The organism is Vibrio algarum (assembly GCF_028204155.1).
GTDB classification, from domain to species: Bacteria; Pseudomonadota; Gammaproteobacteria; order Enterobacterales; family Vibrionaceae; genus Vibrio; species Vibrio algarum.
In genome coordinates this window covers 2,709,583-2,824,925 of the sequence record NZ_JAQLOI010000001.1, presented here as the reverse complement: position 1 = coordinate 2,824,925, position 115,343 = coordinate 2,709,583, and the positions used below count along the sequence as shown (strand labels likewise).

The following is a 115,343-nucleotide window of genomic DNA, read 5'->3' as shown; positions in this document are numbered from 1 at the left end:
TGACTGGTCTTTCTCTGTTTATCGCTGATATGATGAACTGGACGGCAGGCTTTGGCTTCTCGGCAGGTCTTGTGGATATGGTTCTATCTGCACAAAACCCATTGGCGAATAAATGGTATATGCTGATTGTACAGGGCTTTGCTTTCTTCGGTATTTACTACTTTATGTTCCGTTGGGCTATTGTTAAGTTCGGTCTTAAAACGCCTGGACGTGAAGACGATGATATCTCAGAAATGAGTTCTTCTGCAGTGAGTGAAGATTCTGCTGAACTTGCGAAAAAATATTTACAAGTTCTCGGTGGCCACGCTAATCTACAAAACATCGATGCATGTATCACACGTCTGCGTTTGACAGTGAACGATATGGAAATGATTAATGAAAATGAGCTTAAAGCTTTAGGTGCAATGGGTGTGGTCAAACTAGGTAGTAATAACCTGCAAGTTATCCTCGGTCCCCTTGCTGAAATTATCGCTGGTGAAATGAAAAATATTCCCGCAACCAGTAACTAATGCAGTATTAAGTTATATTTCTTAATCAAACCTCCCTCACGGGAGGTTTTTTTGCTTAGATAGACAGGAAATTAGCAAGAATTGCACTGTTTTGGTTGTGTAAAGATCGTGAATCGTGGATCATTAGCGAAATTATTTTTGACAATCCACCAGAGGTGCATAGATGACTGAAGCTGAGGCTCGTCCATCAAATTTCATTCGCCAAATCATTGATAAAGATTTAGCGGAAGGCAAACACACTAGTGTGCATACCAGATTTCCACCAGAACCTAATGGTTATCTGCATATAGGCCACGCTAAATCCATTTGTTTGAATTTTGGTATTGCTCAGGATTATCAGGGTCAATGTAATCTTCGTTTTGATGATACGAACCCTGAAAAAGAAGACATCGAGTATGTTGAGTCAATTAAGAATGATGTGAACTGGTTAGGTTTTGAATGGTCGGGGGATATCCAATACTCTTCAAACTACTTCGATACTCTTTATAGCTATGCCATTGAGTTAATTAATAAAGGTTTAGCTTATGTCGATGAACTGACTCCAGATCAAATTAGAGAATATCGTGGTACGTTGAAAGAGCCAGGTAAGCATAGCCCATACCGTGATCGCAGTGTCGAAGAAAACTTAGCACTGTTTGAAAAAATGAAATCAGGTGGTTTCAAAGAAGCAACAGCCTGCTTACGTGCAAAAATTGATATGTCATCACCATTTATGGTTATGAGAGATCCTGTTTTATATCGTGTTCGTTTTGCAGAGCACCATCAAACGGGTGATAAGTGGTGCATTTATCCAATGTATGACTTTACTCACTGTATTTCTGATGCCCTAGAAGGGATCACACATTCAATTTGTACGTTAGAGTTCCAAGACAACCGTCGTCTTTATGACTGGGTGTTAGACAATATTTCGATTGAATGTCAGCCGCGTCAGTACGAGTTCAGCCGTTTAAATCTTGAATATACAGTGATGTCTAAGCGCAAACTGAATCAATTAGTGACCGAAAACCTTGTGAATGGCTGGGATGACCCGCGTATGCCTACTATCTCTGGTTTACGTCGTCGTGGATTTACTTCTGCTTCTATCAGAGAGTTTTGTCAACGCATAGGGGTGACGAAGCAAGAAAATATGATCGAGTTTGGATCTCTTGAGTCTTGCATTCGTGATGATCTAAATGAAAACGCCCCTAGAGCAATGGCTGTTCTTGATCCTGTAAAAATCATTATTGAAGATTTTGAAGCAGGTAAAGTCGAAACGTTAAATGTTGCGAACCATCCAAATAAGCCTGAAATGGGTAGTCGTGAAGTGCCATTTAGCCGTGAAATTTGGATCGAGAGAGAAGATTTTCGTGAAGAAGCTAACAAGAAGTATAAGCGCCTTGTATTAGGGAAAGAAGTGCGTTTACGTGGAGCTTACGTTATTAAAGCAGAACGCGTTGAAAAAGATGCGGAAGGCAATATTAGCACGATTTTCTGTAGCTACGATTCAGATACCTTGGGTAAAAACCCAGCCGATGGCCGCAAGGTCAAAGGTGTTATTCATTGGGTTTCAGCTGATAATGGTGTACCCGCTGAAATCCGTTTATACGACCGTTTGTTCACTGTACCAAACCCAGCGGCTGCAGATGATTTCAAAGCAACGATCAATTCTAAGTCACTGCAAGTAATGAACGGTTATGTTGAGCCAAGTTTGATTGATGCATCACCAGAGAAAGGCCTGCAGTTTGAGCGTACAGGGTATTTTTGTGTTGACAATAAAGACTCTAAGCCAGATGCGCTTGTGTTTAACCGTACGGTTGGATTGCGAGATACATGGGCAAAAACCGGCGAGTAAATTAATTTTCAATCAAATAAAAAACCAGCTATCGCTGGTTTTTTTATGTAAATTATTACTTGGTTTTATGTAGACTTGGATTTTCTTTACAGTTGCCAGCACTGCATTTACCGTAAAGATAAAGACTATGATTCGTCAATTCAATATTGTATGAAGCAGCTATTTCTTGCTGGCGTTTTTCTATCATGTCATCAGAAAATTCAATAACCTCGCCACAATCCAAGCAGACTAAATGGTCATGGTGATATTGTGTTGATAATTCAAACACAGATTTACCACCCTCAAAGTGGTGACGGGTGACAATGCCCGCGTCATCGAACTGATTTAGCACTCGATATACAGTTGCTAATCCGATTTCTTCACCTTGATCGATCAGCAGTTTATACAGTTCCTCTGCACTAATATGCTGGCATTGTGGTTGTTGAAGCACTTCAAGTATTTTTAAACGAGGTAATGTAACTTTCAGTCCCGCATCTTTAAGCGCTTTATTATTATCTGACATATTCCTTCCTGTAGACGAACTAAATCGTAAATGCGACAGCATCAATATTACACATTATAAGGCAGCATTCATTAACATTAAACCTCAAACGTCTGAGGCTTAACAAGAAAAGTTTGTAATATGGCACCACTTTCAGATATTGTACGCTACTAATAACATTTTGTTAACAGAGATAATTATGAATAAAACTGTAGCAAAGATGTATAAGCCAAACATTGTCAAATTTGCTCTCAACATATGGCCTCCTTTTTGGGGTGCCGGTATAAAAATTTTATATATAAGTGAAGACTTCCGAAATGTAAAAATAAGGCTGAAATTACGTTGGTGGAATAAAAATGCAAACCGAACTCAATATGGAGGGAGTATCTTTTCTCTCACAGATCCTGTGTATGCGCTCATGTTAATGGGAATATTAGGAGAGCGTTATTTTGTGTGGGATAAAGAGGCAAGTATCAACTTTATCAAGCGGGGTAACACAGACTTGCATGCGGAATTCTTGATTTCTCAAGATGTGCTGGATGACATTATAGAGAAAACAGCAGGTGGTGAAAAAAGTTTTCCAGAATTTATGATTTTTGTTAAGGATACACATGGGCAGGTCGTCTCAGAGGTACAAAGAAAGCTCTATGTACGAAAAAAGCCTAAGTATAGAGATAGTGAAGATTAAAAAAATGCCTCTTAAATAAGAGGCATTTTTTTATCAAGTAATCGATTAGTCTTCTAATTCTGCAAGACACATCTCTTCGTAAATTTGATTAACCCATGTTGAGACACGTTCTTCCGTTAACTCTGGTTGGCGATCTTCATCGATGCATAAACCGACAAATGTTTCATCGTCAACGAGAGCTTTAGACGCTTCAAACTCGTAGCCTTCTGTTGGCCAATGACCCAAAACGGTTCCACCTTTTGCTTCAGCAATGTCACGGATATTACCCATAGCATCACAGAAGTATTCAGCGTAATCCTCTTGGTCACCACAACCGAAAATAGCCACAAGTTTAGTAGAAAAATCAATATCTTCTAGTTCAGGGAAAAAGTCATCCCAGTCGCATTGAGCTTCACCATAATACCAAGTAGGAATACCTAAGATCAGCAGATCAAAGTTATCTAAATCTTCTTTACTACTTTTGGCGATATCTTGAACGTGAACCAGTTTTTTACTCAATTGTTTTTGAATCATCTTAGCAACAGCTTCGGTGTTACCAGTATCGCTGCCAAAGAAGAGACCTACACTTGCCATATTTGAATACCTGCTAATAATTTGTTGATGTTGGCCAAACGCGCTAGTTAACGGAAATTATGTACCATTTAACTTTATTCGGTTTAGTTTACCCTAAACCAGTGCCTTCCCAGCTTATTTGTATTATGCCTTTAGCAATAAAGCCAGCGCAGCCTAAAAATAGAACCATCCATACTATACGTTGACCAAATACCGGGACATTACCTTGTTTAAGCACATCTTTAATCGCCATTCCTATTAGGAAAAATATAGAAGCGAATAGTAAATCTAAACCAATGGATTCCAGTAAATCATAGTAGTAGTAAAGCATAGCAGTCCTATGTGCCAAATTTGTGCGTGAACTATACCACTGTTAGCATCTAAAGTTAATCTGGAGCAGCATAGTTAGTTTCTATTTTTAATCGAGAAAGCGTCTGATAGCTCTTAGTACTTGTTGCGGCTTCTCGGCATGCAACCAATGTCCAGTATTTGCAATGACATGTGCTTTAACATTGGAGAATTGTGTTTGTATTAAGGGTTGATGCTCTTGTGTTAAGTAGTCAGAGTTTGCCCCTTTTAAAAACAGGGTTGGAATTGTGGTTTTGGGAATGGGGTCCCACCCCAGAATGTTCCAATAATTGGCGTCTATAGAGCGGACATTGAAACGCCAAATTAACCCTTTATCAGTGCGGTATAACGATTTCCCCAAAAACTGAATGACACCGTCCATTTCTATATGTTTAGCAAGTAAGCTAACGGCTTCTGCTCTATTGGTTGGGTGGGATGTTAGTACTTCGTTTAGCCCTGAGAATACATTGTCATGTTTTCTATTTTTGTAAGCGACAGGGGCCATGTCTAGCACGACCAACTTGGTTACGTACTCGGGATGATCACTTGCGAGCTTAATAGCAACTTTTCCCCCATTGAGTGGCCTACCAATGTTACCTTGGTTAATTCTAGATAAGTAATCAACCGATGGATGTCGTTCGTCATAGTTTGATAAGAGTGTTCGTCTGAATGAAACGAAAGACCATGGTTTCTTAAATCCATACTCAGTACTTGATGATCTTTTACTAAGTCACGACTTAATAAGCCTAAATTGTCTAGGTTGCCAAATAGACCATGTATTAGAACAACGGTTGGCCCTTCGCCTTCTAACTTATAGTTGAGTAGCTCTGACATTTATCTTTATTCAATTTAAGATTGGAGTTGGCCTTCATGGTAGTAATAGGAATCTTGGCGTGCAACTCAAAAATTCAGAAATACGATCTCTGAAACTCGCATCTTGTTGCCCAATGAGTATAATCAACAAGATATTAATACAGTGAGATTGTGAAAAGCGAATGAAAACAATTGAAGTTGATGAGGATCTATACCGTTACATTGCAAGCCAAACCGAACATATTGGGGAAAGTGCGTCAGATATTTTAAGGCGTCTCCTGATGGTTGAAGGCAATAAGCAAGTTTCACCTCAAGTCGCAGAGCCTGAAGTGTCTCAAGAGGCTACTCCTGTTGCAGAAGCGCCTGTGGGCATTGTAGTAAGTAAAGATGCTGGTAATGTAGAAAAAGTCGATGGCGTAAAGTTGATGCGCACACTGCTTATTTCTGATGAGTTTGCGGCAAGCAATAAAGCGATTGATCGTTTTATGCAAGTGCTCTCTTCGCTTTATATGATAGATGAAGCCAGTTTTGCAGAAGCGACCCAAGTTAAAGGTAGGACTCGTGTTTATTTTGCAGACAATGAAGAAGTGCTTTTAGCGAGTGGTAAGACAACCAAACCTCGCTCTATTCCTAACACTCCGTTCTGGGTGATCACCAACAATAATACCAACAGAAAACGTCAAATGGTCGACCAGCTCATGACTAGAATGAACTTCCAGTCAGATTTAATAGAAAAAGTGTGCAGTTCGATATAGTTTTTGGTTAATGGTGTAGTGTTTAACAGAATATAAGCCTCATAATGAACCTGTTCCTCAGACGTCGTTATGAGGCTTTTTTTATTTTTTTAGGCTTTATTTTAAAGGATTACAAAATGGCAATGCATCCCCGAGCTGGGCAAAAAGCCCTCCAAGAAGATCTAACTAATATTCCCGCTCTTGTATCAAGTTATTATTTGCTTCAACCAGACAGCGAAGACCCATCTAAACGCGTTGCGTTTGGGACATCGGGTCACCGTGGTTGTTCTGAAAAAGAAACCTTTAATGAGAATCATATCCTTGCCATTGCTCAAGCAATAGCGGAAGTTCGTGCAGAACAAGGTACAACTGGACCTTTATTTCTAGGTAAAGATACCCACGCTCTTTCTGAACCGGCATTTTGTAGTGTGATAGAAGTACTTGTCGCTAATGGTGTTAAAGTGATTGTTCAAGAAAACAATGGCTTTACTCCAACACCAGGCATCTCTCACGCTATTCTAACTTATAACTTGAAGCATGATGAAAAGGCTGATGGTATTGTGATTACTCCATCGCATAACCCACCTCAAGATGGCGGTATTAAATATAATCCACCACATGGTGGCCCAGCTGAGGGTAAGTTAACTCAAGCGATAGAAGATCGCGCAAATGCCCTAATCGCAGATGAGATGAATGGCGTTAAAGCGATGCAAAGTGGCGCAGCTAAACAAGTTGTCACGGAAGTCGATCTGGTTCAGCCTTATGTAGACGATCTAGTCAACGTTGTTGATATGGAAGCAATTCAAAAAGCAAACATCAAGATTGGGGTAGATCCACTCGGTGGTTCTGGCATTGAATATTGGCGTCAGATTGCGAAAACTTATGACCTTGATTTAACACTGGTTAATGAAGCTATTGATCCATCATTCCAATTCATGTCTTTAGATAAAGATGGTGTTATCCGGATGGATTGCTCGTCACCTTACGCAATGGCAAGTCTACTCGCACTTAAAGATGATTACGATCTAGCATTCGGTAATGACCCAGATTACGACCGTCACGGTATTGTAACGCCAAAAGGTTTAATGAATCCGAACCATTATTTGGCTGTTTGTATTGATTATTTGTACCGTCACCGTGAAGGTTGGGGTAAGGATGTCGCTGTAGGTAAAACATTAGTATCAAGTGCACTTATTGACCGCGTTGTTGCTGATCTTGGCCGTAGACTTTGTGAAGTGCCAGTTGGTTTTAAATGGTTTGTTGATGGATTATATGATGGTTCATTTGGCTTTGGTGGTGAAGAGAGTGCAGGTGCGTCTTTCTTACGTAAAGATGGTACACCGTGGTCTACAGATAAAGATGGTATTCTTCTTTGCTTGTTAGGCGCTGAAATTACAGCGGTAACAGGTAAAAATCCACAAGAGTATTATGAAGAACTGGCTGCTAAACATGGTGCGTCTGAGTATAACCGTATTTCTGCGGTCGCGAATACTGAGCAAAAAAATGTGCTTTCTAAGCTTTCTCCAGACATGGTTTCTGCGGAGATGCTAGCCGGTGAACTTATCACAGCGCGTTTAACTCATGCACCAGGTAATGGTGCGGCTATTGGTGGTCTTAAAGTGACCACTGAAAATGGTTGGTTTGCTGCTCGTCCGTCTGGCACAGAAGATATCTATAAAATTTACTGTGAAAGCTTTAAAGGCGAAGAACATTTGAAAGCGATTGAGAAAGAAGCTCAAGAGATCGTAAATCAGGTGTTTGCTGACGCAGGGCTATAAAGCTCAAAATAAACGATTAAGTACATTAAAAACCGATGCCAATTAAGCATCGGTTTTTTTATTTTCTAAGTATGATATTCACTTCAAGTTATTATCTGGCCATGTATCAGGCACGACTATCCAAAACTGACCGGATAGGGATTGACAATGCACAGCATACTCTGTCAGTGATGTTAGCTTTTCTTCTCGCTGTTGGGTGCCTGTTATCCAATCTAACTTCTGTAGCTTGTATAGCGGCTCGTTAATCAATGGACATTGATGTTGATAACACCAATTACCAACAATCGCCGAGTTATTTAGTTGGTATCCCAAACACTTTTCAGGAATAGCTTCGTGCTCAAACGGGTTGGTGTAAAGGCGTCCTTGGATCAACATTTTTGGTTTGATGATGTCTAGAGTAGGGAAGCATTGATGAAACTCCTCCCGGTCGGACATTTTTAGTTGGTGAGTTAGCATACGGTGAAGTTTGATATCTAGTCTATCTCGACTGTCTGGGCCGTACCATAATCCATCTTTTAATAGATAAAATTTAATAGCAACTTCCCAGTGTTCGACTTGTTTTCGGTGTTTGAGAAGAAAATCAATCGCGCCGAGTGTCTGTTTTCCTTTAAAAAGTTGAACCTCTTCGGCCAAAATTTCATAGTCGGGGTGGCGTTCAAAAAGCCGTTTACATAGCTCTTGATAGACGAAACCAAGACGGGTATTGCCAAGATATTCTCGATTTTCAGGTAAAAAATCTAGAGAGAAAGGATTGCCTACAGCTGGAGGTTTGACCGTCCTCAATATTGGTGGACTAGTGCAGATCCAATGGGTAATTTTTGCAAGTCTCTCCTGCATTATTCACATCCTGTGGTATTCTGAAAAGAACGCTAACTTTACTTATTGGTATAACATAATATGGACTACTTGCAATTAGAATCATTGTTAAATCAAAAGCTTTCACCTGAACTCATAAAAGATTACTGCCCGAATGGATTGCAGATTGAAGGGAAATGTGAGGTAAATAAAATTGTGACTGGTGTGACGGCTTCTAAAGCGCTAATTGATAAAGCGATTGAGCTGCAAGCTGACGCTATATTAGTCCACCACGGCTACTTTTGGAAAGGTGAATCAGAAGCGATTCGAGGAATGAAAGGCGCAAGGATTAAAACGCTAATTAAAAATGACATAAACCTTTATGCTTATCACTTGCCATTAGACGTACATCCAGAGTTAGGAAATAATGCCAAACTCGCGCAGTTGTTAGGCATTAGTATTGATGGGGGATTGGAACCTTCACCTCAATCAGTGGCGATGTTTGGTTCGTTGGATGCACCAATTTCGGGTCAAGATTTTGCCAAAAGAATAGAGTCTGTTTTAAACAGAGTGCCACTTCATATCATGCCTGAATGTGATAAGCCAATCAGAACGGTCGGCTGGTGTACTGGAGGTGGCCAAGATTATATAGAACTAGCGGCTGAAAAAAGGTTAGATGCGTTTATTTCGGGTGAAGTATCGGAACGTACGACTTATTCCGCTAGGGAGCAAGGAATTCATTATTTTGGTGCTGGTCACCATGCAACTGAACGTTACGGTGTAAAAGCGTTAGGTGAATGGTTAGCGACAGAACATGGTCTAGACGTGGAATTTGTTGATATAGATAATCCTGTTTAAAACTAAAATTATAAATATCTCAATTGAAGCTAGAGGCCGGTAATTTTTTGTTGTTCCCACGAAAATAAATTCGCCATTCTCGTTTTCACGGGAATGGCGATTGTCTTAAAGGTATTCTACTTAGCGAGTTATTCTCTTTCGTGCAAAGGTTCGAAATCTCGCATCGTCTTACCTGTGTATAGCTGACGTGGACGACCGATACGGTTGTCTGGGTCACCATGCATTTCGTTCCAGTGAGCAATCCATCCGATAGTACGAGCCATCGCAAAGATAACGGTAAACATTGAAATAGGAATACCAATCGCTTTAAGGATGATACCTGAATAGAAATCTACGTTAGGGTAAAGTTTCTTCTCAACGAAGTATGGGTCAGACAGAGCGATTCGTTCTAGCTCCATAGCGACGTCTAGCAATGGATCTTCGATGTTTAGTTCTTTAAGAACTTCGTGACAGGCTTCACGCATTACCGTTGCACGTGGGTCATAGTTCTTATAAACACGGTGACCGAAGCCCATTAGGCGGAACGGGTCTTCTTTGTCTTTAGCACGAGCGACAAACTCTGGAATGTTTTCAACACTTCCGATTTCTTCTAGCATATGCAAACAAGCTTCGTTAGCACCACCGTGTGCAGGCCCCCAAAGAGAAGCAATACCTGCGGCAATACATGCAAATGGGTTAGCACCAGAAGAACCTGCTAAACGAACTGTAGAGGTCGACGCATTCTGCTCATGGTCAGCATGAAGAGTGAGTATCTTATCCATAGCGCGAGCAACAACAGGGTTAACTTCATAATCTTCACATGGATTTGCAAACATCATATGCAAAAAGTTTTCAGCGTAGCTCAAGTCGTTACGAGGGTAGATAAATGGTTGACCGATAGAATACTTGTAACACATTGAAGCAAGAGTCGGCATCTTAGAGAGTAGACGGAATGCTGCAATTTCACGGTGACTATCGTTGTTTATATCAAGCGAATCGTGGTAGAACGCTGCTAAAGCTCCTACGACACCAACCATGATAGCCATTGGGTGCGCATCACGACGGAAACCGTGGAAGAAACTAGCGATTTGCTCATGGACCATGGTATGACGAGTAACAATCTTCTTAAATTCATCGTACTCTTTGCGGTTAGGCGCTTCGCCATAGAGTAGGATATAACAAACTTCTAAATAATCGGCTCTGTTTGCTAATTGGTCAATAGGGAAACCTCGGTGTAGTAACACACCTTTGCCGCCATCGATGAATGTGATTTGGGATTCGCAAGATGATGTCGCAAGAAAACCAGGGTCAAATGTGAAATATCCATTTGCGCCTAATTTACGAACATCGATTACTTCAGGGCCTAAGGTGCCATCCATAATCGGCAGTTCAATTGGAGCTTTACCTTCAATATGAAGAGTAGCTTTCTTATCTGCCATTACATTCTCCTTTGTTTATAATTTAATCCGTCCGGGATTTATTCTGAGACATTTTTTACTCAGGATCGTAAGTAAAGTCAATTTTTCTAGTTTTTTGTGTGCACTTGTTAAGATTTTCCACATTTAAAAAGTTAAAAACATGTTCCATGTAGCACTTTTTGTTACGATAATTGTATTAATATGTTGCCAATCGTATAGTGAATCCGAAGTTTGTGGTTGAGACCTTATAAATTCAAGCCTAGAAAGAAATAAATGCTTTAAAATCTGGATGCTTGATTAACATTTTATTTACATTAACAGTGCTGTTTTGGACGCTTATTCGTTAATAGAATGTTAATTTTATGGGGTTGACACCTAAAGATCTCCCGATCTGTCAAAATTCCTAATAACAATAAACGCTCAATGGAGCTGAGTGAGCAAGCCCGTGAAAGAAAGAAAGTCAAGACCTGTCAATCTCGATTTACAGACCATACGCTTTCCGATTACTGCAATAGTATCTATTCTACACCGTGTTTCTGGTGTGATAACTTTTGTGGCAATTGGTATCCTGCTTTGGCTGTTATCAATATCTTTATCGTCCCCTCAAGGTTTCATGCAAGCCGCTGACCTAGTAGATAGCTTTTTTGTTAAGTTTATCCTTTGGGGAATATTAACCGCACTTGCCTACCATATTGTTGGTGGAATTCGTCACCTAATAATGGACTTAGGCCATTATGAAGAATTCGAATCTGGCGTTATGACTGCCAAGGTAACCTTTGCTGCAACTGCAGTATTGTCACTACTTGGAGGGATTTTGGTATGGTAAATTCTGTTTCTTCAGTTGGTCGTAATGGTATTCACGACTTCCTGCTAATTCGTGCTACGGCAATAATTCTTACACTGTATACCGTATACATTGTAGGATTTTGCGCGTTTAGTGGCGATATAACTTATCACACATGGACCGCTTTTTTTGGTGGTATTTTCACTAAAGCGTTTTCCATGCTTGCTTTGACCTCTATCTTAATACACGCATGGATTGGTTTATGGCAAGTACTAACCGACTATATCAAGCCGACACTTATTCGTGGTCTTTTACAATTCGTAATTGTTGCGATTTTATTAGTGTATTTTTTCTCTGGCCTATTTATTCTGTGGGGTGCATAAGTGACTATTCCAGTTCGTGAATTCGATGCCGTTGTCATCGGTGCTGGTGGTGCGGGTATGCGCGCAGCACTACAAATTTCTGAGCAAGGCTTATCTTGTGCTTTGCTATCTAAAGTATTTCCAACTCGTTCTCACACAGTTTCTGCGCAAGGTGGTATTACCGTAGCACTTGGTAATTCACACAAAGATAACTGGCAGTGGCATATGTACGATACGGTAAAAGGTTCCGATTATATTGGGGATCAGAATGCTATCGAATATATGTGTAAAAATGGACCAGAGTCTGTCATTGAGCTCGAAAAGATGGGTTTGCCATTTTCTCGTTTTGAAGACGGTTCCATCTATCAACGTCCATTTGGTGGGCAATCTAAAGAATTTGGTGGCGAACAAGCCGCTCGTACAGCAGCTGCGGCTGACCGTACAGGGCATGCGCTTCTTCACACGCTGTATCAACAAAATATCAAACATAAAACCACTATTTTTTCTGAGTGGTACGCATTGGATATGGTTAAGAACCAAGACGGCGCCATTATGGGTTGTACTGCAATCTGTATGGAAACGGGTGAGATTAACTATTTCAAATCTAAAGCAACCATTTTAGCAACCGGTGGTGCAGGCCGTATTTACGCGTCTACTACCAATGCACACATCAATACTGGTGATGGAGTCGGAATGGCACTGCGTGCAGGTGTTCCGATGCAAGATATCGAAATGTGGCAGTTCCATCCAACCGGCATTGCTGGGGCTGGGGTACTTGTTACCGAAGGCTGTCGTGGTGAAGGTGGTTACCTTCTTAATAAAGATGGTGAGCGCTTTATGGAGCGTTATGCGCCAAACGCGAAAGATCTAGCTGGTCGTGATGTTGTTGCACGTTCAATCATGATAGAAATTCGTGAAGGTCGTGGTTGTGATGGACCTTGGGGCCCTCATATTAAACTGAAACTCGATCATCTAGGCAAAGACGTTCTGGAATCTCGTTTACCAGGTATATGTGAATTATCTCGTACATTTGCCCACGTAGATCCTGTGAAAGAGCCAATTCCAATTATCCCAACCTGTCACTATATGATGGGCGGTGTGCCAACGCAGGTTTCTGGTCAGGCGATAAAACAAGATGCAAATGGGGTTGACGTCGATGTTCAGGGGTTATTTGCCTGTGGTGAAATCGCTTCCGTATCTGTGCACGGCGCGAACCGATTAGGTGGTAACTCACTACTTGATTTAGTGGTGTTTGGTCGTGCAACTGGTTTGCATCTCGGTGAAACATTGGCGGCTCAATCTGAAGCTCGTCCAGCGACACAATCTGATATTGAAGCTTCTTTGTCGCGTACAATGCGCTGGGAAAACAGTAACAGCGGTGAAGACCCAGTTCAAATTCGTAAAGACCTTCAACAATGCATGCAAAATAACTTCTCTGTATTTAGAGAGGGTGATGCAATGGCAACGGGCTTAGAAGAATTGAAAGCTATTCGTGAGCGTCTTAATAACGCGCATTTAACGGACAAGTCTTCTGAATTCAACACTCAACGTATTGAATGTTTAGAATTAGACAACCTGATGGAAACTGCATTCGCTACTGCTGTAGCTGCAAATTATCGTACAGAAAGCCGTGGAGCACATGCTCGTTTTGATTTCCCAGACCGTGATGATGAGCAGTGGTTATGCCACTCTATTTATAATCCGGAAACGGAAGAAATGTCAAAGCGCGATGTGAATATGGAACCTGTACACCGTGAAGCATTTCCACCAAAAATACGTACTTACTAAAGGGAGCATAATACAATGAAACTGAATTTCTCTCTTTACCGTTATAATCCTGATATCGACAGTAAACCTTACATGAAGGACTACACGCTCGAAGTGGATGAAGGCACAGATATGATGCTTTTGGATGCATTGATTCTGTTAAAAGAACAAGATGCATCTATCTCATTTCGTCGATCATGCCGCGAAGGGGTATGTGGTTCTGATGGCCTGAATATGAATGGTAAAAACGGTCTAGCATGTATCACTCCGCTATCTGCCCTTATGGAGCAGAATCCTATAGTAATCAGACCATTACCAGGATTACCTGTTGTTCGCGATTTAATCGTAGACATGACGCAATTTTATGATAATTATGCGAAAGTGAAGCCGTATCTGATTTCAGATGGTAACTTACCGCCTTCTCGAGAAAATCTACAAATGCCGCAAGATAGAGCGCATTTAGATGGTCTTTATGAATGTATCATGTGCGCATGTTGTACGACATCATGTCCGTCATTTTGGTGGAACCCAGATAAGTTTATTGGACCTGCAGGTCTGCTTGCGGCTTATCGTTGGTTAATTGATAGCCGAGATACAGCAACAGATGAACGATTATCAGATCTTGACGACGCATTTAGCGTTTTTCGTTGCCATGGCATCATGAACTGTGTAAGTGTTTGTCCTAAAGGATTAAATCCGACAAAAGCAATTGGTCATATTAAAACTATGCTAGTGAATAAGTCGGTTTAAAAGTACAAAAATTGCCAGCAAGGTGAACTTAGTTACTATTGCTGGCTATAAACAGAAAGCCCGAATGGATCGGGAATATTAGTTTTAACTACTGGTTAAGGGAAAATATGCACAACGGTGTGATGAAGGCATGGCTCGAGTCTTCACACTTGGCTGGCGCCAATGCAACTTACGTAGAAGAGCTCTACGAACTGTATCTAAGTGACCCCGATCTGGTAAGTGAGGAGTGGAAACGTGTATTTGAAGGGCTGCCTACGCAGCCTTCTGAGGTTGTAGAACAATCTCATTCACGGGTCCGTGATTACTTCCGGAGACTCGCTCAAGAGACAAAGCATTACAATGTCCAAGTTAGTGATCCTGATGTCGATGCTAAACAAGTAAAAGTTTTGCAACTTATAAATGCCTATCGATTCCGAGGGCATCAAGCAGCTAGCCTAGATCCACTAGGCATATGGGAACGAGACCCCGGTCCGGACCTAGACCCTGCATTCCACAATCTTACTGAAGATGATTTTGAAGAAACCTTTAACGTAGGTTCTTTTGCAGTTGCACAAGAATCAATGCAATTAGGTGATCTTTATTCTGCCCTTAAGAAAACGTATTGTGGCTCTATTGGTGCAGAGTACATGCACATGATCAATACAGAACAAAAGCGCTGGGTTCAGCAGCGACTTGAGTCTGTATTGGGGCAACCGTCTTTTACTGCTGAAGAGAAAGAAACTTTCTTGGACGAGTTGACAGCTGCAGAGGGATTAGAAAGGTACTTGGGTGCTAAATTCCCAGGAGCGAAACGCTTTTCACTAGAAGGTGGTGACGCATTAATACCTATGATGAAAGAGTTAATTCGTCATGCTGGTAAGTCTGGAATGCGTGAGGTTGTAATTGGTATGGCTCACCGTGGTCGCCTTAACATGTTGGTAAATGTGTTAGGTAAAAAGCCACAAGATCTGTTTGATGAGTTTGCTGGTAAGCATGATGAAACATGGGGTACGGGTGATGTTAAGTATCACCAAGGTTTCTCAGCTGATTTTGCGACACCAGGTGGTGATGTGCACTTAGCACTAGCATTTAACCCATCTCATTTAGAGATCGTAAACCCAGTAGTTATTGGGTCGGTACGAGCAAGACAAGATCGTCTTAACGACAAAGATGGCAGTATGGTATTACCAATTACTATTCATGGTGATTCTGCTATTGCTGGTCAAGGTGTCGTGCAAGAGACATTTAATATGTCCCGTACGCGCGGATTCCAAGTAGGGGGTACGGTACGAGTTGTCATCAACAACCAAGTTGGTTTTACAACATCAAACCCTAGAGATACTCGTTCTACGATGTACTGTACTGATATTGCTAAAATGGTACAGGCACCCATCTTCCATGTTAATGCCGATGACCCAGAGGCGGTCGCCTTTATTACTCGGATTGCATTAGATTATCGCAATACCTTCAAGCGCGATGTTGTTATTGATCTGGTTTGTTATCGCCGCCACGGCCATAACGAAGCGGATGAGCCAAATGCAACTCAACCCTTGATGTATCAAAAAATCAAGAAGCACCCTACGCCTCGTAAACTATATGCGGACGTGTTGATAGAACGTAATGAGCTTGATATTGGTAAAGCGACCGAAATGGTGAATGATTACCGTGACGCGTTAGACCACGGTGAAGTTGTGGTTAAAGAGTGGCGTCCAATGGAGATGCACTCAGTTGACTGGAATCCATATCTTGGTCATGACTGGAACATCGCATGGGACAACAAGTACGAACTAACTCGCCTCAGAGAGCTTGGTGAAAAGCTTTGCGATTATCCAGAAAGCCACAAGCTACAAAGTCGAGTTAATAAGATTTACAACGATCGTCGTTCAATGATTAGTGGTGAAAAGCCTCTAGATTGGGGGATGGCAGAGATACTAGCCTACGGAACACTTGTTGATGATGGCAAGCGTATACGCATTTCTGGTCAGGATTCTGGACGTGGTACTTTCTTCCACCGTCATTCAGTACTCCATAACCAAGAAGATGCGAGTACCTACGTACCCTTGCAGAATGTTCACAGCAAACAAGGCCCGTTCCAGGTATTTGACTCGGTTCTTTCCGAAGCGGCTGTACTTGCATTTGAATATGGTTATGCAACAGCAGAACCAGGCGGTTTAACGCTATGGGAAGCGCAGTTTGGTGATTTTGCCAACGGTGCACAGGTAGTTATCGACCAATTCATTTCATCTGGTGAGCAAAAATGGGGTCGACTTTGTGGTCTAACCATGTTGCTACCACATGGTTATGAAGGTCAGGGACCAGAGCATTCATCAGCTCGTTTGGAACGTTACCTTCAGCTGTGTGCAGAACAAAATATTCAAGTGATTGTGCCTTCGACACCAGCACAGGTTTATCACATGCTTCGTCGCCAAGTGGTTCGCCCAATGCGGCGTCCTCTAGTGGTTATGTCACCAAAATCACTTCTTCGTCATCCAATGTGTACCTCTTCACTTGAAGAGTTGGCTGAAGGTACATTCCAGCCAGCGATCGGAGAAATCGATGATATCGAGCCGAGCAAGGTGAAACGCGTTGTGTTCTGTTCTGGCAAGGTTTATTACGACTTGCTTGATCAAAGACGCAAGAACGAGCAAGACGATGTTGCCATTATACGTATTGAACAGTTATATCCGTTCCCATTATTTGAGGTTCGAGATCTAATAGAACAGTATGAGAATGTGCAAGATTTCGTCTGGTGCCAAGAAGAGCCGCAGAACCAAGGTGCTTGGTATTGTAGCCAACATAACTTCCGCAACGCCATACGCAATGGTGACCTGAAATATGCAGGACGTCCTGCTTCAGCATCTCCAGCGGTAGGCTATATGTCGGTACACATGAAACAACAGAAGGCGTTAGTAGATGACGCTTTGAATCTAGATTTTGAATAAGAACTAGAAGTTAAAGGAAGATTAAACTATGACAATTGAAATTCTGGTTCCAGATTTGCCTGAATCCGTTGCAGACGCAACGGTTGCTACATGGCATAAAAAACCTGGTGAAGCAGTAGCTCGTGATGAAGTAATTGTTGATATTGAAACGGATAAAGTGGTTTTGGAAGTACCGGCTCCAGAGGCGGGTGTGTTAGAAGCCATCATAGAAGAAGAAGGTGCAACGGTACTTTCTAAACAACTTATTGCGAAAATTAAGCCGGGTGCCGTCGCTGGTGAGCCTACAGCAGATACGACAACAACGACAGAAGCTTCACCGGATCAACGCCATAAAGCGTCTTTGACAGAAGAGTCCAATGACGCATTAAGCCCTGCGATTCGTCGCTTACTGGCTGAGCACAGCATTCAGTCGAGCCAAGTAAAAGGCACCGGTGTTGGCGGTCGAATTACCCGTGAAGATGTTGATGCTTACTTAGCTAATGCGAAGTCAGCACCTAAAGTAGAAACTGCAGCTCCAGTTGTTGAAGCGCCTGCAGCGGCTCGTAGCCAGAAACGCGTGCCAATGACCCGTCTTCGCAAAACTGTCGCTAAGCGTTTGTTAGAAGCTAAGAACAGCACGGCGATGCTAACGACGTTTAACGAAGTTAACATGAAGCCAATTATGGAACTTCGCAAGCAGTATCAAGAGCAATTCGAGAAACGTCATGATGTTCGTTTAGGTTTCATGTCTTTCTATGTAAAAGCGGTGACTGAAGCGTTAAAACGTTATCCTGAAGTGAATGCGTCTATCGATGGTGATGAGATTGTTTATCACAACTATTTTGATATTAGTATGGCGGTATCTACTCCTCGTGGCTTAGTGACACCAGTACTTAAAGATTGCGATATGCTTGGTATGGCCGATATTGAAAAAGGTATCAAAGAGCTGGCAATTAAAGGCCGTGATGGCAAGCTAAAAGTTGAAGAGCTGATGGGTGGTAATTTCACCATCACAAATGGTGGTGTATTTGGGTCACTAATGTCTACTCCTATCATTAACCCACCACAAGCCGCCATATTAGGAATGCATAAAATCCAAGATCGTCCGATGGCGGTTAATGGGAAAGTAGAAATTTTACCAATGATGTACCTAGCGCTATCCTATGACCATCGTTTAATTGATGGAAAAGAATCGGTTGGCTTCCTAGTGACAATCAAAGAGTTACTTGAAGACCCAGCTCGCTTGTTACTTGACGTATAAGCGATAAAGAAAATGGGGTCAGGCACGCTCAACGTCTGACTCTTTTTATAAACTCGAGTTATTTTAGGATACAACCCGTTTTTACGAGTATGGTTTTATCTTAATCGGAGTAAATCCATTAACGACCAGTTTAGAAGTACCTTACCTACGTGAAGGCAGCCACAATGTTGTTTAATACTATGAATAATATTGAGCACCTTATGGAAATAATAATCCCTTAAGGGATAGGAAAATGGAATAGCACAATGAATTTGCATGAATATCAAGCGAAACAGCTATTTGCTGAGTTCGGATTGCCAGTACCAGAAGGCTACGCTTGTGATACTCCCCAAGAAGCTTTCGAAGCGGCAGGCCGTATTAGTACCGAGAAAAAAGTTGTAAAATGTCAGGTTCACGCAGGTGGACGTGGTAAAGCCGGTGGTGTAGAGCTACATGACACCAAAGATGGCGTAAAAGGATTTGCGCAAAAGTGGCTAGGTAAAAACTTAGTGACTTACCAAACAGATGCCAATGGCCAACCAGTAACTAAAATTTTGGTTGAAGAAGCTTCTAGTATCGCGAATGAGTTATACCTTGGTGCCGTTGTAGACCGTTCTTCACGCCGTATTGTATTTATGGCGTCTACGGAAGGTGGTGTTGAGATTGAGAAAGTAGCTGAAGAGACTCCTGAGCTTATTCATAAAGCCGCTATTGACCCACTAGTAGGGCCTCAAGCTTATCAAGGGCGTGAGCTCGCATTTAAGCTTGGTCTTGAAGGGAATCAAATTAAGCAGTTTACTCAAATCTTTATGGGCCTTGCTAATATGTTTGCTCAGTATGATTTGGCACTTTTGGAAATTAACCCATTAGTGATTACTGGCGACGGCAGCCTTCTCTGCTTGGACGGAAAAATTAACATTGATTCGAATGCAATGTACCGTCAGCCTAAGCTACGCGAAATGCATGATCCATCTCAAGAAGATGAACGTGAAGCGCATGCTGCTCAGTGGGAACTCAACTATGTTGCACTTGATGGCAGCATTGGCTGTATGGTTAACGGTGCCGGTTTAGCTATGGGTACGATGGATATTGTCAACCTTCATGGTGGACAGCCAGCTAACTTTCTAGATGTTGGTGGTGGTGCGACGAAAGAGCGCGTTACAGAAGCATTTAAGATCATCTTATCAGACGATAACGTAAAAGCCGTACTTGTTAATATTTTCGGTGGGATTGTGCGTTGTGACTTAATTGCTGACGGCATTATCGGTGCTGTCGAAGAAGTGGGCGTTCAGGTTCCTGTTGTCGTTCGACTTGAAGGTAATAACGCTCCGCTCGGCTCAAAGAAATTGGCTGAAAGTGGATTAAACATCATTGCCGCGAACTCGCTAAAAGAAGCAGCGGAAAAAGTAGTTGCAGCAGCGGAGGGCAAATAATGTCTGTATTAATTGATAAAAATACCAAGGTTATTTGCCAAGGTTTTACTGGTGGTCAAGGTACTTTTCACTCGGAGCAAGCGATCGATTACGGTACGCAAATGGTCGGCGGTGTTTCTCCGGGCAAAGGTGGGCAAACTCACTTAGGCTTACCTGTTTTCAATACGGTTCGTGACGCAGTAAAAGAAACAGGCGCAACTGCGTCGGTTATTTATGTACCTGCACCTTTCTGTAAAGATGCCATTCTTGAAGCCATCGACGCTGGTATCAAGTTAATAGTAACGATTACAGAAGGCATCCCGACACTGGATCTTCTTGATGTAAAAGTACGTTTAGATGAAGCTGGTGTGCGCATGATTGGCCCTAACTGCCCAGGAGTTATTACTCCGGACGAATGTAAAATCGGTATCATGCCGGGTCACATTCATAAAAAGGGTAAAGTAGGTATCGTTTCTCGCTCTGGTACGTTGACTTATGAAGCGGTTAAACAGACGACGGATGAAGGTTTCGGACAATCAACCTGTGTTGGTATTGGTGGAGACCCTATCCCGGGTTCAAACTTCATCGATATTCTTCAGTTATTCCAAGAAGATCCAGAAACAGAAGCTATCGTAATGATTGGTGAGATTGGTGGTACAGCGGAAGAAGAAGCCGCTGCATTTATTAAAGACAATGTCACTAAACCTGTCGTATCTTACATTGCTGGTGTTACAGCGCCTCCAGGTAAGCGTATGGGTCATGCAGGGGCAATTATCTCTGGTGGTAAAGGTACAGCAGAAGACAAATTTGCTGCATTAGAATCTGCTGGCGTAAAAACAGTAAAAAGTTTAGCGGATATTGGTAAAGCACTTCGTGAAGTGACTGGCTGGTAATCATTACATAATCGCTATAAATGATAAGAAGCTTGAACGATTGTTCGGGCTTTTTTTATTTTGGACTTACTATAAAAATCAAATACAGACCAGAAATCTCACCAACGTAGTGGTGTTCATGGTCATCATAAGGAAGCCGCGTCATGTTTAGTTTACTGTTAGGACTATTTCTATTTTTAGGGATGCATTGTGCATCAATATTTTTCCCATCGATAAGAGAAAAAATGGTGGAGAAAAGCGCATTAGGTTGGAAAGCTATGTATTCATTAGCATCCATCGCGGGAATCTACTTTATTGCTGTCGGTTACAATGCACTTCGTATGGACCCTGTGCTTTTGTATGTTTCGCCTTCTTGGTTCCGCCACGCCACTTACTTATTGATGCTACCGGCAATGATCCTTTTTGTCGCACCATATTTCCCCGGAAAAATAAAGCAAGTTACCAAGCATCCACAACTGATCGCAGTGAAATTATGGGCGTTAAGCCACTTAATGGTAAATGGAATGTTGGCTGATGTTATCCTATTTGGTGCTTTTCTAGCCTGGGCCGTAATGGATAGGATTTCGATGAAAAAACGCGAACAGAGAGCGCTACCGGGTTTAAAACCATCAGGGGTGAATGACATCATCGCTGTCGTGATTGGTGTATTGTTAACAGGGGCGTTCATAATGTTTTTGCATGGTAAATTGATTGGTATGCCACTGACATAAACATAGATTTATTCAGGTTTAGACTAAAAGCGATGCGAAAGCATCGTTTTTTTATACATGTCGTAAATATTACTTGACCTTGATGGTGGATGCCGTAAATATATCTATACAAGTTGAGAACAAAAAATATAGAGGAATGGATGAAATCCCAAAATAGAGTTAAGTTGTTACTAAAAACAGTAGCTATTACAGCGCTTGCTGCCTTTTCACTTTCTGCTCAGGCAGCAGAAAAGGTTTACCGATTAAAACTTGCTGAAACGTGGGGCCCAAATACACCAATATTAGGTGACGCCAGTAAAAATATGGCCAAATTAGCGAATGAAATGTCGAATGGTCGTCTGCAAATCCGTATTGATTCAGCGAACAAGCATAAGGCACCACTTGGCGTGTTTGATATGGTGAAATCTGGGCAATATGATTTAGGTCATTCAAGCTCTTATTATTGGAAAGGCAAAGTACCTAATACGCTTTATTTCTCTTCAATGCCTTTCGGCATGATGACGACAGAGCAATACGCTTGGTTTTATCGTGGCGGCGGCATGGAATTGATGCAAGAGGTGTATGCCCCTCATAATTTGCTTTCATTCCCTGGTGGTAACTCAGATATTCAAATGGGTGGTTGGTTTAAAAAAGAAATTAATTCTATCGAAGACCTTCAAGGCTTGAAAATGCGTATTCCTGGATTTGCCGGTGAAGTGTTTGCACGCGTAGGCGCAAAACCAACCAACATTGCACCTGGTGAGCTATATACTTCGCTTGAGCGCGGTACTATCGATGCTCTAGAGTGGGTTGGTCCAGCGTTTGACCTAAGAATGGGCTTTCAAAATATCGCACCTTACTACTATACAGCTTGGCATGAGCCAGGGTCTGAAACTCAATTCCTAGTGAATAAGAAAGCGTGGGATAAGTTGCCTAAAGATCTGCAAATTATTTTGGAAACCTCTTTCCGTGTTGCGGCATTTGATATGTACACGCAAGCGATTGACGCAAATGCGACGAGTTGGGAGAAAATGCTTACTGATAACCCAGATATCAAAGTACGTGATTTCCCACCAGCCGTATTAGAAAGAATGCGCCAAGAAAAAGATACGCTTCTTGAAGAGTTTGCAGCCAAAGATGAGTTAGCGAAGAAAATTATCGATTCGCAAGCGACTTACCTTAAAAGGGTTCGCGCTTGGACAGATATTTCGACTAAAGCGTATTTGGATAGCAGCGCGGTTAAATAACCACATGGTCACTAATATGTAGTGTAGAAAGCTCGGTGTTCACCGAGCTTTTTTATGTTTGTCGGTGAAACTCTAAAATGTGCTTGCTGAATCGAATGTACTCTTATCATCTAATTGATCCAATTAGTATTACACGGGTTGAGATCTGAAACCAAACCACATACTTATAGCACTAAGCGTTGCTAACCCCCCACAACTAAACCTAGATGCCATGCTTGCTGAATACCTAGGCTCATCAATACCATGCTAAATAGAGCAGAGAAGGTCATTTGACCTCCTCCAGATAGAGCGGCAACGGAGCCAGCCTTTTCTTTGTAGGGGACGAGTAACTGGGTCTGAGCGCAGGGGAAAGCAATGCCGTTACCCATAGTAAGAAGAAACTGTCCGAACATCATTGCCATAGGATTTAATGGTGCACATACTAACCATATTCCGGCCGTTAGGTGAATTATAGGAGCACAAAATAGCATTTTTTTCGTACCGATAATTGGGCGGATTCTATTACAAATTGTTCCTCCAACTAAGAGTCCACATGCCGGGATCAATGCCCACAAGGCATATTGGTCTGATGTCATGCCGATTTGAATCTGCATTATAAATGGCATTACGGAGATGGAAACGACGATCAGACTAAAATTAAACCAGCCGATAGTAGCGAAACTTAAAAAGTACTGAGACGTGATTAAACTTTTATAGGTAGAGAGCATCGCTCTAACATTTGGTAGCGGTTTCTTAGTTGGTAGTGTTTCAGTGAAAAGAAAAAGTAATAAAATAAGTACCAATGAGATGTAGGAAAGTAGCGCAATAAAAACAGCTAACCAACCGAAACTGTGGTTTATGAAGCCTCCTAGCACGGGTGCAATAATAGGTGTGAAGGACGCAACAATAGTGACCCATGAAAGGGCTCTCGGTAAATTAGCACCATCGTACGAGTCTCTCAATGATGCTCTGGCTAATACAGCGCAGCACCCTGCTCCTAGACCTTGTATAAAACGACCAATAACTAACATGTCAAACGATTGGCTGCCGCCAACGACAATAGACAATCCTAAAATAGCTAAGGTTAACCCGGTGATTAATACCGGTTTTCGACCTAAAGCATCAGAAATCGGCCCATAAATTAACTGAGATGGTCCAAATCCAAGTAGATAAACAGATATTAATAATTGTGCATCGTCAGAAGTGATTGAAAAATCTTGGGCTATCCATGGTAAGGATGGGAATACCAATCCCATACTGAACTGCCCTATACTAACAATCAGTCCAGCGAGTAAGACAGATTTCCATTGAAAAGGTGTAGGCATTATTTATCCAATAAACTCTATGTGTTGGTGTGATGTTGAAAAAGAAGCGAGTGAAAGCGTCCTAAGAAGGTTGAATAATATTAAGTGAAAATTTGTCTATTAGATACCATCAGAATGTTTGATGACGACTACAAAATGACTATTGTCAGGAACACAAATGTTATCGAAGGTGGTTTAACTAGTTAGGAGGAATATCTTAGATTTTATCTTAGGGAAGAGCAAACTAAAAAAGCTGACAAAAGTCAGCTTTTTATTTAAGGGATACTTATTTACTTAGCGAGGTTTTCTTCTACAAATGCCCAGTTAACGAGTGCCCAGAAACCATTCATATAGTCAGGACGTACGTTACGGTAATCGATGTAATAAGCGTGTTCCCACAAGTCTACAGTCAGTAGCGGTGTTATACCTTCATCTGTTAGTGGCGTTGCAGCGTTAGAGGTATTAACAATGTCTAATGAGCCGTCCGCTTTCTTAACAAGCCAAGTCCATGATGAGCCAAAGTTGTTAATTGCAGAATCAGTGAACTTAGCTTTGAACGCTTCGAAAGAACCAAATGATGCCGCAATTGCGTCTGCAACTGCACCTGTTGGTTCGCCACCTGCATTAGGTGCTAGACAATGCCAGTAGAATGTGTGGTTCCAAATTTGAGCTGCGTTATTGAAAATACCAGCAGAAGACGTTTTGATGATCTCTTCTAGTGATTTGTTTTCAAATTCAGTACCAGGAATAAGACCGTTAAGCTTAACAACGTAAGTGTTGTGATGCTTACCGTGGTGAAAATCGAGTGTCTCTGCAGAGATGTGTGGTTCTAGTGCATCTTTTGCAAAAGGAAGTGCTGGTAATTCAAAAGCCATTGCCGGATTCTCCATTGATTTGAAAGAGCTCTCTCTTTCGATTGCTTCCAATAATTATTTTTATTTCGTCAAAATGACTGACTTGCCAACTAGTTTATCAAGTTTTTACTTTATTAAAAGCTTATTAACAAAAAAACTTAAATTTGTCACTTATGAAACATAGTTTGCATAAGTAAGGACAGTTTGGAAAAGTAAGCATAGTACATAACCCTATTTATATTGTGCTTTTTATTCTTGCGCAAACAAGTAGAATATGTCGAAAATGTTAAGTCTCAAAAAGTATGGTGTGAAGATAATGGAAACTATCGATAAAATTAAACAGCAGATCGAAGAAAACTCGATCCTACTCTATATGAAAGGTTCGCCTAAACTACCGAGCTGTGGTTTTTCATCTCAAGCTTCACAAGCGTTGATGGCGTGTGGTGAGCAGTTTGCTTATGTAGATATCTTACAAAACCCAGATATTCGCGCAGAACTACCAGCCTACGCTCAATGGCCTACTTTCCCACAATTGTGGATTGGTGGTGAGCTAATTGGTGGTTGCGATATTATCCTAGAGATGTTCCAGAAAGGCGAATTACAACCTCTAATTAAAGAAGCAGCTGCAAAAGCGGAGTAAGTTTTCTCTTTGTAGCGAAAATAGCCTCAGTATAAAAAAACCAGTCACTTCAAAATGACTGGTTTTTTTGTGCTTGCCGTTTGGCTTATCTTTATGGAGACTGTCTAAAGCACCATTGCCGCAATCCAACCAAATATAATCAATGGAATATTATAATGAAGAAATGTTGGTACAACAGTTTCCCATACGTGCTCGTGCTGCCCATCAGCGTTTAGGCCGGAGGTTGGCCCTAAGGTAGAGTCTGAAGCGGGTGAACCTGCGTCACCAAGCGCCGCAGCGGTACCAACAAGAGCAATAGTTGCCATTGGAGAAAAGCCAAATGCAATGGCTAGTGGTACATAGATGGTTGCAATAATTGGGATTGTCGAGAAAGAAGAACCGATACCCATCGTGACCAATAAACCCACAATAAGCATAAGTAAAGCAGCTAACGCTTTGTTGTCACCGATACTTGTCGATAGCGCTTCGACCAAGGTTTCAACACCACCACTCTGTTTCATTACCGCGGCAAAACCAGCCGCTGCAATCATAATAAAACCTATCATCGCCATCATATGGACACCACGTGTGAACACATCTTGTGTCTCTTTCCACGCAATAACACCACCAAAAGTGAACACCATGAAGCCAGCTAAACCACCAATAATCATCGATCCAGTAGACAGTTGCGCGCCGAGTGCAACGATAATAGCAATGGCTGCAATTACGATGTTTCTCTTGTCTATTTGAATTTCAGTATGAACCGTAGTGAGTTCCGTTTCTTTATACTCACGAGGTTTTCGGTAGGTCACCAAGATAGCAACGAGTAGTCCAAATATCATCCCCAGACCTGGAAGCATCATAGCCGTAGGTACCTGACTTGCTACAACATCAGGCAAACCATTGTCATGTAGGCTCTTAAGGAGAATATTGTTTAAGAAAATACCACCAAAGCCAATAGGGAGAACCATATAAGGTGTTACGAGACCAAACGTGAGTACACAGGCGATAAGACGACGGTCAAGTTTGAGTTTTGCAAATACGCCTAATAGAGGTGGAATCAAAATTGGAATAAAGGCGATGTGTACAGGAATGACGTTTTGTGATGACATGGTCACAAGAATTAACGCACAAATAACGGCATATTTTAGCCCTGTTGAAGCAGCTCCGTTCTCTTTACCGTGAATGCGTTTAATGACGTTTTGTGCCAGTAAGTCGGTTAGGCCTGACTTGGATATGGCAACGGCAAAAGTACCTAGCATTGCGTAACTTAGAGCGATAGTAGCACCGCCACCTAGACCACTTTCAAAAGCGGAAACGGCATCGTTCAGGCTCATTCCTGAGACAAGACCGCCGATTATGGCACTAAAGGTAAGAGCGACGACAACGTTGACTCTCATTAGTGCTAGTAACAGCATGATACATACTGAAATAACTACAGGATTCATATTAATCTCGTTTGAGTTGTGTTTGTATTATTGTTATTCGGTTTCGTCTTGGTTAAGCGGCCAGCCACCTAAGGCTTTCCACTTGTTGACTATTCCGCAGAATAACTCTGCCGTTCTTTCTGTGTCATATAAGGCAGAGTGAGCTTCTTTATTGTCAAATTCCAACCCGGCTGTTTTGCATGCTTTAGCCAAAACCGTTTGGCCGTAAGCTAATCCACTTAAGGCAGCAGTATCAAAAGTAGCAAAGGGATGAAAGGGGACTCTTTTTAATTTACAACGTTCACTGGCTTGCATGACGAAGCTATGATCGAATGTTGCATTGTGTGCAACCATGATGGCACGGCTGCAATCGGCTTGTTTCTGTTCTTTTCTAACTAGCTTGTATATCTCTTTTAACGCTTCGGATTCATGTACCGCACCTCGTAGAGGGCTGAATGGGTCGCGAATACCATTAAATTCTAACGCTTCTTTTTCTATATTAGCACCTTCAAAAGGTTCGATATGAAAATGAATTGTAGATGCAGGTTGAAGGTCACCATTTTCATCCATTTTTAGTGTTACAGCGCAGATTTCCAAAAGTGCATCGGTTCTTGCATTAAAACCAGCAGTCTCTACATCAATAACGACTGGGAAATAGCCGCGAAAGCGTTTTTTAAGGGTGAACTCTTCGTTTTCTACAGTCATGGTTACTTATAATTTTTTGATATACAGGTAAGTGTGATAGGGGACGCATTATTGCAGATTCTAGCCGTAAGAAAAATGGTTAAAATCAATTCTCTTTCTATAACTTGGCTGAGTTTTTGCAACAGGGAATATAATGTAGAGGAAGTTAGTAAATAAATGGACTGGTTTTCCTAGTAAAACGGCAGTAACTTGCCGTTTCTGAATGAAGAGTTTTAGTTGTTATGAAAAAACGGATTGCGTTAAGTGCTTTTGTTACTTCTGCTCTGATATCGCCAATTTCAGAGGCAACGGCTGTCCGCTATGCGGCAGCACCCGAGCAGTCAAAATGGGAAATGGTGGTAAATAGCCCATTAGAATGCCGCCTTGTGCATCCTATTCCGCATTATGGTCAGGCAGAATTTTCATCGCGGGCAAGCAAGAAAATTAATCTAGATTTTGAACTTAAAATGCGTCGCCCAATGGGTGAAACACGCAGTGTTAGCTTGGTTTCTTTGCCTCCTGCATGGCGTCCTGGGGAAAGCGCAGACAGAATGAATACAATGAAATTTTTCAAGCAATTTGATGGTTATGTCGGAGGACAAACAGCTTGGGGCATTCTGTCAGAGTTAGAAAAAGGACGATATCCAACTTTTAGTTATGCTGATTGGTTAAGTCGAAACCAAAGAGTTGAAGTCTCTTTATCATCGGTAACGTTTCAGCAAAAATATGACGCTTTTACTTTTTGTTTGAGTCAGTTACTTCCATACAGTTTTGAAGATATTTCATTTACCATTTTGCACTATGACAGAAATAGCGATCAACTAAATAAAGCATCTCAAAAACGTTTATATCAAATAGCTGATTACATTAAATATAACCAAGATATTGACCTTGTTTTAGTATCGGCTTATACCGACTCTAGTGGTGATAAAGACGTGAATCAATCATTGTCTGAGCGACGAGCTGTTGTCTTAAAAGATTATTTCAAGTCAATAGGGTTGAAGGACAAAAGAATTCAGATTCAAGGATATGGTGAACGAAGACCTATCGCGGACAATGCTTCTCCTATAGGTAAAGACCAAAATAGGCGGGTAGTCATTTCATTAGGAAGGACGTCAGTTTAAAATTGAAGAAGACAAAAAAGGCAGCCTTAGCTGCCTTTTTTATATATTGTGTGTTGATTACAAAATAACGGTTTTATTTCCGTATACAAATACATGGTCGTTAACTACTTTAGTTAGCGCTTTACTTAACACACTCTTCTCAACGTCTCGCCCTGCTTGTGCCATATCGCTTGCACTGAAGTTGTGATCTACTGGTATTACGTCCTGTTTGATAATCGGACCTTCATCTAGATCATTGGTTACAAAGTGCGCCGTTGCACCAATAATCTTCACACCTCTGTCATAAGCTTGTTGATAAGGCTTTGCCCCAATAAACGCGGGTAAGAAGCTATGGTGAATATTAATGATCTTATGATGATAGCTTTCTACAAAGCTAGGTGTTAACACACGCATGTATTTTGCTAGTACCAAATAGTCTGCTTCGTAGCTATCGATAACCTTGAGCATTTTTTCTTCATGTTCTTCACGAGTTAAGTCAACATGAGAAACGTGATGGTAAGGGATATCGAATTTTTCTGTTAAACCTTGCAATGAGTCATAGTTACCTACAACTGCAGCGATATCGACTCCTAGGCTGCCATCGTATGCTTTCATCAGGATATCACCCAAGCAGTGTGATTCTTTAGTGACAAGAATAACGACTTTCTTTCGTAATGAGCTCACTAATTTCCTTTTTGTGCCTTTTGGAAGGGCTTGATCAAGATCGGCGAGGAATGTCTTATCATTAAAGTAACCCTCTAACTCAGTACGCATGAAAAAGTGACCGCTAGCGTTATCTACATACTCATTGTTATGGATTATGTTTAGCTGGTGCTTGTAACAGATGTTGGTTATTTTGGCTATTAGACCGGGTGCATCGCTGCAATGGGTCAGTAAGGTCTTCTTTTCCATTATTTTTTTACTTCCGAAAGTACAAATTATGTAAAATTATTAAAATATATTTAAAAGCTCACGGCTTTTCTGTTTAGTGATCCGTGGCACAATATTAGCTCTATAATTAATCTATTCTCGTTATAGTTTCAACAAAATATAAATAAAAATCGAATGCAGTATGCATCTTATTGGCTAGTTTTTTAAGCGTTGTTTGACACACATTATCATGAGGTACTACGTTATGGATAAAGAATTACTTGCTCGTAAACTATATGGCCAAAGAATAAATAGCATGGTCGGCTCTCAAGAAATTGATGATGAAACTATGTCAGAGCTTTGGGAAAGCAGAACAACACCAGCTGAAGCAGCGAAAGCCATTATGTCTGAACATGATGATTTTGAAGGTCCAGCTTGGTTGTCTAGGTATCTACATCGTAAATAAAATACCTTTTATTCCATTCAATTTTTGGTGTGGATAGATTCTCTATTCGCACCAACCCCGTAAACCTGACATAATCTTGGCTAAGTTTCTCTTCCCTTGTAATTAAATGATAAGCAAAACTTTTTCGGCCGACGGTGCGCTTGGCAAGGCTATACCTGGTTTTTCTGCAAGACAAGCACAGCTAGACATGGCAGAGGCTGTTGATAAGGCAATCAAAAATAAATCACAGCTTGTTGTTGAAGCTGGCACAGGTACAGGCAAGACATTTGCCTATTTAGTGCCTGCATTGCTCAGCGGTAAAAAAGTCATTATTAGTACAGGGTCTAAAAACCTTCAAGAACAGTTATTTCACCGCGATTTACCATTGATGGTCGATGCACTAGGTTATTATGGGCAGGTAGCTTTATTAAAAGGTCGCTCGAATTATCTGTGTTTAGATCGATTGAGTCGTCAATTGGTTGAAAGCCACACCAATGAGGCTGATCCCACCTTATTAACACAACTTGTAAAAGTACGTAGTTGGTCTTCTGCGACAAAAAGCGGTGATTTAGGTGACTGTGAAGAAATAGCAGAAGATAGCCCAGTAATTCCCACTATTACATCAACCAATGAAAACTGCCTTGGTAAAGAATGTCCAAGCTTTCAAGAGTGCTTCGTTCTCAAAGCCAGAAAGCGAGCAATGGACTCTGACGTGATCGTGGTCAATCATCATTTATTCTTAGCTGATTTGGCGATAAAAGAAACAGGGTTTGGCGAATTGATTCCAGACGCGGATGTGTTCATCTTTGATGAAGCACATCAACTGCCAGATATTGCAAGCCAGTATTTTGGGCAATCGGTTTCTAGTAAGCAGTTGCAGGAGCTCTCTAAAGATATTGAGATAGGCTATAGAACTGAAGCCCGTGACATGAGACAACTGCAAAAAGTATCTGTACGGCTTGCCCAGTCCGCCATGGATATGCGTATAGCATTGGGAGATACTGGTTTTAGAGGCAACTGGCGTGAAGCGTTAAAGTCTGAACCAATTGTGCGAGAACTCGCCCGACTTCGAGACGGATTAGATTTAGCGATCGATGTACTAAAGTTAGCTTTAGGTCGTAGCCAGTTATTAGATACAGCCTTTGAAAGAGCGAATGTACTAAAGGCTAGAATAGACAGAGTATGCGATGTGTCTATTACGGGGTATTCATATTGGTATGATATGTCACCACGTCACTTTAGTTTGCATATTACGCCACTTTCTGTTGCGGATAAATTTAAAGAACAGGTAGAGCTTAAAGACGGAAGTTGGATTTTCACTTCAGCAACATTAGCTGTGTCCGATGATTTTGGTCACTTTACTCGCCGTTTAGGTTTACAGCCAACAGAGCAGTTTTCTCTTCCTAGTCCTTTTGATTATCAAACTCAGGCAAAATTGTGTGTACCAAGATATTTACCGGAGCCTAATAGCGTGGGTCTGTCGGATAAACTGGTAGAAATGCTAGCACCAGTTATCGAGAAAAATAATGGTCGATGTTTTTTTCTTTGTACCTCGCATAGCATGATGAAGGAGCTCTCAGAAGGCTTTCGTGCGGTACTGAATATTCCGATTTTGATGCAGGGTGAAACCAGTAAGCAGAAGCTTCTTGCTGAATTTATGGAGCTTGGAAATGCATTACTTGTTGCCACTGGCGCATTTTGGGAAGGGATTGATGTTAGAGGCGATACGCTAAGCTGTGTTATTATCGACAAATTACCATTTACTGCCCCTGATGATCCGTTGCTAAAAGCACGTATAGAGGACTGTAAACTCAGCGGAGGAGAGCCTTTTTCGCAAGTTCAGTTACCCGATGCCGTGATCACACTGAAACAAGGGGTTGGACGATTAATCCGAGATAGAAAAGATAAAGGCGTATTGATTATCTGTGATAATCGCCTAGTAACACGAGATTACGGTGGTGTTTTTTTACAAAGCTTACCGCCTATTCCTAGAACGAGGGATCTCAAACAGGTTACTGAATTTCTTGAACAACTATCTCAATCAAATACATAATGACTTGAGGCGTAAATGAGCGCAAAAATCCTTGCCTTAGATACATCCACTGAAAATTGCTCTGTAGCATTAACAGTGGGCGATCAAACTTTTTATCGCAGTGAGGTGTCTCCACGAGGACACACGACAAAAATATTACCCATGGTTGATGAAGTACTTAATGAAGCTGGCGTTAAGCTTCACGAGGTTGATGTATTAGCCTATGGGCGAGGCCCTGGTAGCTTTACTGGTGTTAGAATTGGTATTGGCATAGCGCAAGGTTTGGCGTTTGGTGCTAATTTACCAATGATCGGTGTTTCTACTTTAGCGGCTATGGCGCAAGCCACCTACCGTCTAAATGGAACTAAAAATGCAGCTTGTGCCATTGATGCGCGTATGAGTGAAGTATATTGGGGACGTTTTTCACGCCAAGAAAACGGTGAATGGTTAAGCATCGATGACGAGTGTGTTATTGCACCGCAAAAGTTAGTTGAAAATGTGGAAGCTGACGCACATTCATGGGCATTAGCCGGGACGGGATGGGCGGCGTACCAACAAGAATTATCTGGACTAAAATTAGAGGGAGAGGAAGGCAATGTTCTCTATCCAGAAGCGATGGATATTGCGTTTTTAGCACGGTTTGAATTTGAAAAAGGAAATACAACCACTGCTGAAGAATCAAGTCCGGTTTATCTGCGCGACAAAGTGACATGGAAAAAACTCCCTGGCAGAGAGTAACGATAAAAAATAGAAAGGTCTTTATATGGTGACGATTAATGGTCTAACACCAGCGGTTATCCAAAAAAACCAGAAAGCGGCCAAAAAAGGTGCTTTAAAAAAAGAGCAAGCTGGTGGTAGCGTTGTGCAAACTACTAAGGTTGCCGCCGCAGTATCTCAATCCATAAGACAGCTCAGTGAATCTGAACTAGAGAAAGTTCAGATTCAATATGATCTTCCCGAAGGGCAATCTCGCAAAGCAATGGAAGAGTATATGGATATTTATAACCGTTCAAAAAAAGAAGAGTTAGCAAAATTGATTGGTGTCGATATCTATATTTAATGTCGTTCGCTTTTAATTAGTAGTTTAGGGGGAAAGTCATGTTTAAATTAATTAGCTCACTTATCTGTGTTGCTTTATTATCTGCTTGCTCATCGCTACCTGAGTCGTTGTCAACGTCCAATGAGAATGTGATAACGGATTATCAACAGTGGTTAGAGTCTCCTGTTGATCAGAATAATGAAGTTCGACTTGGCGGTATTATCGCGAATGTCACAAATCTAAAAGACAAAACTCGAATAGAAGTTGTTAACATGCCCATTAACAGCTCAGGCAAACCGAATTTAAACTCCGAACCAGCAGGCCGTTATGTTGGCTATTACAATGGCTACTTAGAGTCAATGGCGTTTTCGGAAGGACGTCTGGTTACTTTGTTAGGTGTGAGTGATGGAGAGGAACAAGGTAAAGTAGATGATTTTGAGATGTCATTTAGGATAATGGATATCAAAGGGTTTCATCTATGGCGTATAGAAGAAACGGTTGTTGTACATGATATTGAAAGTCACTTGTCACCTTGCTACGGATTATATTGCCGTGGGTCTAGAGGTTTACCTAGTAAGGGAAAGGTCGTACAGGAAGTAAAATAAATGTTTACCGAAAAAAGAGTCACACTCGTACACAATGAACTGGCAACGATGGAGCTTGGTGACGCAGAAACGGCCGAAATGGCGGTCGTTTTTATTCATGGATGGTTGGATAATTCAGGAAGTTTTACCAAGTTGATGAAAGAATGCCACCAGATCATGCCTGACCTGCATCTTGTGGCGGTTGATCTCCCTGGCCACGGGTTGTCTAGTCATCGGAAAGATGATAATTATTACCAGTTTTTTGATTATATTGATGATATTCATCAATTTATTACCGCGTTGTCGCCGAAAAAATTGCTGTTAGTTGGACATTCTCTTGGTGCATTTTTAGCAACTTGCTATAGTGCTGCGTTTCCTGAAAATGTTGCTGGATTGGTTCAAATAGAAGGTTTCGGGCCGTTATCAGAATCGCCTAATAATACGGTAAAGAGATTGCGAGAAGGCGTATTTAGCCGACAGCAGATAAGAGAAAAGCGAGAGCGCTATTTTTTTAGTATCGATGAAATGGTTGATGTACGCGCCAAAGTAAATCATCTTAGAAGACTAGAAGTGATGCCAATTGTAAAGAGAGGCACCATATTTGATGGTGAAGTGTGGAAATGGCGGCATGACTCTAAATTAAACGCAAATTCTTTAATTAGAATGTCACGTAAAAATGCAGAAGCCATAATGAAAGAAGTCCGCTGTCCCCATTTGGTTATACTTGGACAGTCTGGATTCGATTACCTATTACAACAAGCGGAACTAGAGTTAGAGCATCCCATTGCCGCACAAAATGAACAGTTTAGTGTCGAATATATTCCCGGTGGACATCACTGTCATATTCAACAAATTCAGTTAACATCAGAGCTTATTTTAGGCTTAGTTAACAAAATTTAAACAAGTGTTTGATAGTTTTGTGTCCATGACTGCAAAGCTGTGTTGTAATGGAAATGTTAATAAAATAATTAAAGAATGCACTGATACTAATTGTAAAACACACATCGTTAGTATTCTCAAAGTGACTATTCGCTAGATTAAAATTTGCCAATAACGAGGAGTGTAATCGTGGAGAAACCTTGGCTTTCACATTACCCAAGTGACGTACCTAAAGAGATAAATCCAGACGAATATCCATCATTGATCGAGATGTTCGAAAATGCGGTACGCAATTACGCTGATCAACCTGCTTTTGAAAATATGGGGTCAGTAATGACCTATAGAAAGCTTGAAGAACGAAGCCGCGCTTTCGCTGCTTATCTGCAAAATGATCTTAAGTTAAATAAAGGTGAACGCGTAGCGATAATGATGCCGAACCTACTACAATATCCTGTTGCTTTGTTTGGTATTTTAAGAGCAGGTTTAATTGCGGTTAACGTTAACCCTCTGTATACACCACGTGAATTAGAGCACCAATTAAATGATTCGGGTGCCACTACGATTGTTATTGTTTCAAATTTTGCCAATACGTTAGAGCAGATAGTCGATAACACACCTATCAAAAATGTGGTACTTACTAGTCTAGGACAGATGTTACCTAGAGCTAAAGGTACCATCGTTGACTTTGTCGTTAAGTATGTAAAGGGTATGGTCCCTAAGTACCATCTTCCTGGTGCTATATCTTTTCGAAAAGCGCTATATAAAGGACGCAGACTGCAATACGTTAAACCGTTTATGTCGGGTGAAGATATAGCATTCTTGCAGTACACGGGTGGTACCACAGGAGTAGCTAAAGGGGCTATTTTGACTCACCGTAATATGATTGCCAATGTCATGCAGTCAAAAGGTGTGTATGGAGCAGTGCTTAAAGATGGAAGAGAGACGGTTGTTACTGCTTTGCCTCTTTACCATGTGTTTGCACTTACGGTGAATTGTTTACTATTCATAGAATTTGGTGGTAAGAACCTGCTGATTACAAATCCTCGAGACATTCCCGGATTTATAAAAGAGCTACAAAACACCAAATTTACGACCTTAACAGGTGTAAATACCTTGTTTAATGCTTTAGTCAACAATGAAGATTTCCACGAGCTCAATTTTAGTAACCTGAAATTGACTATAGGTGGAGGTATGGCGGTACAAAGAGCCGTCGCAGAGAAGTGGCAAAAGGTAACGGGTGTTGCACTTGCGGAAGGTTATGGATTGACAGAATGTTCTCCATTGGTTTCGGTAAACCCTTACAACCTTACTGAATATAATGGTTCAATAGGTATGCCTGTTTGTTCAACCGATGTTCGTATCGTTGATGACGAGAATAAACCACTACCGATGGATCAAATTGGCGAATTGCAGGTCAAAGGACCGCAAGTAATGCAAGGTTATTGGCAAAGAGCTGAGGCGACTCGCAGCACCATTGATGAAGACGGATGGTTGTCTACAGGCGATATCGTTAAGATAGACGAAAAGGGCTACATTACGATTGTAGACCGTAAAAAGGATATGATTTTAGTCTCCGGATTTAATGTTTATCCAAATGAAATAGAAGATGTTGTCGCTCTGCATGGAAAAGTCTTAGAGGTTGCTGCTATTGGTGAACCGCATGAAGTATCTGGAGAGGCTGTTAAGATTTTTGTTGTTAAACGTGACCCGAGTGTAACGGCACACGAGATTACGGAACATTGTCGCAAGTACCTTACGGGTTACAAGGTTCCGAAAATTATTGAATTTAGAGATGAATTACCAAAAACAAACGTAGGTAAAATATTACGTCGTGAATTACGTGATGCTGATGAAGCTAAACGTAAGGCTGCGAATGAGAAAAACAGCGAAGGCGCTGTTGCTTAGATGTTTACCGTTCAGATATATACCAAAGTACGCTTAAGGGTAGGACCTTATTTTTAAGTTACTTGGTATTCATCCAATGTTACTATGCCGACTATTACAGTCGGCATTTTTAATAGAGACTTTTCGTGAATTACAAAATAATTGATACAACTTCAGCACTTGAAAGCGTATGCAGCTTAGCCAACCAAGTGGATAGTATTATGTTAGATACCGAGTTTGTTCGCACTCGTACCTACTTCCCACAACTCGGGTTGATTCAGTTGTATGACGGTGAAAACCTTTCTCTTATCGACCCGTCATGTATTGAAGACATGTCTTCATTTGAAAATCTGCTGAAGAATGGTTCGGTTCTGAAGGTACTTCATGCGTGTGGAGAAGACCTTGAAGTGTTCAAGCAAAGTTTTGGTTGTACACCATTCCCTATGATAGATACTCAGATAATGGCTGCATTTTTAGGTCATGGGCTATCGACTGGTTTTGCCACTTTGGTGAACGAATACTTAGAGGTTGAACTCGACAAAAGTGAATCTAGAACGGATTGGCTTGCTCGTCCATTGAGCCTGAGACAGTTAGAGTATGCTGCTGCAGATGTGTTTTATTTGATGCCGTTATTTAAGCAACTCGATCAAAAATTGGAACAAGCGGGTTGGCGTGAAGCGGCTATTCAAGAGTCAGAGCTTCTAATTGAAAAAAGGTCTTGTGATACCGACCCTGAAAAAGTATTCAAAGATATTAAAGGTTCATGGCAACTCAGTCCGAAGCAACTTTCTATTCTTAAGCCTCTTGCAACGTGGCGATTGCAAGAAGCGCTGAAAAGAGACATGGCTCTTAATTTTGTGTTTAAAGAGCAAGATCTTTGGACTGTTGCACGACTCGGTATCAAGTCTCTTAAGCAAATGGATGAAGAAGGCTTTGATCAAAGAGCCATTCGTCGTCACGGAGAAAAAGTGATCACGATTGTAAAACAGGCTGATATGCTAGGTGAAGATGAATGGCCGGACAAAATAGAACGTTTGATGGACAAGCCTGGTTACAAACAGATCTTCAAAATGCTGAAAGATGAAGTAAAACAGGTTGCTCAATCATCCGGTTTGGCGAGTGAATTCCTAGCTTCGAAAAAACAGCTTAATCAACTTATTAGTTGGTCTTGGAGTGCCCAACAAGATCCTACGAGCTTACCCGATTTAATGGTAGGTTGGAGAAGAGAAATTTTAGGTGAAAAGTTGCACGGTTTATTAAAAGGTTAATACTATCTATGTTGTGTTCGATATATAAAAGTAAGAAAAAAGAGGGTGCTTATCTGTACATCCCAAATAAAGATGATTTTTCTCAAGTACCTACTGAGCTAATGGAAATGTTTGGTGTGCCACACTTTGTGATGGTAATTAAACTTGAAGGGCGTAAATTGGCTCAAGTCGATGTCAACAAAGTGGTGGAATCGATGCAAGAAGATGGTTTTTTCCTTCAACTTCCTCCACCACCAGAAAATTTGTTAGAAAAATACAAAGAGCAAAAATTAAAACAAAAATAAGCTCAGTTTCGTAAAGTCAGTTTGGTATAGGAGATAAAGAGATTTGAAAAAACTTGCTACGTTAGTGTTGGGTTTAGGCCTAACATCAGCCGCATTTGCTGAAGATAAAATAGAGTTCAGCGAATATGTTAAAACATTAAAACAGGAGGCTAGAGAGCTCGGTATTTCAGAGCAGACTCTTGAAAGTGCATTTGCTAATGTTGAATACAAACCCAGAGCGATAAAAGCCGATAAAAATCAACCGGAAAAAAACTCACCTTAGACGAGTATATCCCCAGAGCTGTGCCCGATTGGAAAATCAAGCAAGCAAAATCTCTATATAAAAAGCATTACGATGATCTTAACCGTATCGGTAAAGAGTATGGCGTACAACCACGTTTTATTGTCGCACTTTGGGGAGTTGAGAGTAATTTTGGTAAGTTGACAGGCGGATACAATGTCATTGATGCACTTGCAACCTTGGCCTACGATGGACGACGTGAAGCATTTTTTAAAAAAGAGACAATGGCTGCGCTTACTATTTTAGAAGAGAAGCACATTTCTATCGCGAACATGAAAGGCTCTTGGGCTGGCGCAATGGGTCAGAGCCAGTTTATGCCTAGCTCCTTTGTTAACTATGCTGTAGATGGTAATGGTGACGGTAAAAAGGACATTTGGAATACTAAGGCTGATGTTTTTGCATCGGCTGCTAATTATCTAAAAAGTCATGGTTGGAATGATACCTATACATGGGGGCGGCAGGTTAAAGTTCCGGAAGGTTTGCCTTCTAGTTTACAAGGTCGACAACAAGAAAAGGCAAAGACACTGCAACAGTGGAATGGTCTTGGGGTTCGAAGGCTTAATGGTGCAGCACTGCCTAAAACCAGTGAAGATATTGATGCTTGGTTAATCGCCCCTGATGATGAAGGCGGTCGAGCTTATTTGGTATACGAAAATTATCAAGTATTGATGAAGTGGAACCGATCATACTACTTCGGTTTGGCTGTGAGCCATTTAGCGGATCAAATCAGATAAGTCTGTTTGGGGATGTCGTACTCTAGCTATAAAAAACATCGTTATTTCTATATTTAGAAATAACGATGTTTTAAAGATACTTTTTATAAACAAATAGGTTCTATTCTTATTAGTCCTTTTTGTATTGTTCGCAAGCAATCATTGTATTTTCGATTAAGCTAGCAACAGTCATAGGGCCTACGCCACCAGGAACCGGCGTAATGAAACTCGCTCTTGTCTTAGCAACGTCATATTCCACATCACCAGCCAGTTTACCATTTTCCAATCGGTTGATGCCTACATCAACGACGATAGCTCCCTCTTTAATCCAATTGCCGGGGATAAAGTTAGCCTTACCTACCGCAACAACAACAACATCAGCTTGTCGAACAAACGATTCTAAATCTTTGGTAAAACGGTGGCAGGTTGTGGTTGTACACCCGGCGAGTAACAATTCTAGCGTCATAGGGCGGCCAACAATATTAGACGCGCCCACTATTACGGCGTGCTTGCCTCTCATCTCAATATTATACCGGTCCAAAAGGGTAATGATTCCTTTCGGTGTGCAAGAACGAAGCTTAGGGATACGCTGTGCTAGTCGACCTACATTATATGGGTGGAACCCATCAACATCTTTTTCTGGAAGAATTTGCTCAAGTACTTTCGTACTATCAATACCTGCCGGGAGAGGCAATTGAACCAAAATACCGTCTATTTCGTCATCATTGTTGAGTTGTTCAACCAAATCTAATAATTCTTGTTCTTTTGCTGTTGCAGGCAAATCAAATGACTTAGAGACAAAACCGACCTCATCACAAGCTCGACGCTTGCTACCGACATATACTTGAGATGCAGGGTCTTCGCCTACCAATACCACGGCTAAGCCTGGTGCGCGTAATCCTGCTTCGGTACGAGCTTTAACACGAGCCCCAACTTCTGAGCGAACGGTCTGAGATATTAACTTTCCATCGATATTTTGAGCAGTCATAAGATCCCTTGATCTGATTAATAATAGAGCGTGCGCATTGTCGCAAAAATTTGCATCGAGGTCTATTGCGCAAACGATTGCCTAGTTGATATTTCAACGTATTGAGTTTTTTTGCTCACTTGAAACATAATGTTGGATAAAGGCATTGACCTGAGCAAGTTCTTTCGTATAATTCACAACCTCAACGCTCCGTTAGCTCAGCTGGATAGAGCACCCGCCTTCTAAGCGGGTGGCCGCAGGTTCGAATCCTGCACGGAGCGCCATATTTTGAAAAAGCCGTAGCAGGTTAATACCGCTACGGCTTTTTTGGTTTTGTCGTTTTTGGCTATAGCCGTGCTAGTATAAACGCCGACAGCATGTTTGTGCCCTAATATATACCACGTCAGTAATTGCAAGTTGAGGTCAAATATCACAGCATGAATGTTTTAGTGAAAATAAAGAAAGAGTGGTTTCTTGTTGGGATGATTGTGGCAATTGCAATGGCAACAGTTACTTCCGAATTTGGACGTTCGGGCGGTGTAATCCATTTGGATCAACTAACTGGCATTGGTGTTGCTATCGTGTTTTTCTTACATGGTCTAGGGTTATCACCACAAGCGATTAAAGCGGGTATTACTAACTGGCGTCTGCACGTTTTTATCCAGATGGCGACGTTCGTTGTTTATCCTATCTTGTGGGTCATCTTTGGCGAAACATTCCTAGCTTACATGCCAGCAGCACTGGCCTTTGGTTTTTGTTACCTGCTTGTTCTACCAAGTACCATTTCATCTTCAGTAACGATGACCAGTGTCGGGAAAGGTAACGTGTCAGGTGCTATTTTTAATGCGTCTCTTTCGAGTGTCATTGGTGTTTTTGTTACCCCGCTGCTCATTCAACTGTTTATGGGGTTTGAAGGGGTTCAACTAAATCTGATGGATTCGATTATTTCGATTGCTAAGCTTCTTTTGATTCCGATGGTCGTTGGCCAAATTCTGAGACCATACCTTGTTGCAACGGTTGACAGGCATAAATCCGTGGTCAACAAAGTCGATAAATATGTGATTTTGTTAATAGTTTATAATGCTTTCTGTGACTCTGTTGTAAACGGCATTTGGAGCGAATTTTCTATCCGTTTATTAGCGACATCCATCATCATCTGTACGGTGATTCTTCTGTTTATGGTGCACCTAATTCAATGGGGGGCACGCCGAACAAAGTTCGCGTTAGCGGATGAAGTGGCAGCTGTGTTCTGCGGCACAAAGAAAACACTAGCGGCAGGAATACCAATGGCCAAAGTTATTTTTGGTGCAGATCCATCGTTAGGGATGATTCTGTTACCAATTATGCTTTATCACCCGATTCAGATTTTCTACTGTGCGATATTGGCAAATCGCTATGCACGTCAGAGTGAATCATTGAAAACGGTGACTAATTAAGCCCATTAATTAAATAAGACGACGCTGAAGTTTCAGCGTCTATCAATCTCCAAAGCAATCAGTGAAGACAACGGTTATTTTGTTGCAGCAAGGAGTGATCAGTAAACATTTTGTATGGTTTTTATGAGTCTATATGTTGATTGTGTGATAAAAAGCAAATCTGAAATACATAGGGCTAGAATCCTCTCAACGCTAGTGCTCTAATGGAACAAAGATCTCACTTTATTGAGACTGATAAAACCAAATTAAGTGCTTTTATATGAATGCTCCAGATATTGGTAGTGGCCTAGCTTGTGGGTCTGTTATTGTTTTTCGTAACAAAGTTGTTGATATAGATGAGGAGTTTGCCTCACTATTTGGTTTTACATCGCTGGTCGATCTTAGCAATTTCATCTCTTCGCCACTGCATTTAGTTGATAATGACTTTCAACAAAAAATCCTCGCAATAAGTTTGTCAGATTCTTTTGAGTCAGATACTTTGGATCCTAATGGTGAGATTTTTTCGCTACCAATCGATTTGGTAAAACGATTGCTCTTTTTGCCCTTATTCAAAAGACAACATGGCACAAAAAGCCGGCTCTAGAAGTCTTATTATTCGATATCTCAAGTAAAGTAAGCCCTCATCAACTGATCAATAGACCAAAATACGAAAGTCTCGTTCGAAACTCTGTTCAAGGCGTGATTATTCATCGTTTCTTCAAACCCTTACTCGTTAACCCGGTTTGGGCAGAAATGATGGGTGTTGAGTCCATTGATGATTTTCTAGACAGTGGCAGTGTATTGGACGTTATCCCGAAAGAATATCATGTAGATGCGTTAGATCGCTGCGAGAAGGTGTTGCGTGGTGAAGCTATTGGGGAAAGCCATATTATTGAGAATATTCGCCTAGATGGTGAAAAGAGATTCTTTAATATTTACGATCACGCCATTAATTGGGAAGGTGAACCTGCACTTGAAGTTGTCGTTGTTGATGTGACGGATAAAGTGGTTGCGCAAAAAGAACTTGCCTATCGTGCCGATCATGATTCCCTGACAAATTTACTCAACCGTGATGCACTTTATAAATGGATCAAAGAACATTGTCATGATGTTAAATCTATGGGGTGTATTTTATTTGATATCGATAATTTTAAGAATGTTAATGATAACTATGGCCACCAGGTGGGCGATTCCGTATTAAAAAATCTTTCGTCAATTATACATAAACAAGTCGATGACCATGGCGTTGTTGGGCGTTGGGGTGGAGAGGAATTTATTATTTTTCTTACTGAATCAACGGAAAAGTTTAGTTATGAATTGGCTGAAAAAATTCGCCTCGCCTGTGAAAAATCAACACTTAGTAGTCAATTTGGCGATATAAAGAATACACTGAGTATTGGAGTCAGTTTTACAGATAACTTCTCCAGCACTATGCCAAAGGATCTCATTCGTATAGCTGATGAGAAAATGTATATATCTAAAAAATCTGGCAAAAATAAAGTCACCTAACCTAGTAGGGTTTCAAGACTTCTTCGGTTGAATAGACCGGTTTCTAAGCTGCAATTTAGAGATTCTTTTACTGTGGTTATAGATGCGTTTAAGAGATTCTACCCACTCCATTTCATAGCGAAACACAATCAGGCGTTTAGGGTTTTGGTCGACTAAGCGTTCTGCCTGATGAGTGAGGACAGCATCTAAAAGTGAGTTTAGTTCTCTTTTCGCATTTAGTACTTTTTCAGCCAATCCATCATCACCACGACGAACCGCATTGACACAATTTAGCATCGCTTGATTGACCCTTTCCTGAACGGTTCCTAATGTTTTTCGCATGGCAGGGCTTATTGTTACGTCTTCATTTAATGTTTTGTATGCTAAGGGCACCAAGGAATCGACGATGAGATCAGCAATACTCTCAAGTTGATCTGTCATGCTAATCAGCTTTATTTGCCTGCTACTTTGCTCTTCGGATAATGGTTCCGTTCTCAATCGACCGAGATAAGAGAGTATTTCGGCGTGCAATCGATCGACCTCTTCTTCTATGTCCTCAATGTTGTTCAATTTTTGTTTCGTTTCCTGCCTGTCTTTGATACTTGTTTGATGAAGCCCCAATGGAGGAAGCATATTCATCATGTTACACACGCGCCGTCCTACACGCCCTAGCTCTAACTGGGCATTATCTAATGCCATATCTGGTGTATTGAGTAGTTCTTGGCTTAGATATTTAGGTTTTATTGTCCGATACGCTTTGTTTTTGTTCACGGGTGTCTTGGAGTGCGCTGGAATTATCTTGCGTACAAACGAGACAAAATAGCCAGCGAATGGCACCATGATAAGCGTATTCAGCACATTAAATACGGTATTTGCATTGGCGATTTGTCTGGGGAGCTCCGCTGACAGTTTTTGTATCCCGATTAAGTTGTCATGATTGGGGGATATGCCAATTGCAATGTGACTTAAAGCCCCGATAAAAGGCAGCCAGATCAAAACGCCTAAAAAGTTAAATAAAATATGAATAGCAGCGGCTTGCATCGCTTCTTCGGTTTTCCCGATTGCGGCTAACAAGGCCGTTATACAGGTACCTAAATTTGCCCCCATGGCTAAGGCAATCCCTGTTTCTAGAGAAATAAAGCCTTGTCCAGCCAAGACGATGACAATCCCTGTTGTCGCTGACGAGGATTGAACAAGGGCGGTAAATACGGCCGATAAAAGAATAGCAAGGGGAAGGCTGTCCATTTGCGTCATGCTGTCGATAAACGGCTGATAGCTGCGTAGAGGCGACATAGCCTCACTCATTAGGTTCATCCCTAAAAAGATTAATCCCAGCCCGAATAGGATATTTCCATAATGCTTAAAATGTTCAAGCTTTGCCGTAAATTGAACAAGAAAACCGATAGCAACCATCGCTAAGGCGGCTTTAGTTACCTTAAAAGCAACGATTTGCGCAGTGACAGTAGTACCTATATTCGCCCCCATTATCACGCCGACAGCTTGAGGAAGTGACATTAATCCTGCAGAGATAAATCCCACAAGTAAAACAGTGGTGACAGACGAAGATTGTATAATTGCGGTAATGCCGGTTCCAGTTAAGACCCCTGTAATCCGGTTAGATGTAAATTTTGCTAGTAAAGACTTCATGCGATCGCCAGCAGCACGCTTTAGTGAATTTGACATTTTTTCCATGCCATACAGAAAAATCGCCAGCCCTCCCAATAAGCCGACTGTCATAGGTAGAAATTCAACCATTCCATTGTTGGCAGAGACTAGATCGCTGCTAGATGCTAGCGACGCGAAGGGAAGGAGTACCAAGAGCAAGAAGAGACTAGTTCGGAAACCGTGTATATTTAATGTTGAATAGACAAATTTAGGCATAAGCAATAATTATTGTTTTTAGATTCTAATAGTAAGAATAGACTAATGTTTATGCCTTATAGTGATTATTGGTTATCAAATCTCATCTGTTTGTAATAAAACTCTTTATCTCTTTCTGATATTTTACGCATTACTTTGCAAGGATTGCCAACTGCGACCACATTAGCGGGAATGTTTTTGGTCACCACGCTACCAGCACCAATAACACTATTTTTTCCAATGGTTACTCCTGGCAAAACAACCGAGTTTGCTCCAATCCAGACGTTTTCTTCTATATGGATAGGAATATTGAATTGAGCTACCTTTTTCTTCTCTCTGGCTCAATTGGATGACCTGCGGTTGAAAGAGTTACGTTAGGTGCAATCATTACATAGTCGCCAATATATATGTGCGTATCATCAACGAGAGTGAGATTGAAATTTGCGTAAACATTATTGCCTAGGTGGGTATGTTTTGCCCAATTAGCGTGAAGAGGTGGTTCTATGTAGCAGTTATCACCTACTTCAGCAAAGAGCTCTAAAAGTAATGCCTGTCGTTTTTCTGACTCTGATGGTCGACTCTGGTTGAAGTCATACAAAGTTTCTAAACATTTGGTTTGCTCTTCTTGAATAGAGTCTTCGAAAAAATAGATTTTTTGGCTATGCATTTTTTCTTTAATGTCCATCAGCGGTCTCTAAGTTGATTAATATGATTAATATGATTGAAAATACCGTTAGAGTAGATATATGTATTGACCTTCTTAGTCGATCAACACGCTCCCTCAATTAGTATAAACGTACCTTTCATTTTTAACACAGGAAGGGTAATAGGCTCAATTCAACACATTGAAAATAAAACAATTATAAGTGATTCGCATCACAAAGTTACTCGTTGTTAATAACGGAACTGTCAATAATATTTTACTTTTAAAGTATTGGTTTCATAAATCAGTGACGAGTATAGATGTGATCCATTGGTGCTGGAAATGAATAGACAAAAAAACCATTAAACTTCTATTAATATTTGCCGATAGTATTGGGGTTGAGGAAGAGTCAATATGTTCTAGTGCCCAAGATGATCAATTTGTTCAATTAAAATAAGAACTAAAAATTAAGAATTAAAAGACGGATGACGATATGAGAAATAATCAACCAGTTACACAGAAAGAACAAAGGTTTACTTCTACGCAAGATCTTGTATCAGTTACTGATTTAGATGGAAAAATACGCTATGTGAATACGGCTTTTCTGGAAATTAGTGGCTTTACCCTAGAAGAGTTGATCGGGCAAGATCATAACATTGTACGTCATCCTGACATGCCAAAAGCCGCATTTGAAGACCTATGGAAAACCGTTCGTTCTGGTACGGGCTGGCGCGGAATAGTTAAGAATCGTTGCAAAAATGGCGACCACTATTGGGTAGACGCATTTGTTACTCCCGTAATCAAGAAAGGAAAAGTAATCGGATATCAATCTGTACGTTCGGAACCTACCCGCGAACAGGTATCTAAAGCAGAACAGTTATACAAAAAACTAAAAAATAATGATTCTTTGAAATTGCCAAAAGGCAAGTTTATGGATCGCTTGACGTTTAAAAGCCTTTTCAATGCGACTGCTATTATCAACTTATTTATATTGGCTTTTGCTACCTTTATGGCTTATCAAGATGCGCACCCTGCACTAATAGTGCTACTTGGCGTTTCAATGTTGTTAACCCTGTTTAATTGGTGGCGTTCCATTGTTGGCTTGATTCAACCATTGGATGAGATTCGTATTCGATTACGCGAGATGGCGAGTGGTGATTATAATCAGAAAATCGAATTAAAATCGATGAACGAAGTTGGGTTTGCCATGATGGCGGTAAAGCTTTTGCAAGCAAGAAGCAAAACTATTTTAGGTCAGGTATCTAGTGCCGCGAGAGATTTGATCGTGTCCGCAGATCAACTTTCTGGTACCAGTTATTCGATGACGAAAACCATGGGCAATCAATCGAATCATACTACTCAAGTTGCAACCGCGATGAGTGAAATGAGCTCAACTGTAGAAGAGGTTTCAAAGAATGCACAGAACTCTTCTGACACAACAAATGCGGCAAAGCAAACCGTAATAGAAGGTGATGAAATTGTAATGGATGCTTTGAACTCGATGGAAGCATTTTCTCTTGAACTAACCAGCACCACAACACAGATCAATACACTCTCAACTGATAGTGAGCAGATAAGTAAAATTACTAATGTAATTAGTGAGATAGCGGATCAAACTAATTTATTGGCACTGAACGCAGCCATTGAAGCCGCTAGGGCAGGAGAGCATGGTCGAGGTTTCGCCGTTGTAGCAGACGAGGTGAGAAATTTAGCCTCTAGAACTCAAGATGCAACCCAAGAAATTCGAACTATGCTAGATAATTTGTCCACTGGTATTAAAAACTCTGCTGAGACCATAGAAAGGAATAATCAAGAGGCGCAAAATGCCTTGGAAAAAGTGGCCACATCCCGCGACGTGTTTGGTCAAGTAGCAGAGGGTATGGAGCTGATTAATGATATGAGTACTCAAATTGCGACAGCAGCAGAAGAGCAGAGTTTGGTCGCAGTTGAAATGAGCAGCAATATCGAGACGATTAGCTTAGAAGCGATAACCACAGAGGAAGAGGCGAAAAAGCTCCAAGATAAGGCAACAGAGTTGAATGAAAGTGCCCTTCATCTGCAAGATCTAATGAGTGATTTTGATTTAGGGGATAATACGAGGGTCGATTTCTCCAAGGCAAAGCAAGCACATTTAGCTTGGAAAACCAGAGTACGCTCCTATTTAAACGGCGATAAAAGCGCGATTACTCGATCTCAAGCGTGTTCCCACCATGAATGTGATTTTGGTAAGTGGTATTTCAGCACGGGTAAGCAGCAATTCTCCAGTTCTCAAACCTTCAACAGTATCGATGCACCACACGCTAGGTTACATGAAGTGATAAAGTTAATACTAGATACGTCTGAAAAAGGTGATCATGCTAAAGCTGAAGAGCTGTATAAAGAAGTAGAACCGTTGTCAGGGAAGGTAGTTCATCTTCTTGATCAATTGGAACGCGAAGCCAAATAGGTTTAAACAGTAACAAACAAGCTTTAAATGTTGTTTGACCCAAGCATTAATAGCTATTCAACCGCCAATCAATTTTAAGTTGATTGGCGGTTTCTTTTTAGTGATTTGGTGCTAATGTAGCTGAAGTATAACCGTATAAATGCACTTTTTAGCAAGTTCTATAACATGGTAAAAATCAACGATGACAAATCCAATTACCTTAGATGCTTTACGTATTTTAGATGCGATAGATAGAAAAAAGTTTTGCAGCGGCAGCCGAAGAACTTTTCCGTGTGCCATCAGCTGTGTCATATACGGTAAAAAAACTAGAGGAGGATCTCGGCGTTGTTATTTTTGATAGGAGTAAAAGAAAGGCTGAATTTACACCCACTGGACAACTGTTACTTAAGCATGGCCGCACAATATTAAATGCGACAGAAAATCTCTCTACGTTGGTTATTCAAGCCGAAAGTGGTTGGGAACCGGAACTAAGAATTTGCATCGATAACATCATGAATTGTAGCCCGATTTATTCACTTATAGGTGAGTTTCAAAAACAATATCCTCATGTGGAGATTAGATTGGTTGAAGAAGTGTTTGGAGGCACATTTGATGCTTTAAATTCGGGACGAGTTGATTTGGCAATTGGGACAGCAGAAGATATTGATTCGATAAAATACCAATATTTAGATATTGGAAAAATCAATTTTGTATTTGCAGTCGCCTATGACCACCCTCTAACTAAGTTACCGCGACCTATCACTATTGAAGAAGTAAAGAAGTACCCCTCGGTTGTAGTGTCGGATAGCTCTAGGAATTTACCTGCAAAGTCATCGGGCATTTTTGAAGGCCAACGTAGGTTGACCGTGCCGACAGTAGATAAAAAAATCATGTCTCATGTGTTAGGTTTAGGTGTGGGCTATTTGCCTCTGTTTAGGATAAACCAAGAATTGGATTCTGGTGCTCTTGTGATCATAGAAACGTCGCCTGCGACAAATAGAACCAATAATGTAGGAATAGCGTGGCGCAAAGAAAACTCAGGCAAAGCGCTTAAGTGGTTTATAGAGAGACTGATAAACATCAAAAGAGAAGCCTTTATTAGTTAAAGGAAGACATGGCATCTCTTTTGTTATTAGTATGTAAAAAATGACACATTTATGTTCTTTTTGTGTGTCATTTTCCACCCATTGCTATCTTCTTTTTAGTACCGCTTGCATCATGCGAGACAGATAAAATGCCGCAATCGTCCGAATAGTAAGGGATGTAAACGATTTGTTAATTGTTGGCTTGCTAATTGCTCTATGTAGTTCATACAGAACCCAAAGATGGGACTGTTAAAATCATATGGAGAATAAAAATGATCAAGCCACTTACCCTACTATCTGTGTCTGCACTTGCACTAACGAGTTTTAATGCCGCCGCTAATTGTGACCCTGGTGAAATTGTCATCAAGTTTAGTCACGTAACGAATACAGACAAACACCCTAAAGGTATTGCTGCATCTTTGTTAGAAACTCGTGTAAACGAAGAGATGAATGGCAAGGCATGTATGCAAGTGTTCCCTAACTCTACTTTATACGATGATGACAAAGTTTTAGAAGCTTTGCTTAACGGTGATGTTCAAATGGGGGCTCCATCTTTATCAAAATTTGAAAAAATCACGAAGAAATATCGTATTTTTGACCTTCCTTTCCTATTTGAAGATGTAGATGCTGTAGACCGTTTCCAAAACTCTGAGTCTGGTGAAAAGCTAAAAAATGCGATGAAACGACGCGGCTTAAAAGGGTTAGCGTTTTGGCATAATGGTATGAAGCAGATGTCTGCAAATAAACCACTTTTGCTTCCTGAAGATGCCTCCGGTTTGAAATTCCGCGTACAGGCGTCTGATGTATTGGTTACTCAGTTTGAACAATTAGGAGCCAACCCACAAAAAATGTCATTTAAAGAAGTTTATGGCGGTTTGCAGACGAAAGTTATCGATGGTCAAGAGAACACTTGGTCCAATATCTATGGGAAAAAATTCTTCGAAGTTCAAGATGGTGTGACTGAAACCAATCACGGCATCTTGGATTACCTAGTCGTCACTTCAAATAAGTTTTGGGATGGATTACCGGCAGATGTTCGTGATCAACTCAGTCAGATCGTGATGGAAGTTACCGCTGCGCGTAACGCTGAATCAAGCAAGGTTAACGAAACCAACAAACAGAATATCATCGAAGCCGGTGGTGTTGTGCGTAATCTATCGTCTGAGCAACGTCAGGCTTGGGTTGAGGCGCTTAAGCCAGTTTGGAACAAGTATGAGAAAGATATTGGTGCAGAGTTAATCGAAGCTGCATTGGCATCTAACAAGTAATCCGCAAGGTATGGGTGAATGTCACCCATACCTTTAATAACAATAATCACAGCGGAGAAACCAAATGGTACGGACGTTTTTTTCCAAAGTAGAAAAGGCGACAGATCTTTTAGAAGAAACCTTAATATCAGGTTTTCTAGGGTTGATGACCTTGCTAACTTTTACCAATGTTGTATTTCGTTATGTTCTGAATGACAACATATTATGGGCTCTAGAATTAACAGTATTTATGTTTGCATGGATGGTATTGGTTGGCGCATCTTATGGCGTTAAAAGGCATTTCCATATCGGTGTAGATGTAGTCATCAATATGGCACCAAAAGGATTGCAGAAGGTGTATGCCCTGATTGCTGTCTCTCTATGCCTAACCTTTTCAGTATTGCTACTCATTGGCTCATGGAACTATTGGTATCCATTTATTTCGGAACGAGCGTGGTATGAAACAGACGATATACCAATGCCTGAAATGCTTCAGTTTTTAGCCGATATTTTCAATGAAGGCGAGCGCTATGAAAAATTACCTCGTTTTATTCCTTATGCTGCACTTCCTATTAGTATGGCTACGTTAACAGCACGATTTGCTCAAGCGGCATACAAAATAGCTACAGGTGATCTGGATAGACTGATTGCCAGCCACGAGGCAGAAGAAAATCTTGATGCCCTTAAAGCCGCAGTGAAGGAGGACTAAACTATGGCAATTCTATTCCTCTTTATAATGGTTATCGCCTTTATGCTCGTTGGCGTGCCAATAGCAATCTCGTTGGGTTTAGCGAGTATGTTTTTCCTTTTGATCCACTCAGACGCCTCATTGGCTTCTGTGGCTCAGACGTTGTTTAACGCTTTTGCAGGACATTACACACTTTTAGCTATCCCGTTTTTTATCCTCGCTTCTAGCTTTATGTCTACTGGTGGAGTTGCTCGTCGAATTATTCGTTTTGCTATCGCGATGGTCGGTTGGTTCCGTGGTGGGCTAGCAATGGCGTCTGTTGTAGCATGTATGATGTTCGCTGCTCTTTCTGGTTCGTCTCCGGCTACGGTTGTGGCGATAGGCAGTATTGTTATCGCTGGTATGGTTAAAAATGGCTATACCAAGGAGTTCGCTGCGGGGGTTATCTGTAATGCTGGTACCTTAGGTATTCTTATCCCGCCTTCAATCGTTATGGTTGTGTATGCAGCGGCCACCGATGTCTCCGTTGGACGAATGTTCTTGGGTGGGGTTATTCCAGGTCTACTTGCAGGTTTCATGTTAATCGTTGCGATATACATTACCGCACGGGTTAAAAATCTACCTAAGCAACCATTTGTTGGTTGGTCAGAGGCATTTAAAGCGGCTAAAGATGCAAGTTGGGGATTACTGCTTGTTGTTATCATTCTTGGTGGTATCTACGGTGGTATCTTTACACCGACAGAAGCGGCAGCCGTTGCGGCAGTTTATGCTTTCTTGATAGCAAATTTTGTCTACAAGGACATGGGACCATTTGCGGACAAAGAGAATACAAAACCGTGGATTGTTAAAGTGTTCCAAGCCTTTGTTCATAAAGACACGAATGCGACGCTGTATGATGCTGGTAAATTAACCATCATGTTGCTGTTTATTATCGCGAATGCGCTGATATTAAAGCATGTGCTGACTGAAGAACGTATTCCTCAAATGATTACGGAGTCAATGTTATCCGCTGGTTTAGGGCCTATCACCTTCTTGATTGTTGTAAATATACTGCTATTAATTGGTGGTCAGTTTATGGAACCGTCAGGCCTCTTAATCATTGTCGCGCCTTTAGTTTTCCCTATTGCTATCGCACTGGGTATTGATCCTATACACCTAGGCATCATGATGGTGGTGAACATGGAAATAGGGATGATAACACCGCCTGTTGGGCTTAACCTCTTCGTCACTGCAGGGGTAGCCAAGATGTCGATGTTGAATGTAGTAAAGGCTGCGCTTCCGTGGGTAGCCGTTATGTTCTTGTTCTTAATTATCGTAACCTATGTACCTTGGGTTTCAACATGGTTGCCAACAACGTTGATGGGGCCAGAGATTATTACAAAATAGACGAAACCAAAGAGTAGCAATACTAAAAAGCAGCGTAATAAAATACGCTGCTTTTTTTAGCCCAGTTTATAATTTTCTTTATCTAAATCATAACGCTGCATTTTGTCATATAGAGTCTTGCGAGCGAGGTTTAAGATTGCCATTGTATCTTTGATACTACCGCCGCATTCTATCAGCGCTTGCTCTATCGCTGAACGTTCAAATTCAGCGACTTGCTCTGCCAAACTAGAAGCCGTAGACGTATTATCTGAATCACCATCAAGTTGAACTAGTTTGCCAAGTAGAACAAATCGCTCCGCAGCGTTTCTAAGCTCTCGAACATTACCAGGCCAGCTATGAGATATCAGCACTTGTAGCTCCGTTTGAGCAAGAGAGGTCGCTGCCTTTTTGTAGCGAGCAGCGGCAACAAGTAAGAAGTGATGGAATAGAGCCGGTATATCTTCTTTTCTTTCTCTAAGGGGAGGTAAGTCAAGAGTCACTACATTAAGGCGATAGTATAGATCTTGCCTGAATGTGCCTTCCAAAGCTGCTTGCTTTAGGTCGACTTTCGTGGCGGCGATAACTCGAATATCCAAAGGAATCTCTAGGTTTGAACCGACACGCTCTATATTCCGTTCTTGAAGTACTCTCAGAAGCCTGATTTGCGCTTGCATTGGCATAGACTCGATCTCATCTAGAAATAGCGTCCCACCCTGAGCAAATTCAAACTTACCGATTCGTTTTGTTTCTGCACCGGTAAATGACCCTTTTTCGTGCCCATACAATTCACTCTCGATTAAGTTTTCAGGTACAGCCCCACAGTTTACGGCGACAAAATTATTTTCCCGACGGCTACTCTGTTCATGTAATGAGCGTGCAACTAATTCTTTACCTGTACCGGTTTCTCCAAATAGCAGTATGTCTGCATTGGTGTCAGCGACATGAGTAATCGTATCCCTAAGGTTTTGAATGCTATCCGTTTCCCCAATCACCCGAGGCCCTAATGTTTTATTCGCTTTCAAGGCTTGTTTAAGTTGTTTGTTTTCTTCAGTGAGTTGGCGCTTATCTATGGCTCTTTTTACCGTATCGATTAATCGTTCGTTAGAAAAAGGTTTTTCGATAAAATCGTAAGCGCCATCGTGCATAGATTGAACCGCCATAGAAATATCCCCATGCCCAGTAATGAGAATTACTGGAAGGTCAGTATCTTGGTTTTTAAAACTATTCAACAGTGCCTGACCAGATATACCCGGTAAACAGATATCCGTTACAACGACATAGGGTAAACCATCATTCTTTGCCGCAATTAAGGCGGATTCTGCATCGGGGAAAAACTGTGCAGAGATATCCTCAAGCTCAAAGCTTTGCTCATGAGCGAGCCTCATATCGGGCTCATCATCTATAAAAAACACGTCGTACATGGTTAATTCCTTAAATACAGCTAGTTTTGTTTATTTCTCAACATAGGCTTTCTTAAGAGAAATGGTAAATCTGGCTCCTCCTAAGTCAGTGACGCCTGTACTGAGGTTTCCACCCATTGTTTGCATAATTTGTAGAGAAATAGATAAACCTAAGCCGAGACCATTTTTTTTGTTGTATAAAAAGGTTCAAAAAGATGTTTATGCCCCTCTGCTGGGAGCCCTTTTCCTGAATCGTCAATATGGATAAGTATCTGTTCATCCGCTTCGCTAACGGTTATGTTTACTTTTTTCTTCGGAGGCAGATAACTCATCCATGGCGTTAGTCATTAAATTAATGAGTACTTGTTCTAACTGGATTAAATTTACTCTGCCTATTACTCCTTCATTGTCTATATGTATAGACAGTTGAATTTGGTTAGCCCTATATTGGGGTTTTAGCAGCTCTGCTGATGAAACAATAATAGGGTAAACTTGTGCGTTAACGACTTCGTCACTCGATGTTTTGCGTGCAAAAGATTTTAGCTGTTGACTGATATTGGCCATTCTGTCGGTAAGAGCCGAAATCCTCGTTAGGTTATCTGTGGTTCTATCAGGTTGCCCTTTATCTAAGAACCGTTTGCCATTTTCAGCAAAGCTTCTGATCGCGGCTAGTGGATTGTTTAGTTCATGGCTGATACTCGCCGACATCTGACCTAGTACGGCTAATTTAGCGGCCTGAATCAGTTCCTCTTGTGTTTGTCTGAGCATGACTTCTGTTTTTTCTCGCTCGTCTATTTCCATTTGAAGTTCCGCGGTACGTTCCATTACCTGAAACTCTAATTTTTGCTTTGCTTCCATCTCTATTTGAGCAATTTGTCGCTGTTTTAGTTGCCTATTTCGAATAAGAAGCCAGATGACAAAAACTAACGCGTAAACGAGGGTGGTAATAATAATGAATCCGAATAATTGCCAAAATATAAGTACCGTTGGCGCTAAAACTCTAATTTCTAACTTTTGGGTATCTAAGCGCTGTTTAGCACTGAGAAACTGACCGCTAAAAAATACTGATTTCTGTTTGCTAATCTTGCCTATAGGGGCTGCATGATCTTTTGAAAAACCGAGACTCTCAATTTTTTTATCTAGATAACGACGGCTATCTGTTAACGTTGCTTTAATGTCTGCAGAGATAGGAAACAAACTGCGATAAAGCCAATTTTCATTGCTGGACATAAAGATGACACCGTTTGTATCAGTGGCAATAAAATAGCTATTATCGCTAGACCAGTTTTTTTCAATATCGTTTAGGTCTGTTTTTACCACAACAACACCGAGTCGCTCCGCTGCAAAAATAACAGGATAAGAGTAATAAAACCCACGTTTATCCGATGTTGAACCAAGGGCAAAATACTGACCGCGCTGACCGTTAATTGCTTGTTGAAAATAAGGGCGAAACGCAAAGTTTCTGCCAACAAAAGAGGTGTCCGTATGCCAGTTATTAGAAGCGATAGTGGTGCCATGCTTATCGAGTAAGTAGGTATCTGATGCACCAATGATGTCCGTGACATTTTGCAGATATCGATTTGTGATATCTATCTGTGCCCCATTTTGTGGGCTAGTTAATGCATCGATTAACTCACTGTCTTTCGATAACAACTGGGGTATGTAAGCATACTTATCGAGCTGGCTTGATAATTGGTTAGTAAAACGGTTCAATTGGATTAGATTTTCTTCATTTTGGTCTTCATAGGCCGTATACCAGTAGGCTCTGCCTCCAACAAGTATGGTAAGTAAATAAAGAATAATAATTATTGTGGATATACGTCTTAATTTAGCCATCAAAAGTTTACCAAATGAACAATTAGTTCTAGGTTAGAGCGTGCTAGAAAAGTTACCAATTTAAGAGTTTAAAATAAGACAAAGATCTCTTTTTAGCCATTTTAGTAAAAAAATCATCTCTCTCCATTGAAAAAACAGTTATTGTCCCCATTTCTGATGCAAAGTGGTTAAATTAGTCTTAAATACGCTGACTTTTCGCCAACTTCTAGTGAGAATTCAGAACTTCACTCGACAGCTAATCTTCATATCGCTAGAATGTCGCGTCTAAAATTTTGGTTCTGAGACTAATCGGAGATACCTTACTCTTCATTTTGTTAAATAGAGTGTGAGATAAGATATCGCTAATTAGTCCGGTGCATTTATTTCGTTAGTAAATTTTAACGAACGTGTAATGCATCAATGCTCAATTTAAATCTGTACTTCAATGAAGTGCAACACAACGATATGGTCCTAACCTAAAGGGTTGGTGGCTAAAATACTCAGTAATCTGAGTTAGTTTTGAGGTTTATAAATAATGCAAGCTACTGTTGAAACTCTTGAAGGCCTAGAACGCCGTCTAAATATTACTGTTCCTGCTGCAAACATCGAAGATGCAGTGACAGCGGAACTTCGTAACATCGCTAGAAATCGCCGTTTCGACGGTTTCCGTAAAGGCAAAGTGCCTATGAAGATGGTTGCGCAAATGTACGGCAAAGCAGTACGTCAAGATGTTATGGGTGAAGTTATGCAACGCCATTTCATCGAAGCGATCGTAAAAGAGAAAATCAACCCAGCGGGCGCACCTACTTTTGCTCCTGTTGAGAATGAAGCAGGAAAAGATTTGGTCTTTGCTGCGACTTTCGAGGTTTACCCTGAAGTAGAGCTTAAAGGTCTAGAAAACATTGTTGTTGAAAAACCAGCAGTGGAAGTTAACGACTCTGACGTTGATGAAATGATCGAAACGCTACGTAAGCAACAAGCTTCTTGGACTGAAGTCGACGCACCTGCGGAAGATGGTTCTCGTGCAACTATCGATTTCGTTGGTTCTATCGATGGCGAAGAATTTGAAGGCGGAAAAGCGGATAACTTCCCTCTAGAAATGGGTCAAGGTCGTATGATTCCTGGCTTCGAAGACGGAATTATGGGTAAAGTTAAAGGCACTGAATTTGAAATTGATGTTGCTTTCCCAGAAGACTATCACGCTGAAAACCTAAAAGGTAAGCAAGCTAAGTTTTTCATCAAGATAAACAAAGTTGAAACTCAAGAGCTTCCTGAAATTAACGACGAATTCGTTGCTAAGTTCGGTGTTTCTGAAGGTGGTGTTGATGCGCTTAAAGCTGAAGTTCGTAAGAATATGGAACGTGAGCTTAAGCAAGCAATCAAAAACAAAATCAAAGAACAAGCAATTGACGGTCTTGTTAAAGAGAACGACATTGATGTTCCAACTGCAGTCGTTGATCAAGAAATTGGTGTTCTTCGCCAACAAGCTGCACAGCGTTTTGGTGGAAACCCAGAAGCGGCTGAGCAACTTCCTCGTGAATTGTTCGAAGAGCAAGCTAAGCGTCGCGTAGTTGTTGGTCTTTTACTTGGTGAAGTAATCAAGGCTGAAGAACTAAAAGCAGATGACGAAAAAGTGAAAGCACTTATTGCTGACATGGCGACGGCTTACGAAGATCCAAGTGAAGTTGTTTCTTACTACGAGCAAAATGAAGAGATGATGAACAACATGCGTAATGTTGCTTTAGAAGAGCAAGCAATTGACGCTATCATCTCTAAGGCTCAAGTTTCTGATAAAGAAACTAGCTTCAATGAGCTAATGAACCAACAGCAACCTGCTTAATCGCAGACCTGTTTGGTAGAAGTTCCATCGACTAATTGATGGCTTCAAAGTAAGTGATTATGGTCCGTCTGTGCATTCATTCGGACCATATTTTTACTGTTCTATATAAGTATTTTAACGAGTAAGTAAAGTTGCGTTGTTACTCGTATGTAATGAAAATTAGCTAAAAGCGTATAATTGTTAATCAATCACTTAAGAAAATTTAACTTATTCTTGTTTATTCTCTAGTATTGATTTAGATACTTATATAAAGCGGTAATTTTTTAGGGATATCAAATGAGCTACCAAGAAAAAAATGTAATGTCTCCAATTATTGATGCACTTGTTCCAATGGTTGTTGAGCAAACTTCCCGCGGTGAGCGTTCTTATGACATTTATTCTCGCCTACTCAAAGAAAGAGTCATTTTTCTAACGGGTCAAGTCGAGGATCATATGGCGAACCTCGTTGTGGCTCAGTTATTGTTCCTTGAGTCTGAAAACCCAGATAAAGATATATTCTTATATATCAATTCACCGGGTGGCAGTGTAACTGCGGGTATGTCAATTTACGATACTATGCAGTTTATTAAGCCAAATATTAGTACAGTATGTATGGGGCAAGCATGCTCTATGGGTGCTTTTTTACTAGCTGGTGGAGCACAAGGTAAGCGCTACTGTTTACCTAATTCTCGTGTGATGATTCACCAACCACTCGGTGGATTCCAAGGTCAAGCGTCGGATATCCAGATTCACGCTCAAGAAATCCTAACTATTAAGCAAAAACTGAATAAGTTACTTGCTGAACATACGGGTCAACCTATTGAAGTGGTTGAAAAAGATACTGACCGTGACAATTTTATGTCAGCGGATCAGGCTGTTGAATATGGTTTGGTGGATGCTGTACTTAATCATCGTGGTGAGTAAAACCTAAGTATCTACTCTGATTAGACTTATGTTTTACAAGAAAAACGATGAATTTTGATATACACTCAAATCTATAAGGTAAAGGCTAAGAGGTTAGCGAATGACAGATAAAAGCAAAGAGAGCAGCGGCGGAAAATTACTGTATTGCTCTTTCTGCGGTAAGAGCCAGCACGAAGTTCGCAAGCTCATTGCAGGGCCTTCGGTTTACATCTGTGATGAATGTGTCGACTTATGTAACGATATCATTCGTGAAGAGATAAAAGATGTTCTTCCGAAGAAAGAGTCAGAGGCATTACCGACTCCACGTAATATTCGTGAACACCTTGACGATTATGTAATTGGTCAAGATTATGCTAAGAAAGTACTTGCTGTAGCGGTTTACAACCACTACAAGCGCTTGCGTAATGGCGATACCACAGCAGATGGTGTAGAGCTGGGTAAAAGTAACATCTTACTTATTGGCCCAACTGGTAGCGGTAAAACACTACTAGCAGAAACGCTTGCTCGTTTCCTAGATGTGCCGTTTACAATGGCTGATGCGACAACATTAACTGAAGCTGGTTATGTTGGCGAAGATGTAGAAAATATCATCCAGAAACTACTTCAGAAATGTGATTACGATGTTGCTAAAGCAGAACGAGGAATTGTTTATATCGATGAAATCGATAAAATTTCTCGTAAAGCTGAAAACCCATCGATAACGCGTGATGTTTCAGGTGAAGGCGTGCAACAAGCACTTCTAAAGCTTGTTGAAGGTACTGTTGCTTCTGTTCCACCTCAAGGTGGACGTAAACATCCACAACAAGAATTTTTGCAGGTAGATACCTCTAAAATTCTGTTTATCTGTGGTGGTGCATTTGCTGGGCTTGATAAGGTTATCGAACAGCGAGTTGCAACGGGTACAGGTATTGGTTTTGGCGCAGAAGTTCGTTCTAAAGACGAAACTAAAACTATCGGTGAGCTCTTTATGCAGGTGGAACCGGAAGACTTAGTCAAATATGGCTTAATTCCTGAGTTTATTGGTCGTTTGCCAGTAACTACCACGCTAACAGAGCTTGATGAAGATGCATTGATTCAAATATTGTGTGAACCTAAAAATGCGCTTACTAAACAGTACGCTGCACTATTTGAAATAGAAAATACTGAACTTGAGTTCCGTGAAGATGCACTTAAGGCAATTGCTAAAAAAGCAATGGAACGTAAAACTGGTGCTCGTGGCCTGCGTTCTATTTTAGAAGGTGTATTGCTTGAAACCATGTATGAACTACCTTCTTCAACAGATGTGAGTAAAGTAGTGATTGATGAATCGGTGATTAACGGTGAATCTGAGCCTTTGCTTATTTATGATGGAAAAGAAAATCAAGCCGCTGGTGCAGAGTAATAATCATTATTGCTAAACTGCATTCAAGCTAGAATAGGGGGATACTTGGTATCTCCCTTTTTTATCTGCGTTTTATATAAAACACTAATTTTCTAGCGCAAATCCTCTAAAATACCTATTTTTTTATTCCCTTGTTGAATCCAATCATTTAGACCCCATATAGTTTTCATAAGAAAAACGGATAGAGAGAAAAATATGAACTTGGAGCGTTCCGAGCGTATCGAGATTCCAGTATTACCGCTACGTGATGTTGTGGTATATCCGCATATGGTTATTCCCTTGTTTGTTGGTCGTGAAAAGTCGATCAGTTGTTTAGAATCAGCAATGGACAACAATAAGCAAGTATTATTAGTTGCGCAAAAGGAAGCCGATACTGATGAGCCTGTTATCGATGATCTATTCGGTATAGGCACAGTTGCCACTATTCTTCAGTTGTTGAAGTTGCCGGATGGTACTGTGAAAGTGTTAGTTGAAGGCCAGCAACGAGCAAAAATACATCAGTTTAAAGAAAACGAATTCTTCCTTGCAGATGCAGAATACTTGATCACGCCAGATCTTGATGAAAAAGAACAGGAAGTGATTGTACGTAGTGCAATTAATCAGTTTGAAGGTTTTATTAAACTGAATAAAAAAATTCCACCGGAAGTCTTAACTTCGCTAAATGGTATCGATGAGGCAGCCCGACTGGCTGATACTATCGCTGCACATATGCCTTTAAAGTTGGTCGAAAAACAGCAAGTCCTGGAAATTATAGATGTAAACGAACGTCTGGAATTTCTAATGGGACAAATGGAGTCAGAGATTGATCTGCTCCAAGTGGAAAAACGCATTCGTGGCCGTGTTAAGAAACAGATGGAGAAATCCCAGCGCGAGTACTATCTGAATGAGCAAATGAAAGCGATTCAGAAAGAACTTGGCGATATGGACGATGCTCCTGATGAGTTTGAAACACTCAAGAAAAAGATAGAAGATTCTAAAATGCCAACCGAAGCTCGAGAGAAGACAGAGCAGGAGTTGCAAAAACTGAAAATGATGTCACCAATGTCGGCGGAAGCGACAGTGGTTAGAAGCTATATCGATTGGATGGTTGGTGTCCCTTGGGCTAAACGATCTAAAGTGAAGAAAAACCTATCAAAAGCCGAAGAAGTACTTAACGAAGACCATTATGGTTTAGAGAGAGTAAAAGAACGTATTCTAGAATATTTGGCGGTTCAAAATAGAATTAACAAGCTTAAAGGCCCAATTCTCTGTCTCGTGGGGCCTCCAGGTGTCGGTAAGACATCTTTGGGCCAATCTATAGCTTCTGCGACTGGCCGTAAGTATGTACGCATGGCGCTTGGTGGGGTTCGTGACGAAGCAGAAATTCGTGGCCACCGAAGAACTTATATAGGCTCTTTACCTGGTAAGTTAATTCAAAAAATGTCGAAAGTAGGCGTTAAGAATCCTCTGTTTTTGCTGGATGAAATAGACAAAATGTCATCTGACATGCGTGGTGATCCATCATCTGCACTTTTGGAAGTGTTAGACCCAGAGCAGAACAATGCATTTAACGATCATTATCTAGAAGTGGATTACGATCTATCCGATGTTATGTTTGTTGCTACGTCTAATTCAATGAACATACCGGGTCCATTACTAGACCGTATGGAAGTGATTCGCCTTTCAGGTTATACCGAGGACGAAAAACTTAACATTGCAAAACGACATTTAGTCGAAAAGCAGATGCAGCGAAATGGTCTCAAGCCAAACGAAGTTATCATCGAAGACTCCGCTATTGTGGGAATTATCAGATATTATACTCGTGAGGCGGGTGTTCGCAGCCTAGAGAGAGAAATTTCAAAAATTTGTCGCAAGGCAGTTAAGAATATTTTGCTCGATAAAGCGCTTAAGCAAGTTACAGTTAGTATGGATAACCTAAAAGATTACTGTGGTGTTCAAAGGTTTGATTACGGCAAAGCCGACGAAAGTAATCGTATTGGTCAAGTGACAGGTCTTGCGTGGACAGAAGTAGGTGGAGATCTTCTGACTATCGAAACGGAAGCGATGCCAGGTAAAGGTAAGCTTACACAGACGGGTTCGCTCGGCGAAGTGATGCAAGAGTCTATCCAAGCTGCGATGACTGTAGTTCGTTCACGTGCAAGCAAGTTAGGCATTAACGAAGATTTCTATGAGAAACGTGACGTCCACGTCCACGTACCTGAAGGAGCGACGCCTAAAGATGGTCCTAGTGCTGGTATTGCAATGTGTACAGCGCTTGTTTCGAGCTTAACTGGTAATCCAGTACGCGCTGAAGTGGCGATGACAGGTGAAATTACCCTGCGTGGTGAAGTATTACCTATTGGTGGTTTAAAAGAAAAACTCCTTGCAGCTCATCGTGGTGGAATCAAAACTGTTCTCATTCCAAAAGACAATGAACGTGATCTGGAAGAGATTCCTGACAACGTTATTGCGGATTTGGTCATTAAGCCAGTGCAATGGATTGAAGAAGTTTTAGCCATTGCATTAGAGAATGATCCATCAGGAATTACGATTGAACCTTCAAAATAGTGACGTGTAGCAAAAATAAGTAAAGAATTACGCTGACAAGGTATAAAAATACTTGTCAGCGTTTTTTTTGAAGGCTAACGTTACAACCTATGGCGCTAGGCTATATTCCTAAAGGCTTGGGGTTAAAATTTAAATTTTCAAATGGAACGAATGTTACCAAACTAATAAATATAATTGGTAACGCATAAAGGGGAACAAAAAAGTGAACAAAACACAATTAGTAGAAAAAATTGCAGAAAATGCAGATATCTCAAAAGCGTCAGCTGGCCGCGCATTAGATGCAGTAATTGAAGCAGTGACTGAAACACTTAAAGCTGATGAGCAAGTAGCTCTTGTTGGCTTTGGTACTTTTAGCGTTCGTACTCGTGCTGCTCGCACTGGTCGCAACCCTAAAACTGGCGAAGAAATTCAAATCGCAGAAGCTAAAGTACCCGCATTTAAAGCTGGTAAAGCTCTTAAAGAAGCTTGTAACTAATAACGAATCGTTACTCTTTTCTACACAAGACTCTTAAATATGCGCATCTCAACACTGGTGCGCATTTCTTTTTCTGATATCATCGAACATCTCAAATTTCATACTGGGCAATGGTAATAATTCCTGCTCAATCATCGGAGTAAAATAAGATTATGATGGAGCGATTACGCGAGGGCGTAAATAGCATCGCGGTTAAGATTATTCTTGGTCTAATTATCCTTTCTTTTGTATTTGCAGGTGTAGGTAGCTACATCGTAGGTGGTGGTAGTAATGCCGCTGCTAAGGTAAACAATACAGAGATTGGCCGTGGTGCATTTGAACAAGCCTACACAAACGAACGTAACCGTATGCAATCCCAAATGGGTGATTACTTTGCTAACTTACTGGCAGACCCAACGTACGTTCAATCTTTCCGTAAATCAATTCTTGATCGCATGGTAAATGAGTTGCTTTTAGAACAGTATGCCGACTCATTGGGTTTGCGTATCAGTGATAAGCAAATACGCCAACAGATACTAAGCATGCCTGAATTCCAAAATGACGGTAAGTTTGATCAAGAGGTTTATGCAGCGACGCTTCGTCGTGCGGGTTATAACGCAGACAGTTTTGCTGAGTATTTGCGTAGAGAAATGACTCGTCAGCAGATATTGTTTGCACTTCAAGGAAGTGAGTTCTCACTTGATAGTGAAGTGACTACTCAAAGTCAGCTACTAACTCAAACTCGAGATATTCGTTCGATCTTACTTAATATCGAAGATTACTCTAAAAGTATTGAGCTAACGGACGAAGAGCTTCAAGAGTACTATGATGCTAACTCTAGCAACTATACTCGTCCAGAGCAGGTTAAAGTTGCTTACGTTGAATTGTCAGCTCAAGAACTAAAATCTCAAGTGGCAGTATCGGATGAGCAAGCTCAAGCGTACTACCAAGAGAACTTAGATAAGTATTCTTCTATTGCGCAGCGTCAACTAAGCCATATTTTGGTTCAAGGTGATGATGAGGCGAAAGCTCAAGCTATTCTTGATGAATTGAATTCTGGTGCTGATTTTATTGAATTAGCGAAAACCAAATCTGAAGACATTGGTAGTTCTGAAGAAGGTGGTTCACTGGGTTGGGTCGAGAAGGATGTAATGGACCCTGAATTTGAAGCTGCAGCATTTGCTCTTCAAAATGTAGGTGACAATACTGGCTTGGTTAAATCAGCATTCGGCTATCATATTATTAAACTTGATGGGCTGAAAGAGGCACAAGCAACCCCATTTGCTGAAGTTGAAGCGGAAATAAAAGTTGAAATTGCAGAGCAGCAAGCAGTGGAACGTTTTTATGAACTGCAGACAGAACTTGAAAAAGTGGCGTTTGAATACCCTGATTCGCTAGATGATTCTGCGCAAGCTATCGATCAACCGATTAAAACCACGGATTTCATTTCTCGTTCGGATGCACCAGAGTTATTGCTAACACCAGCAGTAATGCAAGCGATTCTTAGCGCAGATGTGAAAGAAGATGGACTTAACTCTGAAGTTATCGAAGTAGCTCCCGAGCATGTGGTTGTCGTTCGAGTTGAAGATTCACGTGATGAAACGGTACTGCCGTTTGAAGACGTAAAAGAACAAGTAAATTCAGAATTAGCGCTTGTTAAAGGCGAGCAGAAGGCCTTAGATCTAGCGAATTTGGTTTTGGAAGGTTTAAAAGCGGGTGATGAATCTACACTTAGCACGAATGGGCTTGAGTTTGGAGAGATCGAAACGATAGATCGTCGTTCACCGTTAGCTCAGACAGTCTTTGCGCTAGCGAAACCAGAATCCGGTGATAAAACGTATGCTCAAGCCACGGATTTAGACCGCAATATTGTTATAGTTGAGCTAAGCAAAGTTTCAATAAATGAAGATGATAGCTTTAATACTCAGATTGCTGCACAGTTAGTTCGTACTGGAACTCAGCAAGATCTTGCTGCGGTTGTAAGCACGCTTCGAGAAGAGGCTGATATTGAGTACTACGCGGTGGATACTCAACCGTAATTAAATGTATTGAAATGATACTCAAACAGGCCGCTTTTGCGGCCTGTTCTATTTCTTTAACAGGAATAACGACATTAATTACAACATCTTTAATCATATGGGTTCCTAACTAACTTCAAAGGAAACCTTATGAATCAATTTATTGCTTTTGTCTTGACCACGTTGACTGCACTCTTTTCGCACACTGCGCTTTCTACCACGGTAGAAACCGATACCAATCCAATTGTCGAAAGCACATTGGCAGAGCCAGTTAATTCGATTCCCATAGATAAATATGAAGGAATTAAAATAACAGTGAACATTAATTCTGGAACCTTAGAACAACTGTCTACACTTTTGCTTGGTATAGGAGAAAAGAAGGCGCAGTTGATTATAGATTATCGGGAAAAATACGGACCATTTGAATCAGTTGAGGCATTAATGCAGGTTAAAGGTATTGGACCTTCGACAATAGAAAAAAACAGAAATAGAATTTTGTTGTAATAACATTTTAGGGAGTTAACTGATCAGTAACATCATTAATTTGATATGATCTTTCGAATGCGTCACCTACTAACAGGATAGGTGACGCGATTGTATTTTGTACCAAGCAGCAGCAAGTACTAATCCAGCTATCCCACCTATCAAATGTGCTTGTATAGCTACTTCAGCAGAGATGAGCTCAGCGGTGTTCAATGAAGCTCCGTAGAACTGCTCGTGAGCAATTTTAATTATTCCCCCAACAACGAGCAGCCAACTAGAGTTTCGACCGCGTAGCGCTTCTGACAAGGCGTAATATGTAAATAATCCATGTAAGACCCCTGACAGTCCCGCATAAGAACCTAGGTTTGTGAATAATAAACCTAACCCAACTATAATTGAGAGGCTACTAAGTATGCCTAGTAAATTTTTAGTCGATGGCGTAAACAGATAAGCGATGATCCACAACGCGGCAATATTCATCGTAAGGTGGATAGTATTGGTGTGCGTCATATTTCCTGATAGGATCCGCCACCACTGTCCATTTTGAATCAATTCACCATTCCAAATTACAAGGCTTTGTAAATATGGTAGTTGGAACAGAGTGCTAATAGCAGTCATTAAAATTAGAAAGTAGGATAATTTCACTCAATGTCTCGATATTGCTTAAAATGTGGTAAAGCGAAAAAGGCGTGTATTTGTTCTTGGATTAAGGACATAAATACGGATATTGAGCTTATCATTCTTCAACACCCTACAGAAGTTAAACGGGCTAAAGGGACGGCAAAAATCTTGCTTTTATCTCTTGCCAATAGTCAATGTTTTGTGGGTGAAAATTTTTCGAATCATAGCGATCTCAATCTGCTGCTAGAAGATGAAAATGCGGAGACGTTTGTGCTTTTTCCTTCTGAAAATGCTCAATTGGTCTCTCCTAAGGTGTGCAACAAATTAGATTTGTACCGCAAGGTAAGAATTATTCTATTGGATGGTACCTGGAAAAAAGCGTTTAAAATGTACCAATTGTCAGAAAACCTGCATCCCTTACCTTGTTTATCTCTGCCTAAAACTATGAGCAGTAACTACAAGATCCGTAAAGCACCTAGCGAAAACAGTCTTTCTACTGTCGAAGCCGGCTATCAGGTGCTCAAAATCTTACAGCCTGAGCAAGATTTTGAACCACTGTTAGATGCATTTGACGCTATGATTGAATTTTATATAAATCAACTTCCCGACGGTGTCTTTCAAAACAACTATTCTTCGGAGCGATAGAGTATGTGGGTTGTCGATAGTTTAGTGGCTGGATGAAAATAACTGCTGATGAAGCTTCTGTGCATATCCGTCTGTCATCGCGGCGATATAATCCGATATCACTCTCATTCCCGAACTATTAGTCGTATCAGCAAGTTGCCATTTTTTTCGAGTTGCTTCAGGTAGTAATCGTTCAGGGTCAGCACTAAGTGCTTCAAATAGGTCCATAATGATTTGCTGACCTTTGTATTCAATGATCTGTACGTCTGGTATCTGTATAACAAATTCACTTACAAAGTTTTTAAATACTTCAAGTGCTGCCGTAAGATGTGGCTCGAGGTAGGCGTTATGGCTGAGCAGCGGAACACTAAAATGACTATTAGGTACGGCTTCAACTCTAGCACTGGTGAGCAGAGTATTCACGATGCCGCCAATAGCATCTTTGCGTAGGTAATGCTCACCTGAAAACAACATCTCGCTAATATCTTTGATATTCTCTTCAAACCACGGGTCACCACATTCAGCTAATTTGCTTGCAGCAGATTCTTGCCACTGATGGCGATGAACCTTCCCTAAAACAATCGCATCTTCTAGGTCATGAACACCGTAGGCAATATCGTCTGCAATTTCCATAATGGAACAATCTAACGATTTAAAACGCGTTTTGTTATGTTTTTTAGGGTTGAGGTCAGATACGCGTAGAGATGAGAAAAGATTTTTATCACTTTCGGGCAATGGTTCTATTACCCAATTAAAATCAATTTTATCACAGTCATAAATGCCTTTCGCAGGGCTCCAATCCTTAGCTTTCAGTCTACGTTGATGAGAAACTGGATCAGGATGAATGGTGCGCTGCACTGTACTTAGAAGAGCCGGGTATTTCATTAATCCGAGAAGAGTACGTCTAGATAAGTTCATGCCATGAGATTTTGTATACGGTTCGAGTTGGGTAACGATACGGAAGGTTTGGGCATTGCCTTCAAACCCTCCATGTTCTCTCATTGCGTAGTTAAGGGCCACTTCTCCACCATGCCCAAAAGGAGGGTGTCCAATATCATGGGCCAAACAAAGCGATTCGATTAAACTGGCAGAAGGCAATAGAGGTAATAGTTCAGGTTGTTTATTTTCTAGCTGAGCAAGGATGCCAGATCCGATTTGAGCCGCTTCTAAAGAGTGAGTTAACCTAGTTCGGTGAAAGTCGTTGACTCCGGTTCCGTGCACTTGGGTTTTTGCTTGTAAACGACGAAATGCGGCCGAGTGTAGAATCCTAGCCCTGTCTCTCTGGAAAGGGTCGCGGTGATCCTTTCGTCTTAGTTTATGTTCGTTGTTTATACGTTGTTGCCAAAGTACATACTGCTGATCGTCCATAATTGTTCCATGCTAAACCGCGCTGAATATTTTAATAATGCGCTGAAAAAATGAACGAGTCTAGAGAGGGTGATAACTATTTGAAGTGATTCGAATAAATTAGGACGTTTTGATATGGAAGAAGAGGTGTATTTAACTCCTTTATTCCTCCCTCAATGGGAGGAATAAAAGGAAATAATAACGAGTACTATTTTAGAGTTATTTGAAGATATAGCTGTTAACAATATTCTCCAAGTGTTCTTGTCGACCAGACTCTTTGCTTGGTGATATTTCGTTATCAACCGCAAATTTAGCGAGAGCTTCTAGTGATAAATCACCAGCAAGTATTTTCTTACCTAGGTCATCACTCCACCCAGCGTAACGTTTAGCCATATTTTCAGATAACACGTCATTCTCGATCATTGATGCCGCTTTTTCCAATGACAGTGCCATTGTGTCCATTCCGCCGATGTGACCGTAAAAAAGGTCTTCATCTGCAATAGAAGGACGACGTACATGTGCATCAAAGTTAAGGCCTCCGGTCGTAAAGCCGCCAGCCTTAAGAATTTCATACATAATCAAGGTGTTTTCTTCAACACTATTCGGGAATTGATCTGTATCCCAACCTAATTGAGGATCACCCCGGTTTGCATCTATTGAACCAAATAGCCCTAATGAAGTCGCTGTTGCTACCTCATGTTGGAAGCTATGTCCTGCAAGCGTTGCGTGGTTAGCTTCGATATTCATTTTGACTTCGTTTTCTAAACCGAATTGCTTCAAAAAGCCATAGACAGTTGCAGTATCGTAATCATACTGATGCTTAGTTGGCTCTTGTGGTTTAGGTTCAATAAGAATTGTACCTTTGAAACCAATTTTGTGTTTGTGCTCTACAACCATTTGCATCAGGCGGCCTAGTTGTTTGCGTTCTTGACGTAGGTCGGTATTTAATAGCGTTTCATAACCTTCACGTCCCCCCAAAGCACATAGTTTTCGCCACCAAGACGTTTCGTTGCCGCCATAGCATTGAAGATTTGAGTCGCCGCATAGGCAAACACTTTAGGATCAGGGTTGGAACCTGCGCCAGCCATATAACGAGGGTTTGAGAACGCATTCGCTGTTCCCCAAAGCAGTTTTAAGCCCGTTTCTGATTGTTTTTGCTCAAGAATATCAACCATGGTTGCGAAGTTGTTTACATACTCTTTAATCGAGGTACCTTCTGGTGCGACGTCGGTGTCATGGAAGCAGTAATAAGGAACGTCTAATTTTGAGAAAAACTCGAACGCGGCATCTGCCTTCATTTTTGCCATTTCAAGAGCGTCCCCATTTTTCTGCCATGCTCTATCAAAAGTGCCAGAACCAAACACATCTGAACCTGGCCAGCAGAAGTTGTGCCAATAACATGCTGCGAAACGCAAATGATCTTTCATTGATTTACCTAAGATCATTTTATCTTTGTCATAGTGACGAAACGCTAAAGAATTCTGCGTTTCGCTTCCTTCGAATTTAATTGTACTTACATTTTTAAAGAATTCAGTCATCGTTTTTATTTCCATTTAAATAATGAATTATGTTCAGCGTTAATAATTAGTGTTTTATGGGATTCATTCAATTATGAAATTTAGTAGTAAAATTCTTCTATTTGTTTTGTGTGCGCAAGCTCACAAGTTGTTATGTTTTTTTAACAAGGGCTGAATAATCTGATTTAATACGTAACTTATTGAAATATTGTAGTGTTACTAATGATTTAAAATATGCTTTATCAATCACTAATTTGGCATCTTCACTTCTATTTATTGTTTTATAAGGTGTTTTTTCTATATGTTGGTTTTGTATGTATTATTTGTTTTTTGTTCTGATAAAACTTCAAAATAATATTTTTAGAAAACTAATTGTTCATTATATAACCTAGATCACATTGGTTTAACAAAACAAAAAAACATAAAAACAAAAATAAATCTGTCAAAAGAACTCTTAAGAAAGCTGATTTACAGTGTATGTAGATTCATTAACCTATAGTGAATTTACCTACATCTAACGTGATACAAAGGACAGTAGAATGAAAAAGATAATAACCCTTATATGTGCAGTGCTAATTAGTATAAGTGCACCTGTATTTGCTAAAAGCGTAAAAATTGGCATGGTAATCGATGACTTACGTTTAGAGCGTTGGCAGAAAGATAGAGATATCTTTGTTAATACTGCGGAAAAACTTGGCGCAAAGATTTATGTGCAATCGGCGAATGGTAATGAGCAGACTCAGATTTCTCAGATAGAAAACATGATCTCTCGTGGTGTTGACGTGCTGGTTATCATACCTACCAACGGTGAAGTACTTTCTAACGTTATTAAAGAAGCGAAACGTGACGGTATTAAAGTTTTGGCGTATGACCGCCTAATCAACAATGCAGATATTGATTTCTATCTTTCATTTGATAACGAAAAAGTAGGGGAAATGCAAGCTAAAGCATTAATAGCAGCTAAGCCAACTGGACGTTATTTCTTAATGGGTGGTGCTCCGACAGATAATAACGCGAAATTATTCCGTCAAGGTCAAATGAATATCCTACAGTCTAAAATCGATTCAGGTGATATTGAAGTTGTTGGTGATCAGTGGGTTGATTCTTGGTTAGCGGAAAACGCACTTAAAATTATGGAAAATGCGCTTACAGCAAATGATAACAACATTGATGTAGTCGTGGCTTCAAATGATTCAACAGCAGGTGGTGCGATTCAAGCTCTTGATGCACAAGGCCTTGCAGGTAAAGTTATTATCTCTGGGCAAGATGCGGATTTAGCAGCGGTTCGTCGTATTGTAGACGGTACACAAACAATGACGGTATACAAACCAATCGTTGCTTTGGCTCAACGTGCCGCAGAAATTGCTGTTGTGCTTGGTAATGACGATACTCCTCGTGTTAACTCTAAACTTAATAACGGCATGAAAGACGTAGATGCATGGTTATTAGAACCAATCGCAGTGGATGCAAATAACCTTAAGAAAACGGTTATCGCTGACGGTTTCCACGCTGAAAAAGATGTTTATCAATAATCGATTCAGGCGCTAGGGTAATCTTAGCGCCGCTTTCATTAGGAGTGATTTTTATGTCTTCTCCATTACTAGAGATGCACGATATCGTTAAATGCTTTGGTCCTGTTAAAGCGTTGGACGGGGTAAGCATTCGTTTAGAAAAGGGTGAGATTTTGTCATTGTGTGGTGAGAATGGATCAGGTAAGTCGACGTTGATGAAGGTGCTCTGTGGCATTTATCCTCACGGTGATTATCAAGGTGAAATTATCTACCAGGGTGAGAAACTAGAACCAAATAAAATTTCAGATACTGAAGATTTGGGTATCGCAATAATCCACCAAGAGCTAACCATGGTTAAAGAGCTTAGCATTCTTGAAAACCTCTTTTTAGGCTCCGAACTTTGTAAATATGGCGTGATGGATTATGAGCTCATGCATTTCGAAGCTGAAATATTATTAGAAAAAGTAAAATTAGCCGTTTCTCCCGAAACAAAGGTGGGTGATCTAGGAGTAGGGCAACAACAGTTAGTAGAAATTGCCAAAGCGATGTCTAAAAACGCCAAATTATTGGTGCTTGATGAGCCAACCGCACCATTGACAGAGTCTGAAACCGAAATCCTGCTTGATCTTGTTAAAGACCTGCGTGATTCAGGTGTTAGCTGTATCTATATTTCTCATAAATTGGGTGAAGTAAAAGCAATTTCTGACCATATTTGTGTGATACGAGATGGAACACACATCGGTACCCGAGAGGCACGCAATATGACCACTGACGACATTATTACGATGATGGTGGGCCGAGAAATGAAACAGTTATTCCCTAGGGAAGAGCATGACATTGGCGAGGTGGTGTTAGAAGTTAAGAATGTTAAAGCCTGGGATAAAGCCAATTCCAGTATACCTAAAGTACGAGATGCTAGTTTCAACTTAAGAAAAGGTGAGATTCTTGGTGTCTCTGGATTGGTGGGGGCAGGTCGAACGGAATTAATGGAGTGTCTATACGGTTGCTATTTAGGACGGTATGAGGGGCAATATTTTCTCAATGGAAAACAGCTTAAAACCTCTACAAGTCGTGATGCATTAGAGGTGGGTATAGCAATGGTACCAGAAGATCGAAAACGTAACGGTATCATTCCAATAATGAGTGTTGGGCAGAATATCTCTCTTGCCGCCATCGATCAATTTAGCACCGGAGGCATTGTTAATGACACCATTGAAGCAAACTCTATTCAAGATGCGGTTAAAAAACTCACTGTCAAAACACCCAATACAGAAATAGCGATAAAGAACCTGTCTGGTGGTAATCAACAGAAGGCAATTTTGGCTCGATTTCTTATGGTTAATCCGAGTGTACTTATCCTTGATGAGCCGACTCGTGGCATCGATGTTGGTGCGAAATATGAAATTTATAAGCTGATGTTCCAACTGGTTAAAAGTGGTATCAGCATCATTATGGTTTCTTCTGAACTGCCTGAAGTATTAGGTATCAGTGATCGAGTTCTGGTTATGCATGAAGGTGTAATCAAAGGCGATTTGGTTAACGAAAATTTAACTCAAGAAATTATTATGGATTGTGCTTTATTTGAAGGAGTAGCAGCATGATTGAGCAATCTAGCGAATTGAAGAAAGAAAGTAGTATGGGTGTTATGGATAAGCTAAAAACCATGAACATACAACTGTTAGTGATGATAGCAGCCATTGTGTTCATTATGTTGTTCTTTAGCGTGATGACGGAGTGGAGCTATCTTACCCCGCGTAATATTTCTAACCTATTTAGACAGACTTCTATTACTGGCATTCTAGCCATCGGTATGGTGTTCGTTATAATTAGTGGGGAAATAGACCTTTCCGTTGGTTCTATGATGGGTCTACTTGGTGGTGTTGCTGCTATTCTCGATGTGTGGTTTGGATTACCTTTGCCAGTCACTATAGTGATCACGCTTGTTGCGGGCTTCGTATTGGGCGTTTGGAATGGGTGGTGGGTAGCGTATCGTAAAGTCCCTTCATTTATCGTCACTCTGGCGGGGATGTTAGCGTTTCGCGGTATTTTGATTGGTATTACTGATGGAACAACCGTTGCTCCAACCTCTGATGCCATGTCTATTATCGGTCAAAGTTACCTACCAAATATGGTTAGTCTCGCGATTGGTATTGGTTGCTTAGCGATGTACTTTGCTTGGCAACAGAAGCGAAATGGTATGCGTAAAAAGTACAATTTAGAGGTAGCTAGCACCCAATCAACATTGACGAAAAGTGCGGTCATTGGTGTTGCGGTACTCACCATTATCTTCTTATTGAATGACTATCGTGGTGTTCCTACTCCCGTATTAATGCTTACCTTCTTTTTGTTAGTGGGAACCTTTATTGCCACCAAGTCTCGCTTTGGACGGCGTATCTACGCCATTGGTGGAAATATAGACGCTAGTCGTTTGTCGGGTATTAATGTCGAAAGAACGAAGTTGTCTGTTTATGCGATGAATGGCTTTTTAGTGGCTGTCGCTGCTTTGATTTTGAGCTCTCGATTAGGTGCTGGTTCACCATCCGCGGGGAATATAGCTGAATTAGATGCTATTGCCGCTTGTGTGATTGGTGGAACGAGCATGGCCGGTGGTGTTGGTACGGTAATTGGTGCGGTAATAGGTGCCTTTATCATGGCTTCACTAGATAACGGTATGAGTATGATGGATGTTCCGACTTTCTGGCAATATATCGTAAAAGGTGGGATCTTGTTATTAGCGGTATGGATGGATAGTGCCACTAAGCAGAAACGTTAAAATTACCGTTCAATAATGTCAATTACATTAATTATGTGATTAAGCTGCATTTGATTCCACGAACCGATCAAGACAGCCATGTACACTTAACAAAGGGCATTCTTGCCCTTTGTTATTCGTTCCATCGAACTTATCAGTTAATTAATGGATTTTATATTAAAGTGGCTAAACCTAAGAAATATTTTATTAAAAAAGACCAGAGCTATCCGCTTCTGGTCTTTTTATTTATGGCAATAAAGTTTTATATCTATAAAAGTTATTTATTCTGCCGTTAGCGCATTGTCCCGAAATTCTTTGGGTGTTTTATCTAGATTTTTTTAAAGACAGTGTACATATACTGTAGTGATGGGTAGCCACATAGTTCTGAAATCTCTAAAATAGGTAGGGTTGTGCTTGCTAATAAATTACAGGCTCTTTTCAGTTTCGAGTTATGGATTTCCTGATGGATAGAATGTCCACGTTCTTCTCTAAATCGAGCTTCCATGTTCGAGCGAGAAATACCGACATAACCAAGTACTTGTTCAACCTTAATTCCTTTGCAGGCGTTATGACGAATATAGTGCATCGCTTGAATAACATAAGAGTCTTTCAATGCTTGATAGTCAGTACTTTGTCTTTCATATACTTTTGTTGGCGGGATTAACAGGCGCGGCTTTCTGAGGGCTTGGTTTGGTGGTATCTCGTTGTCTCTGGCTAAAAGTAATTTGTGCAGCATTTTAGCCGAACGATATCCCATTTCTTTACAGCCCTGACCAACAGAGCTAAGGGATACACGGGTTAAGTAACGAGCCAGTTCTTCGTTATCAATTCCTATTACGGAGACCTTGTCTGGGACCATTATATTTAGCTGTTCGCAAACCTGAAGTAAGTGGCGGGCTCTTGAATCGGTTACTGCTATAATGCCTATTGGTGTTGGCAATCTTTGCAACCAGTCGGCCAGGCGGTTCATATCGTATTGCCAAGTTTCTGGAGATGTCTCATTACCGCGATATATTGAACCGCTGTATCCCTCTCGCTCTACTAATTTTTTAAACGATACCTCACGTTCATGTGCCCAGCTCTTCCAAGAGTTAGAGGGGATACCGTAAAAAGCGAAACTTTCTAATCCTTTTTCTCGTAAGTGCTGAAAAGCCAGCTCTACGAGTGCATTATTATCCGTTGCTACATAAGGAATATCCGGGTATTGCGACTCCTCCTCATAGGAACCGCCAACGCCAACTACTGGTATGTCTGTACCTTCAAGCCTTTTCACAACCTCAGGGTTATCAAAATCTGCGATAATTCCGTCGCCTCTCCAAGCTCCAAAATTATCTAGGTGGGTTACAAAATCTTCTTCTAAAAAGATATCCCATTCGCATTGAGAGGCTTGTAAATATTCACCTATCCCCTCAATAACTTGGCGGTCGTATACCTTATTTGCGTTGAAAAGTAGTGTAATTCTAAAGCGCTTATCCATAAGTAGTCTTTACCGTTATTGAAAACGAAGATGAGTGTACCAAGCAAATTCTCATTAGCGTGTGATCTACTACTCACTCGTTAAATCAGGGAATCTAACTAATAAAAAACGTAATTGAGAGAACGATGCATACAGAACATGATGAGTATGGGCAGACAAATATCTGAGTGAAAAAATACGGAATAATCACAAAGGTGGATACGCTGTAACTGGGTGAACATAAATAGAGGCAGACAAATGTATATCGGAATAGATTTAGGTACATCTGGAGTTAAAGTGATTCTCCTTGATGATAATGATGTAATCGTTGCAACACAGACCGAACCACTCACTGTTTCTAGGCCTAAAGAATTGTGGTCAGAACAAAATGCGCAAGATTGGTGGGATGCCACTAATGCAGCGGTACTAAAAATGAAAGAAAAGACGGATCTTTCGAGCGTTAGAGCGATTGGATTGTCAGGTCAAATGCATGGCGCTACTTTACTAGATAAAGATGGTCAGCTGCTAAGACCTGCCATTTTGTGGAACGATGGCCGTTGCTATGAAGAATGTCTGGAGTTAGAGAGGTTAGTACCTAAAAGCCGCGATATTACTGGCAATATAATGATGCCAGGTTTTACTGCTCCTAAGCTAAAATGGGTCAAAAATTACGAGCCTGAGATATTTAATAAGATAGACAAAGTATTGTTACCTAAAGATTATCTCCGTTATAAACTGTCTGGTGATTTTGCATCAGATATGTCGGATTCAGCGGGCACTATGTGGTTGGACGTTGCTAAGCGAGATTGGAACGATGAATTACTTGAAGCAACAGGACTTACTCGGGAGCATATGCCAGCATTATATGAGGGCTGTGAAGTGACCGGTGTGCTTTCAAGCAAATTAGCGAAAGCGTGGGAGATGCCGTGTGTTCCTATTGTAGCAGGTGCTGGGGATAATGCGGCAGGTGCCGTTGGTGTTGGTATTATTGAACCAGGCCAAGCTATGCTGTCATTAGGTACCTCTGGTGTCTATTTTGCGGTTAGTGATGGATTCTTATCTAATCCTGAATCTGCGTTACACAGTTTCTGCCATGCACTTCCCAATAGATGGCACTCTATGTCGGTCATATTAAGTGCAGCTTCCTGTTTAGACTGGGTGACTAAACTCACGGGCCAATCAGATGTTGGAGCGATGCTGGAAGACGTACAAGCGAATGCTGATTTAAATTCGAAGGTTATTTTCTTGCCTTACTTATCTGGTGAACGTACACCTCATAACAATCCAAATGCAAAAGGTGTTTTCTTTGGTATGACTCATTCAACGACTAAATCAGAGCTGGCATTGGCAGTTATGGAAGGCGTTGGATTTGCATTTAAAGATGGTTTAGATGCACTCCATGCTACCGATCTTGTACCAGAAGAGATCTCTCTAATTGGGGGAGGGGCTAGAAGTGCCTATTGGCGTCAAATGCTGGCTGATATCTTTGGTATGAGATTAGTTTATCGTTCTGGTGGCGATGTAGGCCCTGCTCTTGGTGCCGCGCGTTTAGCACATTTAGGGACAGTTAAAAATCCGAATCTTGCTGATATTTGCCCTGTTCCAGACCTAATACAGGTTCACGAACCAGATCCAGCAAAGCACGATCGCTACGCACAAAGGCGTGAAACTTACCAAAAATTGTACGAGCAATTGAAACCCCTTTTTTAATCTATTTATGCAAATGTAGAGATAAAGAGCATACAACCACATGAAATTGAAGGATTTATCATTATGAAACAAAGGCTTTTTTAAAAGAAATGTCTCAAAACATGAAAGTAATCGAAGTATAGTAGTTAAAAATAGAGCATCATGCTCTTGCCTTAAATATTCAAATAAGAACAAAGGTAACTGCGCTTCGGTGCAGATTGGCAAAGCGGACCATTCGTTATCGGGGGGCGATCATTGATGGTAACGCTTTGCTTTTTTTTATCTTCAGAAATAAAAATGCTCAGGTTATCCATGTTATCAGACTAACCCGAGCACTTTGAAATACGATTGATTAAAGGATAGTAATTACATCTTCGGTCGATAACCGAGCTTTCGGTAGACCATGGTTATAATCTTCTGTGTCATTGTGGTAACCCATCGCTAAAGCAACGTCGACTACGTACCCATCGAGCTCTTCTTTGAATAATTCACCGATTAGCTGTGCATCAACACCTTCCATAGGCGTCGAATCGATGCCTAAACGAGCAAGTGTATGCAAAGCATTACCTAATGCAATGTAAGTCTGCGCTTTTGTCCAATACCCATTGTAGCCGGTATCATCGGTATTCATTTCTGTAAATGTAAAACCGCCATTTAACATGTTGTCATACATTTCTGCAGGTAAGTGACCTGACGTTACCTCTACATCTACGACTTTTTTGTATTGTTCTTTCGTAAAACGAGGATTATATGCGAACAAAATGGTATGGGATGCTTGTTTAGCGTGTGGTTGATTGAACTGAAAGTTGTTTGCAAATGAGTCATGGAAACGTTGTTTCGCTTCGTCACTTTCAATAATAATAAATTTCCAAGGCTGCGAGTTAATAGACGAAGCTGATAAGCGAATCGCTTCCTTAATTACATCCATATCTTCAGCTGTAATGCGTTTTTCTTGGTCGTACTTTTTTGCAGTGTAACGGTTGTTTAGGTCAGTAATAATTTGGTGAGTCATGTTATGTTCCTCGTTGAGCGATTCGATGGAAGCATAGTAAGCGCAGTGGTGATAGAAAAATAGTGCTCATATTTCCAATCATTATGGATGTAATAGTCCATAATGATATTGGTATAAATATATTTTGAGAAGAGCACTCCACACGCATTGAATCGCTCATTCAAGATGTGGAGCGGCTTGTCTGTATTCGTTGTAGTTAAGCTGGGATAAGCTCAGGCACCTGAACCTGTATTTCCCCATCTATTGAGCGAATTAAGTAAGTTTTAAGTTGGTGTTCGGGCTGCTCTAAGCATACCCCTGTTTCAAGGTGAAAATGCTGCTTGTATAACGGTGAGGCAACGTAAGGTTGACCGTCGATAGATCCGATAATCCCTCGAGACAAAATAGAGGCTTTGCCTATCGGATCGTAGTTGGATATGGCGTAAAGCGAATTAGTGCGTTTGCAATTAAATATCGCCACATGTTCGTTATTTATCAATGCACAGCTACCAACATTGGGTGCAAGGTCAGACTCTTTACAGATGCTCTTCCAGTTGCTCATACTTTCACTCCTAAAATTCAAGTTTGTTTAAATGTGGTTGGTGTTAATTTACTTCCACGATTTCAATTTTTTGCTCATTGATAGTTTTCGGGAAGCGTTGTTCGCGCATAGATACAAATTGAAGGTTCTCGTCCCGTTCATCACTATTGATAAAGTGACTGAATCGTTTCAATTTCTCGGGAGATTCTAAGGTGGTTTTCCATTCGCATTGGTAATTGGTAATGTTGTGAGCCATCTCTTTTTCAAGTTCGTGACACACACCTAGCTTGTCTTCGATAATCACTTGCTTTAGGTAATCGAGGCCGCCTTCTAGGTTTTCTAACCAAACCGATGTACGTTGCAGACGATCAGCCGTTCGGATGTAGAACATCAGAATTCGATCTACATATTTTGTAAGTGTGCTGTCATCTAGATCTGTCGCGAATAAATCAGCGTGACGTGGGCGCATACCTCCGTTACCACAAACATAGAGGTTCCAACCATTTTCCGTTGCAATAATACCAAAATCTTTCGATTGGGCTTCTGCACATTCTCGAGTGCAACCGGAAACACCAAACTTTATTTTATGCGGTGTGCGTAAGCCTTTGTAACGATTTTCGATATCAATGGCGAAACCAACACTATCTTTAACACCATAGCGACACCATGTGCTGCCTACGCAAGACTTGACAGTTCGAAGAGATTTTCCATACGCGTGACCAGTTTCAAATCCAGCATCGACCAGCTTTTTCCAGATAGTGGGCAGGTCGTTCAGTTGCGCTCCGAACAGGTCAATTCGTTGCCCACCAGTAACTTTTGTATATAAGTCGAACTCCTTGGCCACTTCTCCAATTACTATTAATTTATCCGGCGTTATTTCTCCACCAGCAATACGAGGAACGACAGAATAAGTACCGTCTTTTTGCATGTTTCCAAGGTAAATATCGTTGGTATCTTGAAGCTCTATATGTTCATCTTCTAAAATATAATCATTCCAGAAAGACGCCAGAATAGATCCTGCTGCGGGTTTGCAAACAGCGCAACCAAGACCGCTACCATGTTTTTCTAGTAGGTCATCAAAGGTTTTAATTTTGTTGATTCGAATAATATCGCTGAGTTCTTGCCGAGAGTAGGCAAAGTGCTCACATAGATTGTTATTTACCTCAACACCAAGCTGAATGAGCTCGCTATCTAAAACTTGTTTTGCAAGTGTGGCGCAGCCACCACAACCGGTAGAGGCATTAGTACTTTCTTTTAGCTCTGCCATCGTTGTAGAGCCAGCAGCCACTGCTTGTTTGATGTCGCCTTTTGTTACGTCAAAACAGGAGCAGATAACAGCTGTGTCTGGTAATGCATCTATCCCCATGGATGAAGAATCATCTTCAGCGACATTGGGTAAGATTAGTACTGACGGGTTTGAGGGTAACGGCATGTCGTTCTGCTTCATTTGCAACAACGTACCGAAGGCCTCTGCATCGCCAACCAAAACAGCACCTACGATCTTGGTACCGTCTGCGGAAATGATAAGACGTTTATACACTTGTTCTATTTCATCGTTATAAGTAAACGACTGTGCACCTTCTGTCTTATCGTGTACTTCACCAATACTTGCAACATCGACGCCAAGTAGTTTTAATTTAGTGCTCATATCCGCGCCTAGAAACGGTAATGGCTTTTCATCTTCTGCCAATAAATGTTTTGCTGCGATTTTGGCCATTTGATAACCAGGTGCTACTAGGCCGAATATTTGATTTTCCCATAATGCGCATTCACCAATGGCGTATACGTCGTGAATGTTGGTCTGGCAGTAGTTGTTTATGACGATACCACCGCGCTCACCTATTTCAATATCTGAATCTCTCGCTAATTCGTCTTGTGGTCTAATACCAGCAGAAAATACGATCATGTCGGTTTCAATGTAGCTTCCATCAGCGAAATTCATTCGATAGCGAGCGTTTTCACCAGCCAGAATCTCTGTTGTGGCTTTTTCGGTGTGCACCGTCACTCCCATGTCCTCAATTTTTCTTCGAAGCAGCGTGCCACCGCCTTCATCGAGTTGAACTGCCATTAATCTTGGCGCAAATTCAACTACATGGGTTTCTAAACCGAGATTTTTAATGGCATTTGCCGCTTCAAGGCCAAGTAGCCCTCCACCGATAACGACCCCGACTTTACTCTGTTTACTTGATAATTCGATGGCATCTAGGTCTTCAATCGTGCGATAAACAAAGCAGTGCTCTTGGTCGTTACCAGGAATAGGAGGAACAAACGGATAAGACCCCGTAGCCAGAATTAATTTATCGTACTCTTCAGTGCGACCGCTGGCAGTAATAACTTGCTTCTCGGCAGTGTTCAGTTTGGTTACTTTGTCATTGATAACGTAATTTACGCCATTTTCTTGGTAATAAGTTTCATCCGCTATCGAAAGGTCTTGTGCGGTTTTACCTGTCAGGTATGAAGTTAATTGTACTCGGTCATATGCGAGGCGTGATTCTTCAGAAAAGGTGATGATATCAACATCTTTTCGATCTGATTGAATGAGTGTGTCGATAAATTTGTGGCCAACCATTCCGTTGCCGACTACGATAATTTTCTGCTTGCTCATAATTAAATTCCTGCCTAAAAATTGCTAATATTTACACCGTCATTGTTGTATGGTACTTAGATTATGCGGATAGTTTTAAATTTGATTTTGAGCTATCTGTACCAATAGCTCGCTCTGTTAACTGTTCCAACCATTGCATTTGCTTTGCAACTGAAACCACCTTTCCTATGACTATAAGGGCTGGTGATTGAATGTGATTTTTTTGTTGTATCTCTTCTAGTTCGGCAAGCTCACCGATAAAAACTCGCTGTTGTGGAGTACTTCCATTTTCAATAAAAGCTGAAGGTGTATTACTTGGCATTCCACCTTTAATTAGCTTGTCACTAATCAATTGAGACTTGCTTAATCCCATATAGATAACGATGGTTTGATTAAGTTTTGCTAATGCGGACCAGTCCAAGTCAAGTTGCTTGTCCGCATGTGCTGTAATAAATGTGCACCCTTGTGCTAAACCACGGTGAGTCAGAGGGATTTGAGCATAGGTTGTACAACCTGAAGCTGCAGTAATTCCGGGTATAACGTCGACATGAATGCCTTTTTGAGCCAATAACAACATTTCCTCCCCACCTCGACCAAAAACAAATGAGTCTCCCCCTTTGATTCGGCATACATTTTTACCCTGCTTAGCATGTTTAATCAGAAGTTGATTGATATCGTTTTGAGTTGCGCTGTGGTGACCTTTCGCTTTGCCTACATAATAGGTTTCTGCGTGCGCAGGAAATGTAGCACGTATAGCTTCGCTAACCAGATTATCGAAAATTATTAGTTCTGCTTGCTCTATGGCTTTAGCTGCTTTAATTGTCAGTAAGTCAGGGTCTCCCGGACCGGCTCCAACGAGTGTTACTACGCCAGGGCTCATGTAATGTTTTTCCATACTCGTGCTTCCTACATCTGAATTTTTACATACTTGAAACTTCACGAAGAGGGCTTTGCAATATGAGTGCCTAAATGATAATAAAATGTTAATTATTAATTTTAATTATTAAAAAACAATTAGTTAATCTTGTGTTTTGTTGTTTTTCTTACAGGTAATTATAGATGTGCTTAATCTAATTATGAGAATAATGGCTCGTAATGGTGCAAAAATGAACTTAGTGGTGCAAAACTCATTACTAAGTTGTCGATTATGGCCTGAAAGTGCCTACCACTTTAGGGTTAGATGTAAATTTAACTTACTGTTTTATAGTGTAAAAAATATTGTAATTGTTTTAATCTTACAGTTGGTGCGTATGTTGCTATATAGGTATTAATAGTGAGTGTTATCCGAAAGGTGAGGGTGCTTTTGTGACTGATGGATGGATTAAAACAACATGCGCGTATTGTGGAGTCGGTTGCGGTGTCGAAGCTCGGCCAAAATTGTCTGGAGAACTTGAAATTCGTGGAGACAAAAGTCATCCGGCTAATTTTGGAAAGCTATGTACCAAAGGGATTGCTCTTGGAGATACTGTAATTCATGATGGCCGTTCATTAGAGCCGGTTGATTATAGTATTGAGAACGGTAAGCCACTAGATTGGGACACTGCGACATCTCAGGTCGCACGGAAATTCTCTGAGGCTATCGAAAAGTACGGCTCTGACTCTGTCGCTTTTTATGTCTCAGGTCAGTTGCTTACAGAAGATTATTATGTGGCCAATAAGCTTATAAAGGGGTTTATGGGGACTAGCAACATAGATAGTAACTCACGCCTTTGTATGGCGTCTTCAGTGGTGGGACATAAACGGGCTTTTGGTTCGGATACCGTTCCTGTTTGTTATGACGATCTTGAACAATCGGAATTAATAGTAATAGTTGGATCCAACTTGGCATGGTGTCATCCAGTATTGTTTCAACGATTGAGAACGGCTAAACAGAATAATACAGCAATGAAAATTGTTGTAGTCGATCCACGTAAAACAGACACATGTTCTATTGCTGATGAGCATTTGGCTATTAATTCCGGTTCAGATGTCTCGTTATTTAACGGTTTACTCAATCATCTAAACAATCACGGGTGTTTAGATGAGGTTTTTATTGAATCTCATACCAATGGTTTTGCTCGCACTCTAGAACTGTCTCAATCCGAAGAGGGGATAGATCGGGTGACTGGTTTAACGACTGAGCAATTGACTAATTTTTATCAGCTGTTTGCTGAAACAGAAAAAGTCGTCACTATCTATTCTCAGGGTGTTAATCAATCTAGTTCAGGTTCTGACAAAGTAAACAGTATTATTAACTGTCACCTTGCTACAGGCAAAATAGGTAAGGTAGGTTGTGGTCCTTTCTCAGTGACAGGGCAACCTAACGCTATGGGTGGACGAGAAGTTGGCGCGTTAGCCAATACGCTTGCCGCACATATGGAATTTGAAAATCCAGAGCATATTGCCACAGTCGAAAATTTTTGGAAAACGGACAAATTAGCCACTAAACCGGGTTTAAAAGCCGTCGAAATGTTTGACGCGATGGCTGAAGGGAAAATAAAGGCTGTATGGATAATGGCAACCAATCCTGTGGTTAGTTTACCTAATAGTGAAAAAATTAAAGCGGCACTAAAAACCTGCCCGTATGTGGTGGTTTCTGATTGTATTGAGGATACAGAAACCACGCGCTTTGCCGATTTAGTACTGCCTGCTCAAGGTTGGAGCGAAAAATCTGGAACGGTCACTAATTCAGAGCGTCGAATATCTCGTCAACGCCGTTTATTACCAAGCCCTGGTATGGCGAAACCAGATTGGTGGATAGTAAGCCAAGTTGGACAAAAAATGGGATTCAAAGAGGCATTTAATTATCGCCACGAGGGGGAAGTTTTCCGTGAGTATGCGCAACTAACGATACAAGGAAATAGAGAAGGCCAGCGAGATCTTGATCTTATTGGACTTACTCACTTAGACGATAAAGGTTATAGCCGTCTCGAGCCGCAACAATGGCCAGTAAAAGCACTTCAAACAGAGATTGTTAATCAACGTCTTTTTTCAAACTACCAGTTTTTCACCGACGATAAACGTGCCAGGTTTATTCCGATACAACATGCTTCACCGAAAAGCCATACCAACGATGAGTTTCCATTGTTATTAAACAGCGGCCGAACAAGAGATCATTGGCACACAATGACTCGAACCGGTTTATCCGCTCGGTTAGCAGAACATAGAACAGAACCTTATGTGTTAATCCATCCAGAGACAGCGGCGGAATTTGATGTTGAAAATGGGCAGGTAGCAAAAATTTATAATGCACAGGGAGAGTTTCAAGCTAGAGTTGAAGTTACAAAAAATATGCTACAAAAACAGTTATTTGTACCGATTCATTGGAACAACATTACGGCTAAAAATAGTAAACCGTGTGATCTCATTGCTCCCCATACCGATGACTTTTCAGGCCAGCCTGAATTTAAACATACACCCGTGACGCTAAAGGGTTGTCACTATCATAGTGCTGCGATCTTCGCTTCTGAGTTACCTATGAATCTTAATGATCTAGATTATTGGTGTAGGCAAAAAATCGAGAAAGGATATTTGTATCGTATAGAATCTTCACTTTCTGTTTATGAATTGACCCAAGTCTTAAAACAAAAACTGCATGGTAGCGAAGGAAGGACCTTAAGCGTAGAAACCGGTATCACTGGTTCTCAACACCGTTTTGCCAACGTTATTCAGCAAGGCTTATCACAATTAGTCATTATCCAAACGGGTATTGAGGAATGGCAAATAGAAGAGGCAATATCGGATTTTAATTCTCTATTCGATATCACTGCAGAGTTAGCGTTTTTGGGGCAAAGGAGTGCGTGATACATGATGTACTTACTTTTTCTTAGGGACACACACTTCTCATTGAGGACACACACCAAATACATGTCTTCAAAAGCATCTAAGTTGCGGAGATTCAGAGTGAGTTTTATCTGTATTGAGATGTCATGATATTAAAGTGAGCCCGTTTGAATTTTTTGTGATAAATCACGGGCGAAGCTGGGTTATTGGCCATTGACCGTTTTAGTATTGTGGATAATTGTAGAGAAAATAGTGTGCCGTATTAGTTGAAATCTAGTTGTAAAACGCAAGCCCGTTTTCGTTTTGTCAGGTGATTACGTTTATTAAGCCCCAAAAAGCTGCCAATCATAGTGACGCGCGTTCTTTCGATATTGGTATACGTTTTTAGCCAATTCGCCTGGGTGAGATTAAGTTGTTCGAGTATTGATGGTAGTGAAGAAAGGACCGCCGTTTTGTCTTTTCTAAGTTGTCTTGCGCTCCAGTCGATCAATTCTAGGTAATCGATGAATCTAAACGGGATACCTTTAAGTATTTCTTTATTTGAAATACCGGTGAATGGTAGCAGTCCCGTTGCTTTTTCTTGCAGGTGACTTGGTACTTCTAACCTTGTTTTTATTGACGTATACTCGGATTCTTTCGGTACCGAATTTATGCCTGCTCTAATAGGGTTTAGATCAACGTAAGCCATGGCTGCGAAAAGAGCTTGTTCATCCATTAGAGCTTGACTTTTAAATCGACTTTCCCAAAAATGACCTTTGCAACTATCTTCTTTGTTGGCTCTACAAGCAATGTCGTAATTAAGCTCTTTCATAAACCAACTTAAATTACACAATCTAGCACGCCAACGTCCAATAATACTTTTGCAGATTTTTCTTTCTGTCTTATCGAAGAGTTGGTTTTGTTGCCATTTTAATATTAATTTAGGAAGTTTATGCCCTTTAGACCAACGTTCGACAACTTCATGTAAAGTAAGATTTTTGGCTTGATTTTTATCTACATGCGTAACTATATGGTAGTGATTGCTCATCACTGCATAAGCGCAAATATCAATACAATAGACCGATGTTAGAAAATGTATTTTATTCTCTATCCAACCTCTGCGGTGTTCAAAGCTTTTACCTGATGTGGAATCTTCACCGCAAAGAAAGGAACGGCGTACACAGCGTGAAACACAATGATAATAATGAGTAGATTCGAGGCAAACGAGTTGCTTTCTGGCTGTTGTCATCGCTAACTCCATATATAATAAACGGCTATTGAAGTTAACGTTATGCCAATTTGGTATATTCGTCATATTTTTGATTTATTAGTGGCACTGATAAATCAAAGTATCATCCTTTATTAGTTCTTGTGGTGTATGCCCTAGTTAAAATTCAACCTGATATTTTGTCTAAAGTAGTTGTGCAACTGTCGCAAAATATATCCATAAAATCTTTTACTTCTGGCATGTTTTCAATGAGCTTTTCTATTCGAGGGTCAAGGCCTTCTTTTACATGCAAAAACTCATCATTGTGAAATCGAAGCTCATTCATTGTTTTGATGTAGGCTGAGAGGATATCCGCAGCTTTAACAATAGCTTTGTATTCAGAATCCACATTTTTCTGTATTAGAAGGTCTGAAAATTCATCGCGCAGGTCTTCTGGCAGAGTTTCTAAACACTCTTGTTCTGCAATATCCTCTAGCTTTTTGAAAGCGGCAGTAAATTCTGGGTTATGGTATTTGGTTTTAGAGTTTATGTCCTGAAGCTTAGTCTCTGAAATTTCATGATAGATAGCGACAACAGCCGCTTTTTCAGGGCTTAGATTACCACCATAACGTTTGTTTTTTATCACGACCAATAAGTGTGCAATAACTGATACCTGATGACAGTGCTCCGAAACATTTTCTTCTTGAAAACAATGCATTAAGGCCCATCTTTTAATTAAAGGCATACGAGTGACCCATGCCATGAATGTACTTTGCTGTTGTTTCACTGAGTGATCCTTATTCATTACGAGTTAGGTGTGTGTCCTGTTCTAAAATTTTAGTATCTTGTATCGTAGATTAAAACGAAAAAGGCTCCAATTAAGGAGCCTTTTATCATAGATTTATTTATTGACTATAGGTAGATAAAAATCGTTCAAATCGACCTATCGCTATTTCCAAGTCTTCTACGTGCGGTAGAGTGACTATTCTGAAATGATCTGGTTTTGGCCAGTTAAAGCCAGTGCCTTGTACTAAGAGTACTTTTTCCTGTACCAAGAAATCGAGAACCATCTTTTGGTCATCTTTTATGTTATACATTTTGGTGTCAATTTTAGGAAATAGGTACATCGCCCCTTTTGGTTTCACACAGCTTATTCCTGGTATCTGTGTTATCAGTTCATAAGCCTTGTCTCTTTGCTCGAGTAACCGCCCACCAGGAAGTATCAATTCGTTGATACTCTGATAGCCACCTAACGCTGTCTGGACAGCATGCTGCATAGGCACGTTGGCACATAGACGCATTGAGGCGAGCATATCTAGCCCATCAATATAGCTTTTGGCTAGGTGTTTCGGACCGGTTAAGAACATCCAACCACTTCGGAAGCCGCATACACGATAGGCTTTAGATAGCCCATTGAATGTGACCATTAAAACATCATCGGCTAAGCTCGCCATGGTGGTGTGCGTAGCGCCATCGTATAAGACTTTATCGTAAATCTCATCAGCGAATATGAGTAGATTGTTTTGGCGTGCTATTTCGATCACTTCGAGTAGAAAATCTCGGCTATACACTGCACCCGTTGGATTGTTTGGGTTAATTAAAACAATACCGCGCGTTTTTTTGTTTATTTTCTTTTTGATGTCATCAAGGTCAGGATACCAATCTGATTCTTCATCGCATATATAGTGAACGGGTGTTCCACCTGATAGTGAGACACCAGCCGTCCACAATGGGTAATCTGGTGCGGGCACTAACAATTCGTCACCATTATTTAACAACGCTTGTAGTGCCATAACAATAAGCTCTGAAACACCGTTACCGATATAGACATCTTCAACATCTAAGCTTCGAATGCCGCGGCGTTGATAATGCTGCACAACGGCTTTACGGGCGGAATAGATGCCTTTGGAATCCGCATACCCCTGCGATGTAGGGAGATTACGGATAACATCAACAAGAATTTCATCTGGGGCGTCAAATCCGAACGGGGCGGGATTCCCAATATTGAGCTTTAGGATATTATGGCCTTCCTCTTCCATACGTTTAGCATGTTTGAGTACTGGCCCCCTAATGTCGTAGCAGACATTATCGAGTTTTGCAGACATCCCGATATTATACATTGTTCAATTCCCCTTAAGTCTTGTTATCCTTTATCAAAGTACACCACTTTGCAATTCTATAGTATAAAAATCTGTTAGAAATTAATCAGATGTTACCCCTTTTGGACTATATTCTCCTATGACCCCCTCAAAAGTTAGGATCTAACTTGATTTGGTGCTAGTCAGCAAATAGAGTGCGGTGCATAATATTAAATATTGTTCTTAAACACTTAGAGGTAGATTTGTCTCATTTTAGTCAAGCCATCGATGAATTAATTAATCAGGTAGCCAACGCTAAAGAGCAAGACATCAGAATTGCTCAACCTTTGACCTGCGCGATAGATAGCGCATGTATTGATTGGCTTGAGGTTCAGCCTCATTTCCCTAAGTTTTATTGGCAATCTCGTGATACACGTGAAGAGGTCGTTGCACTAGGAAAAGTGCATACTTTTTCGGAGCCTGCGCCTGCATATACTATTTTAGGTGAAAATCAGCGTATTTGGGGGGAAATCTTTTGACAGTCTTCCTGAAAACGATGGCAGAGGTCTTTCAGCTTATTTTTTCCTTCCGCAAATCGAACTAGTTAGGTTTGATAACAGTTGGTCACTTTGTGTCAATTTAGGCGATGATAAAGACGCGATTATTTTAGCGTTAAGAAACCTTACTGTTGATGCTGCACCGCTTTTACCGGTGTCTTCACATATACAATCTATCGTTCATGTCCCTAACGAAGAACAGTGGCGTCATCAAATCGAAGATGTATTAGAAAAAATAGATAAAAATGAATTTAAAAAAGTCGTTTTAGCGAGAAAGAGCCTGATTAAGCTCGATCGATTTATTTCTGCCACCCAGCTACTCAAATCAAGCTGGATTCAGAACAAACATAGTTTTCATTTCTTATTTGCATTAGATGCGAAACAGGCTTTTATCGGCTCTACACCAGAAAGGTTATATAGTCGGAATGGTTTGGAATTAGAAACCGAGGCGTTAGCCGGGACAATTGGTCGTGGTGAGAACGCTCAGCAAGATTTGGAAATGGCGAATTGGCTTGCACAAGACAGAAAAAATCTTACAGAAAACCAATATGTTGTTGACGATATCGTTGATAGGTTAACACCGCATTCAAATGAGATAACCTCTCAGAGTGATGCTAGGCTGATTCGTCTTCGTAAAGTTCAACATTTAAAGCGAGAAATTCATGCTCGATTGAAGAAAGGGATAAACGGTGTTCAGTTGTTATCTGCTTTGCAGCCAACAGCGGCTGTTGCAGGTTTGCCAAGAGAAGAGGCTATTAATTATATTCAGCAAAATGAGCAATTTTCCCGTGGCTGGTACAGCGGTTCTATGGGCTATATAAGTCATCAAAAAGCAGAATTTTGTGTGGCTATACGAAGCGCCTTAGTGAGTGGTAACGAGTTACAACTGTTTGCTGGAGCTGGTATTGTCAAAGGTTCTCAAGCCGATGTAGAATGGATAGAGCTTGACAGGAAAACAGCTACCTTACTCAGTTTACTAGAAGAGAATAGCCCCTTGGGAGTCGCTTTATGAGTCAACAGGCCGAGAGCCGACAAACCGATCAAGCGGTATTGAATCGTATTTGGTCTCAAATCGTACTGGAAGAGTTGGTTAGGCTTGGTGTTCAACATGTTTGTATTGCTCCGGGGTCTCGTTCTACGCCACTTACACTAGAAGCTGACAGTCATTCTGGATTAACCTTGCACACTCATTTTGACGAGCGAGGTCTAGGTTTTCTTGCGTTAGGTATGGCGAAAGCAAGTTTGTCACCTGTTGCTATAATTGTAACTTCGGGAACGGCTGTGGCTAACTTACTGCCCGCTATCGCGGAAGCTAAGCTTACGGGCGAAAAATTGGTTGTATTAACCGCAGATCGTCCGCCCGAGCTGATTGATTGTGGGGCAAACCAAGCGATAGATCAGATAGGTATATATTCGCAACACGTTAACGGGGTTCTAAATCTTCCCACTCCCAGTGAAAGTGTTCCTATAACTTGGTTGCTCTGTTCGGTTGATAAAATAATGTATCAGCAGAGGAAATCTGAAGGCCCCATTCACATTAACTGCCCGTTTCCAGAACCACTTTATTCTGATGCCGATAAGTCTATTTATAACGATTATTTGTTAAGTGTGAATGCGTGGCAAACCAGCCGTACTCCTTATACTAGACATATCCGTAGGCACAGCAGCGGTATCAACGATACAATTGCGTTGCAGTCATATAAAGGTTTAATCATTATTGGTAGTGTTGATGTAGCTGATGCTGAAAAAGCAAAAGAACTCGCAGATGCAATGGGATGGCCAGTGTTGTGCGATCCTCAATCTGGTGTATCAAGCGAGTGGCAGTATTATGATCTTTGGTTAAGAACGGAAAGTGGCAAAACTATGCTTGAGCCATGTAATTTGGTTTTGCAGTTTGGCTCCAGAATAGTGTCGAAAACGCTCAATAGCTTTATTAAGCAGCAGTGTATGCAGTTTGAAGCAGAGTATTACTTGATCTGCAACGAAGAAAAACAATTAAATCCGGATCACCTCGCCCAAACTCATATCCATTCTAAAATTGGTGCGTGGATTAATGATCATTTAATGCTTAGATCGCAGCTAACCAGTAAGCATCAATCGTGGGCTGAAGAACTAAAAAAACACGCGTTACAAGTAAAAAAATGTGCCTTAGAAAATGATGCCTTTACTGAACTAAACCTTGCATTGTTGATACCCGAAATAGTGGGTAGAAATGATCTTTTTATCGGTAATAGCTTAATTGTCCGACTCTTAGATATGGTAACGGCTCTACGAGGAAATCGAACCTACACCAACCGAGGCGCGTCAGGCATTGATGGTTTGGTGGCGACTGCTGCTGGAGTGCAGCGGATAAATAAAGAAGCGCTAGTGGTTCTATTAGGTGACACCTCGTTGCTTTATGATCTCAACTCACTTTCATTATTCACCCATACCAAAACACCCTGTGTGATTTTAGTGACTAATAATGATGGTGGTGCGATTTTTGATCTATTACCTGTACCGCAAGATAAAAAAGCAGTTTTGTACCAAATGCCTCATGGTTTTGAGTTTAAATATGCTGCAAAGCAGTTTGGCCTTATATACCTTAAGCCAGACACTATGGATGAGCTTGTAGGCGTTGCAGTAGAGCATCTCGATTCTGGTAGAGGTGCGTTACTGATAGAGATGCGTACACTCGCAGGTGAAGCGTCTAATGACATTAAAAAGTTAGTAAAAGATGTCCATGCTTCATGTTAATCGATGTCATGAAGTAAGCCCAAATAATGACCAACCTACGTTGGTCTTTTTACATGGTTTATTAGGCAGTGGAGAGGATTGGAAAGAGGTTATAGAAAACCTAAGCCAGTACCCATGCTTAACGGTTGATCTTCCATGTCATGGTCAAAGTAGTCTTCAAAACCCAGTCAGTTTTTCTCATACTTGTCAGTTAATAAATACATCCATTTTAGCTCATGTTGGCACTGAAAAGCCGGTAGTTATTGTAGGTTACTCTTTAGGTGCCAGATTAATAATGTTTGGCGCAACTCATCGAATATTTGCTGGGCTTAATATTGTTGGATATTTTGTTGAGGGTGGAAATTATGGCCTCAGGGATAGTAAAGAGCGACAACAACGATTAATAAATGATACCCACTGGGCAGACAGGTTTACGCGAGAGCCAATTGAACAAGTTTTAAGCGATTGGTATCAGCAAGCGGTGTTCAGCTCTCTAAATAGTAAGCAAAGAGATGAACTGATCACAAGAAGAGCGCACAATAAAGGAAGCGCTATCGCTGAAATGTTAGTCACAACCTCACTAGCAAATCAACCCTACCTGTTAGATAAGTTGGTAAATAGCAACATGCCTATTCACTACATATGTGGTGAAAAGGATAGAAAATTTTTAGATCTAGCTAGACAAAGTAAGCTATCTTTTACTTCTATAGAAGGTGCAGGGCACAATGCTCATAAAGAGCAACCTGTAAAATTTGCACAGTTAATATGCAACAAAATTAAACAGTTAGAGCAAATGCTTTAGCAAGATAAAACGACATAAATTGGATCAAAACATGGCAAGAACAGTTGGAATGACAGAAGAAGAACTTTACGCCCCTGTAGCTTGGGCAGATTGTAGCGCTGAATATGAGGATATTCACTATCACAAGTCTGCAGACGGTATCGCTAAGATCACGATAGCACGTCCTCAAGTTCGCAATGCTTTTCGACCTCAAACCGTTAATGAAATGATGAAGGCACTAGCGGATGCTCGCTATGACGAACAGGTCGGTGTCATTATTCTTACCGGTTTAGGTGAGGATGCATTTTGTTCCGGTGGCGATCAAAAAATTCGTGGCGATTATGGTGGTTATAGAGATGAACAAGGCACTCATCATCTCAATGTTCTTGATTTTCAACGCCAAATCCGCACATGTCCTAAGCCCGTTATAGCGGCTGTTGCTGGTTATGCTGTTGGTGGTGGCCATGTATTACATATGATGTGTGATTTAACCATCGCAGCAGAGAATGCTCAGTTTGGTCAAACAGGGCCTAAAGTTGGTTCGTTTGATGGTGGTTGGGGTGCTTCTTATATGGCTCGTATTGTCGGTCAGAAAAAAGCCCGTGAAATTTGGTTTCTGTGTCGTTTTTACGATGCAAAAGAAGCCGTTGATATGGGCTTAGTTAATACGGTTGTGCCCGTTTCAGAACTTGAAAAAGAAACCGTGCGCTGGTGTAGAGAAGTTCTACAGCATAGCCCTATGGCTCTGCGTTGTTTGAAAGCTGCGTTAAATGCAGATTGTGATGGTCAAGCTGGGCTTCAGGAGTTAGCAGGTAATGCCACTATGATGTTTTACATGACAGAAGAAGGGCAAGAAGGGCGTAATTCGTTTAATGAAAAACGTCGTCCAGACTTTTCTAAATTTCCAAGAAATCCATAGACTCTTATTTAGTATAAATTTTACGTTGCTTAGTGTTCCATTTTGGTCATTAAGCAACATGTAAAGCAGTCTGCTTGTTTGTATTTTGAGCAAGCTACTCGTTCTAAAATTATTTTCTACATCATCATACTGAGGCCTTCATGCGTCAAGCGAAACTAATTAAATACCAACTTCCAATGGATAGCGGAGTTATTCTTCGAGATAGTAAGCTAACAGAAAGAGTCGGGTGGATAGTCGAGCTCACGGAACAAGGTAAAAAGGCTCGAGGTGAAATAGCGCCTTTGGTTGGTTTTAGTAAGGAAACCACAGAAGAGGCTGGTATACAGGCGCAGGCTCAGTTAGAACTTTGGGTAAAAGGTGATGCGTTTAATTACGATGAACTTTATCCATCTGTTGCGAGTGGTTTATCTTTTGCAGAGTTTGAGCTTTCCGGTGAATTACCTTTAGAAGGTAATTATGACAGCGCACCACTCTGTACCGGTGATCCTGATACAATGTTGCCGATTTTAGATGCCCTACCTATAGAAAGAAAAGTGACTAAAATTAAAGTAGGACTTTACGAGCCTATACGCGATGGGATGCTGGTAAACCTTTTCTTAGAATCTATCCCTGATCTCCGGCTTCGCCTTGATGCCAACCGTTCGTGGACGTTAGAAAAAGCTAAAAAGTTCGCTTCTTATGTTAACCCTTCTTACCGTCAACGAATAGAGTTTGTGGAAGAACCATGCAAAGAGCCAGGGCAAAGCTTTACCTTCGCTATTGATACTGGTATCGCTATCGCATGGGACGAAACGCTGCAAAGTGCAGTATCAACGCCTGATTTTGAGTTAGGGCAGCTAACTGGAGCCAAAGTAATCATTATAAAGCCGACGTTAATTGGCTCTCTTTATCGTTGCTTATCCCTTATCGAGAATGCTAAACGTCTAGGAATAACCCCAGTGATCAGTTCGAGTATAGAATCTAGTTTGGGTCTCAACCAACTTGCGCGCCTTGCACGGTGGCAGACTCCAGCCTCCGTTCCGGGCTTAGATACGATTAAGCTATTTGCAGCTCAACTTGAAGTTAAATGGCCTCAGTGCGATCTTCCGGTTATTTCGCTGGATGAACAATCCGTAGTTTGGTTGAGTGAAACTCAACAATAGATTTCTAGTAAGTAGTCTTAAATAATGAGTCAATCTGACAATAGCGTTCAATATTGGTTGTTGAAGTGGTCTGAAATAAGTCCAGATAAATGCGCATTGGTTTCGGACAATAGTCGTTACTCATGGGCGCAGTTAACATCACTGGTAAATAATGCATCAGCGACCTTACGCGACCAAAATATTGTCCAAGGCGATGCTGTTGCTCTTGTTTCTAAGAATAGTTTTGAGCTGTTACTTACCTATTTAGCTTGTGTCAATCTTGGGGCTGTTCCTGCATTGATTACCCCAAGCACCGAAAACGTAATTGTTCCAAAATTGGATACTTTAGATTGTAAAAGTGTTTGGTTTGGCAGTGATGCGCTCGGACATGCCAATAGAATGTGCTTAGGTAAAGACTACTCGTTGTTAAAACTAACAGCAAAGGATATTGCAAAACCTTACCCTACAATAACTCATGGAGTTCACTCAGAAAATCTTGTTAGTATTGTATTTACGTCTGGTTCTACGGGCCCTCCAAAAGCGGTAGCGCACACACATAAACAACATGAAGCGTCTGCTCAAGGTCTATTGGCTCGTTTTCACTTTGGACCTAATGATACGTGGTTACTTAGCTTGCCTATGTTTCATGTATCAGGACTAGCAATTGTTTGGAGGTGGCTAACTGTAGGAGCCCAATTAAAAATTGGCTCAGGAAAGAATCTATTTACCGATCTTCTAGGTGTTACGCATGCTTCCCTTGTACCTACTCAACTGAAGCGAATACTGAGTTATGGAGAAAAACTGACTCTTACTCGTGTACTACTAGGAGGAAGCCATATACCGTTGCCATTAGTACTAGAGGCGAACCAACGAGGTATAGATACTTGGTTAGGTTACGGTATGACAGAGGCAGCTTCTACAGTGTTGGCTAAACAAGTTAATGGTAAAGAAGGTGTCGGTTTTTTATTACCCAATCGGAAACTTAAAGTAGAAGAGCAGCGTATCTATATTGGTGGTGATACATTGGCCTCTGGCTATTATTATCAGGGGAAACTGAAGCCAATTGTAGAAAATGGTTGGTTTGATAGTAAAGATCTCGGTGTTTTGCAAGATGATGAACTACGGATTCTAGGTCGAGCGGATAATCTCTTTATATCTGGTGGTGAAAACATTCATTGTGAAGAGATTGAAGCTGTTTTAACACAACACGAAAATATTTTGAATGCCGTTATAATCCCTGTTCAAGATGATGAATACGGAGCAAGGCCAATTGCCATCATACAGAGTGAACATGCCTTAGATAAAGAAGAGTTCGAGCAGTTCTTACTCCAACGATTAGATAAGTTTAAGTGGCCTGATGAATACTTTGAAATGCCAAAAGTGGTATCGCAAGACCCATCTATAAAGTTGTCTCGGATAAAAGTTAAAGAATGGTTTATATCTTCACGCGTTAGCAAGAAAAAGGTAATTTAATTGAGTAATTAGTTATTTCTTAGTCCAAAACTGAATTTATTTTTCTTATAAGAAAGCCTAATAATATGCCTATTAGTTATTACAGAGCTTTCATTATGAAGATTGTATTGATTTCCTCAGCGGTATTATTAATCGTTACTGCGTTGTCTACCCAAGGCGTGATTAAGTCATTAGCAGAGTTAGGTGCATTTCTAATTATTGTATTTTATCTATTTTCACGCCAGCGTCAGCCAAGTAAGTGATAAGCTTGAAACCATTACCCATAAGAAAACACCAAATAGTAGCGGTTTTGCCCCAGCGGCTTTGATTTTATCCAACGAAATACTAGAGCCAATTAGAAACAAACACACAACCAACGCCTGTTTCGCTATCGTAAATATCCCATTATATGCAGCCTCAAACTGAGGTAAGTAATCACTTACTAAAATCGCAGCACAATAAAACAAGATGAAAAACGGTATCGTTATTTTGTTGGTGTTGTTTCTAAACAATAACGCGCTAATAAATGCAACAGGAACTATCCAAAGTGCACGAGCAAGCTTAAGGGTCGTTGCTGTTTTTAATGCTTCTTCGCCATAGGCGGAGGCAGCGCCAACAACTGAAGATGTATCATGGATAGCAATAGCCGCCCAAGTACCAAATGTGTGCTGATCTAAATTAAGAGCATGGCCTATCAAAGGGAATATAAAGAGTGCAATAGAGTTAAGAACAAATACAACGGCTAGAGCTAGGCCGGTTTGTTCATCATTGGCTTTTATCGCAGGGGAAACGGCAGCAATTGCACTACCACCGCAGATAGAGGTACCAGCAGAAATTAAATAAGCCCCTTCTCTATTTAAGCCTATTTTTTTTGCTACTAAAGTGCCAATGGTGAGTGTGCTAAAAATGGAGACAATTATAAGACCAATACCTTCTCCTGTAACAGCAAGCGCCTCTTGAAAATGAATACCAAAACCTAACCCAACAATAGAGTAGGCCAGTAATTTTTTGGTCATCTTACTAATAGGTAGTTCTTGAGGGACAAAGCCTAAACTCGATAAGATAAAGCCCATAACTAATGCTGTAGGTGAAGATACCCAAGGAGTTAAGCAAGCCGCTCCAACGATGAAAAAAAGTATGTGTTTACTATTCATTTCTGCTGCCGTTTTACATAAAAGTCGCGTACATCATAGCGTCACTTTTATGTTTAGTATGTCTTAAGTTATTTAACCAATCGTTAAATATAATTAAATGAAAAGAGCTATTGAAAGAGCTACTGATAGTGACCCCGTAATTTTTGTACCTGTTCACGCATATATAATGCATTCGCCTCTTTTGGCGATACTGGCTCACCTGCTTCTATTTCTAACTTCGCTCTAAAACGATTAGGAAGACCTTTACAGGCTCTTCCTTTATGTCGGCTAAAATAGCTTCCCCACATACCTTTCAAGGCCAGTGGTATCACAGGAACAGGAGAGCGACCGATGATGATATCAATTCCACGCATAAACGGTTGAATTTCACCGTCTCCAGTTAATCGGCCTTCAGGGAAGATACAGACAATTTCGCCATTGGTGAGTGCTTGCTCAACTTCTTTAAATGCTTTACGTATCGAACGGCCATTTTTCGCGGAGACAGGTATAACGCCGGCTCGGCATAAGAAGCGTCTAAGTGGTTTTACGTTGGCATAATCCTCTTCCATGACAAAACGAATTAATCGAGGGCAAACAGCACTTAACAAGAGCGCGTCCATATAACTTACATGATTACAAACTAACAACGCACCGCCGTTTTTGGGGATATGGTGCAGGTTGATATGCTTCATACGATAAGTGATATGAGTGAGTATCCAAACGACAAAGCGAACCGCGTATATCGGAACTTGAGAAAAAAGGTATATAGCCACTACAAAGTTCAGCACGGAAAGCGACATAAAGAAGTGGGGTATAGACATCTCCATTATGCCGAGTAAAACAATACCAAGTATGGCACTACAGACCATAAATAAGGCGTTATAGATGTTGTTCGCTGCGATCACTTGAGATCTCATTGTATCTTTCGCTCGAACTTGCATTACCGTATAAAGAGGCACAATAAATAACCCGCCAGAAACACCTAATAGTAATAGATAAGTGAAGGTTGGCCAGAGTTCTCTATAACTAATAAAGTCACCAAAAGTGGTGAGTGACGGCAAGTTGCTAGGTACTGAGTAAGCCATTAATAAGCCGAATAGTGTTATCCCTAAGCTACCAACAGGGACCAATCCATACTCAATTCGGTTTTTAGATAATTGGTCACACAGCAGTGAACCCAGAGCGATACCAACAGAAAAAAGTGCGAGAAGAAATGAAACCGCGCTTTCACTACCATTCAAAGAAATCTGAGTGAAGTTTGGAAATTGTGTGAGGTAACTAGCACCTAAAAACCAAAACCAACTAATTGCCATAATGGATTTGTGTGTCACGCTATCTTTTTTAGCAATCGCAAGCGTGTTTTTGGTCTGAACTATCGGTTGCCAATGTATCTTTGCAGTTGGATTTGAAGCAGGGGTTTTCGGTATATAAAGGCTAGCTAAATAACCAAAAACTGAAAAAGTAACCACAGATATGGCAGCAACAAGGGTGGGGTTTTCGCTAGATGCGATAATACCAGCACCTATGGTGCCCAACAAAATAGCAAGAAAGGTTCCTGTTTCAACGAGTGCATTACCAGTTAAAAGCTCTTCTCTTTTTAGGTGTTGTGGTAACAATGCATACTTAACCGGGCCAAAAAAGCGGATTGAGTCCCCATAAGAAAGAGTAACAGAAGCAAAACTTCATAGCTTTGAGTAATAAAGCCGATAGCGCCTAGCACCATGATACCAATCTCAACTAACTTCACTTTTCGTATAAACCAGTCTTTATCGTATTTATCAGCAAGTTCTCCTGCCATTGCTGAGAATAGAAAGAAAGGAAGAATGAACAGTCCAGCGGCTAAATTAATAAAAAGATTGGAAGAAATAGAGAGGTTACTACTGGCAGCGAAAGCCACTAATATTAGCAAAACATTTTTAAAAATATTGTCGTTGAATGCACCAAAAAACTGCGTAACGAAATAAGGTAAAAAACGTCTTTGAGTTAGTAATGAAGTACTTTTAGTTGGGGGTGAATTAAACTCAGACATGAATGACCTTATTCATACCAATTATTTTAAATAGTTGGTCAGTAAATTTTCGATTAGGGCTTTTCCATCAATAGGTGAAGAGGTGAAAAATTTATCGTCAACACTTAACAAGGTAATGCCATGTACTCCGGCCCATAATACTCGACTGGCCTCGACAATCTCTTCAAACGATTTATGGGGTGACAAAATAGCAACCAGCTTTTCTAATATGCTTGTCATATTGTTGATACGGTTGGCTTGCCATTCGGGCAGTTCTTCACCATTCATGGTGTGTTGGAATATCAGTTGCCAACGGTAGGGATTTTGTTGGGCGAAATCATGATAACAATAGGCAAGGTTATAGAGTGCTTCTTTTGTGCTGTTTGAATTTTCAAGCGCTTTGGAAGATTCCAATTGCAGTTCGTCAACAGTCCGTGCAACAACCTTTAGCAACAAGAGGTTATAACTGCCAAAGACATTGACCAGTGTACTAGGAACATAACCAATCTGAGTGGCAACTTTTCTTAGGCTTAGGTCATGATGAGGGTGATCCGCTAAAAATTCTTCTACCTTCTGCAAGGTCAATTCAATTAATTCTTCGCGAGTGTGATCGTTTCTGCGTGCCATGTTATTTGAGCGCCATACTTATCTTTTCAAATCGATAAGATATAAAAATGAACAATGTTCATTATTCTAAGTGGCGCTTGCAAAAGGTCAAGAGTAAAGAGGGCTATTTCGTCGTAAAGCGTTTTTTTGCAATATTTCGATACATTCCAGTATTAACAAAACATATAAAAATAGCTGATATCCATATATCATGCGGTAATATAAAGTTAGATAGTTATTCTATTTGGCTGATTTGAGTAGTTCTATAAGACTAAGAAAAGGAAGAGAATGAAACGTATCCTAGCAATGGTTGCTTTAATTGTGTTTACAGTAACCACAACCCCTATTGCAGAAGCTAAACGATTTGGTGGTGGTAAGTCTTTTGGAAAAAGCTTCAAGACAGCACCTAAACAAACTCAAAACAACACAAGCTCAGTTAAAAAAGATCAAACGCAGACCCCGGCTGGTAGTAAACGTGGCCTCATGGGCGGCTTAATGGGTGGTCTGCTTGCTGGTGGTTTATTAGCGGCATTTTTCGGTGGCGCATTCGAAGGTATCCAGTTTATGGATATCCTTATCATGGGGTTAGTGGCTTATTTTGCTTTTAAGTTTTTGCGCGGCATGTTGGGTGCAAAAGCAAATACCATGAATCAACAAGCGTATTCTGGTGCGGGAAACACTTATCAAAGAGAGCAGCCGAATTACCAAAGTTTTGAACAAGCTCAGCCTGCGACAGGTTTTGGTTCGGCAGGCCAAAGTGATATTCCTCATAACTACCCACCAGGGTTTGATCAAGCAGCTTTTATTAATGGTTCTCGTGAGCACTATCGTATCCTTCAAGGGGCATGGAACCACAATGAACTGAATACAATAGAAGAGTACGTATCAACCAGTTTATATGATGATTTGAAATCTGAAAGAGCGAAACTAGAAGGTGAACAGCATACGGACGTTATGTATGTTGATGCTGAAATTGTTCGTGCAGATTATGACGCGTCTAAAGCGCAATTAAGTCTTCAGTTTAGTGGACGCTATCGCGATTCAGTGGAAGGCATCGAAGAAGATATCAACGATATCTGGCATCTAGAACGTGATTTAACCGTTGCAAACGCACCATGGCTAATTGTTGGAATACAAGGTTAACTAGCCTTATATCAAATTGGTCACGTGGCTTAGTTTAGGCAATAAAAAACCCGAAGAATTTATCTTCGGGTTTTTTCGTTTCGTAAGCGTATTAGCCGTGTTCAGCTTGAATTGCTGTCAATGCAATTGTGTAAACGATGTCGTCTACTAGAGCACCACGAGACAAATCATTTACCGGTTTGCGCATGCCTTGAAGCATTGGACCGATAGAGACTAGGTCAGCAGAACGCTGTACAGCTTTGTATGTTGTGTTACCAGTATTTAGGTCTGGGAATACAAATACGGTAGCTTTACCCGCTACAGGAGAGTTTGGCGCTTTAGAAGCCGCTACGTTTTCCATGATAGCAGCGTCATACTGAAGTGGACCATCGATAACAAGATCAGGACGTTTCGCTTGAGCAATTTTAGTTGCTTCGCGCACTTTATCTACATCAGCACCTTTACCAGATTCACCAGTAGAATATGAGATCATCGCAACACGAGGGTCAATACCAAACGCAGTAGCCGAATCTGCAGATTGAATAGCAATTTCAGCTAGCTGTTCAGCCGTTGGGTCTGGGTTAATTGCACAATCTCCGTAGACCAATACTTGATCTGGAAGCAGCATAAAGAACACTGAAGATACGATAGACGCATTTGGTGCTGTTTTGATGATCTGGAACGGAGGAACGATAGTATTAGCCGTTGTATGCACAGCGCCAGAAACCAGCCCATCAACCTCATTGTTCTCTAGCATCATCGTGCCCAAGAATACGGAATCTTCAAGTTTTTCACGTGCAACGACTTCTGTCATGCCTTTTTTAGAGCGTAGTTCTACAAGTCGAGCAACGTACTTTTCACGTACGGCAGCAGAGTCGATAATTTCAACGCCAGCACCTAGTTCTACACCTTGCTGCTCTGCAACGTGACGAATTTCTTCTGGATTACCAAGAAGAACACAAGTTGCAATGCCACGTTCTGCACAAATAGCCGCAGCTTTAACTGTGCGCGGTTCATCACCTTCAGGAAGAACGATACGTTTGCCAGCACGACGAGCAAACTCAGTCAGTTGATAACGGAATGCTGGTGGACTTAGGCGACGAATACCTTCAGTACCTTCGGTAAGTGATTCAATCCAAGGGCCATCAATGTGGCTTGCAACGTGATCATTAACAAACTCGATACGTTCTTTATCATCTGCTGGTACTTCTAAGCTAAAGCTTTGAAGGTTTAGCGATGTTTGCCATGTATTACCTTGTGCCTTAAAGATAGGCAAGCCAGTATCAAATGCACGGCGACAAAGCTTCACGATTTGCTCTGGTAGGTCATAACCACCAGTTAGCAGTAGAGCACCAATCTCAACACCATTCATTGCAGCAAGAGCGGCAGCAACGATAACATCAGGTCTGTCTGCAGATGTTACAAGCAACGAGCCTGGCTTAAAGTGCTCAACCATATGTGGCACAGAGCGCGCACAGAAGGTGATGCTTTTAATACGGCGGTTGTACATATCGCCTTCGTGAACGATTTCAGCATCAAGGTGTTTTGCCATATCAATAGCACGAGTTGCGATTAGATCAATGCTCCAAGGAACGCAACCTAAAACGCGGATAGGGCTAGAGTTGATGATTTCCATTGTTTTGATGTTTGCTTGCTTGGCAGCATCGGCTTCATCAAAGATTTCTGAAAGATCAGGGCGTGTACGACCTGCATCATCCACTGGTGCGTTAAGTTTGTTAATAATAACGCCAGCAATATTTTTGTTTTTGGTGCCACCAAAGTTAGAAGCAGCAAGCTCAATACGCTCTCTAAGCTGTGCAGTATTGTATGTGCCTGGAGTAGCCACAAATACAATTTCAGCCCCAAGTGTTTTTGCAACCTCTTGGTTAACTTGGTTTGCAAATGGATGCTTTCTTGTTGGAACTAAACCTTCGATTAAGGTCACGTCGGCATCACTTAACTCATTATAACGACCTACAATTGTCTCAAGTAAAACATCCATCTTTTCGTTGCCGATAAGAGACTCAGCTTCATGCATGAAGATAGATTGAGACGTTTTAATATCGCTGTTTGCTTTAATAATTGATGACGTTAGATCGGGTTGGTCACCACCATGACGTGGTTGAGCAATTGGTTTAAAGAACGCAACACTTACACCTTTACGCTCCATCGTGCGGATTACACCTAAACTGACGCTAGTAAGACCTACACCAGCGCTGATAGGTACAAGCATAATAGTACGGGACATTCGTAGAATACCTCTGATTTTAGGGGAAGGCTCAGCAATTATCTATATTTTTACCAAATGAATTCACTTGGTTGATATTTTCTGAGGCCCAAATCAAAACTGGCTAACTTTCGTTAGCCAGTTCATTTTTTAAAGACCTGCTAGTCGCGCAGTGTCTTCGGCAATGACTAATTCTTCATTTGTAGAGATAACCATTGCAGGGATACGACTTTCTTCAGTAGTGATGACACCTTCGCCGCCGAAACGTGCTTTAAGGTTTTTCTCATTATCTACTTCAATGCCAAACACACCTAGGCGGTTTAGAACGAGTTCGCGGATTGGGCTAGAGTTTTCACCGATACCACCAGTGAAGACGATAGCGTCTAGACGACCATCAAGAGTGGCTGTGTAGCCAGCGATATATTTTGCTAGACGATGACAGAACACACCCATAGCACGTGCTGCATCTTCTTTTTCTAAATAGTTATCTTCAACATAACGACAGTCTGATGTCACTTGAGTTAGCCCTTGTAGACCAGACTCTTTAGTTAACATGGTATTGATTTTTTCAACTGAGTAGCCAAGAGTATCATGTAAGTGGAAGATGATTGCAGGGTCGATATCACCACAACGAGTTCCCATTACAAGGCCTTCGAGCGGAGTAAGACCCATAGATGTATCCACTGACTTACCATCTTTTATTGCACAAACAGAGGCACCATTGCCTAAGTGGCAGTTGATGATGTTAAGTTGGTCAGCTGGCTTGCCTAAACGCTCCGCAGCTTCGCGTGCGATAAATAGGTGTGAAGTACCGTGCATACCGTAACGACGGATACTATGATCAGTATAAAGATTATATGGCAAAGCATATAAGTATGCGTCTTGAGGCATTGTTTGGTGATACGCAGTGTCAAATACCGCAGACATAGGTAGCGATGGGAATGCTTTTTGAGCTGCTTTTATGCCAACAATAGCTGCTGGGTTATGAAGAGGTGCAAGTGCGGCACAATCTTCGATACCTTGGGTTACTTCATCATCAATCAATACTGATTGTGTAAATTTCTCTCCACCGTGAACAACACGGTGACCAACTGCAGCTAAAGCGTTAGAAAGTTCTGGCTTAGAAGCAAGAATAGTTTCTACGATAAATTTAAGTGCTTCATCGTGTGCCGCACCTTCGCCAAGTTGAGCTTCGTGCTTACCATCGAGCTTCCATTTTATGCGAGCTTCTGGAAGATGAAGGCATTCAGCAAGACCGGTTAGATGCTCGTTACCATTATCTGCATCAACAATAGCGAACTTGAGAGAAGAACTACCGCAGTTTAAAACTAAAACTAGCTTAGACATGTGTGACTACCTGTTAATCGTCTGAAAATATCAGTTTGGTTAAAAATTAACTCAAGAATAGCCGACTCTTTTGGTCATGCACTAATCTTGGTCAAAAAAACGTCATTATCCATAAAATAAGACATGATCAGACTGTGATGATCATGCTAGCGTTCCGAGCTATTCATCGCCATAAATTTGCCTAATTTGTAAATTAGAGCAACAATGACATTGAGGGTGCGCAAAGAATAGCGATAATAGCCCAAGATAACAAAAAAAATTGAGTAATTTTTAATTTTCGTCAATATTTTTATAAATTATGTTGAACAATTCAAATATTTTTTAGCGTGAGGTAGGAATGAATACTAACCCCGGACTTTTCCATAGTCTGAGAAACGGACAAAAATATATGGATACTTGGCCTATGCGAAAGGAATTGTCGCCTATATTTCCAGAGCATCGTATTATTAAGGCCACTCGTTTTGGTATCAAGGTCATGCCCGCTGTGGCGATGATCAGCCTTCTTATGCAGATGAGCTTCCATAATATGCAAGCGATGCCACAGGCAGTTGTTGTAGCATTATTCGCGATCAGCTTACCTTTACAAGGGATGTGGTGGCTAGGTAACCGTTCGAATACTAAACTTCCTCCTGCTCTTGCTGGTTGGTATCGAGAGCTTCATCAAAAAATACTCGAAACTGGGTTTGCATTAGAACCAATAAGTCCAAAGCCACGCTATAAAGAATTGGCAATTATTTTAAATCGGGCATTTAGACAGTTGGATAAGTCGGCGCTAGAACGCTGGTTTTAAACACTGTAAAGATAGTATAGATGATCGTCTTTTGAATCTTGAGCGCTTCGCTTCTCGAATCTTGAAAAAACATTTGCATTGGTGTTTTTAAAAGCTATTTTTTACTCAAGACTCAAGACTCAAGACTCAAGACTCAAGACTCAAGACTCAAGACTCAAGACTCAAGACTCAAGACTCAAGACTCAAGACTCAAGACTCAAGACTCAAGACTCAAGACTCAAGACTCAAGACTCAAGACTCAAGACTCAAGACTCAAGACTCAAACCTCACATTTCTATAAATTCCCTAAATTAATAAAAAACTCTTCTTCCATTCCTGCCTTGTAACTGGTAAAAACGTTTACGTAGCGTAAACAAATACGTACAAGTTAAAAAAATAATAAATTCAAGCACAGCATTGCAACAAAAAAAATTGCTAATCAAGGAGTTAAGATGAAAGCAAGTAAGATTATTGCTACTGCGGTTATTGCCGGAGCAGCGTTACTGTCGTCTACAGGTGTTATTGCTAAAACAGCAAAAGTAGCAGTCTCTCAAATTGTTGAACATCCAGCACTAGATGCGACTCGTCAAGGTCTGTTGGATGGACTAAAAGCAAAAGGTTACGAAGAAGGCAAAAACCTAGAGTTTGATTTTAAAACAGCTCAAGGTAACCCAGCTATCGCGGTTCAAATTGCTCGTCAGTTTGTTGGTGAGCGCCCTGATGTTCTCGTTGGTATCGCAACCCCGACAGCGCAAGCACTCGTGGCGGCTACTCGTGATATTCCAATTGTATTTACGGCGGTTACCGACCCTGTTGGTGCGAAATTAGTGAGTAATGCAGAAAAACCAGGTAAAAACGTCACTGGACTTTCTGACCTTTCTCCAATAGCGCAGCACGTCGAGTTGATTAAAGAATTGCTTCCAAATGTGAAAACAGTTGGTGTGGTATATAACCCAGGTGAAGCAAACTCAGTTAGCTTAATGAAACTGCTAAAAGAAAGCATTGCGGCAAATGGTCTAGAGCTAGTTGAGGCAACAGCCCTTAAAAGTGCTGATGTACAAAGTGCGACTCAGGCAATTTCTGCTAAATCAGACGTTATATACGCGATGATTGACAACACAGTAGCAAGTGCAATTGAAGGTATGACGATTGCTGCAAACCAAGCGAAAACACCGGTATTTGGCGCAACAACAACCTATATCGAAGCAGGTGCTTTTGCTGCGTTAGGTTTTGATTATTACCAAATTGGTGTGCAAACAGCTGATTATGTTGTTGCTATCCTAGAAGGCCAGAAACCAGGTGATATTGCCGTTAAAGTGGCTAAGGGTTCGGACCTTATCGTTAACAAAACAGCTTCAGACAAACTTGGCATTACTATTCCTCAATCTGTGCTAGATCGCGCGACTGACGTAAAATAATACCGAATCCAACAATGAATGTTGTTGGTAATGGGTGAAGAAATACCTCTCGGCCAATCAATGCAAGGTTGGTTGAGAGTTTTTATACTGACGAGATATATGCGTTAGTGTAAGCAGAGAAGGAGTATGTATGTCTGCTTTTGCATTTTTTGGGGCACTAGAAATAGGGCTTATTTATGGTCTAGTTGCTTTAGGCGTTTATCTTACGTTTAGGGTTTTAGATTTTCCTGATCTTACAGTGGATGGTAGTTTCCCTATGGGGGCTGCTGTGGCCGCGACAGGTATCGTTGCTGGATTAGACCCTTGGCTTTCTACATTTTTAGCTATTATTGCTGCAAGTGCAACTGGTTGGGTAACCGCATTTCTCGCTGTACGTTGCGGAATACTGCATTTGCTCGCCTCTATTTTGACCATGATCGCTGCTTTCTCAATTAATATTCGAATCATGGGACGTCCTAATATCGCGCTTTTAGGATCAGATACCATACTGACACCATTTGAAGCATACGGAGATTCTATATACATCCGCCCTTTATTGGTTGGTGTACTCGTCCTTGTTTCCGCTTGGTTTGTTGTTCGGCTGCTTAACAGTGACTTTGGTTTGGGTTTACGTGCGACAGGTGTTAACGCACGTATGGTTAAAGCTCAGGGTGCGAGCACCGCTTTTTATACTTATTTCTGCCTTGCTTTATCAAACGGCTTTGTCGGTTTCGCAGGAGCACTATTTGCTCAAACAAACAGTTTCGCTGATGTGACTTCGGGCACTGGTACAATAGTTGTCGGGTTGGCTGCGGTAATTTTAGGGCAAACTTTGATTCCCGGAAGAAAGATCTGGGTTGCAGTTACAGCCGTCATCGTGGGTTCTGTACTGTATCGACTTGCCGTTGCCTTCGCGTTAAGTTCTGGAATGTTTGGTTTACAGGCATCGGATTTGAACTTAGTCACCGCAGTATTGGTTGCCGTTGCACTTATTGCTCCAAAAGTGAAAGGAAACCTAAAGGCAAAAAAGGCACTCGCGCCAGCTGAAGGCGTTGCAGTACCCAAGTCAGAGAAAGAATCAGGAGATGCCGTATGATTCATTTAGAGAATATTCAGGTGACCTTCAACCCTGGAACCGTTTTGGAAAATAAAGCACTTAGAAGTGTTTCAGTTGAAGTGCCAGAACATCAGTTTTTAACCGTAATAGGCTCAAACGGAGCAGGTAAATCAACCTTACTTGGTGCGGTAACGGGTGAAACGCCTATGGTCGGTGGAAGGGTCCGTATCGATGATTTAGATGTGACTCGCCAAACGGTTGATCAACGCGCCAGTCAATGTGCCCGTGTGTTTCAAGACCCATTAGCGGGTACTTGTGGTGACCTTACCATTGAAGAAAACATGGCTTTAGCTTACATGCGTGGAAAACGTAGGGGATGGCATCATTCAATCTCTTCTAAACGTCGGAAGATTTTCCAAGAACGCATTAGTATTTTAGGTTTGGGCCTAGAAGATAGGCTAAGTGACCATATTGGTCTACTTTCCGGTGGTCAACGCCAGGCAGTTAGTCTTGTAATGGCGACACTTTCTGACAGTAAGCTTTTGTTATTAGATGAGCATACAGCTGCATTGGATCCAAGAATGGCGGCCTTTGTTCTTGATTTAACTAAAAAAGTAGTAAAAGAGTTTAACCTTACAGTGATGATGGTTACGCACTCGATGAAAGATGCACTTGCTTGTGGTGATCGCACTATCATGCTTCATCAAGGTAAAATAGTACTAGATGTTGAAGGTGAACAAAGAGCAAATATGGCAGTACCTGATTTGCTAGAGATGTTTTCTAAAGTCCGAGGCGAAGAGTTAACGGATGATAGTTTGCTGTTAAGTTAAGTGTTTTGAATAGGGTATTCTACGCCCTTTATCTCAACCCCATAAATGTGATCCTCCTTCTTTTGAAGGGGGATTTTTCTTTTCTATCCATGGTTTAGACTGATGTTAAATCTCTAATATTGAGTCAGACTATGAACCTTCCTTATTTACGCCACGTTCAAACTCCAGACGGATTATGTTTTAAAAATAATGTGCTTACTGTCACCCTTACAACGGAAGATCTTAAGTTCGATAAGGTTCAGGTACGTCATGAACCTGACAATGAAGAGTATTTGGTTGATATGAGCCGTGTAGGGAAGGAAGGTCGTTTGGTCTTATGGAAAGCCTCTATCCCAATTAATAGTGATCGAGATATCACCCACTACGTGTTTAAGATAATTATGGGTAAGCAGCAATTCTGGTTAGATGCACGGTGCTCTCACATAAGAATTCCTGGTAAAGAATACCACTTCAAATTTAATGCGAACCATCAGCCACCAGCATGGGTATCTGAGCAGGTTTTCTACCAAATATTTCCGGACCGATTTTGTAACGGTAATCCTCAAATAAGCGTAAAAAGCGGTGAGTATCAAATTCGTGGGGGTACGGTTGATGTGGTCAAAAAAGAGTGGGGTAGCGAGATAGGAGACTACAAAAAGTCTTCCAGCGTCGAGTTTTATGGTGGCGATTTGCAAGGGATAAAAGACAAGCTAGATTACCTACAAGACTTGGGTATTACTTCTTTGTATCTTAACCCGATATTTCAGTCTAATAGCAACCATAAGTACGATACGACAGACTATCTGAATGTCGATTCTCATTTAGGGACCAATGAAGATTTTGCTGAGTTGAGCAAGGAAATACATGCTAGAGGGTTGAAAATCGTTTTAGATGCGGTGTTCAATCATACTTCAGAAGAGCATCCTTGGTTTGATAAGAATGGTAAGGGTAGCTCAGGTGCATATCATCATATAGATTCACCCTATCGTCATTTCTATCTTTTTGACTGCGATTCTAAAAATTATCTCGGCTGGAAAGGTGTCGCTACGTTACCCGTTTTAAATTTTGAAAACGAGGAAGTTAGAAATTATATCTATCAATCCGACCAATCGGTGATTAAACACTGGTTAAGAGAACCGTATGCAATTGATGGGTGGCGCTTTGATGTTATTCATATGCTTGGGGAAGGCGATGGGGCAAAAAATAATGAATACTACGTGCGCCAATTTCGTGAAGCAACAAAATCAGTGTCCTCTGAAAGTTACGTCTTAGGCGAGCATTTTTTTGAGGCAACACAATGGCTTCAAGGTGACCAAGAAGACGGTTCGATGAATTACTATGGTTTTGCGCACCCTGTCCGTGCTTTGCTAGCGGAACTGGATATTAGTTATGATCCTATTTCATTAACACCAGCTGATTTTATCTATTGGATAAGAGAAGCCAATGCCAAGATACCTTGGTTAAATCAACTTTCTCAGCTAAATCAGTTGGATAGTCACGACACGGTGCGATTTCTGACCATGCTCAAAGGTGATGAGAAAAAAATGCGTATGGCTGCGGTGATGCTGTTTACCTTTGTTGGAACCCCATGCTTATATTATGGAACAGAAGTAGGTTTAGTAGGTGAGCAAGATCCGGATAACCGCAGGTGTTTCCCGTGGGAACGAGTAGCAACGTCTAGTTGGATACCATTCTTCAAAGGCTTAATTCGTAATCGCACAGAAAACGCAGAGTGGCAAAAAGGGTCATTTGAGGTATTAAGCTATTCTGATGATCATATTGTTTATGCGCGTAAGCTTGGTACAGAAGTGTCTATTGTGGCACTAAGCTTTACCGAGATTGAGTTTTCGATACCCGTTTGGAAATTGGGTATCGAAAATGCGAATGGGCGCAGCTATTTTGAACATAAATTGCTAGAGGTTCACAATGGTGAACTTATTCTTTCCATGTCCCCATGGCAGGTGGAAATAGTAAAAATAGGGAAGTTAAGTTAGTTCTGCCTGATATTTTTTGATGGCATCCACGATAGGAGAAGCGGTTTTAAAGGTTCTAACTTCTCTAAATAAAGTGTTGGCTTGGTCATACTCATTGCGAAGGTAACCAAGCCATTGTTTCACTCTATTTGGATAGTAAAGCCCTTTATCGCCTTTCATTTCGTATTGTGAGTATTTGAGTAATAGTGCGACAACGTCTTTCCACTGCATTGATTGATGATTGTATTTAACAACATTGCCTAAATTAGGCACATTAAAGGCACCACGACACACCATAAGCGAATCTATTCCCGTGGCTTCTATGCAGTCTTGACCGTCTTGATAGTTCCAAATTTCACCATTAGCGATGATTGGGATAGAGCTTTTCTGTTTAATTTGCTTAATATAATCCCATTTTATTTCACTCGCTTTATAGCCACCCATCTTAGTGCGAGCATGAATAGTGATTTCATCTGCCCCTGCATTTTCGACTGCATCGACAATTTCAAAGCAATCATCTGGGTTTTCCCACCCAAGACGAATTTTGGCACTAACGGGTATATCACTTGATACTGCCTCGCGGCAAGCTTTCACTATTTTGTGAATTTGTTCGGGCTCTTTTAAAAGTGCGGCACCGCCTTTGCTTCGGTTCACCAGTCTGGCAGGGCACCCAAAATTTAGATCTATCCCCTTTGCGCCATACTGCGCCGCTTGAATGGCATTCTCTGCCATCCAGTTAGGCTCTTGCCCTAGTAGTTGCACATGAACTGGAGTACCGGATTTGGTAAATGAGCTTGTTTCTAGCTCTGGGCATAAGCGAGTAAAGACGTGCTCTGGAAGTATCCGGTCAGTAACGCGAACGAACTCTGTAACGCAGAGGTCGTAGTCATTGATGTCTGTAAGGATTTCTCGCATTAAATGGTCGAGAACACCCTCCATTGGGCCCAGAATTACTCGCATATAAATAATTTACCGATAATAAAAGAGCGGGCATTCTATCTGGAAACTTAGTATACATCTACCTAATCTACAGGTAGGTTAATTGTCTTTTTTCAGATATTCTTATGCAACCAAAACAAACCAAGAACTCGTGTAATGAAAACCATTGAACTACCAAAAGATTGGCAAGGCGAATCTTGCTACTTTCTTGAAGGTGCAGTACTTGCATCTAATTTCGCTGTTAAACCATTAGAGCCAGAAATTTGGTGTCAATCTGCCGGTGTCGACAAAGAGGAAGCAAGTAGCTTTTTAGTTCCTCGCATTAACGAACAGCATAATATATTGCAGCGCAGTGAGTACACACTTTCGGAATTAACCCCAGAGCAACTTAGTGCTTTGTCTGAAGGTTTTATGACGGTTTGGCCAGTGGTTGAAACACAGTACCAAGAAGTAGAAGTTTTAGACAGTACACTTCTTATGCTGCAAGCCTTATTGACAACATTTATGTTGGCAATAGATGAGCACGAGACTCAACAACAGATGAAGGATGCTGGTATTGGCGAGCCACCTACATTGGCTGATTTCCTACCTAAATTGGATGTGATGATCATGGAAGTGGCTTTAGCCGCTGATGAGTTGATGGTTGGTCAAAAGGGACAAAGTGTGAACCCTTATAAAGGCATAGGTCGAAATGACCCTTGTCCATGCCAAAGTGGTAAGAAATTTAAGCAGTGTTGCGGTAAGTAGAGTGGCTTCGGCTTCGCGGGATTTTAGTAGGTATACCTCCACTTTCGTGGAGGTGCTGACGATTCGCATTAAGAGCGCAACGGTTGTTTTGGTTGTTTCTCCAGAGCAACAGGTTGTGTGTATCTAAGGGCTAAAATTACTTTGCTAACTGAGCTATTAAACTTTAAAGAACTGTGCAACAGCGAAGACGCAGGCAACCGCAAAACTCGCCGCGTAAATAACCACTAGCCATTGTGGCATAGAGAATGTTAAAAACTGCCAAACTATCTCACTGCAATCACCCGTCGCTTCAAAAAAGAGGGTAACCATTTATTCAATGGAGCCCATTCAGGAAAGACAAGTGGAGAGCAGGTAGCAAAGATATTGTTTTGATAACTAACATGTTCCAAGGCCAGCATTAAGCCTTTTAATGAGGTTGCCCCCCACGCCAGAATACCCAGCCAACGAATAACTAAAATCTGTGGATTTATCGATCCAAAAAGAGCTGCAATTCCTATGCTAATCATAGCTACTCGCTCATAAATACACATCACACATGGGTCGAGTTTCATTGCGTGTTGGAAGGTATAAGCACAAGCGTTAAAAAAAACAATAAAGATGAAAAGTAACAACCAAGAAAGTCGAGTGCGAGAAAAAACATGAAGAGAAGCAAGAAGGTTCACTTAATAACATCCTAAATAAGAAAAGCTCTGATTAGTCAGAGCTTTTTATACTGAATAAGTTCAATGGTCAATAATAATTATCAGTGATGGCTTGTCGTAGCCGCTGCACCTGCGGCATCCGCAATATGGTGTGTTAGCCATCCCATGTCGTACATCCAAGCTGTCATTGGATCTAACAAGAAGGTAATTCCAACTAAACCAACAATGGCAAGAACAATCGTATAAGGGAAAGCCATTATTACCATACGGCCATAAGACAATCTTACTAACGGTGCTAATGCTGAGGTTAGCAAGAATAGGAACGCGGCTTGTCCGTTTGGTGTCGCAACGGAAGGCAGGTTTGTACCCGTATTAATAGCGACCGCCAATAAATCAAATTGGTCACGAGATATTACGGCGTTGTCCAATGCGGTTTTAACTTCATTGATATATACGGTCCCAACAAATACGTTATCAGACACCATAGAGAGCAAACCATTCGCAAGATAGAACATACTTAGCTGACGGCTTCCTTCCATTGCTAATACACCATCAATAATTGGTCCAAACAGATGTTGGTCAATAATAACGGCTACAACAGCAAAGAATACGGCGAGTAAAGCGGTGAATGGCAACGCCTCTTCGAATGCTTTTCCTAATGAATGTTCTTCAATGACACCGGTAAACGCTGTGGCCAAGATAATAACAGACAGACCAATTAGACCAACGGACGCTAAGTGAAGTGCTAAACCAATAATTAACCAGACAGCGATAAGGCCTTGAATATAAAGTTTAGCTATGTCCTGCTTGGTGCGTTTTTTCTTCTCGGCTTGGTCATAGTCATTAAGGATAGCTCGAACATGATCAGGTAATTCAGTTCCGTAGCCGAATATTTTAAATTTTTCGACGAGCGCGCAGGTGATCATACCGCAAATAAAGACAGGTAAGGTGACGGGTAGCATTCGCACTATAAATTCACCAAATAACCAGCCAGCTTGATCGGCAATAATTAGGTTTTGTGGTTCGCCAACCATGGTTGTTACACCACCTAAGGCTGTACCAACACCCGCATGCATTAGTAGTGAACGTAGAAATGAACGGTAGTTCTCTAGGTCATCGCGAGTTAATTCAGAGAAATGGTCATCTGTTGTATGGTCGTGTGATGAAGTACTTCCTTTACCAGAAGCAACCTTGTGATAGATAGAGTAAAATCCAATCGCGACACTAATAACAACTGCAATAACTGTTAGCGCATCTAAGAAGGCAGAAAGAAATGCAGCAGTAAAACAGAACGCCATTGAAAGTAGTATTTTTGAACGTATACCGAGCAGTATTTTTGTGAAAATAAACAGCAGTAGCTGCTTCATAAAGTAGATGCCAGCTACCATAAATATAAGTAAAAGCAACACTTCTAGGTTATTTTCTAATTCGTGCATCACCAGTTCAGGTGTTGTCATACCAATTGCCACTGCTTCAATAGCAAGCAAACCTCCAGGTTGAAGAGGGTAGCATTTTAGTGCCATTGCTAGTGTGAAGATGAACTCTGCAACGAGCATCCAACCAGCCACAAATGGACTTACGTAAAAAAAGACAATTGGGTTAATAATGAGAAAGGCAATAATGGCTAGTTTGTACCAGTCTGGCGCTTTGCCAAGGAAGTTTTTGATCAAAGCGTTCCCGAGTGAAATCGGCATGTTAATACTCTTACAGGTTGATGATTATGTTGTTCTTATGCTTGTAACTAAGGCGTAAATTCAAATGCACTGCTATTTGCTATGTTATTGGTAAGCTGGGTTGATACCATACGTTTAACAAGCAGACAACGATGACAAGCACTTCCTATCCTGAACTAGTAGAAGTGTAATTAAGTAACTTACTTCAACGCCTTAATTACAATTAATCCATTAAATACATAAAGGGCATAAAATTTGTAGTTCAAAACCACGCTTAGCATAGCATGTAATTAACGAATTTTTACAATTTTATAGATAAGTTTCGTTATAGGTATAAAAGGCGAGTTTTTATGATTAATAGTTATGTTTTACAGGTAGATAAGATTTATCTACACATAAAGAGGTAGGCGTATAAACTGTAAAAACCTGCTTGTTTTGTGATGGAGAGAACGTTTTCAAGCAAAAGTTTTGCCCAGTGCTTTGTTAATTATATTTTTCGTTAATGTTTCTGGACCGTTAATTCTGCAGGGTGAAAGTTTCTTTCAGATTTCGTTCATAGTACAACTAGTGGTATGATGAGTAATTCGACCTAACAATAATGAATCGGAAAAATACAACATGGTCATAAAGGCAAAAAGTCCAGCAGGTTTTGCTGAGAAGTACATAATTGAAAGTATTTGGAATGGTCGCTTCGCACCAGGGTCGATTTTACCGGCAGAACGTGAATTATCAGAACTAATCGGTGTAACAAGAACGACTTTACGAGAAGTTTTGCAGCGCCTAGCTCGAGATGGATGGCTAACTATTCAGCACGGAAAGCCGACTAAAGTTAATCAATTTATGGAAACCTCTAGTCTGCATATTTTGGATACGTTAATGACGTTAGATTCCGATAACGCCACCAGTATTGTTGAAGATTTATTGGCTGCTCGTTCTAATATCAGCCCTATATTTATGCGTTATGCGTTTAAAGCAAATAAAGAAAGCTCCGAAAAAACAATAAAACGTGTAATTGACTCATGTGAAGATTTACTCGCTGCGGAAAGTTGGGAGGCGTTTATAGAAGCTTCGCCTTACGGTGATAAAATCGTTCAAAGCGTAAAAGATGATGGTGAAAAGAATGAAGATGCACGTCAATCACTGTTGATCGCGAAAACATTTAATTACTACGATTATATGCTATTCCAACGTTTGGCATTTCATTCTGGAAATCAAATCTATGGACTTATATTTAATGGTTTAATGAAATTATATAATCGAGTAGGCAATTATTATTTTTCGAATCCAGAAGCGAGAGAATTGGCATTGAATTTTTACCGCCAACTCCTACAGGTTTGTGAAAGCGGTGATAAGGAAAAACTGCCTTTGCTTATACGCAGTTATGGATTGGAAAGTGGTCAAATTTGGAATGAAATGAAAACATCTTTGCCCTCTAATTTTACGGAAGACGACCATTAAAACAACAAGCTCTGATGGTAGACTAACAATATAATTTATTTAATGGTTAACAAATTAACAAAGGTGTGTAATGAATCCGATAATTGCAATATTGAAAGAAAACGGTATTAATGATGAGAAAATCGGTTCGCTA

At 40.9% G+C, this 115,343-nt stretch carries 93 protein-coding genes, 1 tRNA gene and 8 pseudogenes (2 of these 102 only partly in view); 66 read left to right on the top strand and 36 right to left on the bottom strand.

What is annotated here, in order from left to right; translation table 11 throughout:
* Nucleotides 1-509: the 3' portion of an N-acetylglucosamine-specific PTS transporter subunit IIBC gene (gene nagE / locus PGX00_RS13110; RefSeq protein WP_272137116.1), read on the top strand. Its footprint begins 964 nt before the window's first position; 509 of the gene's 1,473 nt are visible here — the last part of the coding sequence; its start codon lies off the left edge, out of view; the stop codon is at nt 507-509.
* 163 nt (nt 510-672) lie between these two features.
* Nucleotides 673-2,340, top strand: coding sequence for a glutamine--tRNA ligase (gene glnS, locus PGX00_RS13105; protein ID WP_272137114.1), 1,668 nt, complete (start codon nt 673-675; stop codon nt 2,338-2,340).
* A gap of 55 nt (nt 2,341-2,395) precedes the next feature.
* Here the strand turns inward: glnS and fcrX are convergent, their stop codons facing one another.
* On the bottom strand, nt 2,396-2,842 hold the full coding sequence (gene fcrX / locus PGX00_RS13100) for a ferric iron uptake transcriptional regulator FcrX (RefSeq protein WP_272137112.1): 447 nt from the start codon (nt 2,840-2,842) through the stop codon (nt 2,396-2,398).
* A gap of 178 nt (nt 2,843-3,020) precedes the next feature.
* Between fcrX and PGX00_RS13095 the strand changes: the two genes are divergently transcribed.
* The gene (locus PGX00_RS13095; RefSeq protein WP_272137110.1) at nt 3,021-3,509 is read left to right on the top strand and encodes a DUF4442 domain-containing protein; all 489 of its coding nucleotides are present in this window, start codon (nt 3,021-3,023) and stop codon (nt 3,507-3,509) included.
* A gap of 45 nt (nt 3,510-3,554) precedes the next feature.
* Here the strand turns inward: PGX00_RS13095 and fldA are convergent, their stop codons facing one another.
* From fldA to PGX00_RS13080, 3 genes and pseudogenes are all read right to left on the bottom strand, one after another.
* A complete protein-coding gene (gene fldA / locus PGX00_RS13090; RefSeq protein WP_272137109.1) occupies nt 3,555-4,082 on the bottom strand; it encodes a flavodoxin FldA in 528 nt (175 codons plus the stop codon).
* 88 nt (nt 4,083-4,170) lie between these two features.
* The gene (locus PGX00_RS13085; protein WP_195702561.1) at nt 4,171-4,392 is read right to left on the bottom strand and encodes a DUF2788 domain-containing protein; all 222 of its coding nucleotides are present in this window, start codon (nt 4,390-4,392) and stop codon (nt 4,171-4,173) included.
* Between the two features lie 87 nt (nt 4,393-4,479).
* A pseudogene (locus PGX00_RS13080) lies at nt 4,480-5,243 on the bottom strand (alpha/beta fold hydrolase).
* 161 nt (nt 5,244-5,404) lie between these two features.
* Here PGX00_RS13080 and seqA point away from each other — a divergent pair.
* Both seqA and pgm read left to right on the top strand, forming a co-directional pair.
* On the top strand, nt 5,405-5,977 hold the full coding sequence (gene seqA / locus PGX00_RS13075) for a replication initiation negative regulator SeqA (RefSeq protein ID WP_272137105.1): 573 nt from the start codon (nt 5,405-5,407) through the stop codon (nt 5,975-5,977).
* A gap of 116 nt (nt 5,978-6,093) precedes the next feature.
* Complete coding sequence (gene pgm / locus PGX00_RS13070) at nt 6,094-7,734, top strand: phosphoglucomutase (alpha-D-glucose-1,6-bisphosphate-dependent) (protein ID WP_272137103.1); 1,641 nt, start codon at nt 6,094-6,096, stop codon at nt 7,732-7,734.
* A gap of 78 nt (nt 7,735-7,812) precedes the next feature.
* Here the strand turns inward: pgm and PGX00_RS13065 are convergent, their stop codons facing one another.
* On the bottom strand, nt 7,813-8,571 hold the full coding sequence (locus tag PGX00_RS13065; protein ID WP_272137101.1) for a DUF1853 family protein: 759 nt from the start codon (nt 8,569-8,571) through the stop codon (nt 7,813-7,815).
* Nucleotides 8,572-8,631: 60 nt separating this feature from the next.
* Here PGX00_RS13065 and PGX00_RS13060 point away from each other — a divergent pair, with 60 nt between their 5' ends.
* Nucleotides 8,632-9,387: a Nif3-like dinuclear metal center hexameric protein gene (locus tag PGX00_RS13060; protein ID WP_272137100.1), complete on the top strand. Its 756-nt coding sequence runs from the start codon at nt 8,632-8,634 to the stop codon at nt 9,385-9,387.
* Nucleotides 9,388-9,515: 128 nt separating this feature from the next.
* Here PGX00_RS13060 and PGX00_RS13055 read toward each other — a convergent pair whose 3' ends face one another.
* Nucleotides 9,516-10,805 carry a citrate synthase gene (locus PGX00_RS13055; protein ID WP_272137098.1) on the bottom strand — a complete coding sequence of 430 codons (1,290 nt, stop codon included), beginning with the start codon at nt 10,803-10,805 and terminating at the stop codon, nt 9,516-9,518.
* A gap of 412 nt (nt 10,806-11,217) precedes the next feature.
* Here PGX00_RS13055 and sdhC point away from each other — a divergent pair, with 412 nt between their 5' ends.
* The 10 genes from sdhC (at nt 11,218) to PGX00_RS13005 (ending at nt 22,828) form a co-directional block, all read left to right on the top strand.
* Complete coding sequence (gene sdhC / locus PGX00_RS13050) at nt 11,218-11,610, top strand: succinate dehydrogenase cytochrome b556 subunit (RefSeq protein ID WP_272137096.1); 393 nt, start codon at nt 11,218-11,220, stop codon at nt 11,608-11,610.
* Nucleotides 11,604-11,951 (top strand): succinate dehydrogenase, hydrophobic membrane anchor protein, encoded by a 348-nt coding sequence (gene sdhD, locus PGX00_RS13045; protein WP_272137093.1) that lies wholly within the window; start codon nt 11,604-11,606, stop codon nt 11,949-11,951. Before sdhC ends, sdhD begins: the two co-directional genes overlap by 7 nt.
* Nucleotides 11,952-13,718, top strand: coding sequence for a succinate dehydrogenase flavoprotein subunit (sdhA, locus tag PGX00_RS13040; RefSeq protein ID WP_272137091.1), 1,767 nt, complete (start codon nt 11,952-11,954; stop codon nt 13,716-13,718).
* 15 nt (nt 13,719-13,733) lie between these two features.
* Nucleotides 13,734-14,447: a succinate dehydrogenase iron-sulfur subunit gene (locus PGX00_RS13035; RefSeq protein WP_272137089.1), complete on the top strand. Its 714-nt coding sequence runs from the start codon at nt 13,734-13,736 to the stop codon at nt 14,445-14,447.
* Between the two features lie 107 nt (nt 14,448-14,554).
* A complete protein-coding gene (sucA, locus tag PGX00_RS13030) occupies nt 14,555-17,368 on the top strand; it encodes a 2-oxoglutarate dehydrogenase E1 component (RefSeq protein WP_272137087.1) in 2,814 nt (937 codons plus the stop codon).
* 28 nt (nt 17,369-17,396) lie between these two features.
* Nucleotides 17,397-18,608, top strand: a complete 1,212-nt coding sequence (gene odhB, locus PGX00_RS13025; RefSeq protein ID WP_272137085.1) for a 2-oxoglutarate dehydrogenase complex dihydrolipoyllysine-residue succinyltransferase — start codon at nt 17,397-17,399, stop codon at nt 18,606-18,608.
* A gap of 245 nt (nt 18,609-18,853) precedes the next feature.
* Nucleotides 18,854-20,020 carry an ADP-forming succinate--CoA ligase subunit beta gene (gene sucC, locus PGX00_RS13020; protein WP_272137083.1) on the top strand — a complete coding sequence of 389 codons (1,167 nt, stop codon included), beginning with the start codon at nt 18,854-18,856 and terminating at the stop codon, nt 20,018-20,020.
* Nucleotides 20,020-20,892 carry a succinate--CoA ligase subunit alpha gene (gene sucD, locus PGX00_RS13015; RefSeq protein WP_272137081.1) on the top strand — a complete coding sequence of 291 codons (873 nt, stop codon included), beginning with the start codon at nt 20,020-20,022 and terminating at the stop codon, nt 20,890-20,892. The genes sucC and sucD overlap by 1 nt, the downstream gene beginning before the upstream one ends.
* A gap of 143 nt (nt 20,893-21,035) precedes the next feature.
* Complete coding sequence (locus PGX00_RS13010; RefSeq protein WP_272137079.1) at nt 21,036-21,602, top strand: NnrU family protein; 567 nt, start codon at nt 21,036-21,038, stop codon at nt 21,600-21,602.
* Nucleotides 21,603-21,742: 140 nt separating this feature from the next.
* Nucleotides 21,743-22,828: a TRAP transporter substrate-binding protein gene (locus PGX00_RS13005; RefSeq protein WP_272137077.1), complete on the top strand. Its 1,086-nt coding sequence runs from the start codon at nt 21,743-21,745 to the stop codon at nt 22,826-22,828.
* Nucleotides 22,829-23,019: 191 nt separating this feature from the next.
* On the opposite strand, the pseudogene PGX00_RS13000 reads toward PGX00_RS13005, so the two are convergent.
* Both PGX00_RS13000 and sodB read right to left on the bottom strand, forming a co-directional pair.
* Nucleotides 23,020-24,132, bottom strand: a pseudogene (locus PGX00_RS13000) (multidrug effflux MFS transporter); the annotation flags it as partial.
* Between the two features lie 269 nt (nt 24,133-24,401).
* Complete coding sequence (gene sodB / locus PGX00_RS12995) at nt 24,402-24,986, bottom strand: superoxide dismutase [Fe] (protein ID WP_272137073.1); 585 nt, start codon at nt 24,984-24,986, stop codon at nt 24,402-24,404.
* Between the two features lie 295 nt (nt 24,987-25,281).
* Between sodB and PGX00_RS12990 the strand changes: the two genes are divergently transcribed.
* On the top strand, nt 25,282-25,605 hold the full coding sequence (locus PGX00_RS12990) for a Grx4 family monothiol glutaredoxin (protein ID WP_272137071.1): 324 nt from the start codon (nt 25,282-25,284) through the stop codon (nt 25,603-25,605).
* Nucleotides 25,606-25,709: 104 nt separating this feature from the next.
* Here PGX00_RS12990 and PGX00_RS12985 read toward each other — a convergent pair whose 3' ends face one another.
* Both PGX00_RS12985 and rnt read right to left on the bottom strand, forming a co-directional pair.
* A complete protein-coding gene (locus tag PGX00_RS12985; RefSeq protein WP_272137069.1) occupies nt 25,710-27,032 on the bottom strand; it encodes a Na+/H+ antiporter family protein in 1,323 nt (440 codons plus the stop codon).
* Nucleotides 27,033-27,065: 33 nt separating this feature from the next.
* Entirely contained in the window at nt 27,066-27,716 is a 651-nt protein-coding gene (gene rnt, locus PGX00_RS12980) for a ribonuclease T (protein WP_272137067.1), read from the bottom strand.
* Nucleotides 27,717-27,937: 221 nt separating this feature from the next.
* Here rnt and motY point away from each other — a divergent pair, with 221 nt between their 5' ends.
* Nucleotides 27,938-28,819, top strand: a complete 882-nt coding sequence (gene motY / locus PGX00_RS12975) for a flagellar protein MotY (RefSeq protein WP_272137065.1) — start codon at nt 27,938-27,940, stop codon at nt 28,817-28,819.
* Between the two features lie 57 nt (nt 28,820-28,876).
* Here motY and purU read toward each other — a convergent pair whose 3' ends face one another.
* Nucleotides 28,877-29,710 (bottom strand): formyltetrahydrofolate deformylase, encoded by an 834-nt coding sequence (gene purU / locus PGX00_RS12970; RefSeq protein ID WP_272137063.1) that lies wholly within the window; start codon nt 29,708-29,710, stop codon nt 28,877-28,879.
* A gap of 223 nt (nt 29,711-29,933) precedes the next feature.
* Here purU and PGX00_RS12965 point away from each other — a divergent pair, with 223 nt between their 5' ends.
* From PGX00_RS12965 to PGX00_RS12920, 10 genes and pseudogenes are all read left to right on the top strand, one after another.
* Nucleotides 29,934-30,134 carry a hypothetical protein gene (locus tag PGX00_RS12965; protein ID WP_272137061.1) on the top strand — a complete coding sequence of 67 codons (201 nt, stop codon included), beginning with the start codon at nt 29,934-29,936 and terminating at the stop codon, nt 30,132-30,134.
* 106 nt (nt 30,135-30,240) lie between these two features.
* On the top strand, nt 30,241-32,166 hold the full coding sequence (locus PGX00_RS12960) for an ATP-dependent DNA helicase (RefSeq protein WP_272137059.1): 1,926 nt from the start codon (nt 30,241-30,243) through the stop codon (nt 32,164-32,166).
* Between the two features lie 15 nt (nt 32,167-32,181).
* On the top strand, nt 32,182-32,883 hold the full coding sequence (tsaB, locus tag PGX00_RS12955; protein WP_272137057.1) for a tRNA (adenosine(37)-N6)-threonylcarbamoyltransferase complex dimerization subunit type 1 TsaB: 702 nt from the start codon (nt 32,182-32,184) through the stop codon (nt 32,881-32,883).
* Between the two features lie 25 nt (nt 32,884-32,908).
* Nucleotides 32,909-33,205, top strand: a complete 297-nt coding sequence (locus PGX00_RS12950) for a chromosome partitioning protein ParA (protein WP_272137055.1) — start codon at nt 32,909-32,911, stop codon at nt 33,203-33,205.
* Nucleotides 33,206-33,243: 38 nt separating this feature from the next.
* The gene (locus tag PGX00_RS12945) at nt 33,244-33,789 is read left to right on the top strand and encodes a Slp family lipoprotein (protein WP_272137054.1); all 546 of its coding nucleotides are present in this window, start codon (nt 33,244-33,246) and stop codon (nt 33,787-33,789) included.
* A complete protein-coding gene (locus PGX00_RS12940) occupies nt 33,790-34,668 on the top strand; it encodes an alpha/beta fold hydrolase (protein ID WP_272137052.1) in 879 nt (292 codons plus the stop codon). It abuts the gene before it with no gap.
* Nucleotides 34,669-34,836: 168 nt separating this feature from the next.
* Nucleotides 34,837-36,552, top strand: a complete 1,716-nt coding sequence (gene fadD / locus PGX00_RS12935) for a long-chain-fatty-acid--CoA ligase FadD (protein ID WP_272137049.1) — start codon at nt 34,837-34,839, stop codon at nt 36,550-36,552.
* 125 nt (nt 36,553-36,677) lie between these two features.
* Nucleotides 36,678-37,799, top strand: a complete 1,122-nt coding sequence (gene rnd / locus PGX00_RS12930) for a ribonuclease D (protein ID WP_272137047.1) — start codon at nt 36,678-36,680, stop codon at nt 37,797-37,799.
* An 8-nt stretch (nt 37,800-37,807) separates the two neighbouring features.
* A complete protein-coding gene (locus PGX00_RS12925) occupies nt 37,808-38,083 on the top strand; it encodes a YcgL domain-containing protein (protein WP_272137045.1) in 276 nt (91 codons plus the stop codon).
* Nucleotides 38,084-38,126: 43 nt separating this feature from the next.
* Nucleotides 38,127-39,097 (top strand): annotated as a pseudogene (locus PGX00_RS12920) (lytic murein transglycosylase).
* A 109-nt stretch (nt 39,098-39,206) separates the two neighbouring features.
* Here the strand turns inward: PGX00_RS12920 and folD are convergent.
* Nucleotides 39,207-40,064, bottom strand: coding sequence for a bifunctional methylenetetrahydrofolate dehydrogenase/methenyltetrahydrofolate cyclohydrolase FolD (folD, locus tag PGX00_RS12915; protein WP_272137043.1), 858 nt, complete (start codon nt 40,062-40,064; stop codon nt 39,207-39,209).
* A gap of 186 nt (nt 40,065-40,250) precedes the next feature.
* Here folD and PGX00_RS12910 point away from each other — a divergent pair.
* The 4 genes from PGX00_RS12910 (at nt 40,251) to PGX00_RS12895 (ending at nt 42,967) form a co-directional block, all read left to right on the top strand.
* Nucleotides 40,251-40,327, top strand: a tRNA-Arg gene (locus tag PGX00_RS12910).
* Nucleotides 40,328-40,480: 153 nt separating this feature from the next.
* Nucleotides 40,481-41,479, top strand: a complete 999-nt coding sequence (locus PGX00_RS12905; protein ID WP_272137041.1) for a bile acid:sodium symporter family protein — start codon at nt 40,481-40,483, stop codon at nt 41,477-41,479.
* A 259-nt stretch (nt 41,480-41,738) separates the two neighbouring features.
* Nucleotides 41,739-42,062, top strand: a complete 324-nt coding sequence (locus PGX00_RS12900; protein ID WP_272137039.1) for a hypothetical protein — start codon at nt 41,739-41,741, stop codon at nt 42,060-42,062.
* A complete protein-coding gene (locus PGX00_RS12895) occupies nt 42,008-42,967 on the top strand; it encodes a GGDEF domain-containing protein (RefSeq protein ID WP_322107881.1) in 960 nt (319 codons plus the stop codon). Before PGX00_RS12900 ends, PGX00_RS12895 begins: the two co-directional genes overlap by 55 nt.
* A gap of 12 nt (nt 42,968-42,979) precedes the next feature.
* Here PGX00_RS12895 and PGX00_RS12890 read toward each other — a convergent pair whose 3' ends face one another.
* Nucleotides 42,980-44,683: a Na/Pi cotransporter family protein gene (locus PGX00_RS12890; protein ID WP_272137037.1), complete on the bottom strand. Its 1,704-nt coding sequence runs from the start codon at nt 44,681-44,683 to the stop codon at nt 42,980-42,982.
* 209 nt (nt 44,684-44,892) lie between these two features.
* A pseudogene (locus tag PGX00_RS12885) lies at nt 44,893-45,491 on the bottom strand (sugar O-acetyltransferase).
* Between the two features lie 451 nt (nt 45,492-45,942).
* On the opposite strand from PGX00_RS12885, the gene PGX00_RS12880 reads away from it, so the two are divergent.
* The 5 genes from PGX00_RS12880 (at nt 45,943) to PGX00_RS12860 (ending at nt 52,280) form a co-directional block, all read left to right on the top strand.
* The gene (locus PGX00_RS12880) at nt 45,943-47,895 is read left to right on the top strand and encodes a methyl-accepting chemotaxis protein (protein WP_272137035.1); all 1,953 of its coding nucleotides are present in this window, start codon (nt 45,943-45,945) and stop codon (nt 47,893-47,895) included.
* A 230-nt stretch (nt 47,896-48,125) separates the two neighbouring features.
* Nucleotides 48,126-48,980: a LysR family transcriptional regulator gene (locus PGX00_RS12875; RefSeq protein WP_272138063.1), complete on the top strand. Its 855-nt coding sequence runs from the start codon at nt 48,126-48,128 to the stop codon at nt 48,978-48,980.
* Nucleotides 48,981-49,231: 251 nt separating this feature from the next.
* Nucleotides 49,232-50,227: a TRAP transporter substrate-binding protein gene (locus tag PGX00_RS12870; protein WP_272137032.1), complete on the top strand. Its 996-nt coding sequence runs from the start codon at nt 49,232-49,234 to the stop codon at nt 50,225-50,227.
* Between the two features lie 64 nt (nt 50,228-50,291).
* A complete protein-coding gene (locus tag PGX00_RS12865; protein ID WP_272137030.1) occupies nt 50,292-50,915 on the top strand; it encodes a TRAP transporter small permease in 624 nt (207 codons plus the stop codon).
* A 3-nt stretch (nt 50,916-50,918) separates the two neighbouring features.
* Nucleotides 50,919-52,280: a TRAP transporter large permease gene (locus PGX00_RS12860; RefSeq protein ID WP_272137028.1), complete on the top strand. Its 1,362-nt coding sequence runs from the start codon at nt 50,919-50,921 to the stop codon at nt 52,278-52,280.
* Between the two features lie 56 nt (nt 52,281-52,336).
* Here PGX00_RS12860 and PGX00_RS12855 read toward each other — a convergent pair whose 3' ends face one another.
* Together PGX00_RS12855 and PGX00_RS12850 are read right to left on the bottom strand one after the other, a co-directional pair.
* Entirely contained in the window at nt 52,337-53,680 is a 1,344-nt protein-coding gene (locus PGX00_RS12855) for a sigma-54-dependent transcriptional regulator (protein ID WP_272137026.1), read from the bottom strand.
* Nucleotides 53,681-53,710: 30 nt separating this feature from the next.
* Nucleotides 53,711-55,495 (bottom strand): annotated as a pseudogene (locus PGX00_RS12850) (ATP-binding protein).
* A 514-nt stretch (nt 55,496-56,009) separates the two neighbouring features.
* Here PGX00_RS12850 and tig point away from each other — a divergent pair.
* The 7 genes from tig to PGX00_RS22785 all read left to right on the top strand — a co-directional run bounded on the left by tig (nt 56,010) and on the right by PGX00_RS22785 (nt 65,121).
* Nucleotides 56,010-57,314: a trigger factor gene (tig, locus tag PGX00_RS12845; protein WP_272137024.1), complete on the top strand. Its 1,305-nt coding sequence runs from the start codon at nt 56,010-56,012 to the stop codon at nt 57,312-57,314.
* 276 nt (nt 57,315-57,590) lie between these two features.
* Nucleotides 57,591-58,217: an ATP-dependent Clp endopeptidase proteolytic subunit ClpP gene (gene clpP / locus PGX00_RS12840; protein ID WP_272137022.1), complete on the top strand. Its 627-nt coding sequence runs from the start codon at nt 57,591-57,593 to the stop codon at nt 58,215-58,217.
* Nucleotides 58,218-58,317: 100 nt separating this feature from the next.
* Nucleotides 58,318-59,598 carry an ATP-dependent protease ATP-binding subunit ClpX gene (gene clpX, locus PGX00_RS12835; RefSeq protein WP_272137020.1) on the top strand — a complete coding sequence of 427 codons (1,281 nt, stop codon included), beginning with the start codon at nt 58,318-58,320 and terminating at the stop codon, nt 59,596-59,598.
* Nucleotides 59,599-59,793: 195 nt separating this feature from the next.
* Nucleotides 59,794-62,145, top strand: a complete 2,352-nt coding sequence (gene lon / locus PGX00_RS12830) for an endopeptidase La (RefSeq protein ID WP_272137018.1) — start codon at nt 59,794-59,796, stop codon at nt 62,143-62,145.
* A 184-nt stretch (nt 62,146-62,329) separates the two neighbouring features.
* Nucleotides 62,330-62,620 carry an HU family DNA-binding protein gene (locus PGX00_RS12825; RefSeq protein WP_322107880.1) on the top strand — a complete coding sequence of 97 codons (291 nt, stop codon included), beginning with the start codon at nt 62,330-62,332 and terminating at the stop codon, nt 62,618-62,620.
* 152 nt (nt 62,621-62,772) lie between these two features.
* A complete protein-coding gene (gene ppiD, locus PGX00_RS12820) occupies nt 62,773-64,638 on the top strand; it encodes a peptidylprolyl isomerase (RefSeq protein WP_272137013.1) in 1,866 nt (621 codons plus the stop codon).
* Nucleotides 64,639-64,767: 129 nt separating this feature from the next.
* Complete coding sequence (locus PGX00_RS22785; RefSeq protein WP_322107865.1) at nt 64,768-65,121, top strand: ComEA family DNA-binding protein; 354 nt, start codon at nt 64,768-64,770, stop codon at nt 65,119-65,121.
* Nucleotides 65,122-65,190: 69 nt separating this feature from the next.
* Here PGX00_RS22785 and rrtA read toward each other — a convergent pair whose 3' ends face one another.
* Nucleotides 65,191-65,745 carry a rhombosortase gene (gene rrtA / locus PGX00_RS12810; protein WP_272137011.1) on the bottom strand — a complete coding sequence of 185 codons (555 nt, stop codon included), beginning with the start codon at nt 65,743-65,745 and terminating at the stop codon, nt 65,191-65,193.
* 3 nt (nt 65,746-65,748) lie between these two features.
* Between rrtA and PGX00_RS12805 the strand changes: the two genes are divergently transcribed.
* Entirely contained in the window at nt 65,749-66,366 is a 618-nt protein-coding gene (locus PGX00_RS12805; RefSeq protein WP_272137009.1) for a tRNA-uridine aminocarboxypropyltransferase, read from the top strand.
* A 21-nt stretch (nt 66,367-66,387) separates the two neighbouring features.
* Here PGX00_RS12805 and PGX00_RS12800 read toward each other — a convergent pair whose 3' ends face one another.
* The 3 genes from PGX00_RS12800 to PGX00_RS22950 form a co-directional block, all read right to left on the bottom strand.
* The gene (locus PGX00_RS12800) at nt 66,388-67,713 is read right to left on the bottom strand and encodes an anti-phage deoxyguanosine triphosphatase (protein WP_272137007.1); all 1,326 of its coding nucleotides are present in this window, start codon (nt 67,711-67,713) and stop codon (nt 66,388-66,390) included.
* Nucleotides 67,714-67,911: 198 nt separating this feature from the next.
* Nucleotides 67,912-68,670 carry an apurinic/apyrimidinic endonuclease family protein gene (locus PGX00_RS22955; protein WP_407702360.1) on the bottom strand — a complete coding sequence of 253 codons (759 nt, stop codon included), beginning with the start codon at nt 68,668-68,670 and terminating at the stop codon, nt 67,912-67,914.
* Entirely contained in the window at nt 68,637-69,230 is a 594-nt protein-coding gene (locus PGX00_RS22950) for an apurinic/apyrimidinic endonuclease family protein (protein ID WP_407702359.1), read from the bottom strand. Before PGX00_RS22950 ends, PGX00_RS22955 begins: the two co-directional genes overlap by 34 nt.
* Nucleotides 69,231-69,748: 518 nt before the next feature.
* On the opposite strand from PGX00_RS22950, the gene xylF reads away from it, so the two are divergent.
* From xylF to PGX00_RS12780, 3 genes are read left to right on the top strand one after another with little or no spacing between them, the layout of a single operon-like run.
* Nucleotides 69,749-70,741, top strand: coding sequence for a D-xylose ABC transporter substrate-binding protein (gene xylF / locus PGX00_RS12790; RefSeq protein WP_272137005.1), 993 nt, complete (start codon nt 69,749-69,751; stop codon nt 70,739-70,741).
* 53 nt (nt 70,742-70,794) lie between these two features.
* Complete coding sequence (locus PGX00_RS12785) at nt 70,795-72,321, top strand: xylose ABC transporter ATP-binding protein (protein WP_272137003.1); 1,527 nt, start codon at nt 70,795-70,797, stop codon at nt 72,319-72,321.
* Between the two features lie 35 nt (nt 72,322-72,356).
* On the top strand, nt 72,357-73,493 hold the full coding sequence (locus PGX00_RS12780; RefSeq protein ID WP_407702391.1) for a sugar ABC transporter permease: 1,137 nt from the start codon (nt 72,357-72,359) through the stop codon (nt 73,491-73,493).
* A gap of 307 nt (nt 73,494-73,800) precedes the next feature.
* On the opposite strand, the gene PGX00_RS12775 is transcribed toward PGX00_RS12780, so the two are convergent.
* Nucleotides 73,801-74,949: a XylR family transcriptional regulator gene (locus PGX00_RS12775; protein WP_272136999.1), complete on the bottom strand. Its 1,149-nt coding sequence runs from the start codon at nt 74,947-74,949 to the stop codon at nt 73,801-73,803.
* A 237-nt stretch (nt 74,950-75,186) separates the two neighbouring features.
* Between PGX00_RS12775 and xylB the strand changes: the two genes are divergently transcribed.
* Nucleotides 75,187-76,638 (top strand): xylulokinase, encoded by a 1,452-nt coding sequence (xylB, locus tag PGX00_RS12770; RefSeq protein WP_272136997.1) that lies wholly within the window; start codon nt 75,187-75,189, stop codon nt 76,636-76,638.
* 331 nt (nt 76,639-76,969) lie between these two features.
* On the opposite strand, the gene PGX00_RS12765 is transcribed toward xylB, so the two are convergent.
* The 4 genes from PGX00_RS12765 to cobA all read right to left on the bottom strand — a co-directional run bounded on the left by PGX00_RS12765 (nt 76,970) and on the right by cobA (nt 81,628).
* Nucleotides 76,970-77,629 (bottom strand): nitroreductase family protein, encoded by a 660-nt coding sequence (locus PGX00_RS12765; protein WP_272136994.1) that lies wholly within the window; start codon nt 77,627-77,629, stop codon nt 76,970-76,972.
* 196 nt (nt 77,630-77,825) lie between these two features.
* Nucleotides 77,826-78,170 carry a nitrite reductase small subunit NirD gene (nirD, locus tag PGX00_RS12760; protein ID WP_272136992.1) on the bottom strand — a complete coding sequence of 115 codons (345 nt, stop codon included), beginning with the start codon at nt 78,168-78,170 and terminating at the stop codon, nt 77,826-77,828.
* Between the two features lie 43 nt (nt 78,171-78,213).
* A complete protein-coding gene (gene nirB / locus PGX00_RS12755) occupies nt 78,214-80,754 on the bottom strand; it encodes a nitrite reductase large subunit NirB (protein ID WP_272136990.1) in 2,541 nt (846 codons plus the stop codon).
* A 61-nt stretch (nt 80,755-80,815) separates the two neighbouring features.
* Nucleotides 80,816-81,628 (bottom strand): uroporphyrinogen-III C-methyltransferase, encoded by an 813-nt coding sequence (gene cobA / locus PGX00_RS12750; protein WP_272136988.1) that lies wholly within the window; start codon nt 81,626-81,628, stop codon nt 80,816-80,818.
* A 410-nt stretch (nt 81,629-82,038) separates the two neighbouring features.
* On the opposite strand from cobA, the gene PGX00_RS12745 reads away from it, so the two are divergent.
* The gene (locus PGX00_RS12745; protein WP_272136986.1) at nt 82,039-84,516 is read left to right on the top strand and encodes a molybdopterin oxidoreductase family protein; all 2,478 of its coding nucleotides are present in this window, start codon (nt 82,039-82,041) and stop codon (nt 84,514-84,516) included.
* A gap of 241 nt (nt 84,517-84,757) precedes the next feature.
* Here the strand turns inward: PGX00_RS12745 and PGX00_RS12740 are convergent, their stop codons facing one another.
* The 3 genes from PGX00_RS12740 to PGX00_RS12730 form a co-directional block, all read right to left on the bottom strand.
* A complete protein-coding gene (locus PGX00_RS12740) occupies nt 84,758-85,723 on the bottom strand; it encodes a transposase (RefSeq protein ID WP_272136984.1) in 966 nt (321 codons plus the stop codon).
* 145 nt (nt 85,724-85,868) lie between these two features.
* On the bottom strand, nt 85,869-86,468 hold the full coding sequence (gene yfbR / locus PGX00_RS12735; protein WP_272136981.1) for a 5'-deoxynucleotidase: 600 nt from the start codon (nt 86,466-86,468) through the stop codon (nt 85,869-85,871).
* A gap of 118 nt (nt 86,469-86,586) precedes the next feature.
* Nucleotides 86,587-87,801, bottom strand: coding sequence for a pyridoxal phosphate-dependent aminotransferase (locus PGX00_RS12730; protein ID WP_272136978.1), 1,215 nt, complete (start codon nt 87,799-87,801; stop codon nt 86,587-86,589).
* 221 nt (nt 87,802-88,022) lie between these two features.
* On the opposite strand from PGX00_RS12730, the pseudogene PGX00_RS12725 reads away from it, so the two are divergent.
* The 7 genes and pseudogenes from PGX00_RS12725 (at nt 88,023) to PGX00_RS12695 (ending at nt 95,567) form a co-directional block, all read left to right on the top strand.
* Nucleotides 88,023-89,328: pseudogene (locus PGX00_RS12725) on the top strand (isochorismate synthase).
* The gene (gene menD / locus PGX00_RS12720; protein ID WP_272136976.1) at nt 89,325-91,052 is read left to right on the top strand and encodes a 2-succinyl-5-enolpyruvyl-6-hydroxy-3-cyclohexene-1-carboxylic-acid synthase; all 1,728 of its coding nucleotides are present in this window, start codon (nt 89,325-89,327) and stop codon (nt 91,050-91,052) included. The pseudogene PGX00_RS12725 and the gene menD overlap by 4 nt, the downstream one beginning before the upstream one ends.
* A complete protein-coding gene (menH, locus tag PGX00_RS12715) occupies nt 91,039-91,833 on the top strand; it encodes a 2-succinyl-6-hydroxy-2,4-cyclohexadiene-1-carboxylate synthase (protein ID WP_272136974.1) in 795 nt (264 codons plus the stop codon). The genes menD and menH overlap by 14 nt, the downstream gene beginning before the upstream one ends.
* A 31-nt stretch (nt 91,834-91,864) precedes the next feature.
* On the top strand, nt 91,865-92,731 hold the full coding sequence (gene menB, locus PGX00_RS12710; protein ID WP_272136972.1) for a 1,4-dihydroxy-2-naphthoyl-CoA synthase: 867 nt from the start codon (nt 91,865-91,867) through the stop codon (nt 92,729-92,731).
* 140 nt (nt 92,732-92,871) lie between these two features.
* Complete coding sequence (menC, locus tag PGX00_RS12705) at nt 92,872-93,873, top strand: o-succinylbenzoate synthase (RefSeq protein ID WP_272136970.1); 1,002 nt, start codon at nt 92,872-92,874, stop codon at nt 93,871-93,873.
* 24 nt (nt 93,874-93,897) lie between these two features.
* On the top strand, nt 93,898-95,325 hold the full coding sequence (gene menE, locus PGX00_RS12700; RefSeq protein ID WP_272136968.1) for an o-succinylbenzoate--CoA ligase: 1,428 nt from the start codon (nt 93,898-93,900) through the stop codon (nt 95,323-95,325).
* Nucleotides 95,326-95,420: 95 nt separating this feature from the next.
* On the top strand, nt 95,421-95,567 hold the full coding sequence (locus PGX00_RS12695; protein ID WP_272136966.1) for a hypothetical protein: 147 nt from the start codon (nt 95,421-95,423) through the stop codon (nt 95,565-95,567).
* Here the strand turns inward: PGX00_RS12695 and PGX00_RS12690 are convergent.
* The 3 genes and pseudogenes from PGX00_RS12690 to PGX00_RS12680 all read right to left on the bottom strand — a co-directional run bounded on the left by PGX00_RS12690 (nt 95,541) and on the right by PGX00_RS12680 (nt 99,072).
* Complete coding sequence (locus tag PGX00_RS12690) at nt 95,541-96,458, bottom strand: YeiH family protein (protein ID WP_272136964.1); 918 nt, start codon at nt 96,456-96,458, stop codon at nt 95,541-95,543. The two genes, PGX00_RS12695 and PGX00_RS12690, sit on opposite strands and share 27 nt — an antisense overlap.
* 119 nt (nt 96,459-96,577) lie before the next feature.
* Nucleotides 96,578-98,466: pseudogene (locus PGX00_RS12685) on the bottom strand (MFS transporter).
* Nucleotides 98,467-98,487: 21 nt separating this feature from the next.
* Nucleotides 98,488-99,072, bottom strand: a complete 585-nt coding sequence (locus PGX00_RS12680) for a TetR/AcrR family transcriptional regulator (protein ID WP_272136962.1) — start codon at nt 99,070-99,072, stop codon at nt 98,488-98,490.
* A gap of 267 nt (nt 99,073-99,339) precedes the next feature.
* Here PGX00_RS12680 and PGX00_RS12675 point away from each other — a divergent pair, with 267 nt between their 5' ends.
* On the top strand, nt 99,340-100,194 hold the full coding sequence (locus PGX00_RS12675; protein ID WP_272136960.1) for a Tim44 domain-containing protein: 855 nt from the start codon (nt 99,340-99,342) through the stop codon (nt 100,192-100,194).
* 91 nt (nt 100,195-100,285) lie between these two features.
* On the opposite strand, the gene pta is transcribed toward PGX00_RS12675, so the two are convergent.
* Nucleotides 100,286-102,421 carry a phosphate acetyltransferase gene (gene pta, locus PGX00_RS12670; protein WP_272136958.1) on the bottom strand — a complete coding sequence of 712 codons (2,136 nt, stop codon included), beginning with the start codon at nt 102,419-102,421 and terminating at the stop codon, nt 100,286-100,288.
* A gap of 129 nt (nt 102,422-102,550) precedes the next feature.
* A complete protein-coding gene (locus PGX00_RS12665; protein ID WP_272136956.1) occupies nt 102,551-103,747 on the bottom strand; it encodes an acetate kinase in 1,197 nt (398 codons plus the stop codon).
* Between the two features lie 337 nt (nt 103,748-104,084).
* Between PGX00_RS12665 and yfbV the strand changes: the two genes are divergently transcribed.
* From yfbV to malZ, 5 genes are all read left to right on the top strand, one after another.
* Nucleotides 104,085-104,537, top strand: a complete 453-nt coding sequence (gene yfbV, locus PGX00_RS12660) for a terminus macrodomain insulation protein YfbV (RefSeq protein ID WP_272136954.1) — start codon at nt 104,085-104,087, stop codon at nt 104,535-104,537.
* Between the two features lie 431 nt (nt 104,538-104,968).
* The gene (locus PGX00_RS12655; RefSeq protein WP_272136951.1) at nt 104,969-105,934 is read left to right on the top strand and encodes an ABC transporter substrate-binding protein; all 966 of its coding nucleotides are present in this window, start codon (nt 104,969-104,971) and stop codon (nt 105,932-105,934) included.
* A gap of 130 nt (nt 105,935-106,064) precedes the next feature.
* On the top strand, nt 106,065-107,009 hold the full coding sequence (locus tag PGX00_RS12650) for an ABC transporter permease (RefSeq protein WP_272136949.1): 945 nt from the start codon (nt 106,065-106,067) through the stop codon (nt 107,007-107,009).
* The gene (locus PGX00_RS12645; RefSeq protein WP_272136947.1) at nt 107,006-107,800 is read left to right on the top strand and encodes an ABC transporter ATP-binding protein; all 795 of its coding nucleotides are present in this window, start codon (nt 107,006-107,008) and stop codon (nt 107,798-107,800) included. The genes PGX00_RS12650 and PGX00_RS12645 overlap by 4 nt, the downstream gene beginning before the upstream one ends.
* Before the next feature lie 131 nt (nt 107,801-107,931).
* Nucleotides 107,932-109,773 carry a maltodextrin glucosidase gene (gene malZ, locus PGX00_RS12640; RefSeq protein ID WP_272136945.1) on the top strand — a complete coding sequence of 614 codons (1,842 nt, stop codon included), beginning with the start codon at nt 107,932-107,934 and terminating at the stop codon, nt 109,771-109,773.
* Here malZ and dusC read toward each other — a convergent pair.
* The gene (gene dusC, locus PGX00_RS12635) at nt 109,765-110,712 is read right to left on the bottom strand and encodes a tRNA dihydrouridine(16) synthase DusC (RefSeq protein ID WP_272136943.1); all 948 of its coding nucleotides are present in this window, start codon (nt 110,710-110,712) and stop codon (nt 109,765-109,767) included. The genes malZ and dusC overlap by 9 nt on opposite strands.
* A 135-nt stretch (nt 110,713-110,847) precedes the next feature.
* On the opposite strand from dusC, the gene PGX00_RS12630 reads away from it, so the two are divergent.
* Complete coding sequence (locus PGX00_RS12630; protein ID WP_272136942.1) at nt 110,848-111,438, top strand: YecA family protein; 591 nt, start codon at nt 110,848-110,850, stop codon at nt 111,436-111,438.
* A 156-nt stretch (nt 111,439-111,594) separates the two neighbouring features.
* Here the strand turns inward: PGX00_RS12630 and dsbB are convergent.
* Nucleotides 111,595-112,100 (bottom strand): annotated as a pseudogene (dsbB, locus tag PGX00_RS12625) (disulfide bond formation protein DsbB).
* An 80-nt stretch (nt 112,101-112,180) separates the two neighbouring features.
* On the bottom strand, nt 112,181-113,773 hold the full coding sequence (gene nhaB, locus PGX00_RS12620) for a Na(+)/H(+) antiporter NhaB (RefSeq protein ID WP_272136940.1): 1,593 nt from the start codon (nt 113,771-113,773) through the stop codon (nt 112,181-112,183).
* 597 nt (nt 113,774-114,370) lie between these two features.
* On the opposite strand from nhaB, the gene fadR reads away from it, so the two are divergent.
* Complete coding sequence (gene fadR, locus PGX00_RS12615) at nt 114,371-115,210, top strand: fatty acid metabolism transcriptional regulator FadR (RefSeq protein WP_272136938.1); 840 nt, start codon at nt 114,371-114,373, stop codon at nt 115,208-115,210.
* Between the two features lie 70 nt (nt 115,211-115,280).
* A protein-coding gene (locus PGX00_RS12610; RefSeq protein ID WP_272136937.1) for a DUF2999 family protein crosses the window boundary here: on the top strand, nt 115,281-115,343 show its 5' end (the start). It continues 189 nt past the right edge of the window; only the first 63 of its 252 coding nucleotides appear in the window; the start codon lies at nt 115,281-115,283; its stop codon lies beyond the right edge, outside the window.

What these genes read in the sequence shown, in the direction of transcription:
- PGX00_RS12990 (WP_272137071.1), top strand. Translation starts at nt 25,282, where the DNA reads ATGGAAACTATCGATAAAATTAAACAGCAGATCGAAGAAAACTCGATC.
- pta (WP_272136958.1), bottom strand. Translation starts at nt 102,421, where the DNA reads ATGTCCCGTACTATTATGCTTGTACCTATCAGCGCTGGTGTAGGTCTT.
- xylF (WP_272137005.1), top strand. Translation starts at nt 69,749, where the DNA reads ATGAAAAAGATAATAACCCTTATATGTGCAGTGCTAATTAGTATAAGT.
- PGX00_RS12945 (WP_272137054.1), top strand. Translation starts at nt 33,244, where the DNA reads ATGTTTAAATTAATTAGCTCACTTATCTGTGTTGCTTTATTATCTGCT.
- PGX00_RS12925 (WP_272137045.1), top strand. Translation starts at nt 37,808, where the DNA reads ATGTTGTGTTCGATATATAAAAGTAAGAAAAAAGAGGGTGCTTATCTG.
- nhaB (WP_272136940.1), bottom strand. Translation starts at nt 113,773, where the DNA reads ATGCCGATTTCACTCGGGAACGCTTTGATCAAAAACTTCCTTGGCAAA.
- xylB (WP_272136997.1), top strand. Translation starts at nt 75,187, where the DNA reads ATGTATATCGGAATAGATTTAGGTACATCTGGAGTTAAAGTGATTCTC.
- PGX00_RS13035 (WP_272137089.1), top strand. Translation starts at nt 13,734, where the DNA reads ATGAAACTGAATTTCTCTCTTTACCGTTATAATCCTGATATCGACAGT.
- PGX00_RS12645 (WP_272136947.1), top strand. Translation starts at nt 107,006, where the DNA reads ATGATTCATTTAGAGAATATTCAGGTGACCTTCAACCCTGGAACCGTT.
- rnt (WP_272137067.1), bottom strand. Translation starts at nt 27,716, where the DNA reads ATGACTGTAGAAAACGAAGAGTTCACCCTTAAAAAACGCTTTCGCGGC.
- PGX00_RS12960 (WP_272137059.1), top strand. Translation starts at nt 30,241, where the DNA reads ATGATAAGCAAAACTTTTTCGGCCGACGGTGCGCTTGGCAAGGCTATA.
- sodB (WP_272137073.1), bottom strand. Translation starts at nt 24,986, where the DNA reads ATGGCTTTTGAATTACCAGCACTTCCTTTTGCAAAAGATGCACTAGAA.
- cobA (WP_272136988.1), bottom strand. Translation starts at nt 81,628, where the DNA reads ATGGAAAAACATTACATGAGCCCTGGCGTAGTAACACTCGTTGGAGCC.
- tsaB (WP_272137057.1), top strand. Translation starts at nt 32,182, where the DNA reads ATGAGCGCAAAAATCCTTGCCTTAGATACATCCACTGAAAATTGCTCT.
- PGX00_RS12890 (WP_272137037.1), bottom strand. Translation starts at nt 44,683, where the DNA reads ATGACAGTCGGCTTATTGGGAGGGCTGGCGATTTTTCTGTATGGCATG.
- PGX00_RS13065 (WP_272137101.1), bottom strand. Translation starts at nt 8,571, where the DNA reads ATGCAGGAGAGACTTGCAAAAATTACCCATTGGATCTGCACTAGTCCA.
- menD (WP_272136976.1), top strand. Translation starts at nt 89,325, where the DNA reads ATGAGTCAACAGGCCGAGAGCCGACAAACCGATCAAGCGGTATTGAAT.
- PGX00_RS12730 (WP_272136978.1), bottom strand. Translation starts at nt 87,801, where the DNA reads ATGTATAATATCGGGATGTCTGCAAAACTCGATAATGTCTGCTACGAC.
- folD (WP_272137043.1), bottom strand. Translation starts at nt 40,064, where the DNA reads ATGACTGCTCAAAATATCGATGGAAAGTTAATATCTCAGACCGTTCGC.
- PGX00_RS12690 (WP_272136964.1), bottom strand. Translation starts at nt 96,458, where the DNA reads ATGAATAGTAAACACATACTTTTTTTCATCGTTGGAGCGGCTTGCTTA.
- PGX00_RS22785 (WP_322107865.1), top strand. Translation starts at nt 64,768, where the DNA reads ATGAATCAATTTATTGCTTTTGTCTTGACCACGTTGACTGCACTCTTT.
- menE (WP_272136968.1), top strand. Translation starts at nt 93,898, where the DNA reads ATGAGTCAATCTGACAATAGCGTTCAATATTGGTTGTTGAAGTGGTCT.
- fcrX (WP_272137112.1), bottom strand. Translation starts at nt 2,842, where the DNA reads ATGTCAGATAATAATAAAGCGCTTAAAGATGCGGGACTGAAAGTTACA.
- fldA (WP_272137109.1), bottom strand. Translation starts at nt 4,082, where the DNA reads ATGGCAAGTGTAGGTCTCTTCTTTGGCAGCGATACTGGTAACACCGAA.
- PGX00_RS12940 (WP_272137052.1), top strand. Translation starts at nt 33,790, where the DNA reads ATGTTTACCGAAAAAAGAGTCACACTCGTACACAATGAACTGGCAACG.
- PGX00_RS12950 (WP_272137055.1), top strand. Translation starts at nt 32,909, where the DNA reads ATGGTGACGATTAATGGTCTAACACCAGCGGTTATCCAAAAAAACCAG.
- menC (WP_272136970.1), top strand. Translation starts at nt 92,872, where the DNA reads ATGCGTCAAGCGAAACTAATTAAATACCAACTTCCAATGGATAGCGGA.
- purU (WP_272137063.1), bottom strand. Translation starts at nt 29,710, where the DNA reads ATGGAAAAGAAGACCTTACTGACCCATTGCAGCGATGCACCCGGTCTA.
- sucC (WP_272137083.1), top strand. Translation starts at nt 18,854, where the DNA reads ATGAATTTGCATGAATATCAAGCGAAACAGCTATTTGCTGAGTTCGGA.
- PGX00_RS12785 (WP_272137003.1), top strand. Translation starts at nt 70,795, where the DNA reads ATGTCTTCTCCATTACTAGAGATGCACGATATCGTTAAATGCTTTGGT.
- PGX00_RS12680 (WP_272136962.1), bottom strand. Translation starts at nt 99,072, where the DNA reads ATGGCACGCAGAAACGATCACACTCGCGAAGAATTAATTGAATTGACC.
- PGX00_RS12740 (WP_272136984.1), bottom strand. Translation starts at nt 85,723, where the DNA reads ATGACAACAGCCAGAAAGCAACTCGTTTGCCTCGAATCTACTCATTAT.
- PGX00_RS12650 (WP_272136949.1), top strand. Translation starts at nt 106,065, where the DNA reads ATGTCTGCTTTTGCATTTTTTGGGGCACTAGAAATAGGGCTTATTTAT.
- PGX00_RS12860 (WP_272137028.1), top strand. Translation starts at nt 50,919, where the DNA reads ATGGCAATTCTATTCCTCTTTATAATGGTTATCGCCTTTATGCTCGTT.
- menH (WP_272136974.1), top strand. Translation starts at nt 91,039, where the DNA reads ATGCTTCATGTTAATCGATGTCATGAAGTAAGCCCAAATAATGACCAA.
- PGX00_RS13055 (WP_272137098.1), bottom strand. Translation starts at nt 10,805, where the DNA reads ATGGCAGATAAGAAAGCTACTCTTCATATTGAAGGTAAAGCTCCAATT.
- PGX00_RS12805 (WP_272137009.1), top strand. Translation starts at nt 65,749, where the DNA reads ATGTCTCGATATTGCTTAAAATGTGGTAAAGCGAAAAAGGCGTGTATT.
- PGX00_RS12965 (WP_272137061.1), top strand. Translation starts at nt 29,934, where the DNA reads ATGGATAAAGAATTACTTGCTCGTAAACTATATGGCCAAAGAATAAAT.
- PGX00_RS12675 (WP_272136960.1), top strand. Translation starts at nt 99,340, where the DNA reads ATGAAACGTATCCTAGCAATGGTTGCTTTAATTGTGTTTACAGTAACC.
- PGX00_RS13085 (WP_195702561.1), bottom strand. Translation starts at nt 4,392, where the DNA reads ATGCTTTACTACTACTATGATTTACTGGAATCCATTGGTTTAGATTTA.
- yfbV (WP_272136954.1), top strand. Translation starts at nt 104,085, where the DNA reads ATGAATACTAACCCCGGACTTTTCCATAGTCTGAGAAACGGACAAAAA.
- ppiD (WP_272137013.1), top strand. Translation starts at nt 62,773, where the DNA reads ATGATGGAGCGATTACGCGAGGGCGTAAATAGCATCGCGGTTAAGATT.
- sucA (WP_272137087.1), top strand. Translation starts at nt 14,555, where the DNA reads ATGCACAACGGTGTGATGAAGGCATGGCTCGAGTCTTCACACTTGGCT.
- PGX00_RS12905 (WP_272137041.1), top strand. Translation starts at nt 40,481, where the DNA reads ATGAATGTTTTAGTGAAAATAAAGAAAGAGTGGTTTCTTGTTGGGATG.
- nirB (WP_272136990.1), bottom strand. Translation starts at nt 80,754, where the DNA reads ATGAGCAAGCAGAAAATTATCGTAGTCGGCAACGGAATGGTTGGCCAC.
- menB (WP_272136972.1), top strand. Translation starts at nt 91,865, where the DNA reads ATGGCAAGAACAGTTGGAATGACAGAAGAAGAACTTTACGCCCCTGTA.
- glnS (WP_272137114.1), top strand. Translation starts at nt 673, where the DNA reads ATGACTGAAGCTGAGGCTCGTCCATCAAATTTCATTCGCCAAATCATT.
- PGX00_RS12630 (WP_272136942.1), top strand. Translation starts at nt 110,848, where the DNA reads ATGAAAACCATTGAACTACCAAAAGATTGGCAAGGCGAATCTTGCTAC.
- clpP (WP_272137022.1), top strand. Translation starts at nt 57,591, where the DNA reads ATGAGCTACCAAGAAAAAAATGTAATGTCTCCAATTATTGATGCACTT.
- PGX00_RS13005 (WP_272137077.1), top strand. Translation starts at nt 21,743, where the DNA reads ATGAAATCCCAAAATAGAGTTAAGTTGTTACTAAAAACAGTAGCTATT.
- PGX00_RS12765 (WP_272136994.1), bottom strand. Translation starts at nt 77,629, where the DNA reads ATGACTCACCAAATTATTACTGACCTAAACAACCGTTACACTGCAAAA.
- PGX00_RS13010 (WP_272137079.1), top strand. Translation starts at nt 21,036, where the DNA reads ATGTTTAGTTTACTGTTAGGACTATTTCTATTTTTAGGGATGCATTGT.
- PGX00_RS13095 (WP_272137110.1), top strand. Translation starts at nt 3,021, where the DNA reads ATGAATAAAACTGTAGCAAAGATGTATAAGCCAAACATTGTCAAATTT.
- PGX00_RS12665 (WP_272136956.1), bottom strand. Translation starts at nt 103,747, where the DNA reads ATGTCTAAGCTAGTTTTAGTTTTAAACTGCGGTAGTTCTTCTCTCAAG.
- PGX00_RS12800 (WP_272137007.1), bottom strand. Translation starts at nt 67,713, where the DNA reads ATGGACGATCAGCAGTATGTACTTTGGCAACAACGTATAAACAACGAA.
- PGX00_RS12780 (WP_407702391.1), top strand. Translation starts at nt 72,357, where the DNA reads ATGGGTGTTATGGATAAGCTAAAAACCATGAACATACAACTGTTAGTG.
- PGX00_RS12695 (WP_272136966.1), top strand. Translation starts at nt 95,421, where the DNA reads ATGAAGATTGTATTGATTTCCTCAGCGGTATTATTAATCGTTACTGCG.
- PGX00_RS12870 (WP_272137032.1), top strand. Translation starts at nt 49,232, where the DNA reads ATGATCAAGCCACTTACCCTACTATCTGTGTCTGCACTTGCACTAACG.
- motY (WP_272137065.1), top strand. Translation starts at nt 27,938, where the DNA reads ATGAAAAAACGGATTGCGTTAAGTGCTTTTGTTACTTCTGCTCTGATA.
- PGX00_RS12865 (WP_272137030.1), top strand. Translation starts at nt 50,292, where the DNA reads ATGGTACGGACGTTTTTTTCCAAAGTAGAAAAGGCGACAGATCTTTTA.
- clpX (WP_272137020.1), top strand. Translation starts at nt 58,318, where the DNA reads ATGACAGATAAAAGCAAAGAGAGCAGCGGCGGAAAATTACTGTATTGC.
- PGX00_RS12655 (WP_272136951.1), top strand. Translation starts at nt 104,969, where the DNA reads ATGAAAGCAAGTAAGATTATTGCTACTGCGGTTATTGCCGGAGCAGCG.
- PGX00_RS13060 (WP_272137100.1), top strand. Translation starts at nt 8,632, where the DNA reads ATGGACTACTTGCAATTAGAATCATTGTTAAATCAAAAGCTTTCACCT.
- PGX00_RS12775 (WP_272136999.1), bottom strand. Translation starts at nt 74,949, where the DNA reads ATGGATAAGCGCTTTAGAATTACACTACTTTTCAACGCAAATAAGGTA.
- sdhD (WP_272137093.1), top strand. Translation starts at nt 11,604, where the DNA reads ATGGTAAATTCTGTTTCTTCAGTTGGTCGTAATGGTATTCACGACTTC.
- PGX00_RS12855 (WP_272137026.1), bottom strand. Translation starts at nt 53,680, where the DNA reads ATGTACGACGTGTTTTTTATAGATGATGAGCCCGATATGAGGCTCGCT.
- PGX00_RS12900 (WP_272137039.1), top strand. Translation starts at nt 41,739, where the DNA reads ATGAATGCTCCAGATATTGGTAGTGGCCTAGCTTGTGGGTCTGTTATT.
- nirD (WP_272136992.1), bottom strand. Translation starts at nt 78,170, where the DNA reads ATGAGCAACTGGAAGAGCATCTGTAAAGAGTCTGACCTTGCACCCAAT.
- tig (WP_272137024.1), top strand. Translation starts at nt 56,010, where the DNA reads ATGCAAGCTACTGTTGAAACTCTTGAAGGCCTAGAACGCCGTCTAAAT.
- odhB (WP_272137085.1), top strand. Translation starts at nt 17,397, where the DNA reads ATGACAATTGAAATTCTGGTTCCAGATTTGCCTGAATCCGTTGCAGAC.
- pgm (WP_272137103.1), top strand. Translation starts at nt 6,094, where the DNA reads ATGGCAATGCATCCCCGAGCTGGGCAAAAAGCCCTCCAAGAAGATCTA.
- fadR (WP_272136938.1), top strand. Translation starts at nt 114,371, where the DNA reads ATGGTCATAAAGGCAAAAAGTCCAGCAGGTTTTGCTGAGAAGTACATA.
- PGX00_RS22950 (WP_407702359.1), bottom strand. Translation starts at nt 69,230, where the DNA reads ATGACTGAATTCTTTAAAAATGTAAGTACAATTAAATTCGAAGGAAGC.
- PGX00_RS12880 (WP_272137035.1), top strand. Translation starts at nt 45,943, where the DNA reads ATGAGAAATAATCAACCAGTTACACAGAAAGAACAAAGGTTTACTTCT.
- PGX00_RS12985 (WP_272137069.1), bottom strand. Translation starts at nt 27,032, where the DNA reads ATGAATCCTGTAGTTATTTCAGTATGTATCATGCTGTTACTAGCACTA.
- malZ (WP_272136945.1), top strand. Translation starts at nt 107,932, where the DNA reads ATGAACCTTCCTTATTTACGCCACGTTCAAACTCCAGACGGATTATGT.
- sucD (WP_272137081.1), top strand. Translation starts at nt 20,020, where the DNA reads ATGTCTGTATTAATTGATAAAAATACCAAGGTTATTTGCCAAGGTTTT.
- lon (WP_272137018.1), top strand. Translation starts at nt 59,794, where the DNA reads ATGAACTTGGAGCGTTCCGAGCGTATCGAGATTCCAGTATTACCGCTA.
- seqA (WP_272137105.1), top strand. Translation starts at nt 5,405, where the DNA reads ATGAAAACAATTGAAGTTGATGAGGATCTATACCGTTACATTGCAAGC.
- dusC (WP_272136943.1), bottom strand. Translation starts at nt 110,712, where the DNA reads ATGCGAGTAATTCTGGGCCCAATGGAGGGTGTTCTCGACCATTTAATG.